Here is a 113,846-nt window from a genome sequence, read left to right on the forward strand (position 1 = left end):
TTAACAGCTTGCCGCTCTGTTTACAACTCCAACCCTAAAAACAAAAATGCCGTTCAGTTCTTAACTGAACGGCATTAGCCCCGAGGGGCGCCTTTTTCACTGCTGCATGACGATTGCCGCGAACCGCGCTCAATGTTGCCGCGCGATACCGATCTTCAGCATGACCTGATCGACGATCTGTTCGGGCGTCAGCTCGATGCTGACCACGATCGCTTCGTCCGGGCCCGGTTCCTCGAGCGTGTCGAGCTGGCTCTTCAGCAGCGACGGATCGAAGAAATGGCCGGTGCGGGTCTTCAGGCGCTCGTGCAACACCTCGAACGAACCCTTCAGATACACGAACCGCACGTCGGTATCGGAGCCGCGCAGCACGTCGCGGTACGACCGCTTCAGCGACGAGCAGGTGAACACGGCGGTCTCGCCGGCGCGCTGCTTCTCCTCGATGGCCTCGCGGATCGTGCGCAGCCACGGCCAGCGGTCGTCGTCGGTCAGCGGAATGCCGTTGTGCATCTTTTCCTTGTTCGCCGCGCTGTGAAACGCGTCGCCGTCGGTATAGCTGCACGACAGGCGTTCTGCCAGCATTTCGCCGATTCGCGATTTGCCCGCGCCCGACACGCCCATTGCGATCAGAATCATTGACTACCCCTTGTTACAAAACCACGCTCAGCAGCAGCGTAAAGCTCAGACCCAGCACCGAGATGATGGTTTCAAGCAGCGACCAGGTCTTGAACGTCTGGCCGACCGTCATCCCGAAATATTCCTTGATCAGCCAGAAGCCGCCGTCGTTCACATGCGAGAAGATCAGCGAGCCCGAGCCCGTCGCGAGCACGAGCAGCTCCGGACGAACCGCCGCGCCCGACGCCGCCGCGATCGGCGCGACGATGCCGCAGGCCGTCGTCATCGCGACCGTCGCCGAACCCGTTGCCAGACGCATCAGCGCCGCGACGAACCAGCCGAGCAGCAGCGGCGACAGGTGCGCGTGCTTCGCGGTCTCGACGATCTGCTGCGAGATCCCGCTGTCGCGCAGGACGCCGCCGAAGCCGCCGCCCGCACCGACGATCAGCGTGATGCCGGCGATCGGCGCCAGGCACTCGCCGCAGAACTTCTGGATCTGGTCGCGGTTGAAGCCCTGCAGCTTGCCGAACGTGAAGAAGCTCACCAGCACGGCGATCAGCAGCGCGACGTCGGAGTTGCCGGCAAAGCGCAGCAGGTTGTTCGGCAGCGACTTCGGTGCGAAAACCAGGTCGGCCCAGCTGCCGACGAGCATCAGCACGACGGGCAGCAGGATCGTGAACAGCGTGATGCCGAAACTCGGCAGCTCGCGCTTGCGACCGTCCGTGTGCGTATCGACGAACTGCGCTGCGAGCGGGTTGTTTTCCGGCAGCTTCACGAACTTCGAGATCATCAGCGCGAACAGCGGACCGGCGATGATCGCGGTCGGCACGCCAACGATCAGGCCGAACGCGATCGTCTTGCCGATATCGGCGCCGTATTGCTGAACGGCCAGCAGCGCGGCCGGGTGCGGCGGAATCAGCCCGTGCACGACGGACAGGCCGGCCACCATCGGCAGACCGACGACGAGCAGCGATTTGCCGGTGCGCTTCGCGACGTTGAACGCGATCGGGATCAGCAGCACGAAGCCGACTTCGAAGAACACCGGCAAGCCGACGATGATCGCAACGAACATCATCGCCCAGTGGATGTTCTTTTCACCGAACCAGTCGATCAGCGTGGTCGCGATCCGTTCGGCGCCGCCCGATTCGGCCATCATCTTGCCGAGCATCGTGCCGAGGCCGACGACGATCGCGATGTGGCCGAGCGTGCCGCCCGTGCCCGTTTCGAACGACTTGACGATCTTGTCCATCGGCATGCCGACGACGAGACCCAGGCCCAGCGAAACGATGATCAGCACCAGGAACGGGTAGATCTTGTAGCGCGCGATCATCAGGATCAGCGCGGCAATCGCGATCAGCGTGAATACGAGCAGCATGCTGCCTTGGACAGCCCCCATGTGGCACTCCTCCTTGAATTGTTCGAAACCGGGCGAGCTGTTGCGAGTATGCCCGGCTATGCAGGTCTCCGAAACACGGGGGGCACCCACCCCGTGAGGACGCTGAATTTTACTTATCTTTACGGCCCACGGATAGAACCGGTTCCATCAGCAAAAACCCTCGGTAAAACAAGCATTAAGCGCTTGTTTGCCGAGGGTCAAGGGCGTAACGTTCGCAAGCCCCGTTACTGGCGCGAACAGGCCCTTATCATTTCGTACAAGTATTAACGGTGAAGCTGGCTCGCGGCTTGCGCGAGACGCGTGACCTCGGCCCAGTCCTGCGCGGCGAGCGCGGCCTTCGGCGTGAGCCACGAACCGCCGACGCACACGACGTTCGGCAGCTTCAGGAAATTCGGCGCGGTATCGACCGTGATGCCGCCCGTCGGGCAGAACTTCAGCGCCGGGAACGGGCCGTGGAACGCCTGCAGCATCGGCACGCCGCCGGCCTGCTGCGCGGGGAAGAACTTGACGATGTCGTAGCCGAATTCGAGCGCCTGAATGATGTCGCTCGGCGTCATCACGCCCGGCAGCAGCGGCAGGCCGGCGTCGAGCGACGCGAGGTGCAGGTCCTTCGTCAGGCCCGGCGACACGCCGAACTTCGCGCCGGCCTTCTTCGCCTGCGCGCAGTGCTCGGGCTTCGTGATCGTGCCGACGCCGACGACGATGTCGTCCGCGAGCTGGCTCGCGCGCTGGATCGCCTCCAGGCCCGCCGGCGTACGCAGCGTGATCTCGAGCACCTTGACGCCGCCCGCGTGCAACGCGCGCGACACGTGTTCGCCCTGCTCGACCGAGTCGAATGCGAGCACCGGAATCACCGGGCCCAGCTTCACGATTTCAGCAATCGTCTTCATCAAATTCGCTCCTTGAAATTCATGCAGAGACGCGGACGGCCGCTTCGCCGACCAGCGCCCCGAAAACCGATGCGCCCTGCTCGGCCGGCGCGGCCGCCGCGCGGAACACGCCGAACAGTTCGCGCCCGAAACCGACCTCGTTCTCGGCCTGGTGCAGCGGCTGCGCGACCGGGCGCGCCTGCCACTCGGCGTCGTCGACCTCGATGTCGAGAATGCCGGCTTCCGCGTCGATCACGAGCGTGTCGCCCGTCTTGACCTTGCCGAGCGGGCCGGCCAGCAGCGCTTCCGGCGACACGTGGATCACGGCCGGCACCTTGCCCGACGCACCGGACATGCGGCCGTCGGTCACGAGCGCGACGTGGAAGCCCTGATCCTGCAGCACGCCGAGCAGCGGCGTCAAACGGTGCAACTCGGGCATCCCGTTGGCGCGCGCGCCCTGGAAGCGCACGACCGCGACGAAATCGCGCTTCAGCTCGCCGCGATCGAAGGCCTCCTGCACGGCTTCCTGCGAATCGAATACGATCGCGGGCGCTCTCACCTTGCGGTGCTCGGGCGCGACCGCCGAAATCTTGATCACGCCGCGGCCGAGCCGGCCCTGCATCAGGCGCAGGCCGCCGTCCGGCTGGAACGGGTCGCGAATGCCGCGCAGCACCTTGGTGTCGTGGCTCTCGGCCGTGCCGTCGACCCACGTCAGCTTGCCGTCGATCAGCTTCGGCTCCTTCGTGTAATGCGACAGGCCCTTGCCTGCGACGGTCGTCACGTCTTCGTGCAGCAGCCCGCCTTCGAGCAGATTGCGCACCAGGAACGCGACGCCGCCCGCCGCGTGGAAATGGTTCACGTCGGCCTTGCCGTTCGGGTAGATCTTCGCAAGCAGCGGCACGACCGCCGACAACTCGTCGAAATCGTTCCAGTCGATCAGGATGCCGGCCGCGCGCGCGATCGCGACGAGGTGCAGCGTGTGGTTGGTCGAGCCGCCCGTCGCGAGCAGCGCGACGATCCCGTTGACGATCGCCTTCTCGTCGATCACATGGCCGATCGGCGTGTACTGGCCGCGTTCGACCGTCAGGTCGAGCACGCGGCGCGCGGCTTCGGCGGTCAGTGCGGTACGCAGCGGCGTGTGCGGATGAACGAACGCCGAACCCGGCAGGTGCAGGCCCATCAGTTCCATCAGCATCTGGTTGCTGTTCGCGGTGCCGTAGAACGTGCAGGTGCCGTGGCCGTGATACGCGGCCGATTCCGCTTCGAGCAGCGCGTCGCGGCCGACCTGGCCGGTCGCGAATTGCTGGCGGATCTTCGCCTTGTCGTCGTTCGACAGGCCGCTCGTCATCGGGCCGGCCGGCACGAAGATGGTCGGCAGGTGGCCGAACTGGAGCGCGCCGATCAGCAGGCCCGGCACGATCTTGTCGCAGATGCCGAGGCAGAGCGCCGCGTCGAACATGTTGTGCGTGAGCGCGATCGCCGTGCCCATCGCGATCGCCTCGCGCGAGAACAGCGACAGCTCCATCCCCGGATTGCCTTGCGTGACGCCGTCGCACATCGCGGGCACGCCGCCCGCGAACTGCGCGACGCCGCCGTTCTCGCGTGCGGCGACCTTGATGATGTCAGGGAAGTCCTTGTACGGCGCGTGCGCGGACAGCATCTCGTTATACGAGGACACGATGCCGATGTTCGGCTCGCGGATCGCCTTGATCTGGAACTTGTCGCTGCCTTCGAGACCCGCGAAGCCGTGCGCGAGGTTCGCGCACGACAGTGCGCCACGCGCCGGGAACTTGCCTTGCGCGCCGTCGATGCGCTGCAGATAGGCGGAACGGGTCGATTGGCTGCGGGCGATCACGCGTTCGGTGACTTTCGCCAGGGTGGGGTGCAGCGACGTCATGCTGGGCGCTCCTGTATGCCGGACGACACCGGCGGTTGGAATCGTGGGGACGGTCGAGTGCGTCGACCGAACGAAGCCAGTCTAGTAGAAAAACTACAAGCATGCAATGCGGATCGTCATATGCGCAACCCCCATTCCCGCCACCAGCAAGGCTTTACCTAGTGAAAACCCTAATCATGAGCATTTGTCGCCTAGGAAATCGCTGACGATGGAGCTAGCATTTTCATGTAGATTTTCTACAATTCGATTGCGATACACTCGCTCATCCGAACCCGATTCTCATTCGCCGCCCCATGCTGCCTCGCATCGAAGCGATCCGCGCCGACCTGCGCCCGTCCGAGCGCAAGCTCGCCGACTACATTCTCGCCGCGCCGCGCGAGGTGCTCGACCTCGCAATGACCGAGCTGTCGACCCGCGCGGGCGTCAGCCAGCCGACCATCGCGCGCTTCTGCCAGGCGCTCGGCTGCAGCGGCTTTCGCGAATTCAAGATCCGGCTCGCGCAGAGCGTCGCGCCGGGCGTGTCGTCGGTCTATCGTGACGTCGAGCCCGACGAGCCCGCGCCCGGCATCATCGGCAAGGTGTTCGACCGCACGATCGGCGCGCTGATCGAAGTGCGCAACAGCCTGTCGGCCGGCAGCGTCGCCGACGCGATCGCCCTGCTGTCGAACGCGTCGCGCATCGAGTTCTACGGCGCCGGCGGCTCGGGCATCGCCGCGCAGGACATCCAGCACAAGTTCTTTCGGCTCGGCGTGCCGAGCGTCGCGTATTCGGACCCGCACACGTTCTCGATGTCGTCGGCGCTGCTCGGGCCGCACGACGTCGTCGTCGCGATCTCGAATACCGGCCGAACGCGCGATATCGTCGATGCCGCGCGCTCCGCGCTCGCGTGCGGCGCGAAGGTCGTCGCGATCACGCAGAGCCATTCGCCGCTCGCGAAGCTCGCGACGGTGAGCCTCGCGTCGAACGTGGCCGAGGAAACCGACGTGTTCTCGCCGATGACGTCGCGGATGTCGCATCTCGCGATCGGCGACATCCTCGCGGTCGGCGTTGCGCTGTCGCGCGGGCCCGCGCTCATGGAGCGCGTCGGCCGCGCGAAGGAAGCGATCACGCGCCGCCGGATCGACGACCCGACGAAGGAATGACGCATACGACGCGCAAATGAAAACGGCGCCCCGAGGGGCGCCGTTGCGCGTCGATCGACTGCCGGCATGCGGCCGCCGGAAAGTTCAGAACGGCTTGATCACGACCAGCGCGACCGCCACGAGCATGCCGAGCACCGGCAGCTCGTTGAACACGCGGTACCACTTGTCGGTGCGCTTGTTCTCTCCGCGCTCGAACACCCGCAGCAGGTGTCCGCAATACGCGTGGTAGATGACGAGCAGCAGCACCACCGTCACCTTCGCGTGGATCCAGCCCTGCCCTTGGCCGATGCCGATCACGAGCCAGAGCCACAGCCCGCACGCGAGCGCCGGCACGGCGATCATCGTCATGAAGCGGAACAGCTTGCGCGCCATCAGCAGCAGGCGCCGCACCGCGGCCGGATCGGTCTCCATGGCCAGGTTCACATAGATGCGCGGCAGGTAGAACAACCCCGCGAACCACGCGGCGATCAGAACGATGTGGAACGTCTTGACCCAGAGCATTGCCATCGGTTGTGCGCCTCGCGTTACTGACGGCCTTCGCCGTGCCCGAGCACGACGTACTTCAGCGACGTGAGCCCTTCCAGGCCCACGGGGCCGCGTGCGTGCAGCTTGTCGTTCGAGATGCCGATTTCCGCGCCGAGGCCGAATTCGAAGCCGTCCGCGAAGCGCGTCGACGCATTGACCATCACGCTGGCCGAGTCGACTTCGCGCAGGAAGCGCATCGCGCGGTCGTGATCCTCGGTGACGATCGCATCGGTGTGGTGCGAGCCGTAATGGTTGATGTGCTCGATCGCCGCGTCGAGGCCGTCGACGACCTTGATCGCGAGCACCGGCGCGAGATATTCGGTGTGCCAGTCTTCGTCGGTGGCGTCGACGAGCGGCCCGATGCCCGCCTCGGCGAGCACCGCGCGCGCGGCCGGATCGACGCGCAGCTCGACCTGCTTGTCGCGATACAGCTTGCCGAGCGGCGGCAACAGCGTCGCCGCGATGCCGCTCGAAACGAGCAACGTTTCCATCGTGTTGCAGGTGCCGTATCGGTGCGTCTTCGCGTTGTCGCACACCGTCAGCGCCTTGGCGAGATCGGCACGATCGTCGACGTACACGTGGCAGATACCATCGAGGTGCTTGATCATCGGCACACGTGCCTCGTTGATCAGGCGCTCGATCAGGCTCTTGCCGCCGCGCGGCACGATCACGTCGACGTATTCGGTCATCGTGATCAGCTTGCCGACCGCCGCGCGATCGGCTGTCGCGACGACCTGCACGGCATCCTGCGGCAGGCCGGCCGCCTCGAGCCCTTCGCCGATCAGCTTCGCGAGCGCCGCGTTCGATTCGAGCGCCTCGGAGCCGCCGCGCAGGATCGTCGCGTTACCCGACTTCAGGCACAGCGCGGCCGCGTCAATCGTCACGTTCGGGCGCGACTCGTAGATGATGCCGATCACGCCGAGCGGCACGCGCATCTGGCCGACCTGGATCCCGCTCGGGCGGTACTTGAGATTGCCGATCTCGCCGATCGGATCGGCCAGCGACGCAACCTGGCGCAGGCCTTCGACCATCGTCTTCAGCGCCTTGTCCGACAGCGTCAGGCGGTCGATGAACGCCGCATCGAGCCCCTTTTCACGGGCACGGGCGACGTCGCGTGCATTCGCATCCTTCAGCGCCTGCGCGTCGCGCTCGATCGCGCGGGCCACGGCGTCGAGCGCCGCGTTCTTCGCGGCCGTGCTGGCGCGCGCCATCGCGCGGGAAGCGTGCCGGGCACGGCGGCCCAGGTCCGTCATGTACTGGTCGATATCCATCGTGTGACTCGAAAAGCGAGCCGCTTGGCGCGGCGTGAATTCGTGGGAAGCGTGGAGCGCGGCGGCAAGCGGGCCGCGCCAGCTATCGGAACATTGTAAGCGGGTTGCGATGCGTGCGCTGAAGGCCCGGACGGGGCTTAACGACGCACGCGACCCGCGGTCGGCGGTCGCTCGCCGCGCGCGCCCGCTACCGTCATCGCGAGCTGGAACAGGCCGTCCCACGGATCGGGCGGTGGATCGTCCTGCGTGCGGCGGCCCGGTGCGACGGCCGACAGCCCCTTCACCTGCCGGTCGAGCTTCGCGGCGAACGCGAGCGCCTTCTCGAGAACCGCTTCCGACACGCGGTTCAGCGCGGGGCCGATCAGCCGTTCGCGCGGCCCCCACACGCGGTTCTCGCGCAGCAGCGTGGCGAGCGGCTTGCCGGCCGTCGCCCCGCGCTTGATCCGCAACAGCGTGCGCAATTCCTCGACGACGGCCCACATCACGAGCACGATCGCCTCGCCCTCGCCCTTCAACCCGTCGATCATCCGCGCGAGCCGTGCTGCGTCGCCCGCGAGCATCGCCTCATTCAGCTTGAAGACGTCGTAGCGCGCGACGTTCAACACCGCGTCGTGCACGTGCTCGAACGACAGCACGCCCTGCGGATAGAGCAGCCCAAGCTTCTGGATTTCCTGGTGCGCGGCGAGCAGGTTGCCCTCGACGCGCTCCGCGATGAACTGAAGCGCACGCCGGCCATCGTCGCCGGCCGCGACGCGCTGGCCCTGCATCGACAGACGCTGGCCGATCCAGTTCGGCAGTTGCGCGCGGTCGACCGGATCGATCTTCAGCGCGACGCCGCCGTTCTGCAGCGCGGTAAACCACGCGGATTTCTGCGTGGCCGCATCGAGACGCGGCAACGTGACGAGCATCAGCGCGTCGGGATTGGGCGTGGCCGCGAGCGTCTTCAGCGCGTCGGCGCCTTCCTTGCCGGGCTTGCCCGACGGAATGCGCAACTCGATCAGCTGACGCTCGCCGAACAGCGACATCGCCTGGGTCGCGCCGAGCAGCACGCTCCAGTCGAAGCCGCGCTCGACCGTGTGCACCGAACGTTCGGTGAAGCCGGCCGCGCGCGCAGCCGCACGAATGCGGTCGCACGCTTCCTGCGCGAGCAGCGGCTCGTCGCCGTAGACGGTGTAGAGTCCGGCCAACCCCTTCGCGAGGTGCGGCTCCAGCGCATCAAGTCGCAATTGCATCGGTGCGTGCGCCGTCGATCAGAGCGGCGGTGGCGGCAGGGGCGCGCCCGGCGCGACGCCCGGCACCACGTCCTCCGGCGCCGGCGTCAGCGAGTGGACGATCGCGAGACGCCGCATCAGCTGGTCGACCGCGTCGTTCTGCATGTCCGCGTACAGGATGTCGGCTTCCTGCGCCTTCGCGTTCGTGTACTGGTCGCTGTACGTCATCGCGCGGTTCAGCGCGATCGCGCTCGGCGGGATCAGCACGGTGCCGTCCTTGCTCGTCAGCGTGTAGTTCAGCGTATAGAACAGCGCGTATTCCTGCGCCGACCCATACTTGTTGAGCGTCAGCGTGTTCTGCCCGCGCGACTCCCACATGCGCAGCACGGCGTCGGCGTCGTCCGCCGACTTGACGATCTTCGTGTCGCTGCCGGCCTCGACGAGACGCGTCAGCCGCGCCTCGACGGGCGCGGGCGCGCCGGCCACCAGCAGGTGCTTGAACGCATAGTCCTGCTGGCCGCGCAGCTGGAAGCCGCATGCCGACAGCGCGACCGCGCTGCCGACGAGCATCAAAAACGATCTGCGGATCACCTTCGCTCCTTCTGGGTACGTCAGACGGCCGGCGGCCGTCAGACGACGATGTTCACGAGGCGGCCCGGCACGACGACGATCTTCTTCGCCGGCTTGCCGTCGCTGAACTTCGCGAACGCGTCGTCGGCCACCGCCGCTGCTTCGATCGCCTCGCGGCTCGCGTCCTTCGCGACCTTCAGCGCGCCGCGCACCTTGCCGTTCACCTGCAGCACGAGTTCGATCTCGGCCTGCTCGAGCGCGGCCTCGTCGACCTTCGGCCACGGTGCATCGAGCAGCGGGCCGAATTCGTCCGCGTAGCCGAGCGCCTTCCACAGCTCGAACGTGACGTGCGGCACGACCGGATACAGCACGCGCAGCAGCACGCCGTACGTTTCGCGCAGCACGCCGGGCGTCGCGCCCTTCGCGCCGTCGATCGCGTTCAGCATCTTCATCGCGGCCGACACGACCGTGTTGTATTGCAGACGCTGGTAGTCGAAATCAGCCTGCTTCAGCACGCTGTAGATCTCGCGGCGCAGTGCCTTGTCGGCGTCGCCGAGCGCGGCCGCGTCGAAGCCCGCACGCGCGGCGAGCGCTTCACGATTCGTCGCGCCGAAGCTCCACACGCGGCGCAGGAAGCGGCTCGCGCCCTCGACGCCCGCGCCCGACCACTCGAGCTGCTGCTCGGGCGGTGCGGCGAACATCGTGAACAGGCGCGCGGTATCGGCGCCGTACTGGTCGATCAGCACCTGCGGATCGACGCCGTTGTTCTTCGACTTCGACATCTTCTCGATGCCGCCGAGCACGACCGGCTGGCCGTCGGTGTTCAGCGTGGCGCCGACCGGGCGGCCCTTGTCGTCGTGCGTGACCGTCACGTCGGCCGGGTTGTACCAGGTCTTCTTGCCCGCCGCGTCTTCGCGGTAGAACGTCTCGTTCAGCACCATGCCCTGCGTCAGCAGGTTCTTCGCCGGCTCGCCGAACTTCACGAGGCCGAGGTCGCGCATCACCTTGGTCCAGAAGCGCGAATACAGCAGGTGCAGGATCGCATGCTCGATGCCGCCGATGTACTGATCCATCGGCATCCAGTAATCGGTGCGCGCGTCGACCATCGTCTCGGCGTCCGGCGCCGTGTAGCGCGAGAAGTACCACGACGAATCGACGAACGTGTCCATCGTGTCGGTTTCGCGCTTCGCGGCCGCGCCGCACTTCGGGCACGTGCAGTTCAGGAACGCTTCCGACTTCGCGAGCGGGTTGCCCGAGCCGTCCGGCACGAGGTCTTCCGGCAGTACGACCGGCAGGTCCTGCTCCGGCACCGGCACGTCGCCGCACGACGGGCAATGGATGATCGGGATCGGCGTGCCCCAGTAGCGCTGGCGCGACACGCCCCAGTCGCGCAGGCGCCACGTGACCTGCTTGTCGCCGAAGCCGCCGGCCTTCAGGTCGGCCGCGATCGCATCGACCGCCGCGCCATATGCCAGGCCGTCGTACTTGCCGCTGTTGACGCAGACCGCGACTTCCTTGTCGCCGTACCACTCCTGCCAAGCGTCGAGCGAGTACGTCTGGCCTTCGGCCGCGATCACCTGCTTGATCGGCAGGTCGTATTTCTTCGCGAACGCGAAGTCGCGCTCGTCGTGTGCCGGCACGCCCATCACCGCGCCTTCGCCGTAGCTCATCAGCACGTAGTTGCCGATCCACACCTCGACGGGTTCGCCCGTCAGCGGATGCGTGACCGAGAAGCCCGTCGCGACGCCTTTCTTCTCCATCGTCGCGACGTCGGCCTCGGCGACGCCGCCGCGCTTGCATTCGTCGATGAACGCCTGCAGTTCCGGCTTGCCCTGCGCAAGGCGCGTGGCGAGCGGATGCTCGGCCGCGATCGCGCAGAACGTGACGCCCATGATCGTGTCGGCACGCGTCGTGAACACGCGCAGCAGCTTCTTTTCGCCGTCGAGTTCGTACGGGAAGCCGAAGTTCACGCCGAAACTCTTGCCGATCCAGTTCTGCTGCATGATCTTCACGCGCTCGGGCCAGCCGAGGCCGTCGAGATCGTTCAGCAGCTCATCCGCGTACTGCGTGATCCGCAGGTAGTACATCGGGATCTCGCGCTTTTCGACGAGCGCGCCCGAGCGCCAGCCGCGGCCGTCGATCACCTGCTCGTTCGCGAGCACGGTCTGGTCGACCGGGTCCCAGTTCACGGTGCCCGTCTTCTTGTACGCGATACCCTTCTCGAGCATCTTCAGGAACAGCCACTGGTTCCATTTGTAGTAGTCGGGCTTGCACGTCGCGATCTCGCGCGACCAGTCGATCGCGAGGCCCATCGACTGCATCTGGCCCTTCATGTAGTCGATGTTGTCGTAGGTCCACTTCGCGGGCGGCACGCCGTTCGCCATCGCGGCGTTCTCGGCCGGCATCCCGAACGCATCCCAGCCCATCGGCATCAGCGTGTTGTAGCCGTTCATCCGCAGATAGCGGTACATCACGTCGTTGATCGTGTAGTTGCGCACGTGACCCATGTGCAGCTTGCCGGACGGGTACGGCAGCATCGACACGCAGTAGAACTTCGGCTTCTGCGAATCTTCCTTCGTCTTGTAGGCATCGGCTGCGCGCCAGTCGCCCTGGGCGGCGGCTTCGACGTCGGCGGGTACGTATCTCTCGTGCATGGTGTGGTTCGGACTAGGCTTTAAGCGGCGCGCCACGAGGCGGGCACGCGGAAGTGGACGAAATCGGGCAGCCCGGCGGCGGGAGCAGGCTCACGGTTCTCGGGCCTGCCTCATGGTTCCGGATATTCGCCGGGTAACCCGGAGGGTCTCCAGGTTACCCGGCGAAACCCTGCCAACCGGGCGGAAACGACGATTATACCGTCCGTGGCGGGCGGGACGGCCGGTCTCGCGGGCTGGCCATGCATTCTTGCCCGCCCCGGCGCGCGAGCGGGCTGCGCGTCAGCGTGCCGCGCCCGTGGCCGCCGGTGCGGCGGCACCCGTCGGCGGCACGTCGGTGACGAAGCCGATCCGCGTGAGGCCCGCGGCCTGCGCGGCGCCCATCACCTGCGCGATCACCTCGTAGCGGGTCGCGCGCGATGCGCGCAGCCGCAACTCGGGCGGCGCGGCGCCCGCGGCGGCGGCCCGGAAGCGCGCCGGCAGCGCGTCGAGTGCGACGGGCGCGTCGTCCCAGTAGAGTTTGCCGGCGTCGTCGATCGACAGCGTGACCGATTGCGGCGTGTCGCGCGCGACGCTGGCCGCGACCTTCGGCAGGTCGAGCCGGATCGCGTGCGTCATCAGCGGCGCGGTGATGATGAAGATGACGAGCAGCACGAGCATCACGTCGATCAGCGGCGTCATGTTGATCTCCGCCATCGGCGCGGACGTCTTGTGGTGCTCCAGTCCGCCGAATGCCATGGTCGCTCCTCCGGAATACGCGCGTCAGGCTTCCTGCGCGCACACGAACACGTGCAGGTCGCGCGCGAAGCCGTCGAGTTCCTCGGCGAGCTGGCGCACGAGCCGCCCGAGGATGTTGTAGGCGAGCACCGCGGGGATCGCGACGACCAGCCCGAACGCGGTCATGATCAGCGCCTCGCCGACCGGCCCCGCGACGTTCTCGATCTGCGCCTGCCCGCTCGCGGCGATGCTGCCGAGCGCGTGATAGATGCCCCATACGGTGCCGAGCAGGCCGACGAACGGCGCGGTGCTGCCGATCGACGCGAGCAGCACCTGACCGAACTCGAGACGGCGCTGCGAGCGCAGCATCGCGTGACGCAGCGCGCGCAGCACGCGTTCGCTGCGCTCGACTCGCGCGGCGAGCGCGGCCGGATCATGTTCGTCGGCCGCATCGCGCGCCGCTTCGGCGAGCGGTACGAACACGCGCTCGCGATCGGCACCGGCGAGCGCGGCGATGCCCGCGTCGAGCGACGCCGCGCGCCAGAACGAGGCGAGCGCCCGCGGCCCCTGGCGCTTCGCGCGGACCAGCAGCCAGGCTTTCATGAGGAGGAAGCACCAGCTGGCGACGGACATCGCCAGCAGCACGTAGGCGACGGCGTGCGTGATCGCATCGCCGCTTTCGAGGTAGTGGACAACGCCGGTGGGAATCGCCATCGGAGTTTCCCCGTGAGGGTCAGCGCAGGCCGAGCACGTCCTGCATGTCGAACAGGCCGGCGCCGCGCGCCGACAGGAAGCGGACCGCACGCAGCGCGCCCTGCGCGTACGATACGCGGCTCGACGACTTGTGCGTGATCTCGATCCGTTCGCCGATCCCGGCGAACAGCACGGTGTGATCGCCGACGATATCGCCGCCGCGCACGGCCGCAAAGCCGATCGTCGACGGATCGCGTTCGCCCGTCACGCCCTGGCGGCCGTACACCGCACATTCGTCGAGCGAGCGCCCGAGCGCGCCGGCAACGGCCTCGCCCATCATCAGCGCCGTGCCCGACGGCGCGTCGACCTTGTGACGGTGGTGCGCCTCGATGATCTCGATGTCGTAGCCGTGCGAGAAATGCTTTGCCGCGAATTCGAGCAGCTTCAGCGTGACGTTCACGCCGACGCTCATGTTCGCCGCGAACACGATGCCGATCTTGCCTGCCGCGGCCTGCAGCTCGGCCTTCTGCTCGGCGGTGAAGCCGGTCGTGCCGATCACGAGCTTCACGTCGTGGCGCAGCGCGGCCGCGACGTGCGCGATCGTGCCTTCCGGCCGCGTGAAGTCGATCAGGTAGTCGGCCTGCGCGAATACGGCGTCGAGGTCGTCGGTCAGCTTGATCCCGGTTTCCTTGCCGAGGAACGCGCCCGCGTCCTGACCGAGGAACGGCGAATCGGCGCGGTCGAGCGCGCCGACGAGCTGCGCGTCGGAATCGTTGAGAACGGCTTCGATCAGCATCCGGCCCATACGGCCCGATGCACCGGCAATCGCAATCTTCATGGCTTTCTACACGACAGGTCTAAAGGCGGGCGGCGCATGCCGCCCTGTTTCCGCTCGCCGGCCGCTTACTGCGACTGGGCCGGCGCGGTGAGCGGCTGGTTCTGCAGGTTGTCCGAACCCCGCGGGCCGACCGGCGGCGACGCCTCGCTCGACACGTTCGGCTGCGGCGGGCGATGGAACTGGAATTGCGGCTGGATCGCCGGCGCGGCGCCCGGCGGCTGGCCGCCCGGCACCGGCGCGCCGCCCGAAGCCTGCGCGGACGGCGTGAAGCGGCGGGCGGTCGTGCCCTGCCCCGACACCTGGTTGGTCGCGCGGTTCGCCGCGCGCGCCGCCTGGGCGTTGGCATCCTGGTCGACCGCCACGCCGGAAACCGGCTCGGCGGATGCGGTCGCGGCCGCCTGCGCGGCGCTCGCGGCAGCAGCGGCTTCGGACGCCTTCTTCGCCGCGGCCGCGGCCTTCGCCTTCTTGCCGCCGCGATCGCCGTCGATATCGGCCAGCAGGTCGAGCTCGGAAGGCAGGTTCTCGGCACCCGTCCAGCTCGCGAGGCGATCGCCCGAGAACGTCAGCACGAGGTCGCGCTGCTGGACGATCGACGTCGAGCCGCGCTTGAAGTAAAAGAGGTAATCCCAGCGGTCGGCATGAAACATGTCCGACAGCAGCGGCGTGCCGAGCAGCGCGCGGACCTGCTCGCGCGTCATTCCGGCCTGCAGCTGCGCGGCCTTCTCCTGCGACACGAAGTTGCCCTGCACGACAGTGATCCGATAGGGCGTGATGCTCTGCGCGATGCGCTGCGTCACGCTGTCGTACGACGAACAACCAGCCAGCGCGGCAACGGCGGCGGCAGCGATGATGGCACTCCGCATGCGACTCCTCTGAAGGTGCGAAAGAGATTCCGGGAACATTTCCGTCACCGTGCAGGCCCGCGTCGCGGGCCGCGCGTGTTTCTGGAACGGCGAAAAGCCGGTAACATTGAAGCCCTGCATTGTACTCTAGGGATGCCTAGCCATGACCAATCCGACGGATCTCAAGAATATCGGGCTAAAGGCCACCCTACCGCGCCTCAAGATTCTCGAGATCTTCCAGCAAAGCCCGGTGCGTCACCTGACGGCCGAAGACGTCTACCGCAATCTGCTCAACGAGCAGCTCGACATCGGGCTCGCCACCGTTTATCGCGTGCTGACGCAGTTCGAGCAGGCCGGCCTGCTCACGCGCAGCAACTTCGAATCCGGCAAGGCCGTGTTCGAACTGAACGAAGGCTCGCACCACGATCACCTCGTCTGCCTCGATTGCGGCCGCGTCGAGGAATTCTTCGACGCCGAGATCGAAGGCCGCCAGCAGGCGATCGCGAAGGAGCGCGGCTTCCGGCTCCAGGAACACTCGCTCGCGATGTACGGCTCCTGCACGACCGAGAACTGCCCGCACCGCAAGCACTGATCCGCACGCATCACGCCTGCGCCACGGCCCGGCCGGCATCTCGCCGCCCGGGCCGTGTTGTTTTCGGGATCGGAATGGAAAAGGCCCGCACGTTGCGCGCGGGCCGGTTCGGGAAAGTTTCCAATTGTGAGCGGCGAGCCATGCCGCCGCCGCACGGTGCGCGATGCTAGACGCCCGATGCCACCTTCGCCGCGCGTCAGGCCGCGCTCGCGCACGCCGGCGCGAACTCGAGCGCCCACGCGTCGTCGAGCGGAATCTCGTCGCAATTCGGCTGCGGGCCGCCGCGGTCGACGATCACGAAGTCGCTGACCGCGTCGAGCGCAAGCAGCGGATGGTGCCAGACGCCCTTCGCGTAGTTCACGCCCTGCCAGCCTTCGGCGAGAAACGCGCGCATCGCGTCGGGCCGGAACTCGCCGGCCGGCGCGACGACGATCGCGTAGCGCGACACGGCCGCGAGCGGAATGAACGCCTGGCTGCCGTGAGGATGGCGCTCCATCAGCGTGATCGCGACCGGCAGCGCGCGCGGCTGCGCGCGAAACACGCTGACGAGCGGCCGGCCGCCATCCGCGCAGACGTCGATCGTCGCGAGATCGTGGAAGCGCTCGGTCGTGCCGCCGTTGATCGGGAAGTGCCGCGCGCCTTCGAGCGCGATCACGTCGCCGAACGGCGCGAACGCCTCGCGGGTCAGGCGCTCGACGCGCAGGATGTGTGGTCCGCTCATGCCGATGCCTCCTTCAAGCCGGCTCGCCCCACAGACGCAGGCGCGACACGCCGCCGTCCGGGAAGATGTTGAAACGCACGTGCGTGACGGGGCCGAGTGCCGCGAGCTGGTCGAACGTATGCACGTGGTCCATCTGCAGCTTCTGCTCGCCGAGCAGCTCGGCCCAGAACATCGACTGCGTGACGAGCGAATCGTCGGTGCCACCCACGACCCGCGCGGCCTGCAGCGAACAGCGGTCGGGGAAGTTGCCCTTGAAGAACGCCGTATCGACCTCGACGCGCCGGATGATGCCCGGCCGCGCCAGCGCGACGATCGCCCAGTCGTTGCCGGGCTCGCGGCGGCGCCGCGTTTCCCAGCCGTCGCCCATGTTCGCGCCGCGCCCCGGCATCAGCATCTGCGAGGCCGGACCGAAGTGCTGGTTGTTCGCAGCCACCAGGTAGCCGCCGTTCTCGATCGCCGCGAGATCGACGAGCTCGCCGGCCGGCACGTGGCGCCAGTCGCGCTGCGGCTGGCCGTACACGCGCAGCCGCGCGAGCCCGCCGTCCGGATACAGGTTCACACGCAGGTGCGTGACCGGCTGCGCATCGTCAACGCTCACGTAGTGGTGCGAATTGCCCTGCAGCGTCGTCGCGGGGACGATCGTGCGCCATTCGGCGTCGTCCGGCGGCGTGGCCCCGTCCACTGCGCATGCCTCGATCGACGCGGCCGGCGGGAAGTTGCCGGTGAAGTGGCTCGTATCGAGATCGACGCCGTGAATCACGCCCGGCCGCGCGAGCCGGACCACGCAGAAGTCGTGGCCGGTGGTGCGCTTGCGGCGCGTTTCCCAGCCGTCCATCCACTTGCCGTGGTCGTCGTACTTGCCGGGAATGAAGACGGCCGGCTCGGGATTCAGCATGCGCTCCTTCGGCGCGAAGAATTCGTCGCTGGCGAAAAGCGCCTGCGCGCCCAGGCGCGGGTCGGCGAGGTTCATGTAGCGCCGCGTGAAGGCCGGCGCGTTCGGATCGAGGATGGGGGCTGCCATGTCGTCTCCATTATCTTGATGAGGGCCGGCGCATCGTCGCGCCGGCCGCAGGGAATTCGTTCGCGCGAAGCGGCCAGGGGAGCCGCTTCGCGCGAGGGCGCTCAGAGCGCGTGGGCCTGGTCGCCGGCGACCGGTGCGGCGCTCGCCTGTTCATCGGCCACGTAGCGCAGTTCGCGGTTCAGCACGCGCGTCGCGCGGGCCCGGTCGATGTCGTTCTCCCACACGGCGACGACCACCGTCGCGACGCAGTTGCCGATCAGGTTGGTCAGCGCGCGGGCGATGCCGACGAACCAGTCGACCGGCAGGATCAGCACGAGGCCGAGCACCGGAATCGCAGGAATCGCCGACAGCGTCGCCGCGAGGATCACGATCGCCGAACCCGGAATCCCGTGCGCGCCCTTCGACGTGACGAGCGATACCAGCAGCACGACGATCAGGTCATGCGTGGACAGCGGCGTATTGGTGGCCTGCGCGATGAACAGCACGGCGAGCGTCAGGTAGATCGAGAAGCCGTCGAGGTTGAACGAATAGCCGGTCGGGATCACCAGGCCGACCGTCGAATCCTTGATGCCCATGTATTCGAGCTTGCTCATCACCTGCGGCAGCACCGCGTCCGACGACGCCGTGCCGAGCACGATCGACAGTTCCTCGCGCAGGTAGCGGATCAGCTTGAACACCGAGAAGCCCGCGATGCGCATCACGATGCCGAGCACGACCGTGACGAACACGATGCAGCTCAGGTAGAACACCGCGACGAGGTAGCCGAGCTGCTTGAGCGACGCGACGCCGTACTTGCCGGTCGTGAACGCGATCGCGCCGAGCACGCCGAGCGGCGCGAGCTTGATGATGAAGCCGATGATGCGGAAGAACACGTGCGACAGCTCCTCGATCAGGCTGTTCACGCGCTGCGCCTTGTCGCCGAGCAGCGACAGCGCCGAGCCGAACAGCACCGCGAACACGAGGATCTGCAGGATGTCGCCCTTCGCGAACGCGTCGATCGCGGTCTCGGGGATGATCTTCATCAGGTAGCCGGCCGTGTCCTTCAGGCTTTCGGCGTTCTTCGCGTACGACGAGAGCGAGGCCGCGTCGAGCGAGTGCAGGTCGATGTTCATCCCGACGCCCGGGCGCGTCAGCCACGCGAGGACGAGCCCGATGCCGAGCGCGATCGTCGTCATCACCTCGAAGTAGACGACCGCCTTCAGGCCGACCCGGCCGACCTTCTTCAGGTCGCCCGCATTGGCCATCCCGCTGACCACGACGCAGAACACGATCGGGCCGATGACCATCTTGATGAGCTTCAGGAAGCCGTCGCCGAGCGGTCGCAGCGACTCGGCGAAATGCGGGAAGAACGCGCCGAGCGCGACCCCCAGGATTAATGCGACGACTACCCGGCCAAACAGCGAATTGAGGAATTTCGACACGGTGCTCTCCCGATCCAACGGTTGCAGTTTCGTCTGTTCATACTGGTAAGACCAGTGATGTTATGGTGGATAGTAGGAAGCCGATATAGTCGCGTCAAGGCCGAATAAAATAGGGATTTCCCGCCCATGCAGGGGCGGATCGTGACTTTCCCGTAGGCCGGTCATGCACCGCGCGCAGGCGGATTACAATGCCGGTCAGACCGGCCATCGTTCACATCATGAAAAACGTTCCGCACACCGTGACCGACGCCGCCATCGCGACGATCCGCGACCGGATCGAGGCAGGCGTGTATCCGGTCGGCAGCCTGCTGCCGGCCCAGCGCCAGCTCTCCGAGGAGCTGGAGATCAGCCGCGCGTCGCTGCGCGAGGCGCTCTCCACGCTCGAGGCGCTCGGGATGCTGCGCATCCGCGCCGGCAAGGGCGTGTATGTCGAAAGCGCCCAGGCGACGGCTGCCCATCCGTGGCAATTCGCCGAGCAGTCGTCGCCGCCCGACACGTACCAGATGCGCTATGCGCTCGAAGGATTCGCCGCGCGGATGGCCGCGCACGTCGTCACCGACGACGACATCGCATGGTTCGAGGACAACCTCGCCGACCTGCACGTCGCGCTGACCGACAGCGCACTCGACGAAGCGTCGCGGCTCGACTTCGACTTCCACATGCGGATCATCCATCTCGCGGGCAACGCGGCGATCGAGTCGGTGCTGCGCAGCAGCGCGGACATCATGAAGGAAAGCCAGCGCATGCCGTTCTACCGGCGCGAGCTGCTGCTGTCGACGTGGCACGAGCACCGCGCGATCGTCGACGCGCTGATCGCCCGCGATGCGGCCGCGGCCGGTACGGCGATCGAGACGCACATCGAGAACGCCGCGCAACGCGCGGGCATCTTCTTCCCGACGCCGGGCACCTGACGCCGCCGTCGGCCGGCGATCCCGGCCGCCGCGGCAGCCCATTCTCCGGTCGTGCCGGTCATCCCCCCGAAGGATCGCGATACGCGAGCGCGAAACCCGCATCGAGCCGCTCGTCGGCGAGCAGCGCCTCGATGCGCTCCTGCGGCATCGCGTCGATCGTCAGCGCAACGTTCGGGAAATCCACATGGAACGCGTCGATCAGCGAGCCGCTCAGGTAGACCGCGAAGGTCGGCATCATCGCGAGTCGCAGCGAACCGCTGGCGAGATCGGCAACGTCGTGTAGCGCCGCGCGCGCGTGACGCGCATAGGCCTCGCCGAATTCGGTGAGCTGCACCGCGCGGCAAGTCACGCAGTCGCCCGCTTTCGCGCCGGCCAATGAAACAGGCGCGCTCCGCAAATCGCGGGCGTGCCTTTTCTGCATGCGCGCCGTCGCGCCATCAGCAGGCGATCATGCCCCCTCGTGCGTGAAATCGATCAGCACCTTCATCGCACGCTGCCGGTCACCGGCCAGCTCGAACGCGCGGTTCGCGTCGCGCATCGGGAACACGCCCGTCACGGCCGGGCGCAAGTCGACGCGCTGCGCATTGATCAGCTGCACCGCGAGCGCGAATTCCGCATGGAAGCGGAATGAACCGCATATCGACAGTTCCTTCGCGACCACGACGTTCTGCGGCAGGCTGACATCGCCGCCGAGCCCGAGCTGCACGACGATGCCGCGCGGCCGCATCACGTCGAGACCGTCGCGCAATGCGCGCTCATTGCCCGAACACTCGATCATCACGTCGAACGTCCCCTTGTCGGCACCGTAGCGCGCGACCCAGCCGGTGTCCGTCGACGCGTTGATCGCGTGATCCGCGCCGAGCGCGCGGGCAACCTCGAGCGGCGCATCGACCACGTCGGTCGCGACGATCTCCGCCGCCCCATGCACGCGCGCCGCCGCGACCGCCAGCACGCCGATGGGCCCGCACCCCGACACGAGCACGCGGCGGCCGATCAGCGGGCCCGCGCGCGACACCGCATGAAGCCCGACCGCGAACGGCTCGGCGAGCGCCGCGAGCGACAGCGGCACATGGTCCGCGACCTTCACGCACTGCGCGGCATCGCACACGAGCGCGTTGCGAAATGCGCCCTGCACGTGCGGCATGCGCATCGCGCTGCCATAGAAGCGCATGTCGAGACACTGGTTCGGAAGCCCTTCCAGGCAGTAGCGGCACGCGCCGCACGGGCGGCTCGGATTCACCGCGACGCGATCGCCGACCGTCACCGACGTCACGTCCGGCGCAACGGCCGCCACCGTGCCGGCCACTTCATGGCCGAGCACCATCGGCTGCTGCAGCCGGATCGCGCCGAAGCCGCCGTGCCGGAAGTAATGGAGGTCGGAGCCGCAGATGCCGCCCATTGCGACATCGACGCGCACCTGGCCCGGGCCGATCTCGCCCGCGTCCTGCTCTTCGAGCCGCAGGTCGTTCGGACCGTGGATCACGAGACACATGCAACGCATACGCATGACGTTCTCCTATACGGCGCTGGTCAGGCCGCCGTCGACGAACAGCGTCTGGCCGTTCACGAAATCGGATGCGGCCGATGCGAGGAAGATCGCGGCGCCGCACAGCTCGTCGACGCGTCCCCAGCGGCCGGCCGGCGTGCGCTTGCAGAGCCATTCTGAGAACGCCGCGTCGTCGACCAGCGCGCGGTTCAGCTCCGTCTCGAAATAGCCTGGCGCGAGGCCGTTCGCCTGGATGCCGTGACGCGCCCAGTCGGCGCACATCCCTTTCGTCAGCATCCGCACCGCGCCCTTCGTCGCCGCATACGGTGCGATCGTCGGCCGCGCAAGCTCGCTCTGCACCGAGCAGATGTTGATGATCTTGCCGCGGCCGCGCGCGATCATGTGGCGCGCCACCGCCTGCGCGACGTTGAACACGCCGTCGAGATTCACGCGCATCAGCGCGTGCCAGTCGTCCGGCTCGAATGCATCGAGCGGCGCGCGGCGCTGGATGCCCGCGTTGTTCACGAGGATGTCGATCGCGCCGACGCGCGCCTCGAAATCGTCGATCGCCGCACGCACCTGCGCATGCTCGGCGACATCGAACACCGCGTAATCGGCCGCGAAGCCTTCCACGCGGAAATGGTGCGCGAGCGTCGCGGCCTTCTCCTCATTGCGGTCGTTGATCACGATCGCCGCGCCGGCTTCCGCGAGCCCGCGGGCGAGTGTCAGCCCGATCCCGCGTCCGGAACCCGTGATCAGTGCGCGGCGGCCGTCCAGCCGGAACCGGTCAAGCGCGTTGCCCATGCATGTCTCCTCGTGCCATCGAGCCGACCGCCGGTCGCGGCCGGTCTCGCGATGAGCGTATCTTCGGCGCTCGGCCGGGGCCGCGCCAATGGTCTTTTTTGATCCGGTTATCATGAAATCCGATCACCATCCGCTGCCGCCCGCCCACCATGGAATTCAAGCAATTGCGCGCCTTCGTCACGCTCGCTGAAGAGCTGCATTTCGGGCGCGCCGCGCAGCGCCTGTTCATCGTGCAGTCCGCGCTGAGCATGCAGATCAAGGCGCTCGAGGAAGATCTGGGCGCACGCCTGTTCGAGCGCGACCGCCACAAGGTCGAACTCAGTGATACCGGACGCGTGTTCCTGCCCGAGGCGCGGGCGACGCTGCAGCAAGCCGCGCGTGCGGAGCAGATGGCGCGGCTGTCGAGCCGCGGCGAGATCGGCACGCTGCGCATCGCGTTCGTGTCGTCCGTGCTGCCGGCGCTGTTGCCGGCCGTGCTGCGCACGATGCGCGAGCGCTATCCGCTGATCGCGCTCGAATTGAAGGATCTGCCGACGCCCGACCAGATCGCCGCGCTGCGCGACCGGCGCATCGATTTCGGAATGATCCGGCTGCCGGCCGCGTACGCGGGAATCGACACGCGCGTGGTGCTCGAGGAAGGCTTCGTCGTCGCGCTGCCGCTCGACCATCCGCTTGCCGCGCACGAGACGATCACGCCGGCCGCGTTGCGCGGACAGCCCGCGTTCGTGCTCGCGCGCCGCTACGCGCCCGGCTTTCACGACGACATGCTGCTCGCGCTGAGCCGCGCGGGCACGACGCTCGAGATCGCGCAGGAGTTCGGGGAATTCACGACGATGCTCGCGCTCGTCGCGGCCGGGATGGGGATCGGGCTGATGCCGGCGGAAGCCGCGAGCGCGTCGCCGCCGAACGTGCTCGCGCGACCGCTCGACCTGGCCGGGCACCGGACCGGCATCGGGCTCGCGTGGACCGACCTCGACAGCCCGCTGAAGCGCGCGTTCGTAGACGCGCTCGAACATGTGACGGCGAACGCCGGGCAATAAAAAGCCCGGCCGGAAAAACCGGGCCGGGCTCGTTCGCCACGCCGGCCGCCTTGCGGCGGCCGCGCAACGTGCGGGATTACTTCGCGTTCGCGAACGCGACTGCCGTATCCAGCATGCGGTTCGAGAAACCCCACTCGTTGTCGTACCAGCTCGACACCTTGACGAGGCGGCCCGACACCTTGGTCAGCGTCGCGTCGAACGTCGACGAAGCCGGGTTGTGGTTGAAGTCGATCGACACCAGCGGCGCATCGTTGTAGCCGAGGATACCCTTCAGCGCGCCTTCCGATGCTTCCTTCATGATCGCGTTGACTTCCTCGACCGTCGTGTCGCGCTTCGCGATGAACGACAGGTCGACGATCGACACGTTGATCGTCGGGACGCGGATCGCGTAGCCGTCGAGCTTGCCGTTCAGTTCCGGCAGCACGAGGCCGACGGCGGACGCAGCGCCCGTCTTCGTCGGGATCTGGCTGTGGGTGGCCGAACGCGCGCGGCGCAGGTCTTCGTGGTACACGTCCGTCAGCACCTGGTCGTTCGTGTACGCGTGGATCGTCGTCATCAGGCCGGTTTCGAGGCCGATCTTGTCGTTCAGCGGCTTGACGAGCGGCGCGAGGCAGTTCGTCGTGCACGATGCGTTCGAGATGACGGTGTGCTCGGCCTTCAGCACGTCGTGGTTCACGCCGTAGACGATCGTCGCGTCGACGTCCTTGCCGCCCGGCGCCGAGATGATCACCTTCTTCGCGCCGCCCTTCAGGTGCGCGCTCGCCTTTTCCTTCGTCGTGAAGAAGCCCGTGCATTCCATCACGACGTCGACGCCCAGCTCGCCCCACGGCAGTTCGGCCGGGTTGCGGTTCGCCAGCACGCGGATCTTGTCGCCGTTCACGACGAGGTAGTCGCCGTCGACCGACACTTCGCCCGGGAACTTGCCGTGCGCGGTGTCGTACTGGGTCAGGTGCGCGTTGGTCTTCGCATCGCCCAGGTCGTTGATCGCGACGATCTCGAGATCGTGCTTCTTGCCGTTTTCATAAAACGCGCGCAGCGTGTTGCGGCCGATACGGCCGTAGCCGTTGATTGCGACGCGAATCGTCATGGTCTATCTCCTGATGGCTGAAAAAATTCGTTTCGTGCAGCTTCACGGTGCGACGCGCGCGGGGGTAGCGCGCGTCGCGAATGGTTTTAGGCCAGCACGGCCTTCGCGGTCTCGACGACGTGCTCGACAGTGAAGCCGAAGTACTTGAACAGCACGCCGGCCGGCGCCGACTCGCCGAACGTGTCGATCCCGACGACGCCGCCTTCGAGGCCGACGTACTTGTGCCAGAACGCGGTCACGCCCGCTTCGATCGCGACGCGGCGCACGCCGTGCGGCAGCACGCGTTCGCGGTATTCGGCGTCCTGGCGGTCAAACACGTTGGTCGACGGCATCGACACGACGCGGGCTGCGATGCCCTGCTGCGCGAGCGGCTCGACGGCCTTCATCGCGAGTTCGACTTCCGAGCCCGTCGCGATCAGGATGATCTTGCGCGCGACGATCTCTTCGTCCCAGTCCTTCAGCACGTAGCCGCCCTTCTCGATGTTCGCGATCTGCGAATCCGTGCGCGGGTTGAACGCGAGGTTCTGGCGGCTGAAGATCAGGCTCGACGGACGATCCGCGGCAACCGCGTGGGTCCATGCGACGGCCGTCTCGACCGTGTCGGCCGGACGCCATACGTCGTGGTTCGGGATCAGGCGCAGGCTCGACACGTGCTCGATCGACTGGTGCGTCGGGCCGTCTTCGCCGAGGCCGATCGAATCGTGCGTGAACACGAAGATCGACGGGACCTTCATCAGCGCGGCGACGCGCAGCGCGTTGCGGCTGTAGTCGGAGAACGTCAGGAACGTGCCGCCGAACGGCTTGTGGCCGCCGTGCAGCGCGAGGCCGTTGATCGCGGCGCTCATGCCGAATTCGCGCACGCCGTAGTTGATGTGGTTGCCCAGCACGACGCCCGCGCCTTCCGGATTCGCGCGGACCGCCTTCGATGCCTTCCAGTTGGTCAGGTTCGAGCCGGTCAGGTCGGCCGAGCCGCCGAGCAGTTCCGGCAGTGCGGCAGCCAGCCCTTCGATCGCCTGCTGCGATGCCTTGCGGGTCGCGACCGTCTCGGCGCGCTCGTTCGCGCCGGCGATGATCGCCGCGGCCTTCTCGGCCCAGTCGGCCGGCAGCTTGTTGGCCATCCGGCGTTCGAATTCGGCGGCTTCTGCCGGGAATTTCGCGCGATATTGCGCGAACGTCGCGTCCCAGTCGGACTCGGCACGCTTGCCGGCTTCCTTCGCGTCCCATGCCGCATAGACTTCCTGCGGAATCACGAACGGCTCCCACTTCCAGCCGAGCGCTTCGCGCGTCTTCGCGATTTCTTCCGCGCCGAGCGCAGCGCCATGCACGTCGTGGCCGCCGGCCTTGGTCGCCGCGCCCTTGCCGATCACCGTCTTGCAGCAGATCAGCGTCGGCTTGTCCGACAGCTTCGCCTTCGCGATCGCCGCGTCGACCGCGTCGACGTCATGGCCGTTCACGTTCGGGATCACGTTCCAGCCGTAGGCCTCGAAACGCTTCGGGGTGTCGTCGTGGAACCAGTTGACGACGTCGCCGTCGATCGAGATGCCGTTGTCGTCGTACAGCGCGACCAGCTTGTTCAGCTTCAGCGTGCCCGCGAGCGAGCAGGCTTCGTGCGAGATGCCTTCCATCAGGCAGCCGTCGCCGAGGAATACGTACGTGTGGTGATCGACGATCTTCGCGCCGTCACGGTTGAACTCGTCGGCCATCAGCGCTTCGCCGAGCGCCATGCCGACCGCGTTCGCGAGACCCTGGCCGAGCGGGCCGGTGGTCGTCTCGACGCCCGGCGTGATGCCGTATTCGGGGTGGCCCGGCGTCTTCGAATGCAGCTGGCGGAAGTTCTTCAGCTCTTCCATCGGCAGGTCGTAGCCGGTCAGGTGCAGCAGCGAGTAAAGCAGCATCGAGCCATGGCCGTTCGACAGCACGAAGCGGTCGCGGTCTGCCCAGTGCGGGTTCGTCGGGTTGTGCTTCAGGTGGCGCGACCAGAGCGCAACGCCGATTTCGGCCATGCCCATCGGCATGCCGGGGTGGCCGGAGTTCGCTTGCTGGACGGCGTCCATCGCGAGCGCACGGATCGCGTTGGCCATCAGAGTGGTAGAGGCGGGAGACGAAGTCGTCATGTCGAGTCCGGAGAACGAGTCGAGGAAACGGGGGCACGGCGGCATCCGGAAGCTCGAGCGTCAATCGTTCCCGGCGCGCGGTGCGGCGCCTGACGGACGCGAAGCGGACGGAGCCTACGGACGGGGCTGCAAAGCTCGTCATTTTAACAGATGGGCTGACATTTCCCTTGTCGGCGCGCGGTGTTCCGGCACGCTTTTCCGCGGAACCGCACGCCTCCTATAATTCAGGCGTCGGAACTGCCCGCCCCGAGCGGCCCGCCCGTGAACACGACCCTTCTCTTCCATCCCACGCCCGACGCCGCGTACGGCTTCCCGAACGCACGCCGGCTCGCGCACGTCGCGTCGCCGCACCAGCACATCGAAGTCTGGGACACCCCGCAGCTCGGCCGCCTCTTCACGCTGGACGGACGGCCGATGACGTCGGTCGGCGACGAATACGTGTACCACGAGTGCATGACGCACCCGGCCGCGCTCGCGCATCCGTGCCCGCGCAAGGCGCTCGTGCTCGGCGGCGGCGATGGCGGCGCGGCGCGTCAGCTGCTCAAGCACGCGTGCATCGAGCGGATCGTCGTCGCGGAGCTCGACGACGAGGTGGTCGGCATGGCGCGCCGCTATCTCGACGACGTGCATCAGGGCGCGCTCGACGACCCGCGCGTCGAGGTCGTGATCGGCGACGCCGCGCGTTTCGTCACGTCGACCGTCGAGCATTTCGACCTCGTCGTGTTCGACCTCACGCCACCCGATTCGCCGGCGGCCGGCCTCTATACGCGCGAGTTCTACGCGCGACTCAAGCGGATCCTCACGCCGTGCGGCGCGATCTCGATGCATCTCGGCTCGCCGGTGTTCCACGCGGCGCGCATCGCCGCGCTGCTCGCCGACCTGCGCGCGAGCTTCGCGGTCGTCGATCCGTTGTCCGCGCACGTGCCGCTGTACGGATCCCAATGGCTGATGGCGATCGCGAGCGACACGCTCGATGCGGCCGCGCTGTTCGCGCACGACATCGACGAGCGTCTCGCCGCGCGCCGCGTGCAGGGCCTGCGCTACTACGATGCGCGGCTCCATGCAGCCCTCTTTGCCCTGCCGCGCGCGCTGCGCGATACACTGGGCGCTCGCCGCTGAGCTTCGGGCGGACGCATCGTTCTGCGGGCTGGCCGCGCTTTCTCCCCCGCTCGACCCGCGACGCGCGGGCCCGGAACGATGCACGCGGGCAGCCGGCGTATCCTCGGCACCGTACCGGGCGCCCGCGCGCCAATACCCGTTGGACTGCAAAACATGGGACCGGAGTAACCGCTCAAGCGCCAACACCGTTCGACAGGAGATTTCATGACCGATCCACGTCCGGCCGACGTGCCTTGGTTGACGCCTTACCTGGCCGTGCGCAATGCGCATGCGGCCATCGAGTTCTTCCAGGCCGCATTCGGCTTCGAGTTGCGCGACGTCCTCGACGAGGACGGCGCGATCATGCACGTGGAGATGACCTACCGCGGGCAACTGATCGTGATGTTCGCGCCCGAAGGCGCGTTCGGCTCCACCGCGCTCACGCCGAAGAGTGCGGGCGCAACCGCCCCGCAGTCGTTTTACCTGTATGTCGACGACGTCGACGCAACCTGGCAGCGCGCGCTCGATGCGGGCGCGAAATCGCTGACCGCACCGCAAGACCAATTCTGGGGCGACCGCTTCGCGCAGATCGAGGATCTCGACGGCTATCGCTGGGCGCTCGCGCGCCGCCTGAGCGCATGAACGGAGCCGCGATACGCATGAGTGAAGCCACCACCACCGCGGCCGTGCCGCGCTTTTTCGTCGAGGCGGCGCTGCGCACCGACGCGACGCTCGCGTTGCCGGCCGACGTCGCGCGTCACGCGCAAGTGCTGCGGCTGCAGCCCGGCGACGCGCTGGCACTGTTCGACGGCAGCGGCGGCCAGTACCGCGCGCGGCTCGTCGAGATCGACAAGCGCAGCGCGCTCGCGCAGATCGAAGCGTTCGACCCGTCCGAGGCCGAGCCGCCCTATCGCGTGACGCTCGCGCAAGGCATCGCCGGCGGCGACAAGATGGACTGGGTGATCGAGAAGGCCGTCGAGCTCGGCGTCGCTGCGGTCGTGCCGCTGTCGACCGCGCGCGGCGTCGTGAAACTGTCGGGGGAGCGCGCGGACAAGCGCGTTGCGCACTGGCGCGGCGTCGTGCGCGCGTCGTGCGAACAATGCGGGCGCAACCGCGTGCCCGACGTCGCGCCGGTACGCGGCTTCGGCGCCTGGCTCGACACGCTGCCGGCCGCGCCGTCCGACGGCGAACTGCGGCTGCTGCTGTCGCCGCGCGCGAGCATCCCGTTCGCGTCGCTGCCCGACGCACCGCCCGCGGCGGCAGTCACGCTGCTGATAGGCCCCGAAGGCGGGCTGTCGCCGGACGAGGAAAATGCGGCACGCGCACACGGGTTCACCGCATTGTCGCTCGGCCCGCGCGTGCTGCGCACCGAGACGGCCGGCGCGGCTGTGCTCGCGGCGCTGGCCGCGCGCTGGGGCGGCTGGTGACGAACCCGACGTGCCGCGACCCGCGGCGCCCCGGCACGCGGGGTCGCCACTTGAATGCGGCGCGTTTCGATCTTGCGGCTTGCTGCGACTTGCCGCTCGACGAGCGGTGCGGCATCAGGTTGGACAATGCGTCGAGCACCGGCGTCAGCACGTGTTGCACGCTGCCGGTTGCCCAGTCGACATCGAGGCCGTCAAGATCGATCGTGCCCGTCATCGAGCGCGTCACCGGCGACGCATCCGGCACCTCCGTCCTGCCTGCGTCGCGCGGACGCAAAAAAGCCCGCGCGAGGCGGGCCTTTTGCCGGATCGGCCGCGTTCGGGCGGCCGACAGATTCGCGCTTTACGCGAACGAATAGAACACGCGGAACGCGACCTTGCGCTCGGCCCAGAATTCGGCGGCTTCGCGGAACACGTCGAGCAGTGTCTCGCGCCCTTCCTTGTCGAATTTCTGCGCGATCGGCAGCCCTTCCAGGACGATCACGAAACCGGGCTGCGCGCCGGCCTTCGCGACGAGGTCGGTCAGGCAGTCGTACAGCGCATCGTAGTTCTTCCCGAAATGCTTCGGAAACAGGAACGACGTCGCGATCGTCTCCATCACTTCCTGCTTCGACTGCGCGGCGCCGCAATATGCATACAGGAAATGCTGGCCGAGCCGGCTGGCTTCGTCGGCAAGATCCTGCACGCGGAACGCGCGGATCGACTGCACGAGATTGGGTCGCACGGTCGTGAAAAGGCTCATAGGCTCCTCGTTCGATGAAAGCCCGGGCTCGGCTTCCTGTTGCTCCGGGCCGCCGCCGGCCTGTGCCGCCGCGTGGAGTTGCATCACGCGCTGAAACAGATTGCCGTCGCCGGCCGCGAACAGTTCCGCCGCCGCCGTATCGTGCGCGTAGATGGAGTCGCTCATGCCGTTCATCCCGAAGTCATTCAACAATACGTTTAAAACTGTTGTAGTGGTCGTCCGTGTAATAACAGTTGTCGATCCGGCGCAATGGCCCGCCGCAGACGATCCGGCGCGCGCCGCGATTGCGTGCGCGCGGCGTCGGCACCGTGTACTCGTGGTAGTAGCCGCGCTTCGCCTTCGGCAGGATCCGCTCGCGGTTGCCGAAGACGACGCCGTCTTTCTCGTACGGATAGGGGCCACCGGCGCCGATCAGGCCAAGCGTGGTCACGGCCTCGCGCGGCAGACGGGCGGTCGGGATCGTATCGACCCCGCCGACGGCCAGGTCGGCCGAAACGGCCTGCCGTGCGTAAGCGGCGGAAACCAGACTGCCCGTCGGCGTACCGACGATACCCATCGCGAACATCGCGAAGACGGACGCGAGCGCGCCGTTGCGGAGCCACTTGCGTGCCATGAACCAGGGTTCCCGCTGTTAAATCAAGTAGTTGACGACCAACCAAAGGCGTTAGCGTAGCGCTATTGTCCGCGCGAATCAATGTTCGTTTGGGAATCGAAAGGCTGGCGCCGCCCGGAATCGTGCATTTTTTACCGAAACAAGACTACATATATCTTACATGAGATAAAATACCGGCGGCATCTCTCGTATGGCAAGACCCTGCCTCCTTGCCACGCTCGCTACCCGGAGTGGAGAGATGCTGCTGCTGCTTGCGGGAAGCGCGTTTGCGCCCTGCCCGACGGCGTGCCCTTTGCGGGCACGCCTCTTTTTGCTTTTGTTTACAATTTCGCCCGGCGCGCGGCACCGGTTCGACCGTTGCCGCGCGGTTCGTTCCGACTCAGCGTGCGGCGTTCACGTCGGCGACCAGCAGCGCCGCCATGTTGACGATGCGGCGAACGGTCGCCGATTCGGTCAGCACGTGCACCGGCTGGGCTGCGCCCAGCAGGATCGGCCCGATCGCGATGTTGTTGCCGGCGGCCGTCTTCAGCAGGTTGTACGCGATGTTCGCGGCATCGATGTTCGGCAGGATCAGCAGGTTCGCATCGCCTTCCAGCGTCGATTCGGGCAGGATTTCCTTGCGCAGCGCCGCGTCGAGCGCGACGTCGCCGTGCATTTCGCCGTCGACCTTCAACTCCGGCGCACGTTCCTGCAGGATCGCGAGCGTATCGCGCATCTTCTGCGCCGAAGGCGCGTTGCTCGTACCGAAATTCGAGTGCGACAGCAGCGCGACCTTCGGCTCGATGCCGAACCGGCGCACTTCTTCCGCGGCCATGATCGTGATCTCGGCAAGTTGCTCCGGGGTCGGATCGACGTTCACGTGCGTGTCGACCAGGAAGATCTGGCGGCCCGGCAGCACGAGGCCGTTCATCGCCGCGTACACGCTGCAGCCAGGGCGCTTGCCGATCACCTGGTCGATGAAGTGAAGGTGGCGGTGGGTGGTGCTGATCGTGCCGCAGATCATCCCGTCCGCTTCGCCCTTCTTCACCAGCATCGAGCCGATCAGCGTCGTGCGGCGGCGCATCTCGACACGGGCCAGCTGCTCGCTGATGCCCTTGCGCGCCATCATCTTGTAGTACGTCTGCCAGAAGTCGCGGTAGCGCTCGTCGTGTTCGGTGTTGACGACCGTGAAGTCGGTGCCCGGCGTGAGGCGCAGGCCGTAGCGCTGGATACGGTGCTCGATCACCGACGGACGGCCGATCAGGATCGGCGTCGCGAGCTTCTCGTCGACGATGATCTGGACGGCGCGCAGCACGCGCTCTTCCTCGCCTTCCGCGAACACGACGCGCTTCTTCTCCGCCGGCGCGCTGCGCGCGAGCTGGAAGATCGGCTTCATCGTCGTGCCGCTGTGGTACACGAACTGCTGGAGGTGCACGCGGTACGCCTCCATGTCCTCGATCGGGCGCGTCGCGACGCCGCCGTCCATCGCGGCCTGCGCGACGGCCGGCGCGATCTTGACGATCAGGCGCGGATCGAACGGCTTCGGAATCAGGTATTCGGGCCCGAACGACAGGTCCTGGATCCCGTATGCGGTCGCGACGATGTCGCTCTGCTCGTGCTGCGCGAGTTCGGCGATCGCGTTGACGGCCGCGATCTCCATTTCACGCGTGATCGTCGTCGCGCCGACGTCGAGCGCGCCGCGGAAGATGAACGGGAAGCACAGGACGTTGTTGACCTGGTTCGGATAGTCGGTGCGGCCGGTCGCGAGGATCGCGTCGGGGCGCACTTCGAGCGCCGCTTCCGGCAGGATTTCCGGCGTCGGGTTCGCGAGCGCGAGGATCAGCGGGCGCTCGGCCATGCCCTTCACCATCTCCGGCTTCAGCACGCCGGCGGCCGACAGGCCGAGGAAGATGTCCGCGCCGTCGATCACCTCGGCCAGCGTGCGGGCGTCCGTTTCGCGGGCGAAACGCTCCTTGTCCGGATCCATCAGCTCGGTGCGGCCCTTGTAGACCACGCCGGCCAGGTCGGTCACGGTGATGTTCTCGAGCGGCAGGCCGATGTCGACCAGCAGGTCCAGGCACGCGAGCGCGGCCGCACCCGCGCCGGACGCGACGAGCTTCACCTTCTTGATGTCCTTGCCGACGACCTTGAGGCCGTTCGTGACGGCCGCGGCCACGACGATCGCGGTGCCGTGCTGGTCGTCGTGGAACACCGGGATCTTCATCCGCTTGCGCGCTTCACGCTCGACGATGAAGCAGTCCGGCGCCTTGATGTCTTCCAGGTTGATCCCGCCGAAGGTCGGCTCCAGCGCGGCGATCACGTCGACCAGCTTGTGCGGGTCCGACTCGTTCAGCTCGATGTCGAACACGTCGATGCCGGCGAACTTCTTGAACAGTACGGCCTTGCCTTCCATCACCGGCTTCGACGCGAGCGGGCCGATGTTGCCGAGCCCGAGCACCGCGGTGCCGTTCGTGACGACGCCGACCAGGTTGCTGCGCGCGGTGAAGCGCGCGGCGTTCAGCGGGTTCTCGACGATCTCCTCGCACGCGTAGGCGACACCCGGCGAATACGCGAGCGCGAGGTCGCGCTGGTTGATCATCTGCTTGGTCGGGGCGATCGCGATTTTCCCCGGCGTCGGGAATTCGTGATAGTCGAGTGCGGCTTCGCGGAGCTTGGCTTTGGAGGAGGCTTGGGTCGACATGTGTCTCTTGACGGGCGGATTAGAATAACTGTTCGACGGCATTGTAGCGCCAATCGAAGGCCGCCAGACCGGCGATTCGGGTGCGACAGCCGCGACAAAAATGTACTGAACGGTGCAGGAACGGCGCCGTTCGCTGCGTACAATGCCGTTCCCTTCACCGCTTCCGGGTCCGTCCGCCGTGCCAGCCGCCCTGTCCGAGTTTTCGCTGATCGATCGCTTCTTCGCGCGCCGCGCGGCCCGGGGGGTGCGTGCGTCGACGCTCGGCATCGGCGACGATTGCGCGCTGATCGCCCCTCGATCCGGCAAATTGCTGGCCATTTCGACGGACATGCTGGTCGAAGGCCGCCATTTCTTCCCCGATGTCGCGCCCGACGCGCTCGGCCACAAGACGCTCGCGGTCAACCTGTCGGATCTCGCGGCGATGGGTGCCGAGCCGCGCGCGTTCACGCTCGCGTGCGCACTGCCGCGCGCGGACGCGGCGTGGCTCGAGGCATTCAGCAACGGGCTGTTCGCGCTCGCCGAGCGGTTCGGCTGCGAACTGATCGGCGGCGACACGACGAGCGGGCCGCTGAACCTGTGCGTGACCGTGTTCGGCGAAGTCTCGCCGGACGCGGCGTTGCGGCGCGATGCCGCGCGTGACGGCGACGACGTCTGGGTGTCCGGCACGCTCGGCGACGCCCGTGCTGGGCTCGGACTCGCGCGCGGCGAATGGACCGCCGGCGCGGACGAAGCCGCCGTGTTCCGGCAGGCGCTCGAGCGTCCCGAGCCGCGCATCGCGCTCGGGCTTGCGCTCGCGGGCGTCGCACATGCGGCGCTCGACATCTCGGACGGCCTCGCCGGCGACTTGCAGCACATCCTGACCCGCTCGAACGTGCGCGCCGAGATCGACGCCGACGCGGTGCCGCGCTCGGCCGCGCTCGCGACGCTGCCGCCCGACGTGCAGCGACGCTGCATGCTCGCCGGCGGCGACGACTACGAACTGTGCTTCACCGCGCCGGCCGCGGCCCGCGCGACGATCGAGGCAGCGGGCGCGAGCGCCGGCGTCCGGGTGACGCGAGTCGGTACAATACGCGCGTTGTCCTCGCCGTCGGAGCAGCCCGCGATCGCGTGGCGCGACGCCGCCGGCGCCCCCCTGACTCTCACGTTGCACGGTTTCGACCACTTCCATGCAGACTGACCCGACCGGGCAATCCGCGGCCGCGCCCGGCGCCGCCCGGAACGTGCCGCAGCGCGCCACGGCGCGCTTCATGCTGTCGCATCCGGCGCACATCGTGTCGCTCGGCTTCGGCAGCGGGCTCGCGCCGTTCATGCCCGGCACGTTCGGCTCGCTGTTCGGCTGGCTCACGTTCGTGGTGCTCAACCGCTACCTGACGGTGCCCGAATGGTGGGCGCTGATCGCGGTCGGCTTCGCGGCGGGCACGTGGATCACCGGTTTCACCGCACGAAAGATGGGCACGTCCGATCCGGGCGCCGTCGTCTGGGACGAAATCGTCGCGATCTGGCTCGTGATGCTGTTCGTCACGCCCGCGACCTTCATCGGCCAGTTGTGGGCGTTCGTCGTGTTCCGCTTCTTCGACATGCTCAAGCCGCCGCCGATCCGCTATTTCGACCGTCGCGTGAAAGGCGGGCTCGGCATCATGGTCGACGACCTGATCGCCGCGTTCATGACGCTGCTCGTGATCGCCGCCTGGCGCTCCGTCGTCGGCTGACCGATTTCCCGACTCCCGTTTCCCGTTTCCCGACGCGCATGCCAACCGATTCCGTCGTCCATCAGCTTGCGATCCGCGCAGGCAACAAGCTGCGTGACGAGCACCTGTCGCTCGCCACCGCCGAATCCTGCACGGGCGGCATGATCGCCGCCGCGATCACCGACATCTCCGGCAGCAGCCAGTGGTTCGAGCGCGGCTTCGTCACCTACTCGAACCAGGCGAAGATCGACATGATCGGCGTTCCATCCGACCTGATCGAGAAACACGGCGCCGTCAGCGAGCCGGTCGCACGCGCGATGGCCGAAGGTGCGCTGCGCAACAGCCGCGCGCAGGTCGCGCTGTCCGTCACCGGCATCGCCGGTCCCGCCGGCGGCAGCGAGAAGAAGCCGGTCGGCACCGTGTCGTTCGCATGGAGCAACCGGCTGCATACCGACGTCGAGACCCTCGTGTTCAAGGGCGACCGCGAGCAGATCCGCGCACAGGCGGCCGCGCATGCGCTGCGCGGGCTGCTGAAGCTGCTCGACGAGCGCGAAGGCTGATTCGCCGGCGCAGCGGCAGGGGCGGCCGCCCCTGCCCGCCGACTGAATTGCGTCGGGCTTCACGACGATCCAGTTCTTGTCCGCCGTGACCGGCAGGCCGAGCGCCTTCTGCCGCGCAGGCATGCGGTGCGCAAGCGACGGGAAAGTTGTTCGCGTGCACCAGGATGGCAGACACGCGAAGCAGGCGCGCGGCCCGCGGATGCGGACTCGGCGGTGAAAGGCCGCCCGGGCGGGCGGCCTGCGTTTCAGCGCTATTTCAGCGATGCGCGTTGATCGTATCGCGCGTCTTCTGCGCGGCGAGCGCGGCGGCTTCGGCGAAATCCTCACCCTTGCTCGCGTACAGGATCGCGCGCGACGAGTTGATCATCATCCCGGTGCCGTCGGCGGTGCGGCCCGCGTTGACGGTCGCCTGCACGTCGCCGCCCTGTGCGCCGATGCCGGGGATCAGGAGCGGCATGTCGCCGACGATCCCGCGCACGATCTCGATTTCCTTCGGGAACGTCGCACCGACCACGAGGCCGAGCTGGCCGTTCTTCGCATTCCACTTGTTCGCCGCGAGGTCGGCCACGACCTGGTACAGCGGCCGGCCGTTGGTGTCGAGGAACTGCAGGTCCGACCCGCCCGGGTTGGACGTGCGGCACAGCACGATCACGCCCTTGCCTTCATGCTCGAAGTACGGCTCCACCGAGTCGTAGCCCATGTACGGGTTCACCGTGACCGCGTCCGCGCGATAGCGCTCGAACGCCTCGCGCGCGTACTGCTCGGCCGTGCTGCCGATGTCGCCGCGCTTCGCGTCGAGGATCACGGGCAGCCCCGGATGCTGGAGGTGGATGTGCGCGATCAGGCGCTCGAGCTGATCTTCCGCGCGATGCGCGGCGAAGTACGCGATCTGCGGCTTGAACGCACTCGCGTATTGCGCGGTCGCGTCGACGATCTGCCGGCAGAATTCGAAGATCGCGTCGGGCTGGCCGTCGAACTGCACGGGAAAGCGCGACGGCTCGGGGTCGAGGCCGACGCACAGCAGCGAATTCGTGCGCTGCCACGCGGCGCGCAGCGATTCGATGAAAGTAAGCGGGGAAGACATGGCGGATACTCGCGGCAAACCGTTGGTAGACCGCGTATTTTACCCGCGTCGCCGGCGTCCTTCGCGCGCGGCGGCGTCGATGCGCGCATCGGACCGCTCGACGGTGAACGCGAAACGCCGCGTGAGCCGCTCGCCCGGCGCGAGCAGCGTCATCCCGTGCGCGGCCGCGCCGCCCGGCAGGTTCACCGCATTGATCGGATGATCGACCGGCTCGAAGCAGAAAAAATGCTCGCCAGGCGGCGTATAGAGCACGTACGCATCGGCGTCGGCCGCGATCGTCAACAACAGCCCGCGGCGCGGCCAGCTCACCGTCGCGTGGCCGCCCCAGCCGGTGAACGCGTGATTGACAAGCGTCGCCGGCAGCGGATACGCGACGCCGAACTGCCAGGCCGGCGGCACGCTCACGTGCCGCACCGGCAGGAAATCCGTACCCGACAGCCACAGGCCGCCCGCGGCCGCGGCCAGCTCGGTCGCGTCGTCGCGCACGAGGAACGGATGCATGCCGAGCCCGAACGGCAGCCGTGCACGCCCCGCGTTTTCGATCGTCAGCGCGATCGACAGCGTCGTGTCGTCGAGCGCGAACGACTGGATCGCGCGAAACGCGTACGGCGCGCCGCTCGCGCGATCGAGCGACAGCTGCAGCGTCGTGTCGGTTGCGTCATCCACCTGCCACGGCGCGAGCCAGCCGTCGCCGTGAATCGGCAATGGTTCGTCGCGGCGGTTGCGCGGCACCGCGACGCTGCGCCCGTCGCATTCGAAACGGCCGTTGCCGATCCGGTTCGAGTACGGCAGCAGCGGATAGCAGGCGAGCACGTTCGGATCCGTCGCCGTTTCCGGGTGCTCGCAACGCCGGAACACCGGCACCAGCGCGCCGTGATCGCCGCGCCAGTCGAAGCGCGCGATGCCGCCGCCCAGATGCGGCAGCACGTCGAGCCGCAGCGCCGCATTCGACAGCGTGACGACCGCCGCATGCGCGGTGCCGACGCCCTGCGCGAACGCGGCGGTCTGCGGGCCGGCGCTGACGGGCTGCGCGGCGGCAGCCAGGCGCGCGCGGCGCGACTGGCTCGTGGACGACGATGCGCGCGAGGACGTGGCGGTCATGGTGAGCTCCTTTCCTTCGTCGATGAAGTGATACGGGTCGTCGCGCGATGCCGCGCGAATTCGAACATCGGCAATCAGGCCCAGCCGCCGTCGACCACCACGTCCTGCGCGGTGATCATCCGGCTGTCGTCGGCCGCGAGAAACAGCGCCATGCGCGCGAGATCGTCCGGCAGCAGCTCGGCGTCGATGCACTGGCCGGCCTTGATCGCCGCACGGCCCGCGTCGTCGAGCCAGAGTTTGCGCTGCTTGTCGGTCATCACCCAGCCGGGCACCAGCGAATTCACGCGGATTCCGAACGAGCCGAGATCGCGCGCGAGCCCACGCGTGAGGCCCTGCACGGCCGCCTTCGCCATCACGTAGACGGGGTAGCCGCCGTTCTTCAGCATCCAGCTGATCGAACCGAGATTGATGATCGCGCCGCCGCCGCGCTGCTTCATGTCGTCGATCACCGCCTGCGCGGCGAAGAACTGATGGCGCAGATTCACCGCGATGCCCGCGTCGAACGACTCGGGCGTCACGTCGCCGATCGCGTGGCGCGTGTCGTTCGCCGCGTTGTTCACGAGCACCGCGATCGCGCCGATGCGCGCGCGGATCGCGTCGATCGCATGGCGCAGCGCGTCGATGTCGGTCAGGTCGCACGGGATGAACAGCGGCGCGTGGTGCACGTCCGGCGCCTGCGCGAGGGTTTCCGCGAGCGCCTGGCCCGCGTGCGCGTCGAGATCGACGAACGCCACGCGCGCGCCCTGCCGCGCGAAATGCTCGACGAACGCCGCGCCGATCCCGGTCGCGCCGCCGGTGATCAGCACCGCGCGATCCTCGAGGCTCGGGTAGCGCGCATAGCGTGCGTCGCTCGCGGCGCGCGAATCCTGCGCGGAAGTTTCGATGGTCATGCGAATCGTCTCCGTGGAATCGGTCAGTCGCGTACGCCGCGGTTCTTCAGCTGGTCGAGCAACACGGCCGCGAGCAGGATCGCGCCGCGCACCAGGTACTGATAGAACGCGTCGATGTTCAGCAGGTTCATCACGTTCTCGACGGTGCCCATGATCAGCACGCCGATCACGACGCCCGAGATCGTCGCGCGGCCGCCCATCAGCGACACGCCGCCGAGCACGCACGCCGAGATCACGTTCAGCTCGAAGCCCTGCGCCGCGTTCGGCTGTCCCGACGTGATGCGCGATGCGAGGATCACGCCGGCGAGCGCCGTCACCGCGCCCTGGATCAGGAAGATGTAGACGCGCGTGCGTTCGACGTTGATCCCCGCGAGGCGCGACGCCTCGGGGTTGCCGCCGATCGCGAGCGTGTTGCGGCCGTACACGGTCTGGTTCAGCAGCACGCCGAACACGATGAAGCACATGAGCGTGACCCAGATCGGCAGCGATACGCCGAAGAGCGACAGCCCGCCGAGCGCGATGAACGTATCCGACGACACGCCGACCGCCTGCCCCTTCGACACGATGAAGCCGAGCCCGCGCACGATTTCCATCGTCGCGAGCGTCGTGATCAGCGCGTTGATGCGCAGGTACGCGATCACCGCGCCGTTCACGAAGCCGATCGCCGCCCCGGCCGCGACCGCCGCGACGATCGCGACGAACGTGTTGTCGGTCGCATTCAGCACCATCGCGCACAGCACGCCCGAGAACGCGACGGTCGAGCCGATCGACAGGTCGAAGTCGCGCGAGGCCAGACAGAACATCATCGTGCACGCGACCATCCCGATCTGCGAGATCGACAGCGCGAGGCCGAGCATGTTGTCGATCGAGAAGAAGTGATCGACCGTCAGCGACATCGTCACGAACATCACCGCGAAGATCGCGATCAGGCTGTATTCGGTGAGGTGCTGCCACCACTTCTGGCGGTCGCTCTGTTGTGGAACCAGCGCGTCGGCCGACGGCTTCACGGCTGCGCTGGCGAGGTTTTCCCTGACTTGCATGATTGTGTCTCCTGCTCCTGCGTCGCGCGGCCCGCGCCGCGCTTGATCGATTCGAATGTCGTGCGTCGCCCGAGGCGACCTGAAACCGCGTCAGGCCGCCTCGACGACGCTGGTCTGCGGCAGCGCGAGGCTCAGCACCGCATGCTCGTTCGCCTGCTCGCGCGGCAGCTCGCCCGCGATGCGGCCTTCGCGCATCACGACGATGCGGTCGGACACGCCGAGCACTTCCGGCAGTTCCGACGACACCATCACGATCGCGCAGCCGCGCTCCGCGAGCCGGTAGATCACGTCGTAGATCTCGTGCTTCGCGCCGACGTCGATGCCGCGCGTCGGCTCGTCGAGGATCACGACCTTCAGGTCGGGCTCCGCGAGCCAGCGCGACAGGATCGCCTTCTGCTGGTTGCCGCCCGACAGGAAACGGATCTTCTGCCGCCGGTTCGGCGTCTTGATCTTCAGCCGCTGGATGAAGCGGTCGGCCGTTTCATTTTCGGTCTTGCGGTCGATGAACAGGCCCGCGCGCAGCGAATGACGGCGGCAGCTGATGTTGATGTTCTCCGCGACCGACGCCATCGCGATGATCCCTTCCTCCTTGCGGTCTTCCGGGCACAGCACGATGCCGTGACGGATCGCGTCGCCGGTGCGCTTCACGTCGATGCGCTTGCCGTCGAGCGTCAGCGCGCCCGCGCGTCGGCGGTCCGCGCCGTACACGAGCCGCATCAGTTCGCTGCGCCCCGCGCCGACCAGCCCGAAGAAGCCGACGATCTCGCCCGCACGCACCGAGAAGCTCGCCGGTTCGCGCAACGCGGGGCCGTCGACGCCTTCGGCCGAAAACCGCACGTCGCCGAGCGCACGCGGCGCGTAGTGGTAAATGTCCGCGATCTCGCGCCCGACCATCTCGGCGACCAGCCGCTCGCGCGGCACGTCGGCGAGCGATTCGTGCGACGCGATCTTGCGCCCGTCGCGAAAGATCGTGCACGCATCGCACAGCCGGTAGATCTCGTCCATCCGGTGCGAGATGTAGATCAGCGCGCGGCCCTGCGCGCGCAGGTCGTCGACGAGCTTGAACAACACCTCGGTCTCGCGATGCGACAGCGAGCTCGTCGGTTCGTCGAGCGCGATCACGCGCGCGTTGCGCATCAGCGCCTTGCAGATCTCGACCATCTGCCGCTGCGCGATCGACAGCCGCCCGAGTTTCGCGTCGGGATCGAGATCGACGCCCATCGCCGCGAGCCGTTCGCGCACATGGCGCTTCGCCTCGCCCTTCCTCACCCAGCCGAGCGCGTTCGGCAGGCGGCCGAGCAACAGGTTCTCCGCGACCGTCAGGTCGGGCACGTACTGCAGTTCCTGGTGAATCACCGCAACGCCGGCCGCGATCGACGCGGCCGCACTCGAAAAATGCACGGGCTGGCCGTCGACCAGCACGCTGCCCGCATCGGGCTGGTATTCGCCGCCGAGAATCTTCAGCAGCGTCGACTTGCCCGCGCCGTTCTCGCCCATCAGGCCATGCACCTCGCCCGCGTGCACGTCGAACGAGATGCCGTCGAGTGCGCGCACGCCGGGAAATACCTTGCCGATATTGTCAAAACGCAGTGCCGCTGACACGTCGTCTCCCTACTTGCAGTTCCATCGATCGCCGGCCGCCGCATCGCCGCGGCGGCCGGCGGGCGGCTTACTTCGATGCGAGCCCCATCTCGTCGCGCACCTTCGACACGTTGTCGCGCGTCGCGAGCATGCCCGTCGTCAGCGTCAGCGCCGGCGGTGCCTTGCCCTGCGTGATCCACGCGTACATCAGGTCGGAGGTTTCCTCGCCATGGCGCTTCGGGCTGATGATCACGGTGCCGTAGAAGCCCGTCGGCTGCGGCTTCTTGAATTCGTTCAGCGCCGATTCGGAACCACCGATGCCGATGCCGATCATGTTGTCCGCCTTGAAGCCGCGCCCTTCGGCCGCGCGCACCGCGCCGAGCACGGCCTCGTCGTTCAGGCCGTACGCCACCCAGTGCTTGAACTGCGGGTTCTTGGTGAGCGCGATGTTCGCTGCGTTGAACGCGTTCTCGGTGTCGGTCTTCGCCTGCGGCGCCGCGATCACGTTCGCCTTCGGGAAGCCGGCCGCCACCAGCGCGTCGGTCGCGCCGCTCGTGCGGTCGTGCGCGGTCGGCAGCTGCTCGTAGGTGATGTCGATCGCGCCGACGTCCTTCATGTCCCAGCCGCGCTTCTTGATCTCGGCAGCGATGCCGTCGCCGACCTGCTTGCCGATGTTGTACGCGGAGATCCCCATGTGCGGCACCGCCTCGATCGGCTTGCCCGCGCCGTCGACGAGGCGGTCATCGACCGTCATCATCTTCAGGTTGTGCGACTTCGCCTTCGCGACGATGCCCGGCCCGAGCTTCACGTCCGGCGTGCAGATGATGAAGCCCTGCGCCTTCTGCGCGGACAGGTTGTCGATCGCGCTCATCACCTTCTCGCCCGACGGCGCGCCGATCTTCACGAGCGTGAAGCCCTTGTTCTTCGCCGCGATCTCGGCGAACTTCCACTCGTCCTGGAACCACGGCTCTTCCGGCTGCTTCACCAGGAAGCCGATCTTGACCGGGTCGGCCGCATGCGCGACCGGGCTTCCGATCACCACTGCCGCCGCGGCGGCCAGCGTTACGAAGGTTCTGCGTTTCATCTCCAGTGTCTCCTTGTCTTCATCGAACGGAATACAGCCGCTTGTTGGTTTCGACGCAGCGTGCGCGCGGCCGTCGCACGTGCGGTCTGTCGAATCGTTGCGTCAGTCGTGGTACAGCGCCGCGCGCCCGCCGTCGACGGTGATGCAAGCCGCATTGATGAACGGCGCCTCGTCGGAGGCGAGAAACACGGCCGTCATCGCGACTTCTTCCGGCTTGCCGATCCGCTTCATCGGCTGCAGCGCGAGCGTCTCGGCGCGCGCCGCGGCCGGGTCGGCCTGCGCGCCCCACCAGTCGCGCGTGAGCTGCGTCTCGATGTAACCGGGCGCGATCGCGTTCACGCGCACGTTGCGCGCCGCGTATTCGATGCCGAGCGCACGCGTGAGGCCCAGCACGCCGTGTTTCGCGACCGGGTACGGAAAGCAGCCCGGGATGATCCGGAACGCATGCGTCGACGCGATGTTCACGATGCTGCCGCGGCCGCGTTCGACCATCCCAGGCAGCGCCGCGCGGCAGCCGTGCCATACGCCATCGAGGTCGACCGCGAAGCAGCGGCGCCAGTCTTCGTCCGTCATCGTCAGCGGATCGGCGAACACATTGATGCCCGCGTTGTTCACGAGCACGTCGAGCGGGCCGAATGCGGCTTCGGTCTGCGCGAGCGCGTCGCGCACCGAATCCTGCCGCGCGACATCCGCATGCAGCGGCAGCACGCGCGCGCGGTCGATGTCGTCGGCGATCGCCGCCGCCGTGCGCTGCGCTTGCGGGAAGTCGAGGTCGACGAGCGCGACGGCCGCGCCCTCGCGCGCGAACGCCTGCGCGATCGCGGCGCCGATCCCGCGGCCCGCGCCCGTCACCATCGCGACCTTGCCCGCGAGACGTCCCATCATGCGGCTCCGCCGCGCGCCACGCGCAGGCCGGCCTGGAACGCGCGCGCATTCGCCGCGGTCGCCTCCGCCGACTGGCCGGGCCGGTACAGCGCCGAACCGAGCCCGAAGCCGTTGGCGCCGGCCGCGAGGAACGGCTGCATGTTGTCCGGAGAAATTCCGCCGACGGGTATCAGCGGCACCGCGCGGTCGATCACCGCACGCCACGCCTTCACGACGGGCACGCCGAGCTGCTCGGCCGGGAACATCTTCAGCACGTCGGCGCCGTTCGCGAGCGCGGCAAACGCCTCGGTCGGCGTCGCGACGCCCGGTGCGCTCGCGAGCCCGCGCTCGCGCGCACGGCGGATCACGGCCGCGTCGCTGTGCGGCATCACGATCAGCGTGCCGCCCGCGTCCTGCACGCGGTCGACATGCTCGGCCCGCAGCACGGTGCCAGCGCCGACGATCATGTCGTCGGGTAGCGCGCGGCGCAGCGCCGCGATGCTGCCGAACGGATCGGGCGAGTTGAGCGGCACCTCGACGATCCGGAAGCCCGCTTCGTGCAGCGCAAGGCCGTGATCAGCGGCTTCGGCGGACGTGATGCCGCGCATGATCGCGATCAGCGGGCACGCGTCGAACGCGCGCATCAGTGCGGCGTGCGGCGTGTATGGTGCGGGCAGCGTAAGGTCGGACGACATCGGCGGTTCCTCTTCAATCGATTCATTGGTCGGCGCAGACGGGCTCGCCATCCGCGCGCACGAGCCCGGCGCGCGACGCGATCCACCACAAGCCGCGCTCTGTCGCCTGAGCGACGACGCGCGCATGCGTGCAGCCGAACACGCTCAACGCGTCGACGTAGCGCGCGCACAATCCGTCGTCGCCGATCAGCAGCAGCGGCTGGTTCGCGAGCGCGACACCGCGTTCCGCCAGCATCGCGTCAAGTGCGTTCAGCTCATGGCCGATCAGCAGGCCTGACAGGTAATCGCCCTGCGCATCGGGCGCGAGCCGGTCGGTCAGGCCGAGCGTGCGCGTGCTGAAGATCGTCGCGAGCAACCCCGCGCGCTGCGCACCGCGGGCCACCGCGACGCCGCGCGCGAATGCCGCGCGGTCGGGCGACGCGCTCGCGCGCATCGTGCGGCCGAGGATCGTGTGATCGCGCAGCGCCGCGAACAACTCGCCGGTCATGAAGGTCTGGAAGCGCTCGATGAGCCCGTCCTTCACCCATGCCCACTTCGCATGCGTGCCCGGCAATCCGATCAGTACGCCTGAACGATCTGCATCAAGCATGGGATCGTTCGCGAGTGCGCCGAATATCTGCGTTTCTTCGCCGCGCATCACGTCGGGCAATTCGCCCGTCGCGATCACGCCCGGCACGATGGACACCGTCGTGCCGCGCGACGTCGTCACCGTGACGAGCCCCGCGACGAGCGCGTCGGCACCGGCCGGCACCTGGACGTACGGCGCCTCGCGCCAGCCCTGTGCGCTGCCGACCATCCCGGCGGCCAGCACCGGCACGCCCGGCGCGCGGTCGAGCCAGTCGCCGCACGCTTCCTCGAACACGACGTCGAAGGCTCGCGCGCCGCCGGCCGGCACATGCATCACGCCCGCGGCGCGGCTGCGCGTGTCGAGCAGCGCACCGTGCGCGCCGAACAAATATGCGCGCAGCGACGTCGTGCCCCAGTCGAGCGCGATCAGCGACGGTGCGGCGCAGGAGGCGTCCGGAGCGGTCCGGGTCGAATTGGTCATCGTTTGATCCTGCGGGTACCCTGCGGCGGGCTCCAGCCCAGTTCCGCGGAAATGGCTCGCGCTTCGCGCTGCACGAGCGGAATCAGTTCGTCCATCCGGTCGTGCGGCATGTACGGAATCGTGCTCGCGACCGATACGGCCGCGACGATCGCGCCCGACGCGTCGCGGATCGGCGCGGCTACGCAACGGATCGACGCCTCGTTTTCCTCGAGGTCGAACGTGTAGCCGCCGGCCGCGTAATGCGCCATGCGCTGCAGGAACGCGCTCGTCTCGGGCCGGTTGTCCGGCTTGAAGTTGACGCCGGCCAGCGCGCGCCGCGCGGCTTCGAACAGCGAGCGCCACAGGTCCGGATCGAGGTCGAGCATCATCGCCTTGCCGATGCCGGTCGATGCGAGCGGCATCCGGTGGCCGACACGCGAGCGCATCTCGAGGCCGCGCGTGCCGGGGATCTTGTCGATGTACAGCACGTCATCGCCGTCGCGCACGCCGAGGTGGATCGTGTCGAGCGTCGCTTCGGCGAGCGCCTCGAGGTGCGGCCGCGCGACCGCCGTGAGCGGCATCTGTTCGAGCGCGATCGTGCCGAGCTCGATCAGCTTCGGGCCGAGCAGGTAGCCGCCCTGCACCTGGCGCAGGTAGCGCGCCTGCACGAGGCTGCTGACGAGACGGTGCGTCGTGCTGCGCGTCGTGCCGAGCGCGGCGCCGATCGCACGCATGTCGCGCGCGCCGTTCGCGATCGCTTCGAGGATCGCGAGACCGCGCAACAGCGTCTGCGTACCGGCCTGCTGCGCGGTGAGGTCGAGCGGCGTGCTGGTCGCGCCGATGGAGTCGGTGAGCGGCGCATCGCCCGGCGTCGCGCGCCGGGCGTCGAGAGCAAGGGAATCGGGCATCTTGGTCATGGAACGGGTTTCTTCAGCCGAATCGGTGAAGCCGCTGTCGCGACGCCGGAACGAGGTCGGGCGTCGCGGCAACGCGGCGGTCGATGCACCGAGGAAAGCGCCCGGCGAACTTCATGGAATGTGTCTCCGTGTGCGTCGGGCGCCGCGCGATGCGTGGGTCCGAAGCTGTCGATGTGCTTCGGATTGTAGGAGCGCACGCATTCGTCTCCAATATTTGAATGCGTTGCCCAGATAATGAGATAAACCGGTGGAGGTCGCGAAACGGTCGCGCCATGCGCACGGGGGCGGAACCCGATGCGTCGCGGGTCCCGCCCCCGTTGGTCATGCGCGCCGCGCTTACTGCTGGTTCGTGCTGCGCGCCTGCATGTAGCGCTGCACGTCGGAGAACGACACGCGGCCGCTACCGCTCGCGTCGATCTGCCGGAAGTGATTCACGACATAGCCGAGGCCGGCCGCGCGCGCCTGCGCTTCGGTGATCGAACCGGTGTTCTGCGTATCGGCCGCGCCGAACTGCCGCGCGAGTTTGCGCACCACCTGCGCGTGCAGCGCGGCGCCCGTCGTCTGCGTGCCGGCGGTCGGCTTGCGCGCGGCCGGCGGCACGTACGGATCGCCGAGCTGCGCCTGGCGCGCGCGCGCCGGGGTGGCGGCGTCGCTCGCCTGCGCGAACGCGGACACCGATGCGGATGCTGCAACGCCGGCGCATGCGAGCGCGGCGGCAACGACGATGAAACGTTTCTTCATGTCAGGCTCCAGTCTGGAATGAGGTCGTCGACGGCCGGCGAACAGCGCCGCCACGGGCGCGCGTCGCCAGGCCCGCACATCGCATCAGTGCGCGGCCGCGTTGTAGAAGGTCACGAGGTCGGCTTTCTCCTGCGGACGCGACGTATCGTCGAGATAGACCATGTGTCCACCCTGATAGTCCTTGATCGTCAGGTTCGGTTGCGAGCCGAGCCGGGCGAGGTCGAGCTCGGTCTGGTAGAACGGCGTCGCGATGTCGTGATACCCGTTCAGCGACAGCACCTTCAGCGACGGATTCAGCGTCAGCGCAGCCGCAAGATCGGGAATCGTGTCCGGCATCGCGAGGCCGTCGTGCGTCCAGTCCCAGGTCTGGATCGCATTGCTGCTCAGCGAATACGCCGACTGCGCGCTGTACTTGAGCACGTTCGGCAGGTAGCTGCCGATCGTGTCGGTGAACGGTTTCGTGATGAACGTGCTCGACGGGTCGCCGTCCGCCGCGAGCGGGCTCGACGACGGCACGTTCACGCGTGCGTCGTAGCGGCCGATCAGCGTGCCCGGGATCAGCGACACCTGGAAGCTGTTGTCGAAGAAGGTCGGGACGACGTTGAAGTCCGCGTTCCACAGCGTCTGCTTCACGCCGGTCGAATTCACCATCGTCGTGACGAGCGTCGGCGGGGGCGGGGTGTGGCTCGCGAGATACGCGTTCACGGCGGGCACGTAGCTGCCGGCCGTCAGCTGGCGCATCTGGTCCGCATATTGCGGCAGGCTCGACGGGTTCGGGTTGTCGAGCTGGTAGTACGCGCCGACCGTGCCGTAGGACGGCACGAAGCCCGCGCAACTCACGGGGCTCGCCCCGTTGTTCGAGTTGCCGACATAGTCGCTCGCCATGTCGCAGTTCGCGTTGTAGTTCAGGATCGACGACTGCAGCACGATGCCGTCGAGCTTCACGCCGGCCGTCTCGAGCAGGTTCGCGAGCACGTCGGTGCGCGGCGTGCCGTACGACTCGCCGAACAGGTACTTCGGCGAATCGTTGCGCTGGTTCACGGCGATGTAGCGCGTCACGAAGTCGCGGAACGCGCCGCCGTCCTGGTCGACGCCCCAGAACGTCTGGTTCGTGTTCGGCGCGATCGCCTCCGAGAAGCCGGTGCCGATCGCATCGACGAACACGAGGTCGGTCGTGTCGAGCAGGCTTTCCGCGTTGTCGACGAACGGGAACGTCGACGCGTTCGCGTTCGGGTCGCCCGTCTGGATCCGTTTCGGACCGAACGAGCCGAGATGCAGCCACACCGATGCGGAGCCGGGGCCGCCGTTATACAGGAACGTGACGGGCCGCTTCGCCGCGGGCTGGTTGTCGGCGGTGTACGCGACGTAGAAGAACGATGCCTCGGGCGCGCCCGTCTGCGGATTGCGCGCGACGAGGTGGCCGGCGGTCGCCGTGTAGCGAATCGTCTTGCCGTTCAGCGTGATCTGGTGATGGGTGACAGCGGCCTTTTCGACCGCGGCGGACGCGTCGAGCGACGCGGTCGCGCTCGACGAATAACTGTTGGGATCGTTGTACGGCTTGTCCACCTGAGCGGCGGGATCGGCTGAATTGTCGGTACCTGCTGCCGAGGACGACGTCACGTCGTCGTTGCAGGCCGTCAGAATCAGCGAAGAGAACACAACCCCCAACAACAGCTTCGCTTTGCTCGCTGGCATCGTCGCTTTCCTTCTCTCGAATGTTTTTTGTGTCGAGCAGCCGGGTGAGCCGCCCCCCGCCTCGATTGCGGCCGATAAGCCGAGGCGCTGGCCAATATACGTGAGCGGGTCGGCTTTGAAAAATTTGGAAATATTTGATCGACGCTCGGTGCGGCGCACACCTTTCAGGAATGCTTCAATTCACGAACCGTTGTGTTTCAACAGTCTTTCAATTGCTTTCGCCTCTACCCGAAAACACTCAAACCACGCGGATTTCGTGCCATATCGGCAAACAAAATCTCGCGCGGGCGGGCATTGCTCAGTAAAGCGAAATAGATGAATTCGTCTAATGGATGTGTCCCGAAATGCGGGCGACACGAATGCGCTGCAGCGCACCAATGGCGCGCCGGCGACGGAACGGACAATGTCACGGCGCGAGCGCGCCGCTCACTGCGATTGCGGAAGTTCGGCCGCGCCCATCCGGCGGGCAATCACGGCCGCGCGCTGCGCCTGGTAGGTCGAGCCGCGGTGCGCGTCGAACCAGCGCGGCTTCGGCAGCATCACCGCGAGACGCGCCGACTGCCACGCGCCGAGCCGGCTCGCGGGAATCCTGTAGTAATAGCGGGCGGCGGCCTCGGCACCGTACACGCCGCGGCCCCATTCGACGGAATTCAGGTAGATCTCGAAGATCCGCTCCTTGTCGAGCACCGTCTCGAGCATCCACGTGATGATCAGCTCCTGCCCCTTGCGGATGTAGCTCTTCTCGCGCGACAGGAACAGATTGCGCGCGAGCTGCTGCGTGATCGTCGAACCGCCCGCGACGATCCGTCCGCGCGCCTTGTTCTTCTCCCACGCCTGCAGGATCGCATCGACGTCGTAGCCGTTGTTGGTCGCGAAGGTCGAATCCTCCGACGCGATCAGCGCGCGCTTCAGGTTGCGCGAGATCTGGTCGTACGGCACCCACTGGTGCTGGATCCGCGCGGGCGGATTGTCGCGCGACAGCCACCATGCGTCGGTCCGCATGAACGCGGTGGAACCCGGATTGATGAACGACCACAGCGCGATCTGCACGAGATAGAACAGCTGCGTCGCGAGCCACGCGCCCGCGAACACCGAACCCGCATAGACGATCCAGCGGGTCGGGCTGATGGTCCGCGTGCGCTGCGTGCCGCTTACCGCCACCACCTGTCGCGCTCCGGTCAGGCCGCCGCGAGCGCCTGGCGCAGCGCGGCCAGCACCGGTGCGCCGTCCGGCCGCACGCCGCGCCAGATGAAGAACGATTCGGCCGCCTGCTCGACCAGCATCCCGAGCCCGTCGGCCGTGCGCGCGCCGAGCGACGCCGCATGCTGCATGAACACGGTCGGCTGCGCGCCGTACATCATGTCGTACGCGAGCGTGCCCGGGCCGAACGCGGCCGCGTCGCACTCCGGCAGCGCCGCGTCGAGGCTGCCGGCCGTCGCGTTGACGATCACGTCGTACGGCTCCGCACGCACGGTGTCCGGGCCGCCGCCCGACAGCACGCAGCCCGCATCGTGCGCGGCCTGCGTGAACTGACCGACGAGCGCCTCGGCCTTGCTCGCGGTGCGGTTCACGATCGTAATCGACAGCGGCGCGCGCTCGAGCATCGGCAACACGACGCCACGCGCCGCGCCGCCTGCGCCGAGCAACAGGATGCGCGCACCGGCAAGCGACACGCCGAGGTTCGATTCGATGTCGCGCACGAGACCGACGCCGTCCGTGTTGTCACCGTAGATGCGGCCGTCGGCTTCGATGCGCAGCGTGTTGACCGCGCCCGCCGCCGCCGCGCGCGGCGACAGCGTGTCGGCGAGCGCATGCGCGTCGAGCTTGAACGGCACCGTCACGTTCGCGCCGCGTCCGCCTTCGGCGACGAACGCGCGCACGGCGGCCTCGAAACCGTCGACCGGCGCGAGCCGGTGCTCGTAGACGATCGCCTCGCCGGTCTGCGCGGCGAACTGCGCGTGGATGAACGGCGACTTGCTGTGCGCCACCGGATTGCCGAACACCACGTAGCGGTCGGCGCCGCTCGTCGACGCGGCTGCGTTCATGATGCGCGCCCCTCTTCGCTTTCCTGGCCGGTGCCGTTCGCGGCCTCGCCGTCTTCGACCGCTGCGCCGTCCGCTTCGGCCAGTGCCTCGGCCTCGGTTTCCGCCGACGCGTCTTCCGCATCGACCAGCGTGTCGTCGCCGCCTTCGGTCTCGTCTTCGTCTTCGGCCGCGTCGCCGCTCGTCACGGTCGGCGCGTCAAGCACGTTCAGCAGTCGCACCGACGCCTCGATCGTCAGCTCGTCGAGCGACATCACGTCGAGCAGCACGCGCGTGCCGCGCGCATGCACGCCGAGCCCCGGCACATGCAGCAGCAGCGGAATTTCCTCGAGGCGCACCAGGTCGCCCTTCACGACGCTCGCGACGACCTGCTTCTTCTGCTCCTGCGCGAGCCAGCGCAGGCACCAGAAGTACTCCATCCGGCGCTGGTAGTCGGCGTAAGCAGTATAGGTGTCGTCGAAGCCCTGCACGACCGCGTACAGGTCGGCGTCCTTCGGCTTGAACGGCGCGGCGAGCTTGGCCGTGACGCCGTGCTGCACGCATGCGAGCAACTGCCACTGGTTCACCAGGTCGACATAGCGGCGCAGCGGCGACGTGCTCCACGCGTACTGAGCGACACCGAGGCCTTCGTGCGGCGCGGCCGTCGTCTGCATCCGCGTACGCTTCGGGCCCGGCGCGCCGAAGCCGCGCTGCGAGCGGTAGATGCCCGGCACCGTGTGATCGTGCAGGAACGCGCCCCACGTCGAGTTCGCGAGGATCGCGAGCTCCGACACGATCAGGTCGAGCGGCGACCCGCGGCGACGCGGCGTGATCGTCACGTGCTCGCCTTCGACGTAGAAGTTGTAGTCGGTGTTGCGCTGCACTTCGCGCTTCAGGCCATAGCCCGCGCGCGCGACCTGGCGCTTCTCGAACAGTGCCTGCGCGAGCGGCCACAGCACGGCGATGTCGTCCTTGTGCGGGTAGTCGCCGGTGCCGGCCGCGAGCGTCTCTTCATTGACGAGCTCGTCGAGCGTGTTGTGGCGCAGGTTGTTCTTCACGAACACGAGTTCGGCACGCGTCTCGTTCGCGACGATCTCCTGCGTCTCGCGGTTGACGATGATGTACAGCGACAGCGCCGGGCGGTAATCGCCTTCCTTCAGCGTGAACACGTCGACGACGTCGTCCGGCAGCATCGTGATCTTGTCGCCCGGCATGTAGACGGTCGACAGGCGTGCGCGCGCGATCGCGTCGACCGCGTCGCCGCGCACGATGCCGAGCGCCGGCGCCGCGATGTGCACGCCGATCCGCACGCGACCGTCGGACAGGTGTTCGACCGAGAACGCGTCGTCGATTTCGGTCGTCGTGATGTCGTCGATCGAGAACGCCTCGACGTCCGCGCGCGGCAGGTCGTCCGGCAGCGGGCCGACCGTGACGGCGGGGAAGCCCGTGCCGTGCGGGAAGAATTCCGCGAGGAAGCGCGCCTCGTGCAGCGCACGCGGCGACGCGATGCCGCCGCAGTCGAGCATCAACCGCGCCGGCGACACGCCGCGCGCCCCGGCCGCCGCTTCCATCGCCTTGTATTCGATCGCGTTCTTGTCCGGCCGCGTCAGCAGCCCGAGCACCTTGCCTGCGAACGCTTCCGGCAGCTTGCCGGCCTTCAGTTCCTCTTCATACTGCGCCTGGACGAGCGCCTGCTGACGCTTGCGCTCGAGCGACGCGAGCGCCATCTTGAGCTGATCTTCCGGCGCCCGCTGATACTGGCCGCGCCCCTTGCGGCGGAAGTAGACGGGCGAGCCGTGCAGCCGCAGCACCAGCGCCGCGCGCTCGACCGGGCCGTAGGTCGCGCCGAAATATTCCGAGGCCAGCGCCGTATACGCGAACTCCTCGGCCGGCGCGCATTCCCACAGGAAATCCAGGTCGATCTGCTGCGCGGCCGTATCGGCTTCCTGCATCAGCTCGCCGGCGGCCGGCTTCTCGAATTCGATCAGCACGTCCTTTGCACGCACCTTCGCGCGCCGCCCGCCGGGCAATTCGACCTGAAACGCGTCGCCCTGGCGCGACAGCACGCTGCCCGCCTTGAAACTGCCCGATTCCTCGAAGAAAACGTTCACTCAGTACTCTCGTTCAGACTGCCGGGCGCCGCATCGGCGGCGCCGCATGATGATGGGAATTCGATCGGCATGACGCCGGGTTCATGACGTTCTTTCGTCGCAAAAGGCGAGAACGTCGTCGATATAGTCGGCAAATTCACTGATTCCATGATCGCTGCCTTCGATCACGCGCGTTTTCGCGCCCGGGTAATGGGCGAGCATCTCGCGGTAGTCCAGCACTTCGTCGCCGGTCGCCGCGAGCAGATAGTAGCGTTCGGGCCGCGAAATCGCCGGCACGCGCAGCGCATCGAGCTCGTGCAGGTGACGGCGTTCGACGACGATCGACCCGCCGCCGTGCCACAGCGGCTGTTCGCCCAGATACTGCTCGAGGTCGCGCTGCGGCACGATCGCCGGATTCAGCACCACCGCCTTCCAGCCGTGCTTTTCGGCGAGCCAGGTTGCGTAGTAGCCGCCGAGCGAGCTGCCGATCACCGTCACGTCGCGCGCACCGGCCACCTCGGCTTCCGCGACGGCGATCGCCTCGAGCGGCGATACCGACAGCGACGGGCAGCGCCACTCGTGCGTGCGACCGAGTTCGGCCATGCGCGCGGCGAGGAGCCGCGACTTCTGCGACTCCGGCGACGACCGGAATCCGTGCAGGTACAGGATCACGCGCGGCTCCCGAGCGCGTCGAGCAGCTTCTGGTGCACGCCGCCGAAGCCGCCGTTGCTCATCACGAGCACGTGGTCGCCCGGGCGCGCGGCCTCGACGACCGATTTCACCAGCAGGTGGAGATCGTCGAACGCGCGGGCCTTGTCGCCGAGCGGCGCGAGTGCGTCGCCGAGGTTCCAGCCGAGCGCGTCGCGCCCGGTCGGGGCACCGTAGCCGAACACCAGGTCGGCGTCGGCGAGGCTTGCCGGCAATTGCGCCTTCATCACACCGAGCTTCATCGTGTTCGAACGCGGCTCGAGCACGGCGAGAATGCGGGAATTTTGGCGGCCGATGCGTGCACGAAGGCCGGCGATCGTCGTTTCGATCGCGGTCGGATGGTGCGCGAAGTCGTCGTAGACGGTCACGCCGTCCACGCTGCCGCGCACTTCCATGCGCCGCTTCACGTTGCGGAACGATGCGAGGGATTCGGCGGCCTGCGCGGGCGGCACGCCGACGTGGCGCGCGGCGGCGATCGCCGCGAGCGCGTTCATCCGGTTGTGGTCGCCCTGCACCTGCCACGCGACTTCACCGACGCGCTCGGCCTGCGCGTACACCGCGAAACGCTCGTCGACCGGCACGCCGTCTTCTGCAGGCAGCGCCTGCCAGCCGCCGTCGACGCCGAAGCGCTCGACCTCGCTCCAGCAGCCGCGCGCGAGCACGCGCTCCAGCGCGTCCGAGCGGCCGTTGGTCACGATCCGGCCGACGCCCGGCACGGTGCGCACGAGGTGATGGAATTGCGTCTCGATCGCGGCAAGATCCGGGAAGATGTCGGCGTGATCGAATTCGAGATTGTTGAGCACCGCGGTGCGCGGCCGGTAGTGGACGAACTTCGAGCGCTTGTCGAAGAACGCCGTATCGTATTCGTCGGCCTCGATCACGAAGAAACTCGAATCGGTCAGCCGCGCCGACACACCGAAGTTCAGCGGCACACCGCCGATCAGGAAGCCCGGGTTCAGGCCGGCATCTTCCAGCAACCACGCGAGCATCGACGACGTGGTCGTCTTGCCGTGCGTGCCCGCGACAGCCAGCACCCATTTACCGGCCAGCACGTGCTCGCCGAGCCATTGCGGGCCCGATACGTACGGCAGGCCGCGATCGAGAATCGCCTCCATCAGCGGGTTGCCGCGCGTGACGACGTTGCCGATCACGAACAGGTCGGGCTTCAGTTCGATCTGCTCGGCGCCGTAGCCCTCGATGAGCGTGATGCCCTGCGCCTCGAGCTGCGTGCTCATCGGCGGATAGACGCCCGCGTCGCAACCCGTCACCGTGTGGCCCGCCTCGCGCGCGAGCACGGCGAGACCGCCCATGAAGGTGCCGCAGATGCCAAGAATGTGGATGTGCATAGATGAATGCTTTCGCGCCGCCGGGCGCCGTCGATTCGGAAAGGAAGGTCTGCGGCACGCCGGACAGGCCGCCCGGCCAACGACTTTCGCCGCGACACAAAGATCGTCATTGTAACTGACGGCCCGCCCTGCCCGGCGGCCCGAACCATGGATCCGAACGCCGCGCGGCGCGGCGGGCGGCACCCGGCCGCACCGCGTTCGGCCGTGGCGGCGATCGAGTATGATTGCCGGATCATGTCTCGCAAACCTCTTGTTGACCCGCGGCGCGCCCGCGAGGAAATTGCCCAGTCCGCCGCCCGCCTGATCGCGGAGGACGGCCTCGATTACGCCAGCGCGAAACGCAAGGCTGCGCGCCAGTTGTTCGGCGATACGCGCGTTGCCGGCGAATGGCTGCCTGATAACGACCTGATCGAGGAAGAACTGCGCGAGCACCTCGCCCTGTTCCAGAGCGACACGCAGCCGGACGAGCTGCGCCGCCTGCGCGAGATCGCGCTCGACTGGATGCGCCGGCTCGCCGAGTTCAATCCGTACGTGACGGGCGCGGTGCTGAACGGCACCGCGAACGCGCATTCGGACATCCATTTGCAGATATTCACCGACAACCCGAAGGACGTCGCGATCTACCTGCTGAACCAGAACGTTCAGTACGACGTGTCCGAAACGCGGCATTTCGCCGGTCGCGCCGACGTCGAGACGCTCAGCTTCCTGTGGCGCCCGCGGCGCGACGTGGACGCGATCGGCATTCACGTCGCGCTCTACGCGAGCGACGACCTGCGCGGCGCGGTCAAGGCCGACGCCCGCGGCCGGGTCGCCCGCGCCGACGCCACCGCGTTGCGCGCGCTGCTAGAGGCCAGCAACGCCCCTTCCGAACCGGAATGATTCAACGATGATGATGAAACGCATGTTGGCGCTCGCGGTGGTCGCGGCCGCCGCCGTCGCCGGCGGAATCGCCGCCGGCCATTGGTTCCGCGGCGGCAGCGCCGATCACGGCGTCGCCGTCGCCGCACCCGCCGCGAACGGCAGCCCGGTCGACCAGCTGTGGGCCGCGTCGCTGACCGGTGTCGACGGCAAGCCGGCGTCGCTCGCTTCCTTCAAGGGCCAGAAGGTCGTGGTCAATTTCTGGGCGTCATGGTGCGGCCCGTGCGTCGAAGAGATGCCGGAGCTCGTCGCGCTGTCGCACCAATACAAGCAGAAGGGGATCCGTTTCATCGGGATCGGCGTCGATTCCGACCAGAACGTGAAGAACTTTCTGCAGAAGGTGAAGGTCGACTATCCGGTTTTCGTCAGCGGTTATGCGGGCGCCGATCTGGCCCGTAATTTTGGAAATACCGCCGGCGCGCTGCCGTTTACGGTCGTCATCGACGAAACCGGCAAGATTCGCGAGACAAAATTGGGACAAATCCAACCGGCCGAGCTGAAAAAGACCCTCGACGCGTTGTGATCGCCCTGAACGGCTGCCTGCGCGTTGGCGGCGATTTGTGCGTCGATCGCCGCAATTTCACGTGAATTCGCTGATACTTTGCGGCCGCACCGGTAATTCTTGCAGGTCCGGCGCGCCCGGCCGTTCGGCAAAACTAGACAAATTTCTCTAAATAGCGCTAAAGTTCGCGCAATTCCGCAGAAATAGAAGCGACCATGACACGATTGCTGGTGCTGCACGGCCCCAACCTGAACCTTCTCGGCACCCGGGAACCGGAGGTGTACGGCCGCGTCACGCTCGCGCAGATCGATCAAGCGCTTGCCGCGCGGGCGCAGGAGGCCGGCGCCGAACTGTCGTCGTTCCAGAGCAACCATGAAGGCGCGCTCGTCGACCGCATCCAGGCCGCGCGGGAGGAACAGACCGATTTCATCCTGATCAATCCCGCCGCGTATACGCACACGAGCGTCGCGATCCGGGACGCGATCGCCGGCGTTGGCATCCCGTTCGTCGAGGTTCATCTGTCGAACGTGCACCGCCGCGAAGCCTTCAGGCATCACTCCTACTTTTCCGACCAGGCCGAAGGCGTGATCTGCGGGCTCGGCTGGAAAGGTTATCTGTACGCGCTCGAGTACGCGCTCGACAAGCTGCAAGGCGCGTCGCGCGGCTGATTTCGCGATCTAGATTCAGCGCCGGTCCCACCGGCGCTTTCACGTATTGAAAGGGGAATTCCCGATGGATCTTCGTAAGCTGAAAACTCTGATCGACCTCGTCTCCGAATCCGGCATCTCCGAGCTGGAAGTGACGGAAGGCGAAGGCAAGGTGCGTATCGTCAAGAACGCGCCGCCGGTCTATGTCCAGCCGACGGGCGGATTTGCCCCGCAGGTCAGCGCGCCGGCCCCGGCGGTCGCGCTGCCGGCCGAAGGCGCGGCTGCCGCGCCGGCCGCGGGCGCCGCTGCTGCGCCCGCCGTGCCGCAAGGCCACGTCGTGACGTCGCCGATGGTCGGCACGTTCTATCGCGCGCCGTCGCCGGGCGCGGACCCGTTCGTCCAGGTGGGCGACACGGTCAAGGAAGGCCAGACGATCTGCATCATCGAAGCAATGAAGCTGCTCAACGAGATCGAATCGGACAAGGCCGGCGTGATCAAGGAAATCCTCGTCGAGAACGGCCAGGCCGTCGAATACGGCCAGCCGCTTTTCGTGATCGGCTAAGTCCGCCGCGCGGCCTGCGGGCCGCGCGCCGCCGATGCTCGCCAGGCGCCGTTCGCGCGCCCCTCGAAGAGACGAATACTCGCTATGTTTGAAAAAATCCTCATTGCCAACCGCGGTGAAATCGCGCTGCGCATCCAGCGCGCGTGCCGCGAACTCGGCGTCAAGACGGTGGTCGTCTACTCGGAAGCCGACAAGGAAGCCAAGTACGTGCGCCTCGCGGACGAAGCCGTCTGTATCGGCCCGGCCCCGTCGAACCTGAGCTACCTGAACATGCCGGCGCTGATCAGCGCCGCGGAAGTCACCGATGCCGAGGCGATCCACCCCGGCTACGGCTTCCTGTCGGAGAACGCCGACTTCGCGGAACGCGTCGAGCAGTCGGGCTTCACGTTCATCGGCCCGCGCCCGGAAACGATCCGCATGATGGGTGACAAGGTCACCGCGAAGCAGACGATGATCAAGACCGGCGTGCCGTGCGTGCCGGGCTCGGAAGGCGCGTTGCCGGACGATCCGAAGGAGATCGTGAAGATTGCGCGCGCGATCGGCTATCCGGTCATCATCAAGGCGGCGGGCGGCGGCGGCGGGCGCGGGATGCGCGTCGTGCACACCGAGGCCGCGCTCGTCAACGCGGTCAACATGACCCGCGAGGAAGCCGGCCGTGCGTTCGGCAACCCGCAGGTGTACATGGAGAAGTTCCTCGAGAACCCGCGCCACATCGAGATCCAGGTGCTGTCGGACGCGCACAAGAACGCGATCTGGCTCGGCGAGCGCGACTGCTCGATGCAGCGCCGTCACCAGAAGGTGATCGAGGAAGCGCCGGCGCCCGGCATTCCGCGCCGCCTGATCGAGCGCATCGGCGACCGCTGCGCGGACGCGTGCAAGAAGATGGGCTATCTCGGCGCGGGCACATTCGAATTCCTGTACGAGAACAACGAGTTCTACTTCATCGAGATGAACACGCGCGTGCAGGTCGAGCATCCGGTGTCGGAGCTGATCACGGGCGTCGACATCGTCCAGGAACAGATCCGCATCGCGGCCGGCGAGAAGCTCGCGCTGCGCCAGCGCGACATCCAGTTCCGCGGACATGCGATCGAATGCCGGATCAACGCCGAAGATCCGTTCAAGTTCACGCCGTCGCCGGGCCGGATCACGTCGTGGCATACGCCGGGCGGTCCCGGCGTGCGCGTCGATTCGCATGCGTACAATGGCTATTTCGTGCCGCCGAACTATGATTCGATGATCGGCAAGCTGATCACCTACGGCGCGACGCGCGACCAGGCGATCCGCCGGATGCGCATCGCGCTGTCGGAGATGGTCGTCGAAGGCATCCAGACCAACATCCCGCTGCACCGCGAGCTGATGATCGACTCGAAGTTCGTCGAAGGCGGCACCAGCATCCATTACCTCGAAAACCGGCTCGCGCAGAAGCAGCAGGTCGCACCGGAAGAAGCGTAAGCATGAGTTATCGCGAACTCGTCGTCGAACTGGCCCGTGAGCATGCGGAGGCGCTGTCCGACGCACTGCTCGACCTCGGCGCGCTGTCGGTGTCCGTCGAGGACGCCGACGCCGACACGCCCGACGAACAGCCGCTCTTCGGCGAGCCGGGCCTCGTGCCCGAACGCACCGCGTGGCAGCACTCGCGCGTGATCGCGCTGCTGTCGCCCGATCACGAGCCGGCCGTGCTGCTCGCGGCGGCCGCGAACGAGATCGGCATCGCCGATACGCCGAAGTTCGACGTGCGCGAAGTCGAGGAGCAGGACTGGGTGCGGCTCACGCAGTCGCAGTTCGAGCCGATTCCGATCGGCGAGCGGATCTGGGTCGTGCCGTCGTGGCACGACGCACCCGACCCCGACGCACTGATCCTCGAACTCGACCCCGGTCTCGCATTCGGCACGGGCAGCCACCCGACCACGCGCCTGTGCATGGAATGGCTCGAACAGTCGGTCAAGCCCGGCCAGTCCGTGCTCGACTATGGCTGCGGCTCAGGCATCCTCGCGATCCTCGCGAAGAAATGCGGGGCGAACCCCGTGGTCGGCATCGACATCGATCCGCAAGCGGTCGAATCGGCGCGACAGAACAGCGAACGCAACCATGCGGAAGTGACGTACGGGCTGCCCGACGCGTGCCCGGCCGGAGAATTCGACATCGTCGTCGCCAACATCCTGTCGAACCCGCTGAAGCTGATGGCGTCGATGCTCGCATCGAAGGTGAAACCGGGCGGGCGCATCGCGCTGTCGGGCGTGCTCGCGCGCCAGGCGGACGAAGTCGCGGCCGTCTATGCGCGCTATGTGGACATCTCGGTCTGGCGCGAACACGAAGGTTGGGTATGCCTCGCCGGAACGCGGCGGGAAAGCCATTAGAATAGCGCTGTCCTTCACTTTGGCCAGCAGGCCGCCCGGCTCGACATGCTTCTTGCGACGCGCTGCCCTCATTGCGAAACCGTCTTCCGGCTGCAGCAGGAACAGCTCTCGCTGCATGACGGGCTCGTGCGCTGCGGACACTGCCATCAGGTCTTCAACGCGTCGCAGTCGCTCGTTCCCGAACCGGCACGGCAGCCCGAGCCGGCGCTGACCGAAGCGGCACCGGCCGGGCCGGCCGCCGCCGAACCGCAACACGAAGCCGCGCCCGTGCGGCTCTTCACCACCGACGCACCGGTCGAGCCGGCGCCCGGTTCCGACTACAAGCCCGAAGGCTGGGACATGTGGGCGCCGTGGCTCGATGCCGGCGTCGACCCGTCCCTGCAGCACAACGTACAGACCGTGCGCACCGAGCCGCTGGTGCCGCTCGCGCTGCCGGCCATGGACGCCGGTGTCGTCCACCTCTCCGGCACGCCCGCCCCGATCGCGTCGGCCCCCGCCGAACTGCACGCTGTCGCGTCGGCCGAGCCGGACTTGGCGTGGCACGAAACCGACTCATCCGACTCATCCGGCACATCGCGGGCCACGGCACCCGCCGAATCCGACCTGCGCGAACCGCGCTTCGTCGCGCACACGCCGTCGGCAGCCGACGCGGACGAACCCGTCGGCAACGCGCACTTCTCCGTACCCGACGACGAACACGCACCGCGCGAACCGCGCTTCGCATTCACGCCGGCGCAAGCCGTCCCTGAATACGATGCCAACGCCGACGCGCGCGCCGCCGGACCGGCCGCGGCCGCCAGATCGGCCGCGCCCTTCCCCGCCACACTGGCCGACGACGATCGCCCGCACTTCGCCGTGACCCGCGAGACGCGCGCGCCCGAGCGACGCGGGATACTCGGCGGCTTTTTCGGCGGACTCGTCGCTGCCGCGCTCGCGGTGCTGCTCGTCGCGCAACTCGCGTGGTGGCAGCGCGAAACCGTGATGATCTACTGGCCGGTCACGCAGGGCTGGTTCCGGCAGGCGTGCGCGCCGCTCGGCTGCACGGTCACGCCGCCGCGCGCGATCGACGGCCTGCGGCTCGACGCGGCCGACCTGCGCCAGCTCGACGGCCCGCGCGTGCTGGAGTTGAAGGTTCCGTTGACGAACCGCTACCGCGTCGCACTCGCCTACCCGTCTCTCGAGCTGACGCTGCTCGACGACACGAATCACGTGACCGTGCGCCGCGTGCTTGCGCCGCGCGACTACGTCCGCCCGGGCACGCCGATCGACGCCGGGCTGCCGCCCGGCACGACGCGGACGATGGTCGTCCGTCTCGACACGAACGGCGCGCCCGCCTCGAATTTCCGCGTCCAGATCTTCTATCCGTGACGCCCCGCGGCGCGTGCATGCGCGCCGTCTCAACCCGCGCGCCGCAGCGGCGCGCTATTTCGGAGCACGAACATGAGCAAAGTTACGCTGGGTGGCAACCCGATCGATCTCGCCGGCACGTTCCCGGCCGTCGGCTCGCAAGCCCCCGACTTCAAGCTGGTCGGCAAGGACCTCGCCGATCTGTCGCTCGCCAGCTTCGCCGGCAAGCGCAAGGTGCTGAACATCGTCCCGAGCCTCGACACGCCGACCTGCGCGACGTCGACCCGCAAGTTCAACGAAGCCGCGTCGTCGCTCGACAACACCGTCGTGATCGTCGTATCCGGCGACCTGCCGTTCGCCGCCACGCGCTTCTGCACGACGGAAGGCCTCGCGAACGTCGTGACGGCTTCGACGTTCCGCGGCGCCCGCGCGTTCGCGAACGCGTACGGCGTCGACGTGACGAGCGGCCCGCTGAATGGCCTGACGGCCCGCGCGGTCGTCGTGCTCGACGCGCAGGACAAGGTGATCCACGCGGAACTCGTCGGCGAGATCAAGGACGAGCCGAATTACGACGCAGCGCTCGCCGCACTGAAGTAACCCGCTGCCGCCCGGCCCTGCCGCGCGAGGCCCGACGGCCTCGGCGCACCGGCCGGGCGGCCGCTTCCTTTTGCTCTCTACAGGAACGCACGCCTTGACTACGCTGATTTGCGGCTCGCTCGCCTACGACAACATCATGACCTTCGAAGGCCGGTTTCGCGAGCACATCCTGCCCGACCAGGTTCACCTTCTGAACGTGAGCTTCCTCGTGCCGACGATGCGTCGCGAATTCGGCGGTTGCGCGGGGAACATCGCTTACGCGCTGCACATGCTCGGCGGCGACGCGCGCATCATGGCGACGGTCGGCGCGAACGACGCCGATCGCTATCTCGAGCGTCTCGACAGCCTCGGCCTGTCCAAGGCCAGCGTGCGCGTGGTGCCCGAAACGCATACCGCGCAGGCGATGATCACGACCGATCTCGAGAACAACCAGATCACCGCATTCCACCCGGGCGCGATGATGCAGTCGCACCTGAACCGCGCGGACGAAGTGTCGGGCGTGAAGCTCGGCATCGTCGCGCCGGACGGCTTCGACGGGATGGTCCAGCACGCCGAGCAATTCGCGAAGGCCGGCATCCCGTTCATCTTCGATCCGGGCCAAGGCCTGCCGCTGTTCGATGGTGCGACGCTGCGCCGCATCATTGAACTCGCGACCTTCGTCGCGGTCAACGACTACGAGGGCAAGCTCGTCAGCGACAAGACGGGCTGGTCCGAACAGGAAATCGCCAGCCGGGTTCAGGCGTTGATCATCACGCGCGGCGAGCACGGCGCCACCATTCTTCACAAAAACGGCGAAGAACAGATTCCGGTTGTGCAAGCCGAGCGTGTCGTCGATCCGACCGGCTGCGGCGACGCCTTCCGGGGCGGCCTGCTGTACGGCATCGAGAATGGCCTCGACTGGGCAACGACGGGCCGCCTCGCGAGCCTGATGGGCTCGATCAAGATCGCCCACCAGGGGCCTCAAACTTACGCACTGACGCGCGCCGAAATCGACGCGCGTTTCGAGGCTGCCTTCGGGTACAGTCTCAAATGAATATTGTGGGAGAGTAAAAATGTTGACCAAGAAAACCCTCACGCTCACCGCCATGCTGACGGCCACGCTCACGCTCGCGGGCTGCTTCACGGCGCCGGGCTCCGCAGATGTCTATAGCGTCGGCCAGGCGCAGCGCGAACAAACCGTTCGCATGGGCACGGTCGAAAGCGTCCGTGCCGTGCGCATCCAGTCCGACGGCGGCGGCAGCGCGATCGGCACGCTCGGTGGCGGTGCGCTCGGCGCGGTCGCGGGCAGCGCGATCGGCGGCGGCAAGGGGTCGATCCTGACGGCCATCGCGGGCGGTCTCGTCGGCGCGGTCGCGGGCAACGCGGTCGGCGAAAACCTCAGCACGGCGAACGGTGTCGAAATCACCGTGCGCCTCGACAACGGCGACCTGCGCTCGATCACGCAGGCGGCGAGCGGCGAAATGTTCCGCGCCGGCGAGCGTGTGCGACTGCTGTCGAGCGGCGGCGTCACGCGCGTCACGCACTAACGAGCATCCTCAGCACGCGGCGCAAGCCGCGGTCGAACGCATGTGCGACGCTGCACATGCGTTTTTTTTCGTTCGTGCCCGGCAACCGGTCGACACATCGATGAATACGGACGAAAAAAATCCCGCCACCTGAGCCAGATGGCGGGACCGATTGAGTAGCGCTACTCAACCCGCGGACACCACGTGAGTGTCCGGGTGGTACTGGTCAGCCGCGATTACGGACGGCTGCCGGTCGGGAACGGCCATGCCGCTGCCGGGTTGAGCGCGGTCTTCACGCCCGATGCCGGCGCGACCGATGCGGTCGACGCGGTGGTTGCCGGTGCAGCCTTCTTCACGACGGCCTTCTTCGGAGCAGCAGCCTTCTTCGCCGGGGCAGCGGCCTTCGGTGCGGCAGCAGCCTTCGGTGCGGCGGCAGCCTTCTTGGCAGGCGCAGCCTTCTTCGCAGGGGCAGCCTTCTTCGCAGCAGCCTTCTTCGCAGGCGCAGCCTTCTTGGCGGCAGCCTTCTTGGCCGGCGCGGCCTTCTTCGCAGCAGCCTTCTTAGCCGGTGCTGCCTTCTTCGCAGCAACCTTCTTCACTGCGACCTTCTTCGCAGCAACCTTCTTCGCTGCGGCCTTCTTCGCCGGTGCTGCCTTCTTCGCGGCAACCTTCTTCACCGCGACTTTCTTCGCAGCGACCTTCTTGGCTGCAACCTTCTTCGTTGCGACCTTCTTTGCCGCGACCTTCTTCGCAGCGGCCTTCTTCGCCGGTGCTGCCTTCTTCGCGGCAACCTTCTTCACCGCGACCTTCTTCGCAGCAACCTTCTTCACTGCAGCGGCCTTCTTCGCCGGAGCAGCAGCCTTCTTCGCAACGGTCTTCTTGGCAGCGACCTTCTTAGCAGCCGGTTTCTTCTTGGCAGTAGCCATGTTGTTCTCCTTCAGGTTCAGATGAGAGTCAGTTCAAACTACACCCTTCGTCAAAACCCGCTTCCCGCGGACGCTGTTCAGGACGTGCGCTTCGAAGCGGGCTATTCATCGGCGTACGCGGATACCACGCGCTTACGCTAATGAATACGGTATGGCGCGCGTGACCCCATGGCCTCGCGCGCCAAATCAAGTCGGTAGCCGGCGCACCTCGCGCCGCTACCCCTAATCGCTTGATCAAGCGGACCGCCACACGGCTGCCCGCTTTTTCCGGAGGGAAGTTTGCCCATCCCACTGAAGGGTTCGCAAAGTGCCGATCATGTCGTTGGGCCGTTAAGGCACCGGGCATGCTTTGCATCAGGCGTTCTTGCTCCTAAACCTTGGGCCGGGGCCGAGAGGCCGCCGGCTGCTCCATCATGTGACGGGTTCGCTGCTGCGGATTATTCCCAGGACAGCGCACCGCCCGTCTGATACTCGATCACACGCGTCTCGAAGAAGTTGCGTTCCTTCTTCAGGTCGATCATCTCGCTCATCCACGGGAACGGGTTTTCCTCGTTCGGGAACAGCGGATCGAGGCCGATCTGCTGGCAACGACGGTTGCTGATGAAGCGCAAATAGCTCTTGAACATCGACGCGTTCAGACCCAGCACGCCGCGCGGCATCGTGTCCTCGGCGTAGCGGTATTCGAGTTCGACAGCCTGCTTGAACAGCTCGCGGATCTCGGCGCGGAATTCCGCGGTCCAGAGATGCGGGTTCTCGAGCTTGATCTGGTTGATCAGGTCGATGCCGAAATTGCAGTGCATCGACTCGTCACGCAGGATGTACTGATATTGCTCTGCAGCACCCGTCATCTTGTTCTGGCGGCCGAGTGCGAGGATCTGCGTGAAGCCGACATAGAAGAACAGGCCTTCCATGATGCAGGCGAACACGATCAGCGACTTCAGCAGCTTCTGATCCGCTTCGAGCGTGCCGGTCTTGAAGGCCGGATCCGTCAGCGTGTGGATGAACGGGATCAGGAATTCGTCCTTCGCGCGGATCGACGTGACCTCGTGGTACGCGTTGAAGATCTCGCCTTCGTCGAGACCGAGCGATTCGACAATGTATTGATACGCGTGCGTGTGGATCGCTTCCTCGAACGCCTGGCGCAGCAGAAACTGCCGGCATTCGGGCGCCGTGATGTGGCGGTACGTGCCGAGCACGATGTTGTTCGCGGCGAGCGAATCGGCCGTCACGAAGAAACCGAGGTTGCGCTTGACGATGCGGCGCTCGTCCTCGGTCAGACCGTTCGGGTCCTTCCACAGTGCGATGTCGCGGGACATGTTGATTTCCTGCGGCATCCAGTGGTTCGCGCAACCCGCCAGATACTTTTCCCACGCCCACTTGTACTTGAACGGCACCAGCTGATTGACGTCAGTCTGGCCGTTGATGATGCGCTTGTCGGCGACATTGACCCGCGCTTCCGAACCGCCAGCGGGAACAGCCGATGCTTGCGGCGGCACCGCAAGATCGCCTTCGAAAATGTCGCGGACCTGATGGGCGGCAGGCGTTGCAGCCTGCAGTCCGACAGCCATCCCTGCGGAGGTGCGCATCGCGTTCTGCTGCGCTCCGCTCGCGGGGGTTACGGCAGTCTTCTCGTCATCCCAGTTGAGCATAAATTCTCACCATCAATTTAGAACGGTTTGTACCATCTTTTCCTGAGCGATAAAAGGGTTCGCTCACGAAAAATCCTTTTTTCGATTCGCGTTGCGACCTCGATACAACACTTTGAGCAACGCATCGTCGTTCATGCAGAGCGCGACGCGTGTCACGCATGTATCGCGAGGTGCGCTCGACGCATCGAACGCTGATCGAAACGCGACGTCGTCGGGGATGTTTCGATCGCTTGTCACTGCCTGCAACGCAAGTGCCGCGTTACAGATTCCTTATCATTTTTTTAGTAGAGAGCGGCGCACACTTCAACCTCGATCGGTTGCCGTGCGCGCCGCCCGAACCTTCTTCAGGTCATGCGCGCCAGTGTTACTGGCAGGCTTCGCACTCGTCGAAGCCCGGATCGCCCGGACGCATCGTGCACACCGGACCATCTGCTTCGACAGGCGCCAGCGCCGGTGCCGCATTGACCGCGCCCGACGATGCATCGCCGCCCGCCGCACCGAAGCCGCCTGCCGCGCCTTGCGCGCCGCCGCTGCTCGAGCCGCCGCTCGTCGGCACTGCGTTCAGCGCGCCGTGTGCGACCGTCGACTTCTCGACGTGCGTCGCCGCCATCGTGCGGAGGTAGTAGGTCGTCTTCAGGCCGCGCAGCCATGCGAGCTTGTAGACCTCGTCGAGCTTCTTGCCCGACGCGCCGCCCATGTAGATGTTCAGCGACTGCGCCTGGTCGATCCACTTCTGGCGACGCGACGCCGCTTCGACCAGCCACGTCGGGTCGACTTCGAACGCGGTCGCGTAGATCGCGCGCAGGTCGGCCGGGATGCGGTCGATGCGCGACAGCATGCCGTCGAAGTACTTCAGGTCGGCGACCATCACTTCGTCCCACAGGCCGCGTTCCTTCAGGTCGCGAACGAGGTACTCGTTTACCACCGTGAATTCGCCCGACAGGTTCGACTTCACGTACAGGTTCTGGAAGGTCGGCTCGATACAGGCCGACACGCCGATGATGTTCGAGATCGTCGCCGTCGGGGCGATCGCGACGCAGTTCGAGTTGCGCATGCCGTGGGCGGCGATCCGCGAACGCAGCGTCGTCCAGTCGAGCGACTCGGACGTGTCGACCTCGACGTAGCCGCCGCGCGCTTCGGCCAGCAGCTTCAGCGTGTCCTGCGGGAGGATGCCGCGATCCCACAGCGAGCCGCGGTAGCTCGAGTAGCGGCCGCGTTCCTCGGCCAGTTCGGTTGACGCGTGGTACGCGTAGTAGCAGACGGCTTCCATCGAACGGTCGGCGAACTCGACCGCCGCTTCCGACGCGTACGGCGTGCGCAGCAGGTGCAGGCAGTCCTGGAAGCCCATGATGCCCATGCCGACCGGGCGGTGCTTCAGGTTCGAGTTACGCGCCTTCGGCACCGCGTAGTAGTTGATGTCGATCACGTTGTCGAGCATACGCATCGCGACGCTGATCGTGCGCTTCAGCTTGTCGTGGTCGAGCGCGTAGCTGCCGTCTGCCTGCTTCACCAGGTGAGCGACCAGGTTCACCGAGCCGAGGTTGCACACCGCGATTTCGGTGTCGCTCGTGTTCAGCGTGATTTCCGTGCACAGGTTCGACGAGTGGACGACGCCGACGTGCTGCTGCGGCGAGCGCACGTTGCACGGATCCTTGAACGTGATCCACGGGTGGCCCGTCTCGAACAGCATGCCGAGCATCTTGCGCCAGAGCTGCGCCGCCGGGATCTTCTTGAACAGCTTGATCTCGCCGCGCGCGACCTTCTCTTCGTAAGCCGTGTAAGCCTTCTCGAAATCGGCGCCGAACTTGTCGTGCAGATCCGGGCAGGTCGACGGCGAGAACAGCGTCCAGTCGGCGCCTTCCATCACGCGCTTCATGAACAGGTCGGGAATCCAGTTCGCCGTGTTCATGTCGTGCGTGCGGCGGCGGTCGTCGCCGGTGTTCTTGCGCAGCTCGAGGAATTCCTCGATGTCGAGGTGCCACGATTCGAGGTACGCGCACACCGCGCCCTTGCGCTTGCCGCCCTGGTTGACCGCGACGGCCGTGTCGTTGACGACCTTCAGGAACGGCACCACGCCTTGCGACTTGCCGTTCGTACCCTTGATATGCGAGCCGAGTGCGCGCACGCGCGTCCAGTCGTTGCCGAGACCGCCGGCGAACTTCGACAGCAGCGCGTTTTCCTTCAGCGCTTCATAGATGCCGTCGAGATCGTCCGCGACCGTCGTCAGGTAGCACGACGACAGTTGCGAGCGGTGGGTGCCCGAGTTGAACAGCGTCGGCGTCGAGCTCATGAAGTCGAAGCTCGACAGCACGTTGTAGAACTCGATCGCGCGCGTTTCGCGGTCGATCTCGTTCAGCGACAGGCCCATCGCAACGCGCATGAAGAAAGCCTGCGGCATTTCGATGCGGGTGCCTTCGACGTGCAGGAAGTAGCGGTCGTACAGCGTCTGCAGGCCGAGGTAGCCGAACTGCAGGTCGCGGTTCGCGTCGAGCGCTTCGCCGAGGCGCTTCAGGTCGAACTGCAGCAGCTTGTCGTCGAGCAGGCCGGCGTCGACGCCGCGCTTCAGGAACTGCGGGAAGTATTCGGCGTAGCGGGCCGACATCTCGGCCTGGAGCACTTCCTCGCCGAGGATCTCGCGACGGATCGTGTGCAGCAGGATACGGGCCGTGACCTGGCTGTATGCCGGATCCTTTTCGATCATCGTGCGCGCAGCGAGGATCGCCGAGTCGTAGACCTGGCTCATCGGCACGCCGTCGTACAGGTTCTTCACCGTTTCGGCGACGATCGGGTCAGGGTTAACCGCAGCGCCGAGGCCGTCGCACGACGACACGATCAGCGCACGCAGCGCGTTCAGGTCGAGCGGACGCGTGACGCCGTTGTCGACGACGTTGATGCCGGTGCTCGACTCGCCGCCCGCGGCTGCTGCTTCCTCGCCCGCATGCTGACGCTCCAGGTGACGCTTTTCGCGATACAGCACGTACGCACGCGCGACGTTGTGCTCGCCGCCGCGCATCAGCGCGAGCTCGACCTGGTCCTGGATGTCTTCGATATGGAACGTACCGCCGTTCGGACGGCTGCGCACGAGCGCGCGCACGACGTTGTGCGTCAGTTGCTCGACGAGTTCGCGTACGCGCGCCGATGCCGCGCCCTGCCCGCCGTTGACGGCCAGGAAAGCCTTGGTCACCGCAATCGCGATCTTCGAAGGCTCGAACGACACCACGCTGCCGTTGCGGCGGATCACCTTGTAGTCGGCGAACGTGGCCTGCGGCGCGAGCGCCTGCGCGCCCTGTTCGGTCCCGCCGAGCGGACGGCTCGAGGCGCTCTCGTACTGGGACGTCGCGTTGTCGGTGGTTTGCATGTGCAAAGCTCCTGGTGTTGGATGGTGCGGAGAGAACCGCGGATTAAAACGAACGCTGCGCAATGGCGTGCGCGAGCGGTAAGAGGCGAGCGATGCGTCGGGGAAGCCGGTTCGGTCGATGCGCGACAACCGTTCCGGTCGTGTGCTTCGTCATGTGTACCCTGCCCCGTCGAAGTTCGCTGCGCTTGATCGCGACGCCCGGACCGCCCGGCCTGGCGCGCCGCCCTGAGAACCCTGTCCGCCGGCGTTGCCCGCCGGCCGGTGCCGCTCGGGTTTCCCCTGCGACACACACTATATCTAGTACAGAACCGCTCAACTGGCACCAAGTATAGTGGACATTCGGACGAGGTCAAAACGGATAATTTGCGATGGAGGTCTTGACATCGCTCGCGCGCAGACACGACAAGGCATTGGTCGGAGAAAAAACTTTCCCCGGTCAAAAAACCCTGCGCTCAGTGCTGACGGAAAGGAAAGTATTCGGCGGAAAAGCCGGCATCGCCCGCGAAGCGTTGCCAATCGAAGTGCGGACCCGGATCGGTCTTGCGGCCCGGCGCGACGTCGGAATGCCCGGCCACTGCATCGATCGGGTAGCGCGCGGCGAGCGTGCGCGCGAGCACGCCGAGCGTCGCGTACTGCGCCGCGTCGAACGGCACGTCGTCCGCGCCTTCGAGCTCGATGCCGATCGAGAAGTCGTTGCAGCGCGGCCGGCCGAAGAACTCGGACGCGCCCGCATGCCAGGCGCGCTCGTCGCACGACACGAACTGCACGAGCTCACCGTCGCGACGAATCAGGAAGTGCGCGGACACGCGCACGCCGCGCAGATGGCTCTGGTAATAGGGGTGCGCATCGCAATCGAGGCGATTCAGGAACAGCGCCTCGATCGCGTCGCCGCCGAACTCGCCGGGCGGCAAGCTGATGTTGTGGACGACGACGAGCGTCGGCACCGCGTCTGCGGGCCGCGCCTCGAAATTCGGCGACGGCGCGTGGCGCGCTTCGCGCACCCAGCCGTGCGCGTCGACCGACAGCAGCGCTGCGTCGCTCATCGGGCGTCGCGGCCGCTCGCGTGTGCGCCGTGGCGCTGCGCGTGCTCGGTGCTGCAGAAATATTCGCCACCCGCGGCGACGGCGTCGCCCTTCGGCGTATGCACGCCGCATTCGGCGCAGCGCACCATCGGTTCGGGCAGCGAGCGCGCATCGCCGTTCGGGCGTGCCGTCCCGGCGCCGCCGGAACCGGGTGCGCCATCAAAGCCGCCGCCGCGGCCGGTGCGCGCCTGTGCGTGCTCCTGGGCCTGGCGCAGCTTGCGCGTGAGCCACGAACCCGCGAAGAAGAGAAGAATCAGGAGAAGAATCTGTCGCATCGGACACCTGCGTTCAAACCACGGAGCGGTGCAGCAGCACCTCGAAAACGAACCGGCTGCCGACATACGCGAGCAGCAGCGCGGCAAACGACACGAGCACCCAGCGCGCGGCGCCGCGCCCACGCCAGCCCGACGTCTTGTGGGCGACCAGCAGGCCGCCGAACATCAGCCACGACAGCACCGCGAACACGGTCTTGTGATCGAGCCGCAGCGCGCGCGCATCGATCTGCTCGCTGAACAGGATCCCCGACGCGAGCGTCAGCGTGAGCAGCACGAAGCCTGCGCCGATCAGGCGGAACAGCAGTTTCTCGAGCGTGAGCAGCGGCGGCAGTGTCTCGAGCCAGCTCGCGATCCAGCCGGTCGAGCCGTCGCGCCCGCCGCTCCTCAGCGACTGCAGGCGCCGCTCGACCATCAGCATCAGGACCGCGTGCAGCGCGGCGATCGCGAAAAGGCCGTACGCGATGTTCGCGATCAGGAAGTGCATCTTGAACAGTGGCGCTGCGGCATAAGGCAGCACCCGCACGCCGCCGAACACGAGCGGCAGCAGCGACGCGCCGCACGCGAGCGGCAGCACCAGCAAGCGCAGGCTGTCGAGCGGGAAGAAGAAGCTCTCGATCCAGTAGATGCCGGCGCCGAGCCAGAACATCGCGGACAGCGCGAACGCGAAGCCGAAGATCATCGCGTCGTTCGGAAAAATGGTCATGTGCAGCAGCACGCCGTGCGCGACGAGCGCCGCGAACAGCAGCGCGCGGCCGGCCCCGCTCATCCCCGACGCGGCGGACGCCGGAACCGGCACGGCCGGCACGCTCGCGACGAGCGAGGTCGCGCCCTGGCGGTGGGTGCGCCAGCCTGCGACGGCGAGGCCGCCGTACAGGAATGCGGTGAGGGCATACAGTACAATATCCATGTTCGAAGTTTACACTAGGCCCCCTTCCCGCGACGGCTCCCTTTGTTCGGTTCCGTTGCGCCTTCGGGCCCCACTGTCCATCGCTCCCCATGCTCGACAATCTCACTCAACGGATGGCGCGCGTCGTCAAGACGCTGCGCGGCGAGGCCCGGCTCACCGAGGCGAACACCCAGGAGATGCTCCGCGAGGTGCGTCTCGCGCTGCTGGAAGCCGACGTCGCGCTGCCCGTCGTCCGCGAATTCATTGCCAAGGTCAAGGAAAAGGCGCTCGGCGAGGAAGTGATCAGCAGCCTGTCGCCGGGTCAGGCGCTCGTCGGCGTGGTCCAGAAGGAACTGACCGCCGTGATCGGCGGCGACTACGAAGGCAAGGCCGCCGAGCTGAACCTCGCGGTCACGCCACCCGCAGTGATCCTGATGGCCGGCCTGCAGGGCGCCGGCAAGACGACGACCGCCGGCAAGCTCGCGAAGCTGCTGCGCGAGAAGTACAAGAAGAAAGTGCTGACGGTGTCGTGCGACGTGTATCGCCCGGCCGCCATCATGCAGCTGAAAACGGTGAGCGAACAGGTCGGCGCCGACTTCTTCCCGTCGACCCCGGACCAGAAGCCCGTCGACATCGCACTCGCGGCCGTCGACTGGGCGAAGCGCCACTACCATGACGTGCTGATCGTCGACACGGCCGGCCGCCTCGGTATCGACGAGGCGATGATGCAGGAAATCGCCGCGCTGCACGGCACGCTGAAGCCGGCCGAAACGCTGTTCGTCGTCGACGCGATGCTCGGCCAGGACGCGGTCAACACCGCGAAGGCGTTCAACGACACGCTGCCGCTCACCGGCGTCGTGCTGACCAAGCTCGACGGCGATTCGCGCGGCGGTGCCGCGCTGTCGGTGCGCCACATCACGGGCAAGCCGATCAAGTTCGTCGGCGTCGCCGAGAAGCTCGACGGCCTCGAGGTGTTCTACCCGGACCGGATGGCGAACCGGATCCTCGGCATGGGCGACATCCTCGCGCTCGTCGAGGAGGCGCAGCGCGGCGTCGACGTGCAGGCCGCGCAGAAGCTCGCCGACAAGGTCAAGAAAGGCGGCGACTTCGACCTGAACGATTTCCGCGCGCAGATCTCGCAGATGAAGAACATGGGCGGGCTGTCCTCGCTGATGGACAAGCTGCCCGCGCAATTCCAGCAGGCGGCGGCCGGCGCCGACATGGGCCAGGCCGAGAAGTCGATCCGCCGGATGGAAGGCATCATCAGCTCGATGACGCCCGCCGAGCGCGCAAAACCCGAAATCATCAAGGCGACGCGCAAGCGCCGCATTGCAGCCGGCGCGGGCGTGCCGGTGCAGGAAGTCAACCGGATGCTGAATCAGTACGACCAGATGCGTACGATGATGAAGAAGCTGAAGGGCGGCAACATGCAGAAGATGATGCGCGGCCTGAAGGGCATGATGCCCGGCATGCGCTGATTCCGCCCGTCGGTCGGCGCGCGGGTTTTTGCCGTAGCGCGCGCCGGCCGTTCTGCTTCATCCTTATTTGTATACCGACTGCCCGCCAGAACACATGAACCGCGAAGAAGCCCTCCACATTTTCGACCACTCCGAAGAGATCGTCTCGGCCGATGCCGTCAACGCATCGATCGCCCGGATGGCCGACGCGATCCGCGCCGACATCGGCGACGCGTTTCCCCTCGTGCTCTCGGTGATGGGTGGCGCCGCGGTGTTTACCGGGATGCTGCTGCCGCATCTCGATTTCCCGCTGGAGTTCGACTACATCCACCTGACCCGCTACCGCAACACCACGCAGGGCAGCCCGGAGATGCACTGGCGCGTCGCGCCGCGCGAATCGGTGAAGGACCGGATCGTGCTCGTGCTCGACGACATCCTCGACGAAGGCGAGACGATGGCCGCGATCCGCGACCGCATCCTCGACATGGGTGCAAAACGCTTCATGTCCGCGGTGCTGTGCGAGAAGACGCTCGCGAAGGCGAAACCGCTGCATCCCGACTTCTGCGGCTTCTCGGTGCCGGACCGCTACGTGTTCGGCTGCGGGATGGACGCAAAGGGCTACTGGCGCAATCTGCCGACGATCCGCGCACTGACCGCGAACGTCTGACCGCCCTGCCCGCTACAAAGAAAAGCGGCGCCCCGGTTTCCCGGAGCACCGCTTTTTTTTCGTCGGCACGCGCCGCGCCGCCCGCGCTACAACTGGTGCACGAACGCCCGGATGCCGGCCAGCAGCATCTCGACCGAGATCGCGACGAGCACCAAACCCATCAGCCGCTCGAACGCCGCGACGGTCCGCTCGCCGAGCCACTGCTGGATCCGTTCGGCCAGCACCAGCGTGATCGCGCAGACGATCATCGTGACCGTCAGCGCGCCAACCCACTCGAACATCTTGCCCGGCGCCTGCGACGTCAGTAGCATCACCGTCGCGAGCGCGGACGGCCCGGCAAGCGCCGGAATCGCGAGCGGCACGATGAACGGCTCGCCCCCGGCGCGCGGATCGCTGCCGAGCGCGCCGTCCGGATGCGGGAAGATCATCCGCAGCGCGATCAGGAACAGCACGATCCCGCCGCCGAGCCGCAGCGACAGGTCGGTCAAGCTCATCATCCGCAGGAAGCGGTCGCCGACCACCATGAAGAACAGCAGGATCACGAACGCGATCCCCACTTCACGCAGGATCAGCTTCACGCGCCGCTCGCGCGGCACGTCCCGCATCGCCGTGATGAACAGCGGGATGTTGCCGAGCGGATCCGTGATCAGCACGAGGAGCACGGTGGCCGACAGGAAGGTGTATTCCACCGTGTTCCCCTGTTGTAGCGCTTAGCGCGCGAGCGCGGCGCGGATCTTTTCCGTCACCGTCGCCGCGGCGGCGTCGGCCGGCAGCAGCGTCGCTTCGGCGTCGCGGCGGCCCTGGTACTCGATCTTGCCTTCCTTCAAGCCGCGCTCGCCGATCACCAGGCGATGCGGCACGCCGATCAGTTCCCAGTCGGCGAACATCACGCCCGGGCGCTCGCCGCGATCGTCGAGGATCACGTCGATGCCGGCGGCGGTCAGTTCCGCGTACAGCTTGTCGGCCGCCTCGCGAACCATGTCGCTGCGATCGTAGCCCATCGGGCACAGCACGACCTCGAAGGGGGCGATCGACTCGGGCCAGATGATGCCGCGGTCGTCGAAGTTCTGTTCGATCGCCGCGCCGAGAATACGCGTGACGCCGACGCCGTAGCAGCCCATCAGCATCGGCTGCGGCTTGCCCGATTCGTCGAGGAACGTCGCGCCCATCGCTTCCGAGTACTTGGTGCCGAGCTGGAACACGTGGCCGACTTCAATGCCGCGGCAGATGTCGATCACGCCCTTGCCGTCCGGCGACGGATCGCCCTTCTGCACGTTGCGCACGTCGGCAACGTCAGGCTCGGGCAGGTCGCGGCCCCAGTTCACGCCAGCGATGTGATAGTCCACCTCGTTTGCGCCGACGACGAAGTCGCTCATGTTCGCGACCGTGCGGTCCGCGATCACCTTCACGGGCTTCTTCGTGCCGACCGGGCCGAGATAGCCCGGCGGCGTGCCGAACCACTCGACGATTTCCTGCTCGGTCGCGAAGCGGTGGTTTTTCAGCCCCGGCAGCTTCGACACCTTGATCTCGTTCAGGTCGTGATCGCCACGCAGCATCACGAGCCAGATGGTCGGCTCGGCGCCTTCGTTGTCGGTCGCGAGCACGATCGATTTGATCGTGCGCTCGAGCGGGATCGCCAGCAGTTCGGCGACGGCTTCGCACTTCGCCTTGCCCGGCGTCGCGACCTTCTCCATCGCTTCGGCCGGCGCCGCGCGCTCGGCAATCAGCGGCAACGCTTCGGCCGCCTCGATGTTCGCCGCGAAGTCGGACGTCGGGCAGTAGGCGATCGCGTCCTCGCCGGTATCGGCGATCACGTGGAACTCGTGGGAGAAGTTGCCGCCGATCGAGCCGCTGTCGGCCGCAACCGCGCGGAACTCGAGGCCGAGGCGCGTGAAGATGCGCACGTATGCGTCATACATCTTGCGATACGACTCGTTCAGACCGGCCGCGTCCTTGTCGAACGAATACGCGTCCTTCATGATGAATTCGCGGCCGCGCATCACGCCGAAGCGCGGACGAATCTCGTCGCGGAACTTCGTCTGGATCTGGTAGAAGTTCACGGGCATCTGCCGGTAGCTCTTGATCTGGTTGCGCGCGATGTCGGTGATGACTTCCTCGTGCGTCGGCCCGATCACGAAGTCGTTGTCCTTGCGGTCCTTGAAGCGCAGCAGCTCGGGGCCGTACTGTTCCCAGCGCCCCGATTCCTGCCAGAGCTCGGCCGGTTGCACGGCCGGCATCAGCAGCTCGATGGCGCCTGCCCGGTTCATTTCCTCGCGCACGATCGCCTCGACCTTGCGAATCGAACGCAGGCCGACCGGCAGGTAGTTGTAGATGCCGCCGGCGACGCGACGGATCATGCCGGCGCGCACCATCAGCTTGTGGCTGACGATCTCTGCGTCGGCCGGTGCTTCTTTGAGGGTGCCGATAAAGAAACGGGAAGCTTTCATGCGGACGGTTCCAAATACGGCGCCCCAAGGCGGGGCGCCCGAAAAAGTTTCAAGGTGAAAAAGCTGCGCGCGGCGAACAACGAGGGACGACGATGGCGCAGATGACGTAGCAGACTAATCAGGGACAATTCAGCCGGTGCACCCCGCGCGGATTCGCTCCGTCACGGTGCGCAGCGCCCGTTATCTGTTTATAATCAAAGCAATTTTAAAGGATTCGAAGGTGGTTGTATGCTGGATCGTGAAGGCTTTCGCCCGAACGTCGGCATCATCCTCTTGAACGCGCGCAACGAGGTGTTTTGGGGCAAGCGGCTCCGCGAGCATTCCTGGCAGTTTCCTCAAGGTGGGATCAAGTACGGCGAGACCCCCATGCAGGCGATGTACCGGGAACTGCACGAAGAGACCGGCTTGCACCCGGAACACGTCAAGATAATCGGCCGCACCCGCGACTGGTTGCGTTACGAGGTGCCTGACAAGTTCATCAAACGCGAAGTACGCGGCCATTACCGCGGCCAGAAGCAGATCTGGTTCCTGCTGCGGATGGTCGGACGCGATTGCGACATTTGCTTGCGCGCGACCGATCACCCGGAGTTCGATGCGTGGCGCTGGAACGAGTACTGGGTGCCGCTCGATGCGGTGATCGAGTTCAAGCGGGATGTCTATCAGTTGGCGCTGACGGAACTGTCGCGCTTCCTGCGCCGCCCGGCGCAGCGAGCCGAAAAGCCGCGTGGGCCGCGTCCGTCGCGCTATCCGCGCGTCATCGGTGCGCAGGTCCAGCAGACGCTGACGATTGTCGACACATCGTTAGTCTGTTCGGAGATCGAAGTGGAGGCGAGCACGCTCGACGAGATGCCGCCCCGCGAGATCGTCGGCAAATGACGAGTCGGACTGCATGACCGGGCGCGACCTTGTGTCGCGCCCTTTTTTTACGAGGAATGCATATTGAAAGCGATTGCTCTCGCGCTCGCATCGATTGTCGCGGCGGCCACGCTGGCCGGTTGCGCAAATTCGAAGACGCCGACCAACAAGGATGACAGCGAGTTCGTGTACCTGCTGGACCGCCAGGGCAACTGGAAGGAAAACCCGGTCGACACGCTGCCGCCGCTTCCGCAAGCGGGCGACCTGCTACCGTTCAACGTGTCGCAGAACACGCCGCTCAAGTTCTCCGTCGATGCGAAGTCGCTCGCGGTCGGCACCGACGGCGTCGTGCGCTATGCGGTCGTCATCACGAGCCCGGCAGGCGCACGCAACGTGAACTATGAAGGCATCCGCTGCGACACCTACGAATGGCGTCAGTATGCCGGCCTGAATTCGGATCACGACGGCTGGGACCGCACGGTCGAGAACGACTGGCGTCGCATCGAGAACGGCGAGTTGAACGCGTACCACTCGGCGCTGTACCAGGACTACTTCTGCTCGAACAAGATGCCACAGGGCACGACCCAGCAGATTCTCGAGAACATCCGGTTCCACCGCACCGCGATGAGCCAGCTGCGCTGACTGCGCGACGCAGGCCACCGGCCTTGCCGAGCCAATCGCAACAAAAAGCCCGCACAGCGCGGGCTTTTTTAGTATCTCGGGACGTCTGGCCGAATGGTTACACGAGCACGAGGTTGTCGCGGTGAATCAGCTCCGGTTCCAGCATGTAGCCAAGCACCGTCTCGATCTCGCCGCTCGGCTTGCGGTGAATCAGCTTCGTTTCCGCACTGCTGTAGTTCGTGAGACCGCGCGCCACTTCGCGTCCGTCGGGGCCGACACATGCGATCACCTCGCCGCGCGCGAACGCCCCCTGCACGCCAATCACGCCGATCGGCAGCAGGCTCTTGCCGCCGGCCGTCAGCTTCTCGACCGCACCGGCATCGATCACGACGTGCCCGCGTACCTGCAGATGGTCGGCCATCCATTGCTTGCGCGCGGCCATCCGCGCGGTGCGCGCGATCAGCTGCGTGCCGATCGCCTCGCCCGCCGCCAGCCGCACCAGCACGTCGGCTTCGCGGCCGCTCGCGATCACGGTGTTCGCGCCGCTGTGCGCTGCGCGCTTCGCCGCGAGGATCTTCGTCAGCATTCCGCCGCGGCCGAGGCTCGAGCCGGCCCCGCCCGCCATCGCCTCGAGTTCCGGTGCGCCCGCACTGGCTTCCGCGACCAGCGTCGCGTTCGGATCCTTGCGCGGATCGGCGGTGAACAGCCCCGACTGATCGGTCAGGATGATGAGCGCATCGCCTTCGATCAGGTTCGCGACCAGCGCGCCGAGCGTGTCGTTGTCGCCGAACTTGATTTCGTCGGTGACGACCGTGTCGTTCTCGTTGATGATCGGCACGACGCCGAGCCGCAGCAGCGTGAGCAGCGTCGAGCGCGCATTCAGGTAGCGCTCGCGATCGGCAAGGTCGGCATGCGTCAGCAGGATCTGCGCGGTGCGGATATCGTGCTCGGTAAAGCGGCTTTCATAGACTTGCGCGAGCCCCATCTGGCCAACCGCGGCGGCAGCCTGCAACTCGTCGATCTCGCGCGGACGCTTGCTCCAGCCGAGCCGCTGCATCCCTTCAGCGATCGCGCCCGAACTGACGAGCACCACTTCCTTGCCCTGCGCGCGCAGCGCGGCGATCTGGGCCGCCCAGCGGCCGATCGCAGCATGATCGAGCCCCTTGCCGTCGTTGGTTACGAGGCTCGAGCCCACCTTCACCACCAATCGCTTCGAATCCGCGATGATCGAACGCATCGTGCGCCGTCTCCTGTATCTGATGCCTGCCCGACCGGGCGCGCTTAAATTCCGGCACCGGGCGCGACGCCCGGTACGTTCCGGCGACGCTCAGGCGTCGTCGCCGGGCGTCGCGCCGCCAGCGGCGGGCGGCGCATCGCGGAATCGCACGTCCGCGGCCAGATCTTCCTCTTCCGCCGCGCGATGCGCGTCCGAATGCTGGGCGAGGTAGTCGTAGATCGCGTAGCACAGCGCTTCGCAGCCCTGGCCCGTGAGCGCCGAAATCTCGAACACCGGGCCGTCCCAGCCGAAACGGTCGAGGAAATCGGCGACGCGCGCCTCGCGCTCGTCTTCCGGCACCATGTCGAGCTTGTTGAGGACGAGCCAGCGCGGCTTCTCATAGAGCGCCTCGTCGTACTTGCGCAGTTCGCCAACGATCGCGGTTGCTTCCGCGACCGGATCGACGCTTTCGTCAAACGGAGCCAAATCGACGAGATGCAACAGCACGCCGGTGCGCTGCAGGTGTCGCAGGAACTGGTGGCCGAGGCCCGCACCTTCAGCTGCGCCCTCGATCAGCCCCGGGATGTCGGCGATCACGAAGCTCTTGCTCGGGCCGACCCGCACGACGCCGAGGTTCGGCGCGAGCGTTGTGAACGGATAGTCGGCGATCTTCGGCTTCGCGTTCGACACCGACGAGATGAAGGTCGACTTGCCAGCGTTCGGCATGCCGAGCAGACCGACGTCGGCAAGCACCTTCAGTTCGAGCCTCAGCATGCGCCGTTCGCCCGGCTTGCCGTCGGTCTTCTGGCGCGGCGCGCGGTTCGTGCTCGACTTGAAATGCAGGTTGCCGAGACCGCCTGCGCCACCCTTCGCGAGCATCACCTGCTGATCGTGCTCGGTCAGGTCGGCGATCAGTTCGCCCGTGTCCATGTCGGTCACGACCGTGCCGACCGGCATGCGCAGCGTGACGTCGTCACCGCCCTTGCCGTAGCAATCGGATCCGCGACCGTTTTCGCCGTTGCGCGCCAGGTGCTTCTTCGCGTAGCGATAGTCGATCAGCGTGTTGATGTTACGGTCAGCGATCGCGTAGACGTTCCCGCCCCGGCCGCCGTCGCCGCCGTCCGGCCCGCCGAACGGAACGAATTTCTCGCGGCGCATCGACGCGCTGCCATCGCCTCCGTCGCCGGCGATGACTTCGATTCGTGCTTCGTCAATGAACTTCATTCGTCACTCCGACCAGTATTTCCGCTATTGTGCCGCGCGCCGGCGCGCTTGAACAATCTGCCGTTCGGCCAATTGCCCGCCGTTTCGCGACAGCCGCCGGTGCGCACATGCGCCCGGCGGCCAAATAAAAAAAGGCCCCGCGAAGACTGCGGGGCCTTTCGGCTACGAAGCCCGTGGGTGCCTAAAATTAGGCAGCCGCCGGGACAACGATGACCAGATGCTTCTTGTCCGCGCCCTTGGTCGCGAACTTGACGTGACCGTCGACCAGCGCGAACAGGGTGTGATCCTTGCCCATGCCGACGTTCTCGCCAGCGTGCATGCGCGTACCGCGCTGACGCACGATGATGCCGCCGGCATTGATTGCCTGGCCGCCATACACTTTCACGCCGAGACGTTTCGACTCGGAGTCGCGGCCGTTCCGGGAAGAGCCGCCTGCCTTTTTGTGTGCCATCTGATTGCTCCTTTACCGAGGCGCTTACGCGTTGATCGCGTCGATGCGCAGCTCAGTGTAGTTCTGGCGGTGGCCGCCGTGCTTTTGGTAGTGCTTCCGGCGACGCATCTTGAAGATGGTGACCTTGGCATGACGACCGTGCGACACAACGGTGGCCTTGACGGAAGCCCCACTGACCAGCGGCGTACCGAACTTAATCGATTCGCCTTCGCCCACTGCGAGAACCTGGTCGAGCGTGATTTCAGCGTCAATGTCAGCCGGTATCTGTTCTACTTTGAGTTTTTCGCCAACGGCAACCTTGTACTGCTTGCCGCCGGTTTTTATGACCGCGTACATTGAGAACCTCACTCTGGATCCAAATTTTCCGCACACCACGCGCGGAAAACACGTGATTATACATGGGGTTAGCACCCAAGTCAAAGCCGATCCGCGATTGCCGCGCGCAAGACCTGGCCGGACGGCCAAAATCACGGTGCCGGCACGTCCGACAGACCGGGATATCGTGGATTCGACTTATAATCCGCGGCATCACCCATTTCGATCATCATGTCGTCGTCCACCGCCTCCCCCACCCTCAGCGCCGCCCACCTGCTCGCCCCGATCGCCAGCGACATGGAGCAGGTGAATCGCGTTATCCGGCAGAGCCTCGCGTCCGACGTGCTGCTGATCAACCAGATCGCCGAGTACATCATCGGCGCGGGCGGCAAGCGGCTGCGTCCGGCCCTGCTGTTGCTCGTCGCCGGTGCGCTCGGCGAGACGTCGCACCAGCGGCACGTGCTGGCTGCCGTCGTCGAGTTCATCCACACCGCCACGCTGCTGCATGACGACGTCGTCGACGAATCCGAACTGCGGCGCGGCCGCCAGACGGCCAACGCGCTGTTCGGCAATGCGGCGAGCGTGCTGGTCGGCGACTACCTCTATTCGCGCTCGTTCGAGATGATGGTCGGCGTCGGCAAGATGCGCGTGATGGAAATCCTGTCGGAAGCGACGACGATCATCTCCGAAGGCGAAGTGCTCCAGCTTCTGAACATGCACGACGCGGACGTCGACGAGTCGCGCTACATGCAGGTGATCCGCTACAAGACAGCGAAGCTGTTCGAGGCATCGGCCCGCCTGGGCGCAGTGCTCGCCGGCGCCGATGCGCCGACCGAAGCCGCCGCTGCCGAATACGGCCGGCGGATCGGCACCGCATTCCAGATCATGGACGACTGGCTCGACTACGCTGGCACGGCCGAAGCGATGGGCAAGAATGCCGGCGACGATCTGCGTGAAGGCAAACCGACGCTCCCGCTCATCTACCTGATCGAACGCGGCACGCCAGAACAGTCGGCGCTCGCGCGCGAGGTGATCGAACAAGGCGGCACCGATCGCTTCGATACGATTTTCGATGCAATCACCCGCTCGGGCGCGCTCGACCATACGCTCGAATGCGCGCGCAAGGAAGCACAGGCCGCTGCGGCCGCGATCGCCGCGTTCCCGAATTCGATCTACAAGGAAAGCCTGCTCGCGCTGTGCTCGTACTCGACGTCGCGACAGTCGTAAACGCGCCGCGAAGGGGACGCGATACCTTGTCTCGAAAAATTTCTTCAACAAGGTATTCCCTTTTAGAAAAAACATCGTTATAGTTACGTTCTTGCTTGAGACGACGCAGCGATCTTCACGAAGACGCTAGAGTCGGAAGAGCAAAAAAATCGGGGTGTAGCTTAGCCTGGTAGAGCGCTACGTTCGGGACGTAGAGGCCGGAGGTTCGAATCCTCTCACCCCGACCAGATTTGAGAAAACCGTGCACCATGTGCACGGTTTTTTTTTGCCTTCCTTTTGCCCGGTCACGCGAGCCCGATGCCGCGTGCGATATATCCCGGCCGCCGGCCTCTGCTATATTCCCTCCATCCCTGTCCTTCACTGCCCTTCTGACGCGTGGACCAAATTCCCTTATGGGCGCAAATCGGCGCCGTCTTCCTGCTTCTCCTCTGCTCCAGCTTCTTTTCCATTTCAGAGACCGCGATGATGGCGCTCAACCGCCATCGGCTGAAGCATCTCGCCGGCCAGGGCGTGCTCGGCGCGAAAACCACGCAGGGTCTTCTCACACGCACCGACCTGCTGCTCAGCGTGATCCTGATCGGCAATAATCTGTTCAACACGATCATCCCGGTTCTGACGACCTCGCTCGCGCTACACACGTTCGGCCGCAACAACCTCGCGCTGTCGATCGCGACCGGCATCGTCGCGTTCCTGATCATCGTGTTCGCGGAAATCGCGCCGAAGATCGTCGGCGCGACCTTCCCCGAGCGCATCGCGCTGCCCGCCAGTCTCGTGATCGCGCCGCTGATGCGCGTGTTCAAGCCGATCGTGTGGTTCGTCAACGCGCTCGCGAACGGCGTGCTCTGGGTGCTGCGCATCAACACGAAGAAGGGCCGCGACCAGCGGATGTCGGCCGACGAGCTGCGCGCGATCGTGCTCGAATCGAGCAGCTTCATGCCGACCAAGCACCGCAGCATCCTGCTCAACCTGTTCGACCTCGAGAACATCACCGTCGACGACGTGATGGTGCCGCGCCGGCAAATCGAATCGCTCAACTTCCACGCGCCGCTCGACGACATCCTGCATCAGCTCGAGACCTGCTATCACAACCGCCTGGTCGTCTACGAAGGCGACATCGACAAGGTGCTCGGCGTGCTGCACGTCCGGAAGACACTCACGGCACTGCACAACCAGGATTTCGACCGCGAAACGTTGCGCACGCTGCTCGCCGAGCCGTACTACGTGCCGTCGGGCACGCCGGTCGTCCAGCAGCTCCAGTATTTCCAGGAAAGCCGCCAGCGAACCGCGCTTGTCGTCAACGAGTACGGCGAACTCGAGGGGCTCGTCACGCCCGAGGACATCATCGAGGAACTGATCGGCGAATTCACGACGTCGATGCCGCGCGGCGAACGCGCTGGCGGCTGGAACCCGAACGGCGAATGCATCGTCGCCGCCAGCATGCCGCTGCGCGAACTGAACCGCTGGCTGCACCTGCAACTGCCAACCGACGGACCAAAAACGTTGAACGGCCTAATCCTCGAAATCCTCGAGGAAATTCCCGAAGGCGACGTGTGCCTGAAAATCCGTGACGTGATGCTCGAGGTCATGCGCAGCGACGACCAGGCCGTTCGCACCGTCAAGCTCTTCAAGCCGCGCAGCACGCGCGCACGCGCCACGCGCTAGCCGAACGGCCGACTGTCAGCACCGCTTGCGATACGCGACCATTTGCAGGTCACGATCAACAGGCGGCCGAGCGCCGGCTCACATGCACTTCCCACCTCCTGGGGCGCCGCTGCACACGCAGCGGCCGCCTGCCTCCATCGACGCATCGCCCGCTGAAACGCCCCGGTCGCTCGATGCGGCGCAGCTCGACGATTCGCCCGCCGTGCGGCTGCTGACCGACACGCTGCACGCCGCCCGCGTGCGCGACGCGTCCGACGTCCACGTCGAACCGTTCGAAGCAGGCTGGCGCATCCGCCTGCGCATCGACGGCGTCCTGCACGAACACGCGCGGCCGCCTGCTCATCTGCGCGACGCACTCGTCACACGGATCAAGGTGCTCTCCCGCATGGACATCGCCGAGCGCCGGCTTCCGCAGGACGGCCGGCTGCGCATCGCGGTCGACGGCGGCATGCGAGGCGACTACCGGGTCAGCTCGCTGCCCACGCTGTTCGGCGAGAAACTCGTGTTGCGTCGCCTCGAAACATTACCGCCCGACCTCACGCTTACGCGCCTCGGCTTCGACGCGCGGCAGGCGGCGGCGATGGAGGCCGCGATTCTCGCGCCACACGGCCTCGTGCTCGTCACCGGGCCGACCGGAAGCGGCAAGACGCTGTCGCTCTACTGCGCGCTGCAGATGCTCGACCGCGATGCCCACAACGTGTGCACGGTCGAGGATCCGGCCGAGATTCAGCTCGACGGCATCAACCAGGTCGGCGTGGCGGAAAAAGCCGGGCTCACTTTCGCCACTGCGCTGCGCGCGCTGCTGCGGCAGGACCCGGATGTCATCATGGTCGGCGAGATTCGCGATGCGGAGACGGCCGACGTCGCGATCAAGGCCGCGCAGACCGGGCACCTCGTGCTGTCGACGCTGCACACGAACGACGCGCCGACAGCCGTCGCGCGACTGCTCGACATCGGCGTCGCGCCGTACAACCTGGCGGCCGCATTGCGCCTCGTCACCGCGCAACGCCTCGTTCGGCGCCTGTGCACCATCTGCCGCGTGCGTTCGGACGCATCGGCACGCGCGCTGCGCGAAGCAGGCTGCGATTCGGCAGCGCTGGAATCCGGATGGCGTCCGTTCGTCGCGCGCGGCTGTGCCGCCTGTCACGGCATCGGTTATCGCGGCCGGATCGGCCTGCATCAGACAATGCCGGTTTCGCCGGCAATGGCGGAGCGCATCGTCGCGCGCGCAAGCGTCGGCACGCTCGCGCAATGCGCGGCGTCCGAGGGCGTATGCAGCCTGCGCGACGCGGCACTTGCGCACGTCCGCGACGGCACGACGAGCATCGCGGAAGCGCTGGCCGCGACGCCTGACGCGTGACCGCCATGCGTGCACCGCCAAACGAAACCTGCTTCGCGTGGCGCGGCCGTCGTCGCGACGGCACGCCATGCCGCGGGAACGTCATCGCCTTCGATGCCGCCGCCGCACGAGCAGCGCTCGCGCGCGACGGCGTCGCGGTGCTGTCGCTCGACGTCCGCGGCGCGGCCCGACCACCAGCGGCCGGCGCAAGGGAGGTCACGCGCTTCACGCGTCAGCTCGCGAGCCTGCTGCAAGCCGGACTACCACTCGCACCGTCGCTCGAGATGCTCGCCCGCACCCACACGCGCGACGGGCTGCCGCGCATCGCCGCCGGTCTCGCGCGCGAGATCGTCGGCGGGCAACGCTTCGCCGCCGCGCTCGCACGCTATCCGTCCCAGTTCGGCATGCTGTATCGCCAGTTGATCGAGGTGGGCGAGGCATCGGGTGCGCTCGGTACCGTACTGACCCGCGTCGCGGAGCACCGGGAACGCGCCGACGCGCAATGGCGCAAGCTGCGTGCCGCACTTGCGTACCCGGTCGCCGTCATCGTGTTCGCGCTCGCTATCTCGGCCGCGCTGATGGTGTGGGTCGTGCCGACGTTCCGACAGATCTTCGACGGTTTCGGCGCGGCACTGCCTGCACCGACCCGCGCCCTGCTCGCCCTCTCGTCCGCGACATCGGCCTGGGGTGGCACGTTGGTTGCCGGCGCAGCCGTCGCAGTATTCACCGCGCGCCACGCGCTGCGGCGCTCGCCTTCGCTGCGCTATACGGTGGCACGGCATCTGCTGAATCTGCCGTTCGTCGGCAGCGCGCTCACGCGCTTCGCGACCGCGCGGTGGTGCCGCTCGCTTGCAACGCTGCTCGGTGCCGGCGTCCCGCTCGCCGATGCGTTCGCCACGCTCGAGCGCACCGCCGGCCATCCTGTGTTCGAACAGGCCACCGCACAGATTGCGACGCGCGTGCTGCGCGGCGCGCGTCTGGCCGATGCGATGCACGCGATGGGATGCTTCCCGGACGACGTCGTGCAGCCGATCGCCGTCGCCGAGGAAACCGGCGCGCTCGACACGATGCTCACCGATATCGCCGCGCTATGCGAGCGCCAGCTCGACGCGCGTCTCGATGCGCTCGCCGCGCTCGGCGAGCCGCTGATCGTGATCGTGCTGGGCGCACTCGTCGGCGGCCTCGTGATCGCGATGTATCTGCCCATCCTTCAGCTGGGCAACGTGGTGTAGCATCGCAACCGATTCTGTCGCCTTTCATGCCCGAACCCGAGCCCCATGACGCCCGCGCCCCTGATCACCGTTTTCGACTCGCCCGACAGCATGTTGCTCGCGCTGGCGATGCTGCCGCATGCGGTGCAGTATGCGTTCGCCGTCGTGCTCGGCCTGTGCGTCGGCAGCTTCGTGAACGTCGTCGTGCACCGGGTCCCGGTGATGATGCAGCGCGCCTGGCAGGCCGAGATCGCCGAAGCGACCGGCAGCGCAAGCGCGCCGCCGGACGACGGTTATCCGCAGCATTACGATCTGTGGCGCCCGCGCAGCGCCTGTCCACATTGCGGTCACGTGCTGCGTGCGTGGGAGAACATCCCGCTCGTGAGCTACTTGCTGTTGCTCGGGCGCTGCCGTCAGTGCGGCCATGCGATCGGCATGCGCTATCCGCTCGTCGAGCTCGCCGGTGCGCTGCTCGCCGCCGGTTCGCTCGCCGCGTTCGGCCCCACCGTCGCCGCGCTCGCCGCGTTCGGACTGTGCGCGGCACTGCTGGCAATGAGCGCGATCGATATCCAGACCGGGTACCTGCCCGATTCGATGACGCTGCCGTTGCTGTGGGCCGGGCTCGCACTGAACCTCGGCGGCACGTTCACGTCGCTGCGTTCGGCCGTGGTCGGCGCGATGGCCGGCTACCTGTTCCTGTGGTCGGTCTACTGGATGTTCAAATGGTTGCGCGGCATCGAGGGCATCGGCTTCGGCGACCTCAAGCTGCTCGCCGCGCTCGGCGCATGGATGGGCTGGGCCGCGCTGCCGCAGGTCGTGCTGTTCGCCGCGGTGACGGGCGCGCTCGTCGGGCTCGTCGCGACCTGGCGCGGACGCATGCGCTTCGAGGAGCCGATTCCGTTCGGCCCGTTTCTCGCGGCAGGCGGCGTCGCGACGCTGTTTTTCGGCACCCCTTTCTACTCGGCACTCGGCGGCTGACATGACGCACCGCCTGCGGCCGCCATGTTCGCTGCGTCGCGGGGAGGCGCTTCGCTGCCTCGCGACGGCCCGGCGGAGGCTCACATGTTTTCAATAGGACTCACCGGCGGCATCGGCAGCGGCAAGACGACCGTCGCCGACATGTTCGCCGCACGCGGTGCATCGCTCGTCGATACCGACCTGATCGCGCACCGCATCACCGCACCGGCCGGCCTCGCGATGCCAGCGATCGAACAGGCATTCGGACCGGATTTCGTCGCAGCCGACGGCTCGCTCGACCGCGCGAAGATGCGCGCACTCATTTTCAGCGACGACGACGCACGTCGGCGCCTCGAAGCTATCACGCATCCGCTGATCCGCGCCGAGACCGAGCGCGAGGCCCGCGAAGCGCAGGGCCCATACGTGATCTTCGTCGTGCCGCTGCTCGTGGAGTCAGGTAACTGGAAGGCGCGCAGCGATCGCGTGCTGGTCGTCGACTGTCCGGTCGAAACGCAGATCGCACGTGTGATGCGGCGCAATGATTTCACGCGCGAACAAGTCGAAGCGATCATCGCAAGACAAGCGACGCGCGAAGCGCGTCTCGCCGCGGCCGACGACGTGATCGTCAACGACGCGACGACACCCGCTGCTCTCGCCGCACAGGTCGATGCACTGCACCAACGCTATCTTGCATTCGCGGCTGCCGCACACTGACCGCCGCGCGCGATCGTGATGGTGTACGAAATTGGTGCGTTGCTAGGGTAGACAGTGAGCATTAGAATGTCCTGCATTGTTTCAATCCCTACCCTAGAGGCGAGCGCGCTTGATTCTTTACGAGTATCCGTTCAACGAGCGAATTCGCACGCTATTGCGCCTCGAAGACCTGTTCGAGCGCTTCGCGTTCTTTTTGGCTCAGGAGGACCCGCGTGAACATCACGTCGCGCTGACGACGCTGTTCGAAATCGCTGAGGTCACAGGCCGCGCGGACCTGAAATCGGATCTGATGAAGGAGCTCGAACGTCAACGCCAGACGCTCGCCCCCTTTCGCGGCAATCCGGGCATCGAACAGAATGCGCTCGAGGCCGTGCTCGGTGAAATCGAGCAGACGCTCGCCAATCTTGCGCAGATGCAGGGCAAGACCGGGCAGCATCTGGTCGACAACGAGTGGCTCGCCAGCATCCGCAGCCGCGCGGTGATTCCCGGCGGCACGTGCAAGTTCGACCTGCCGTCGTACTATGCGTGGCAGCAATGGCCCGCGGAACAGCGGCGCCAGGACATCGCGAAATGGATCCTGCCGCTGCTGCCGCTGCGCGATGCCGCTGCGATCGTGCTGCGGCTCGCACGTGAATCGGGGCAGGCTTCGAAAGTGATGGCGATGCAGGGCAGCTACCAGCAGATGCTGTCGGGGCGCTCCTACCAGCTGATGCAGGTCCGCGTACCTCCGGAGCTGCGCGTGATTCCCGAAGCGAGCGCCAACAAATACATGCTGTGGGTACGGTTCACCATGCAGGACGGCGACGTGCGGCCGCGCGCGGTGGACATCGACGTGCCGTTCCATCTGACACTGTGCAATCTGTAACGGCCGCGTGCCGGTTCGACGCTTTCGTATGACTACCGTTGTGAAATGTCCTTCGTGCGGCGCAGAAGTGCGCTGGACGCCTGAAAACAAGTTCCGTCCCTTCTGTTCGGCCCGCTGCAAGCAACTCGACCTCGGCGCATGGGCCGCAGAAAAGTACCGGATCGGCGGGGCCTCCGACGAGGGTCCGTCGTCGGAGGAAGACGGCACCGACGGCCGCCGCGACAGCTGAGCGGCGCGCGACACCGCACGCCCTGCGGATATGGCCCGCCTTTCAGGCGAGCCGCCACGGCGTCATTGCGACGCCGCCTCCTTCTCGAGCAGCTCCAGCACCGGCAGCGCCGCCGGCAACAGCGGCGCGACCTCGACCGGCAGTTGCTGCCACACGAACGCCTGCCCCTCCTTGCTGTGCGGCTCGCCCGTCCAGCCCGTCACCTTGCAGAAATAGAGCCGCACGTACGCGTGCGGATAATCGTGCTCGAGCGTATGCCAGCGGTGGCTGGCTGTGACTTCGATGCCGAGTTCCTCGTGCAATTCGCGCGCCAGCGCGTCCTCCACGCTCTCCCCGGCCTCCAGCTTGCCGCCGGGAAACTCCCAGTAGCCCTCGTACGGCTTGCCCTGCAGCCGCTGCGCGAGCAGGTAACGACCGTCCGCCTGCACCATCACGCCGACCGCGACCTCTGTCACCTTGCGTCCATCGGGCGCGCGCACGCTGCCCGCTGCGAAATCCGTACTCATGCCTGCTCCTTGCGACCCGACCAGTCGCGCGCGAACTGCCATGCGACGCGCCCCGAACGCGAACCGCGCTCGAGCGCCCAGACGAGCGCGTCGCCGCGCGCCGTCTCGATCTCCGCGTCCGCGCAGCCGAAATGGCGCAGCCAGTGCGCGACGATGTCGAGGTAGTCGTCCTGCTTGAACGGGTAGAAGCTGACCCACAGGCCGAAGCGCTCCGACAGCGAGATCTTTTCCTCGACGACTTCACCGGGGTGGATCTCGCCGTCCGGCAGATGCTTGTACGACTCGTTGTCGCTCATGTACTCGGGCAGCAGATGGCGGCGGTTCGACGTCGCGTAGATCAGCACGTTGTCGGACTGCGCGGCGATCGAGCCGTCGAGTGCGACCTTCAGCGCCTTGTAGCCCGATTCGCCCTCCTCGAACGACAGGTCGTCGCAGAACACGATGAAACGCTCCGGACGCTCAGAGATCAGATCCACGATGTCGCCGAGATCGTGCAGGTCGTCCTTGTCGACTTCGATCAGGCGCAGCCCGTCCTTCGCATACGCGTTCAGGCAGGCCTTGATCAGGGACGACTTGCCAGTGCCGCGCGCACCTGTCAACAGCACGTTGTTCGCCGGCTTGCGCTGGACGAACTGTCGCGTGTTCTGCTCGATCAGCCCTTTCTGTCGATCGATGTTGTGCAGGTCGCCCAGCGTGATCGACGACGCTGCCGGCACCGGCTGCAAATAGCCGCGCCCCTGGCGCTTGCGCCAGCGGAACGCGGTGGCGGCGTTCCAGTCGATGGCCGCCGGCGCGGGCGGCAGCATCCCCTCGAGGCGGCCGAGCAGCGCTTCCGCGCGCGTCAGAAACTGTTCGAGCTTGTCCATGTCGTTCGAGCGCTCCCGATCAGGAGCGATAATCCGCGTTGATGCTCACGTAATCGTGCGAAAGATCGCACGTCCAGATCGTTGCCTGCGCGTCACCGCGGCCGAGCAGCACGCGGATCGTGATTTCGCTCTGCTTCATCACGCGCTGGCCGTCCTCCTCCTGGTAAGCCGGGTTGCGGCCACCAGCCTTCGCGACGAGCACGTCGTCGAGATAGAGATCGATCTTGCCGACGTCGAGATCCGTGACGCCCGCGTAGCCGATCGCCGCGAGGATCCGGCCCAGGTTGGGGTCGGATGCGTAGAAGGCCGTCTTCACGAGCGGCGAGTGCCCGATCGCATAAGCGATCTGGCGGCACTCGGCGACGCTCTTGCCGCCTTCGACCTGCACCGTCATGAATTTCGTCGCGCCTTCGCCATCGCGCACGATCAGCTGCGACAGCACCTGAGCGACCTGCGTGACCGCATCGCGCAGCGCTGCATAGGCCGGTGAATCGGTCGACGTGATCGCGGGCAGCGTGCTCTTGCCGGACGCGATCAGGATGAACGAGTCGTTCGTCGACGTGTCGCCGTCGATCGTGATGCAGTTGAACGAGCGGTCGGCCACTTCCTTCACGAGCGTGTCGAGGACCGGCTGCGCCACGGTCGCATCGAACGCGAGGAAGCCGAGCATCGTCGCCATGTTCGGCTTGATCATGCCCGCACCCTTGCTGATGCCTGTCAGCGTGACCGTGTGGCCGTCGATCGTCACCTGGCGAGACGTGGCCTTCGGCAGCGTGTCGGTCGTCATGATCGCCTGCGCGGCGTCATACCAGTTCGCGGCCTTGCGGTTTGCGAGCGCGGCCGGCAGCCCGGCCTTCAGGCGGTCGATCGGCAGCGGCTCGAGGATCACGCCGGTCGAGAACGGCAACACCTGCGCGGCGTCGATGCCCGCGAGGCGCGCGAGTTCCGAGCAGGTCTCGCGCGTGTTCACGAGGCCCGGCTCGCCGGTGCCCGCATTCGCATTGCCCGTGTTCACGACGAGCGCGCGGATGCCCGCGCCGCCGGCACGCACCGTTGCCAGGTGCTCGCGACACACCGTCACCGGCGCGGCGCAGAAGCGGTTCTCAGTGAATACGCCGGCGACCGTCGCCCCTTCGTCGACGGAAATGACCAGCACGTCCTTGCGATTCGGCTTGCGGATGTTCGCTTCCGCCCAGCCGAGCGTGACGCCGGCGACGGGATGGAGTTGGGCGGGATCGATCGACGGAAAATTGACAGCCATGGGGCACACCTGCCGGATGGAAAATGCCGGCATCCGCCGGCATCGATTGGAAGAACCGGCGGGCCGCACGCGGGCCGCCGCAACTCACATCACTGACTCGAAGCTGCAAACGAAGCGGCACGCGGATGCGCGCCGCCGTCGATCATGACAGCTTCCCGTGACATTGCTTGTACTTCTTGCCGCTGCCGCACGGGCACGGGTCATTGCGGCCGACCTTCGGCATCTCGCCGCCGGGGCCGCTGTGGGTCATCGCGCTGCCGACCATGTCGGCCGTCGCGGTCGCCGCGGTGGCGGCCGCGACGTTCGCGACCGGGGCACCGGATTCCGCGTAGTCGGCATGCTGATACTCGACGTTCTCGAGCTGACCGCCGCGCTCCTCGATCTGCTCGGCGGCTTCCTCGAGCTGCTCCGGCGACTGGATCTGCACGTTCATCACGATGCGCGTGACTTCCTGCTTGATCGCCTCGAGCATCGCGGCGAACAGTTCGAACGCCTCGCGCTTGTATTCCTGCTTCGGGTTCTTCTGCGCATAGCCGCGCAGGTGGATGCCCTGGCGCAGGTGGTCGAGCGCCGCGAGGTGCTCGCGCCACAGGCGATCGACCGTCTGCAGCATCACCGAGCGCTCGAACGCGCTGAACGATTCGCGGCCGACCATCGCGACCTTCGCCTCGTACTGCTCGTCGGCGGCGGTCGTCACCGCTTCGAGAATCTCCTCGGCGGTGATCGACGACGACTCGTTCACCATTTCCTGGATCGCGAGGTCGAGCTGCCAGTCGTTGCGCAGCGCTTCCTCGAGCTCGGGCACGTCCCACTGTTCCTCGATGCTGCCTTGCGGCACGAACTGGTGGACAACTTCGGCGATCACGCCATGACGCATCGCCGAGATCGTCTCGGTGATGTCGTGGGCTTCGAGCAGTTCATTGCGCTGCTGGTAGATCACCTTGCGCTGGTCGTTCGACACGTCGTCGTATTCGAGCAGCTGCTTGCGGATGTCGAAGTTGCGCGCTTCGACCTTGCGCTGCGCGGATTCGATCGAACGCGTAACGATGCCGGCCTCGATCGCCTCGCCTTCCGGCATCTTCAGTCGGTCCATGATCGAGCGCACGCGGTCGCCCGCGAAGATGCGCAGCAGCGGATCGTCGAGCGACAGGTAGAAGCGCGACGAGCCCGGGTCGCCCTGGCGGCCCGCACGGCCGCGCAGCTGGTTGTCGATCCGGCGCGATTCGTGGCGCTCGGTGCCGATGATGTGCAGGCCGCCCGCGGCCTTCACCTGCTCGTGCAGCGTTTCCCACTCGTCGTGCAGCTGCTTGATGCGGCGCGCTTTTTCGTCGGCCGGGATCGCGTCGTCGGCGTCGATGAACGCGGCCTGCTTCTCGGCGTTGCCGCCGAGCACGATGTCGGTACCGCGGCCCGCCATGTTGGTCGCGATCGTGATGCGGTTCGGACGGCCGGCTTCCGCGACGATCGCGGCTTCACGCTCGTGCTGCTTCGCGTTCAGCACCTCGTGCGGCAGGCCGGCCTGCTTCAGCAGGTGCGACAGCAGTTCCGAGTTCTCGATCGACGTCGTGCCGACCAGCACCGGCTGGCCGCGCTCGTAGCAGTCGCGAATGTCGCGGATCACCGCGTCGTAACGCTCCTTGGCCGTCTTGTAGATCTGGTCCTGCTTGTCGATCCGCTTCGGCGGGCGGTTGGTCGGGATCACGACCGTCTCGAGGCCGTAGATCTCGTTGAATTCGTACGCTTCGGTGTCGGCCGTACCGGTCATGCCCGCGAGCTTCGCGTACATGCGGAAGTAGTTCTGGAACGTGATCGAGGCGAGCGTCTGGTTCTCGCTCTGGATCTTCACGTGTTCCTTCGCCTCGACCGCCTGGTGCAGGCCGTCGGACCAGCGGCGACCCGCCATCAGGCGGCCCGTGAATTCGTCGACGATCACCACTTCGCCGTTCTGCACGACGTAGTGCTGGTCCTTGTGGAACAGCGTGTGCGCGCGCAGCGCCGCGTACACGTGGTGCATCAGCGTGATGTTCTGCGGCGCGTACAGGCTCTCGCCCTCGCCGATCAGGCCCCACTCGGCGAGCAGCCGCTCGGCCTTCTCGTGGCCCGACTCCGTCAGGAACACCTGGCGCGCCTTCTCGTCGAGCGTGTAGTCGCCCGGTTTCTCGACGCCCGTGCCGTCGGCCTTCTCCTCGCCGATCTGCCGCTCGAGCAGCGGCGGCAGCGCGTTCATCCGGACGTACAGTTCGGTGTGATCTTCCGCCTGGCCCGAGATGATCAGCGGCGTACGCGCCTCGTCGATCAGGATCGAGTCCACTTCGTCGACGACCGCGAAGTTCAGTGCCCGCTGCACGCGCGCGTCGGTCTCGTAGACCATGTTGTCGCGCAAGTAGTCGAAGCCGAACTCGTTGTTCGTGCCGTAGGTGATGTCCGCCGCGTAGGCCTGCTGCTTCTGGTCGTGTTCCATGCCGGACAGGTTGATGCCGACCGACAGACCAAGGAAGTTGTAGAGGCGCGCCATCCATTCGGCGTCGCGCTGCGCGAGGTAGTCGTTGACCGTCACGACGTGCACGCCACGGCCGGCAAGCGCATTCAGGTAGACGGGCAGCGTCGCGACGAGCGTCTTGCCCTCGCCGGTGCGCATTTCCGCGATCTTGCCGTAGTGGAGCACCATGCCGCCGATCATCTGCACGTCGAAGTGGCGCATCTTCAGCACGCGGCGGCTCGCCTCCCGGCAGACCGCGAACGCCTCGGGCAGCAGCTTGTCGAGCGACTCGCCGCCCGCGATCCGCTGGCGGAACTCATCCGTCTTGCCGCGCAACTGGTCGTCCGTCAGCTTCTCGATCTGCGTTTCGAGCGCATTGATCGTCGCGACGGTCTTTTGGTATTGCTTGACGAGCCGTTGGTTGCGGCTGCCAAAAATTTTCTGGAGAAAACCGGTTGTCATCGGATCGGATCCTGCGTCGCAGCACCGGCGCCCGGCGCGCGTTGCGCGCCCCGACGCCCGAGCCTCGGCGGCTTAGCGAATTAGTGGAATCAAACGAGGAATTTTAGCACGCGAGGAAGCATGCGCCGGTGTCCCGGCTGGACTCACGCCGCACGCCAAACCCGCGCGGGCCACCGGCCACGTGGCCCGAAAGCCGCCCGTGCGCGAGCCGGCGCGGGTACAATCGGCGTCAACGTCCGCGCCCGTGCGCGCCCGAAGAATGCCTCGATGAACCGATTTTCCAAGCGTTTCGGCCCGCTCGCCGCGTATCGCCCGCAACCCGTGTCCGAAGTGCTCAACCGCACCGACGCGTTCGCGGCGCTGCGCGCCGGCGTCGAACAAGTCGCGTCGCTGCAGCGCGACCTCGCCGCGCTCCTGCCCGACTATCTTGCGAATCACGTCGAACCGGGCTCCATCAAGGACGGCACCCTGACCCTCTTTGCCGCGCACAATGCGCTCGCCGCCCGGCTGCGGCAGGTCGAGCCGCGCCTGCTCGCCGATCTCCAGAAGCGCGGCTGGCCGGTCTCGGCGCTGCGCGTGCGCGTGCGTCCGAAGGACGCGCCGGAACCACCGCACGTGAAGCAGGCGCGTATGACGACCGTCGGCGCCACCGCGTTGCGCGACCTCGCCGATCACCTCGAGCCGTCGCCGCTGCAGGCTGCACTCGCGCGGATGGCCGCGCGCCACGGTGCGAAGTCTTCGCGCTGAACCCGCGCCGACCGCGCAGGCGGCCGCCCAACGAAAAAGCGACCCGAAGGTCGCTTTTTTTATCGCGGGTGCCGAACGCCGATCAGGCGAAGGCCGTCTGCGTGTCGAACGCGAAGCCGCTCGGCGCGGCTTGAGGATCGTCGAACGTGACGATCTCGTATGCGTCCTCGTGCGCGAGCAGTTCGCGCAGCAGCGCGTTGTTCAGCCCGTGACCCGACTTGTATGCGGTGTACGACGCCAGCAGCGGATGGCCGACCACGTACAGGTCGCCGATCGCGTCGAGCATCTTGTGCTTCACGAACTCGTCGTCGTAGCGCAGCCCGTCGTTGTTCAGGATCCGGTATTCGTCGAGCACGATCGCGTTGTCCATGCTGCCGCCGCGTGCGAGACCCAGCTCGCGCATCATTTCGACTTCATGGGCAAAACCGAACGTGCGCGCACGCGCGATCTCGCGTACGTACGACGTGTTCGCGAAGTCGACCTCGAGTTCCTGGCCGGTCTTGTCGACGGCCGGGTGACGGAAGTCGATCGTGAACTTCAGCTTGAACCCGAAATACGGATCGAGACGCGCGAACTTGTCGCCGTCACGGATTTCGACCGGCTTCTTCACCTTGATGAAGCGCTTCGGCGCGTTCTGCTCCTCGATGCCCGCGGACTGGATCAGAAACACGAAGGACGCGGCGCTGCCGTCCATGATCGGGATTTCCTCTGCCGTCACGTCGACATAGAGGTTGTCGATGCCGAGGCCGGCACACGCCGACATCAGGTGCTCGACGGTCGACACGCGCGCACCATCCTTCTGCAGCACCGACGCGAGCCGCGTGTCGCCGATCGACATCGCGGATGCCGGGATGTCGACAGGCGTGGGCAGGTCGACGCGCGAGAAAACGATCCCCGTGCCCGGCGCGGCCGGGCGAAGCGTCAGTTCGACCTTGCGGCCCGAGTGGAGACCGATGCCCACGGTCTTCACGATCGATTTGATGGTGCGCTGCTTCAGCATGATGTTCTTCATCTTGATTGAGATTATCAATCAGGAGTTATATTCGATAGGTGGGATTATAGCGTAATTCCCTATTCAACGCTGTTTGAAACTGCGTATCAATCTGTTTCGACTGTTTACCCGCGCCGATACGGGACGGGCCGATGCCCGGAACGGAGGCGTTTCCGGTCATCGGCCCGTGTTACAACTGCCCTGAGGCCGGTGCGCAGCGTTGCCCGCAGGCAACGGCGCACCGCACGATCAGGACATCAACGTCGCGAGCACGCTCGCCGCATCGCTCACTTCGAACTTGCCCGGCGCTTCGACGGCCAGCGTCTTGACCACACCGTCGTCGACCACCATCGCATAGCGCAGGGAACGGATTCCCATGCCACGCGCGGACAAATCCTGCGTCAGCCCCAGCGCATGAGTGAAAGCAGCGCTGCCGTCCGCCATCATGCGCACCTTGCCCGCGGTGTGCAGATCACGTCCCCATGCGCCCATCACGAATGCGTCGTTGACGGACACGCACCAGAGCTCGTCGATGCCGGCCGAGCGCAGTTGCTCGGCGTGCTCGACATAGCCCGGCACATGCTGCGCCGAACAGGTCGGCGTGAACGCGCCCGGCAATCCGAAGATCACCACCCGCTTTCCCGCAACCTGATCGCGCACGCTGAAGGCATTCGGCCCCAGCGTGCAGCCTTCGCGCGCGTCGTCGATGAATTCGAACAGTTGCGCGTCGGGCAGCGCGTCGCCCACTTGAATCATGGCTGGTCCCTCATAGCGATACGGTTTTTCGGCGTATTGCGGACAGCACGTCCCATCCCGCTCCGCTCATGCGAAGAGGGCACGTTTCCCGGCCCGGCGTCGCATCCGACGCGGCCTGTCGTGGTCCGTGGCATCCGTCACGCCGGCGTTACCGCGGCAATCTCATCGATTGCGCCGCGGCTTCGCCTGTGTGTGCGTCGTCAGTCAGCCTGCTTGCGCAGGAAAGCCGGGATGTCGTACGTGTCGACACCCTTCTCCTGCAGCGCCTGCACGTGCGATGCCGCGGTTTCGCGCGAGTTGCGCCACACCGCCGGCGTATCGAGCGCGCCGTAGTCGGCCGTGCTGACGTGTTGCGGCTGCGCATAGCCGTGCGAGATCGCGCTGACCGGCTGGTTGTCGGTACCCGTGCGCAGCAGCGTCATCGGAGCCGATTGCTGCTTCTTCGCCGCACGGCCCAGACCCGTCGCCACGACCGTCACGCGCAGTGCATCGCCCATTGCGTCGTCGTACACCGCACCGAAGATCACCGTGGCGTCTTCCGCCGCGTAGCTCTTGATCGTGTTCATCACTTCGCGCGTTTCCGACAGGCGCAGCGAACGGCTCGACGTGATGTTGACCAGCACGCCGCGCGCGCCCGACAGATCGACGCCTTCGAGCAGCGGGCTCGCCACGGCCTGCTCCGCCGCGAGGCGTGCGCGATCGACGCCGGCGACCGTCGCCGTGCCCATCATCGCCTTGCCCTGCTCGCCCATCACCGTCTTCACGTCTTCGAAGTCGACGTTCACGAGGCCATCGACATTGATGATTTCAGCGATGCCTGCGACCGCGTTGTTCAACACGTCGTCCGCGCACTGGAAGCACTTGTCCATCTCGGCGTCATCGCCCATCACGTCGAACAGCTTGTCGTTCAGGACGACGATCAGCGAGTCGACGTGATCCTCCAGTTGCTGCGAGCCTGCTTCGGCGACGCGCATGCGCTTGCCGCCTTCGAATTCGAACGGCTTGCTGACGACACCCACCGTCAGGATGCCCATCTCCTTCGCGATCTGCGCGACCACCGGCGCCGCGCCCGTGCCCGTACCGCCACCCATGCCGGCCGTGATGAACACCATGTGCGCGCCACGCAGCGCGTCGGCGATGCGCTCACGCGCCTCTTCCGCCGCCGCCTTGCCCATTTCCGGCTTCGCGCCGGCGCCGAGGCCGGTGTTGCCGAGCTGGATCACGGACGGTGCGCGCGCGCGCGACAGCGCCTGTGCGTCGGTGTTCATCACGATGAAGTCGACGCCCTGCACGCCACGGTTGATCATGTGCTGAACGGCATTGCCGCCAGCGCCGCCAACGCCGACCACCTTGATGATGGTGCCGTTGGTTTCGGTTTCCAGCATTTCGAATTCCATTGTTGCCTCCGTCAAGAGAATAAAACTACTCGGCCGTTATTCGGCAGGAGATCGGGCAACCCCCTGTCGCGCGCCAGCCGCCGGCACCGGCGCGAATTTCGATTCGGTTCGTCCCCAAGAAAACGCCGGGCCGCCCCAGGTTTTCTTGGCCCCCTCGGGGGGCAGGCTCGGCATGCCGAGCCGTGGGGGTACTCAAAAATTGCTCAGGAACCATTCCTTCATCCGCGAGAAGATCTGCCCCGCGTTGCCGGACTGCACGGCGACCTTGCGACCGCGCATGCGCTGTGCGCTGCCTTCGACGAGCAGGCCCATCGCCGTCGAGTAGCGCGGATTGCGCACCACGTCTGCGAGGCCGCCTGCGTATTCCGGCGCGCCGATGCGCACCGGTTTCAGGAAAATGTCTTCGCCGAGCTCGACCATGCCCGGCATCATCGAAGCCCCGCCGGTAATGACCACGCCGGAGCTCAGCAGTTCTTCGTAACCCGACTCGCGCACGACCTGCTGCACGAGCGAGAACAGTTCCTCGACGCGCGGCTCGATCACGGCCGCGAGCGCCTGGCGCGACAGCGTGCGCGGGCCGCGTTCGCCGAGGCCAGGCACTTCGACCATCTCGTCCGGATCGGCGAGCGCCTGCTTCGCGATCCCGTAGCCGACCTTGATGTCTTCCGCGTCCGGCGTCGGCGTGCGCAGCGCCATCGCGATGTCGCTCGTGATCTGGTCGCCGGCGATCGGAATCACCGCGGTATGGCGGATCGCGCCTTCGGCGAAGATCGCGATGTCGGTCGTGCCGCCGCCGATGTCGACCAGCACCACGCCGAGATCCTTCTCGTCTTCCGTCAGCACGGCCAGCGACGACGCGAGCGGCTGCAGGATCAGGTCGTTCACTTCCAGCCCGCAGCGGCGCACGCACTTGACGATGTTCTGCGCGGCACTGACCGCGCCCGTCACGATGTGCACCTTCACCTCGAGGCGGATGCCGCTCATCCCGATCGGCTCGCGCACGTCTTCCTGCCCGTCGATGATGAATTCCTGCGTGAGGATGTGCAGCACCTGCTGGTCGGTCGGGATGTTGATCGCCTTCGCGGTCTCGATCACGCGCGCGACGTCGGTCTGCGTGACTTCCTTGTCCTTGATCGCGACCATCCCGCTCGAGTTGAAGCTGCGGATGTGGCTGCCGGCAATCCCCGTGAACACGTTGGTGATCTTGCAATCGGCCATCAGCTCGGCTTCCTCGAGCGCGCGCTGGATCGACTGCACGGTGGCCTCGATATTGACCACCACGCCCTTCTTCAGACCCTTCGATTCGCTCTGGCCGAGGCCGATCACCTCGTAATGGCCTTCGCCCTTCAGCTCGGCGACGATAGCCACCACCTTCGACGTGCCGATGTCGAGGGAAACCAGCAGATCCTTGTAGTCTTTGCTCATAAAGTGCTCTTGCGTGTGATCTCTCGTTACTTCTTGCGCTTGTCGGTATCGGTCAGGAACCGCATGCCTGCCGCACGAATCGCGAATCCGTTCGGATAACGCAGGTCCGCATACTCGATGTCGTTGCCCCAACGCTCCGTGACGGCCGGCCACGCGGCGACGAGGCGCTGGCTCCGGTCATGCAGGGTCTCGCTGGTGCGCTCCTTGCCCAGTTCGACCTGCATGCCGTTCGACAGCTTCACCGTCCACGCGTAGCGCGCCGACAGCGTCACTTCTTCCGGCGCCGCCTTCAGCGGCGCAAACCAGTTCGTGAAGTCGCGATACCGCGTGACGACTTCCTTCGCACTACCCTCCGGGCCGTCAAACGCCGGCAGTTCCTGATCCAGTTCGCCCTGGTTCGCGGTGAACAGCTCGCCGTCGACGCTCACGAGCTGCGCGCTGCCCCAGGTCCCGAGCGGTTTGTACTCCTCGAGCGTGACAGCCAGCGCATTCGGCCACACCCGGCGCACGCTCGCGTGGCGCACCCACGGCATCTGCTCGAACGCGGCACGCGCCGTATCGAGATCGACCGTGAAGAAATTGCCCTTCAGCCGGCCGACCACGCCCGCACGCACCGTCGGCGTATTGATGTGCTCGGTGTCGCCGTCGATCCGGATTTCGCGCAGCGCGAACGTCGGACGCTGGATCAGCCAGTAGCAGCCGGCCGCCGCCAACACGAGCAGCAACAGCGCGTACAGCGCGCTGGCGGCAAGGTTGAGTTGGCGAACGTTGTTCCACATACGTCGTTCCGTTCCTGCGTCAGTCGTTGAGCGTAAGCGACAGCACCTTCACGACCAGCTCCGAATAGCTGATGCCGATCGACCGCGCTGCCTTCGGCGGCAGCGAGTGGTCGGTCATCCCGGGGGCCGTGTTCACTTCCAGGAAATACGCGTTGCCGGCGGCATCGAGCATGAAGTCAGCCCGCCCCCAGTCGGTGCAGCCGAGCACGTCGAACGCGCGGCGCGCGATGCGCTTCAGTTCCGCTTCCTGTTCCGCCGGCAGCCCGCACGGAATCAGGTACTGCGTATCGTCGGCGACATACTTCGCGTGGTAGTCGTAGAACTCGCCGGCCGGCACGATCTTGATCAGCGGCAAGTCGAGATCGCCGGCGATGCACGCGGTGTACTCGCCGCCGCCTTCGATGCTCTTCTCGACGATCACGATCTTGTCGTGCGCCGCGGCTTCCGACAGTGCGGCGGGCAACGCGTCGGCCGTCTTCACCTTCAGCACCGCGACGCTCGAGCCTTCGCTCGCCGGCTTCACGAACAGCGGCAGGCCGAGCTTCGCGACGATGTCCGCCGCGCGGGCCGCGTAGTCGTCGCCGCGCATCACCGTCTCGAACGGCGGCGTCGGCACGCCCGTCTGCTGCCACACGAGCTTCGTGCGGAACTTGTCGAGGCCGAGCGCCGAGCCGAGCACGCCGCTGCCCGTGTAGCGGATACCGTAGAAATCGAGCGCGCCCTGGATCTGGCCGTTCTCGCCGTAGCCACCATGCAGCGCGTTGAACGCGCGCACGAAGCCCTCGTCCTTCAGCGCCGACAGCGGCCGCTCGGCCGGGTCGAACGGATGCGCGTCGACGCCCGCGTCACGCAGGCCCTGCAGCACGAGACGGCCCGAGGTGAGCGACACCTCGCGCTCGGCGGATTCGCCACCGAACAACACCGCCACCTTGCCGAAACGTTTCGGATCGATCCCGCTCATGTCATGCCTTCTGTTGTGTGTGTTGCACGAGCTTCGCCGGCACGCCGCCGATCGAACCCGCGCCCATCGTGATCACCACGTCGCCGTTCTGCGCGACCCTGGCCAGTGCGTCCGGCACGTCGTCGACCGTCGCGACGAACACCGGGTCAACCTTGCCCACCGCGCGCAGCGCACGCGACAGCGCGTCGCCGTTGGCCGTCGCGATCGCCGCTTCGCCCGCGGCATAGACTTCCGTCAGCACCAGCGCGTCGACCGTCGACAGCACATTGACGAAGTCATCGAAACAGTCGCGCGTGCGCGTGTAGCGGTGCGGCTGGAACGCCAGCACGAGGCGGCGGCCCGGGAACGCGCCGCGCGCGGCCGCGATCGTCGCGGCCATCTCGACGGGGTGGTGGCCGTAGTCGTCGATCAGCGTGTAATGGCCGCCGTCCGCGCTCGGCACCTCGCCGTAGCGCTGGAAGCGTCGGCCGACGCCGTTGAATTCCTCCAGCGCCAGCTGGATCGCGTCGTCCGCCACGCCGAGATCGGTCGCGATCGCGATCGCCGCGAGCGCGTTCTGCACGTTGTGCAGGCCCGGCATGTTCAGCACCACCGCCAGCGGTGCGCGCCCTTCGCGAATCACCGTGAAATGCATGCGGCCGTCGCGCGCATCGATGTCTTCCGCGCGCACCTGCGCGTCCGGCGACAGCCCGTAGCGCACGACCGGCTTCGAGATGAACGGGATAATCTGCCGCACGTTCGGATCGTCGACGCACACCACTGCGCTGCCGTAGAACGGCAGGCGCTGCGTGAATTCGATGAACGCCTGCTTGAGCCGCGCGAAATCGTGGCCGTAGGTGTCCATGTGATCGGCGTCGATGTTCGTGATGACTTCGATCACCGGATACAGGTTCAGGAACGACGCGTCCGACTCGTCAGCCTCGGCGACGATGAAGTCGCCCGTGCCGAGCCGCGCGTTCGCGCCGGCGCTGATCAGCCGGCCGCCGATCACGAAAGTCGGGTCCAGCCCGCCCGCCGCGAGTACGCTCGCGACGAGGCTCGTCGTCGTGGTCTTGCCGTGCGTGCCGGCGATCGCGATCCCCTGCTTCAGGCGCATGAGTTCCGCGAGCATCACCGCGCGCTGCACGATCGGCACGCCCTGGTGGCGCGCGGCCAGCACTTCGGGGTTGTCCGAGCGCACGGCCGTCGACACGACGACCGCGTTCGCGCCCTCGATGTTCGCCGCGTCGTGCCCGATCGCGATCCGCGCGCCGAGCGCCGCGAGACGGTCGGTCACCGCGTTGCGCGACAGGTCGGAGCCGCTGACCTCGTAGCCGAGGTTGACGAGCACTTCGGCGATGCCGCTCATGCCCGCGCCGCCGATCCCGACGAAATGAATGTGTTTGACGATGTGTTTCATTGCAATTGTTCCAGGTTCGCGCCGGCCACCTTCGCGCAGACGCGCGCGACTTCGTCGGTGGCCTCGGGCTTCGCCAGCGAGCGCGAACGCTCCGCCATGTCCGCGAGCGACGCCCGCGACTGGCCGCGCAGCCAGTCGGCAAGCAGTTCCGCCGACAGGTCGCGTTGTTGCACCAGCACCGCCGCGCCCGCATCGGCGAGGAACGCGGCGTTGGTCGTCTGGTGGTCGTCGACCGCGTATGGGAACGGCACGAACAGCGCCGCCACGCCCACCGCCGCGATTTCCGATACCGTCATCGCGCCGGAGCGGCAGATCACGAGATCCGCCGCCGCGTACGCGGTCGCCATGTCGTCGATGAACGGCACGAGCCGCACGTCGTCGCCGCCGGCGAATCCAGCCGCTTCGTAATTCGCCTTCAGCGCCTCGATGTGCTTCGCGCCGGCCTGGTGCACGATGCGCGGGCGCTCGCCCGGCGCCAGCAGCGCCAGCGCGCGCGGCACGACTTCGTTCAGTGCGGCGGCGCCGAGACTGCCGCCGACGACCAGCACGTTCAGCGGACCGCTGCGCGACGCATAGCGTGCTTTGGGCGTTTCCGTGCGCGCAAGTTCCGCGCGAATCGGGTTGCCGGTCCATTCCGCGTGCGGCAGTGCGCCGGGGAACGCGACGAGCACGCGTTTCGCGAATTTCGCGAGCACCTTGTTCGCGAGACCGGCGATCGAATTCTGTTCGTGCAGCACGAGCGGGCGGCCCGACAGCGCGGTCATCACGCCCGCCGGGAACGTGATGTAGCCGCCCATCCCGAGCACGACGTCCGGCCGCACGCGGCGCAGCGCGCCGAGACTCTGCCAGCATGCGCGCAGCAGGTTGAACGGCAGCGTCAGCTTGGTCTTCAGGCCCTTGCCGCGTAGTCCGCCGAAGCGCACGTATTCCATCGGAATGCCGTGCTTCGGCACGAGCGTCGCTTCCATCCCGGCCGGATTGCCGAGCCATACGACGCGCCAGCCCGCCGCTTCCATCCGGTGCGCGACGGCGAGCCCCGGGAACACGTGGCCCCCGGTGCCGCCTGCCATCACCATCAGCGTGCGTCGCGACGCGGTCATACCTTCCCTCCCCGCATCAGTACGCGATTTTCATAGTCGACCCGCAACAGCACCGCAAGCGCGACACAATTCAGCAGGATGCCCGAGCCGCCGTAGCTCACGAGCGGCAGCGTCAGGCCCTTGGTCGGCAGCAGGCCGAGGTTTACGCCCATGTTGATGAACGTCTGAGCGCCGAACCAGATGCCGATGCCCTTCGCCATCAGGCCCGCGAACGTGCGGTCGAGCGCGAGCGCCTGACGGCCGATCTCGAACGCGCGGCGCACGATCCAGTAGAACAGCAGGATCACGACCAGCACGCCAACGAAGCCGAGTTCCTCGCCGATCACCGCGAGGATGAAGTCGGTATGCGCTTCGGGCAGGTAGTTCAGCTTCTCGACGCTGCCGCCGAGGCCGACGCCGAACCACTCGCCGCGGCCGAATGCGATCAGCGAGTGCGTGAGCTGGTATGCCTTGCCCTGCGCATAGCGCTCGTCCCACGGATCGAGGTAGGCGAAGATCCGCTCGCGACGCCACGGCGACAGCCATACGAGCATCGTGAAGGTGCCGACCGCCGTCGCCACCAGGCCGCCGAACAGCTTGCCGTTCACGCCGCCGAGAAACAGCACGCCCATCGCGATCGCGGCGACCACCATGAACGCGCCCATGTCCGGCTCGAGCAGCAGCAGCGCGCCGACGAGACCGACCGCGAACGCCATCGGCAGGAAGCCCTTCGCGAAGCTCTGCATGTACTCCTGCTTGCGCACCGTGTAGTTCGCCGCGTAGATCGTCACCGCGAGCTTCATGATTTCCGATGGCTGCATGTTCGTGATGCCGAGCGGAATCCAGCGGCGCGCACCGTTCACACCCTTGCCTACGTGCGGGATCAGCACGATCACGAGGCCGACCAGTGCGATCAGGAAGAGATGCGGCGCGTATTTGTCCCAGGTCGACACGGGCACGCGGAACGCGATCACCGCCGCGATGAACGCGACGACGAGCGACACGCAGTGGCGCATCAGGAACGCGTAGTCGTGATACGACGCGTATTTCGGCGAATCGGGCATCGCGATCGACGCCGAATACACCATCACGACGCCGAGCCCGAGCAGCGCGATCGCGACCCACAGCAGCGAGTAGTCGAAGTCGAGCATGCGCGAGCGGCTCGGCCGAACGCCGTTCACGACGCTCGCGAGGCCGCCGGTCGCGGCGCGCGTGGCCGACGCGACGCGGCCGCCGGCGGCATTGCCGCCGGCGTCGCGCCGGTCGTTGAAACGGGACACGAGGCGATCGGACCAGCTCATGGCGTCGCTCCTTTGTCGATGGCGATTTCATCCACCGCCGCGCGGAACACGTCCGCGCGATGGGCGTAGTTCCTGAACATGTCGAGGCTCGCGCACGCGGGCGACAGCAGCACCGCATCGCCCGGCTCGGCGAGATCGGCGGCGGCACGCACCGCGCCTTCGAGCGTCGCGTGGTCGGCGAGCGGCACACCGGTTTCGGCGAGCGTGTCGCGAATCGCCGGCGCGTCGCGGCCGATCAGCATCACGGCACGGCACCAGCGCGCGACCGGCGCAACCAGCGGCGCGAAATCCTGGCCCTTGCCGTCGCCACCGGCGATCAGCACGATCTTCTGCGCGAGCCCGTCGAGCGCGGCCACCGTCGCGCCGACGTTCGTTCCCTTGCTGTCGTCGACGTAGTCCACGTCGTCGATCGTCGCGATCACTTCGACGCGATGCGCCTCGCCGCGGTACTCGCGCAGCGCGTGCAGCAGCGGCGCGGCCGGCAGGTCGATCGCGCGTGCAAGCGCGAACGCGGCCAGCGCGTTCGCCGCGTTGTGCAGCCCGCGGATGCGCAGCGCGTCAGCCGGCATCAGGCGCTTCTGCGCGATGTCGGGCGTATGCGCGGCGTCGCGCTTGCGGCGACGGCTCGTCGTCTCGTCCGGCGCGTCGCGGTCGACCGCTTCGACCAGCCACGCAATGCCGTTGTCGCGCGACAGGCCGTAGTCGCCGTCCTGCGTCGGTTCGTTCAGGCCGAACGTGACCGTGCGCGCCGCATCGGCCGCGCCGGGGGCCGGTGCGAACTTCATCACGGCCGCATCGTCGCGATTGAGCACGCGCGTGGTCGTCGCGCCGAAGATCCGGCCCTTCGCGGCCGCATAGGCGTCGAAGCTGCCGTGCCAGTCGAGGTGATCCTGCGTGATGTTGAGGATCGCGGCCGCATCCGGCGCGAACGTGCGGGCCGTCTCGAGCTGGAAGCTCGACAGTTCCAGCACCCAGACGTCGGGCAGCGCCGTATCGTCGATCGCACCCGCGAGCCGGTCGAGCATCGCCGGGCTGATGTTACCGGCGACGGCGACCTTCTTGCCCGAACGCTGGCACAGCAGGCCCGTGAGGCTCGTCGTCGTGGTCTTGCCGTTGGTGCCGGTGATCGCGAGCACCTTCGGCTGATAGCCGCTCGCGCCGAGCGCGCGCAGCGCCTGCGCGAAGAATTCGAGTTCGCCCCACACCGCGATCGCGCGCTCGTTCGCGGCCGCGATCAGCGCCGCCAGTGCCGGTTCGAGCGGCGACAGGCCGGGGCTCAGCCCGACGATCTCGACGCCGCCGTCGAGCAGCGCAGGCGTGAACGGGCCGCCGACGAACTCCGCATCGATGCCTTCGGCCAGCAGCGCGGCAAGGTTCGGCGGCGCCTCGCGGGTATCGGCAATACGCAGCCGGCACCCGTGCCTCGCGCACCATCGCGCGATCGCGAGACCCGATTCCCCGAGCCCCAGTACGAGCACCATCGGCCGCTGCCGATCTCCAAACATCTCGCCAGACATCCTTGTTACCTTTCCTTTACCGCAGCTTGAGGGTGGACAGACCGAACAGGCACAGCATCAGCGTGATGATCCAGAAACGCACCACCACCTGCGTTTCCTTCCAGCCGGACAATTCGAAATGGTGATGCAGCGGTGCCATCTTCAGCAGGCGCCGCCCTTCGCCGTAACGCTTCTTCGTGTACTTGAACCACGACACCTGCAGCATCACCGACAGTGTTTCCGCGACGAAGATGCCACCCATGATGAACAGCACGATTTCCTGGCGCACGATCACCGCGACCGTGCCGAGCGCGCCGCCGAGCGCCAGCGCGCCGACGTCGCCCATGAACACCTGCGCGGGGTGCGTGTTGTACCAGAGGAACGCGAGCCCTGCCCCGCCCATCGCGGAACAGAAGATCAGCAATTCACCGGCGCCCGGGATGTGCGGGAACAGCAGATATTTCGAATAGACCGAGCTGCCCATCACGTACGCGAATACACCGAGCGACGCGCCGACCAGCACGACCGGCATGATCACGAGGCCGTCGAGGCCGTCGGTCAGGTTCACCGCGTTGCTCGCGCCGACGATCACGAAGTAGGTCAGCACGATGAAGCCCCACACGCCCAGCGGGTAGCTGATCGACTTCAGGAACGGCAGCATCAGGTCGGCGCGCGCCGGCAGCCCCATCGACAGGCCGCTCCTCACCCATGCCATGAACAGGTCGAACACGCGCACGTTGTTCGCTTCGGACACGCTGAAGGCGAGGTAGACGGCTGCGAACAGCCCGATCACCGACTGCCAGAAATACTTCTCGCGCGACGACATCCCGCGCGGGTCCTTGTGGACGACCTTGCGGTAATCGTCGACCCAGCCGATCACGCCGAAACCGAACGTGACGAGCATCACGATCCAGATGAAACGGTTCGTCAGGTCGCCCCACAGCAGCGTCGCGACCGCGATGCCGATCAGGATCAGCACGCCGCCCATCGTCGGCGTGCCGGACTTGACCAGGTGCGTCTGCGGGCCGTCCTTGCGCACGGCCTGACCAACCTTCATTTGCGTCAGCTTGCGGATCACCCACGGTCCGCACACGAGCCCGATCCCCAGCGCGGTGATGGTGGCCATCACCGCACGGAACGTGAGGTACGTGAACAAGCGCAAAAAGCTTGCGTCTCCTTGCAGCCATTGCGCCAGCGCCAGCAGCATGCTTCCTTCCTTCTACTCAGTGTGCAGCGGGCACCGTGCCCGCCGCGGGTTGTTTCGTCAGCGCGTCGACCACGCGCTCCATCTTCATGTACCGCGAGCCCTTCACGAGCACCGTCGCCTGCGCGCCGTAGCCCGCAGTGAGCAGTGCCGTCACCAGCGCGCCGACGTCATCGAAATGGCGGGCCGTGTCGCCGTACGCGGTACAAGCATCACGCGACGCGTCGCCATGTGCGAACAGCGCATCGATGCCGCGCTCGCGCGCATACGCGCCGATCTCCCGGTGAAATGCCGGGCCTTCGTCGCCCACCTCGCCCATGTCGCCGATCACCAGTACGCGCGGCTCAGGTTGCGCGGCCAGCACGTCGATCGCCGCGCGCATCGAATCGGGGTTCGCGTTGTAGGTGTCGTCGACGACCGTCGCGCCCGCGAGGCTGCCGACGACCGCTCGCCGGACCTGCAAGCGGCCCTTGACCGGCTCGAACGATTCGAGCCCCTGCTTGATCGCGGCCAGCTCGATACCGGCCGCGAGTGCCGCGGCCGTTGCCGCCAATGCGTTGCGTGCGTTGTGCTCGCCGAGCGCGCGCAGCCGCACCGTCACCGGGCCGGACGGCGTGTCGATCGCAAGCTCGCCGCCGTGCAAACGGCCCGTGACCTGCGCTTCGACCTGTCGTTCGGCGTCGTGCAGCGCGAAATCGAGAATCCGGTTGCCGGTCGCCGCGACACGCCAGATACCGGCGTACGCATCGTCGGCCGGAAACACCGCGACGCCGTCCGGCGTCAGCGCGTGGATCACGGCCGCGTGTTCGAGCGCGACCGCCTCGACCGTCGCCATGAATTCCTGGTGTTCGCGCTGCGCATTGTTGACGAGCGCAACGGTCGGCGCCGCGAGGCGCGCGAGAACTTCGGTCTCGCCCGGGTGATTCATCCCGAGCTCGATCACCGCGACGCGATGTGCGCCCGACAGGCGCAGCAGCGTCAGCGGCACGCCGATGTCGTTGTTCAGGTTGCCGGCCGTCGCCAGCCGCGCGTCGGCGCCGACTGCAGCCGCAAAGATCGACGCGATCATTTCCTTGACGGTCGTCTTGCCGTTGCTGCCCGTCACCGCGACGAGCGGCACCGCGAAGCGCTTGCGCCAGCCATGCGCGAGTGCGCCGAGCGCGGCACGCGTTTCACCGCCCTCGATGACCGGCATCGCGAGGCTCGCCGGCGCGTGCGCGACGAGCGCCGCGGCTGCGCCGCGCGCGGCCACGTCGCCGAGGAAGTCGTGCGCGTCGAAGCGCTCGCCCTTCAACGCGACGAACAGGTCGCCCGGACCGACCGTGCGGCTGTCCGTCGACACGCGCTCGAACGTGGTATCCGAATCGCCGCGGACGGTGGCGCCGGGAATCAGGCGCGCGGCTTCGCCGAGACTGAGCATCGTCATTCGCCGCCTCCCTTGCCGTGCGTCGCGCGTGCCGCAAGCGCGAGCCGCGCGTGATCCTGATCGGAGAACGTGCGCTTCTTGCCCATGATTTCCTGCGTCGCCTCGTGCCCCTTGCCGGCCAGCACGACGACATCCTCGCGGGCCGCGCCGCGCACGGCCTGCAGGATCGCGCTCGCGCGATCCTCGATGCGGCGAGCGCGATCGGGCGCGGTCATCCCCGCGATGACCTGATCGATGATGCGCTGCGGATCCTCGCTGCGCGGATTGTCGCTCGTGACGACGACTTCGTCGGCGAGCCGCTCGGCGATCGCGCCCATCAGCGGGCGCTTCGTCGCATCCCGATCGCCGCCGCAGCCGAACATGCAGACGAGCCGCCCACCGCGCGCCGCCGCGATCGGGCGCAACGCGTCGAGCGTCTTGTCGAGCGCATCGGGCGTATGCGCGTAGTCGATCACGACCAGCGGTTCGTCGTTCTGCAGCCGGCCGCCAAGGCGCTGCATGCGCCCGTTGACGGACTCGAGCCGCGCAATCTCCGCGACGGCCGCGTCGAACGGCACGTCGGCCGCAAGCAGCGAGCCGAGCACCGCGAGCAGGTTGCTGACGTTGAACGTGCCGAGCGTGCCGACCTCGACGTCTGCATCGCCCCACGACGAGTGCAGACGGAAGGCCGTGCCCGTCGTGGTCGCGCGCACGTCGAGCGCGACCAGTTCGCGATCGGCGTCGGCCGCCTCCGCGTCGCCGATCCCGTATGCGATCGTGCGCACGCGGCCGGCCAGCTTGTCGAGCAGGCGGCGGCCGGCTTCGTCGTCGCGATTGATGACCGCTGCGCGCAGACCGCGCCACGCGAACAGCTTCGACTTCGCGGCTTCGTACGCGTCGAACGTGACGTGATAGTCGAGGTGATCCTGCGTGAGGTTCGTGAAGACGGCGATGTCGAATGCCGTGCCGTTCACGCGCCCCTGATGCAATGCGTGCGACGAGACTTCCATCGCGACGGCTTTCGCGCCCGCGTCGTGCAGTTGCGCGAGGCTCCGCTGCAGCTGCGGCGCGTCCGGCGTCGTGAAGCCGGTCGGCACCAGTTGCCCCGGCATGCCGCTGCCGAGCGTGCCGATCAGCGCGCACGGCTGGTGCAGCGCCGTCAGCGCGGCCGCGATCCATTGGGTGCAGGACGTCTTGCCGTTGGTGCCGGTCACGCCGATGGCGAGCAGGCTGTCGCTCGGGTCGCCGTACCAGCCGCTGGCGATCTCGCCGGCCAGCTGGTCGAGCGCCGGCACCGCGAGTGCGACGGGTACGGCCGGTGCGGCTTCGAGACCTTCCGGCTGATACAGCACGGCGGCCGCGCCGCGCGCGACGGCATCGGAAATGAAGGCGCGATTGTCCGCCCCGTCGACCGCATAGCCTAGGAACACGTCGCCAGCCTGCAGGCTGCGCGTGTCGGCATGCAGTTGCGCCGCGGGGGCCACATGCTGGCGCAGCCACGCAAGCGCGGCCGCGATCTGCTGATGCGCCGGATGGGAACTGCGAGCGGCGCTCATCGAACAACTCCTGGTGAATTACGTGTCGTGCTGGATACGATCATATGCTTCGCACCGCCGCCCGCGGCGAGCTTTTGCGGGCCCGTCGCGGCGGGCGCGCCGGGCGCGTCGTCGGACACGACGAGCTGCTTGATCGGCATGTTCGGCGGCACGTTCAGCGCGCGCATCGTATCGCCCGCGATCGCCGAGAATACGGGGCCGGACACCTGGCCGCCGAAGTGGCTGCCGGCGGTCGGTTCGTCGACCGACACGGCGACGACGATGCGCGGGTTCGGCATCGGCGCCATGCCGACGAACGACGCGCGGTACTTGCGCGTGTAGCCGTGGCCTTCGTGCTTGTAAGCGGTACCGCTCTTGCCGCCGACGCGATAACCCGGCACGGCCGCATCGGGCGACGTGCCGCCCGGCGCCACCACCGTTTCGAGCATCGCACGCACCTCGCGCGCGGTGGTCGGGTTGAACACCTGCGTACCCACGACCGGCTGGTTGGGGTCGGTCTTGAAAATGGTCACGGGCATCAGCTCGCCGTCATGCGCGATCGCCGTGTATGCGCGCGCGAGCTGGAACAGCGACACCGACAGGCCGTAGCCGTACGACATCGTCGCCTGCTCGATGCGACGCCAGCTCTTCCACGGACGCAGGCGGCCAGCCACCGCGCCCGGGAACCCGACCTTCGGCGCCTGGCCGAGGCCGATGCTCGTATACATATTCCACATTTCCTCGGGCCGCATCGTCATCGCGATCTTCGTCGCGCCGATGTTGCTCGACTTCTGGATCACGCCGCCGACCGTCAGCGTGCCGAAACCCGCGTCGTCGGTGATCGGTGCGCCGTCGAGCACGAAATGCCCGTTGCCCGTCTCGACGAGCGTGTTCGGCGTCACGCGGTGCAGGTCGAGCGCGAGCGACACCGTAAACGGCTTCATGATCGACCCCGGCTCGAACACGTCGGTCATGATCCGGTTGCGCAACTGCTCGCCTGTCATGCGCGAGCGGTCGTTCGGGTTGTACGTCGGGTAGTTGACGAGCGCCAGCACCTCGCCGGTGCGCACGTCGACGACCATCGCAGCGCCGGCCTTCGCCTTGAACTTCTCGACGGCGGCCTTCAGGTTCGCATACGCGATGTACTGGATCTTGCTGTCGATCGACAGGTCGACGTCCGTCCCGTTGTGCGGCGGAATCTGTTCGGCGACGTCCTCGACGATGTGCCCCATCCGGTCCTTGATCACGCGGCGCACGCCGGACGTGCCGGACAGCATCTTCTGGTCGCCGAGTTCGACACCCTCCTGCCCTTCGTCCTCGACGTTCGTGAAGCCGATCAGGTGAGCGGTAATCTCGCCTTCCGGATAGAAGCGCTTGTATTCGTTGCGCTGATAGATACCGGGAATGTCGAGCGCGGCGACCTTGTCCGCGACGTCGATCGGCACCTGGCGCTTTACGTAGACGAAACCCTTGTCTTGCGACAGCTTCACGCGCAGTTCCTTCGGCGTCATGCCGAGGAGCTTGCCGAGCTGGTTGACCTTGCCGGCGTCGAGATCGTCCGGCACGGCGTCCGGAATCGCCCAGATCGCGCGCACGGGCAGGCTCGTCGCGAGCACGAGCCCGTTACGGTCGAGGATCTTGCCGCGCGTTGCCGGCAGCTCGATCGTGCGCTGGTAGCGGCTCTCGCCCTGCTTCTGGTAGAACGCGTTGCCGGGCCCCTGGATCCAGAACGCCCGCGCAGCGAGCGCGACGAACGCCATGAACAGCAGGAACACGACGAGTTTCGAGCGCCACATCGGCAGGTGCACGCCGAGCACGGGGCTCGACGAGAACTTCACGTCCTGGCGCTTTTGCGACGGTTTCATCGCGCGCCTCCGTTGCCCTTGCTGGCCGCATCGCCCGACGCGGGAATCGGCGCGTCGATCGCCTTCGCGGCGCCCGGCGGCAGCGTCAGGTACTGGGTGCGGCCCGTCGTGATCGGCTGCATCTTCAGCGAATCGTTCGCGAGCTGCTCGATGCGGGACGTCTTGGACAGCGCGCTCTGCTGATATTGAAGCTGCGCGTAGTCCTGCTGGAGCTGACGCTCCTGCGACTGCGCGCGCTGCAGCTGGATGAAGATCTGGCGCTGCTGGTTCGTCGAGTTGACGACCGACAGCGCGCAGCCCATCACGATGATCAGCAGGAAGATGTTGAAGCGGCTCATGGCGTGACGCGCTCCGCGATGCGCATCACGGCCGACCGGGCGCGCGGATTCGCGGCGACTTCCGCCTCGCTCGGGAATTGACGACTGATGATCTTGAGCGGCGGGCTCGGGAGGTCGACGGCACGGATCGGCAGGCGACGATCGACGGCAGGCGCACTCGCGTGCGCCTGCATGAATCGCTTGACGATCCGGTCCTCGAGTGAATGAAAGCTGATGACCACCAGCCGCCCCCCTTGCTCCAGCAAAGACAATGCCGCGTCTAGTACGACTTGCAGGTCCGCAAGCTCTTGATTGACGTGAATCCGTATAGCCTGAAAGGTGCGGGTTGCCGGATCCTTGCCCTTCTCACGGGTTTTGACGACGTTACCCACGATTTGGGCAAGCTCGCCCGTGGTGTCGAGAGGCCCAAGACGGTCGGACTCTGCCCGGCGAGCAACAAGCGCCTTTGCAATCTGAAAAGCAAACCGTTCTTCCCCATAATCCCGTATCACCTCCGTCAATTCCTGCACCGAAGCGCGCGCGAGCCATTCGGCCGCCGACTCGCCGCGCGTCGGATCCATTCGCATGTCCAGCGGGCCATCCGCGCGAAAGCTGAAGCCGCGCGCCGGATCGTCCACCTGCGGCGAGGACACGCCCAGGTCCAGCAACACACCCGACACCTTCTCGACACCGCGCGCCGCAAGCGCGTCGCGCATCGATGCAAAGCTGTCATGCACGATCGAGAAGCGCCCATCCTCGATGCGCTGCGCCGTCTCGATCGCCCTCGGATCCTTGTCGAACGCGATCAGCCGGCCGGCCGGCGCCAGCCGCGCGAGCACCGCGCGGCTATGACCGCCGCGCCCGAACGTGCCGTCGACATAAATGCCGTCCGGCCGCGTCACGAGCGAGTCGACCGCTTCGTCCAACAGTACGGTCCGATGCTGCAATTCGTTTCCCATCGCGGGCGTCTCCGTCACCGCAATCAGAACGTGAAGTTCTTCAGCGCGTCGGGCATGCCCTGCGCCATCGCTGCCTGCTCCTTCGCGATGTAGGTCTGCGAATCCCACAGCTCGAAGTGACTACCCATTCCCAACAACATGACTTCCTTTTCCAGTCCGGCCGCCATCCGCAGCTCGGGCGATACGAGAATCCGGCCTGCGCTGTCGAGATCGACATCCATCGCATTGCCGAGAAAAATTCGCCGCCACCAATGAGCGTCCATCGGCAGCGCGGCGATCTTGGCGCGGAACACTTCCCATTCGGGGCGCGGAAACAGCAACAGGCAGCCGTCCGGGTGCTTGGTCACAGTCACCCGTCCTTCTGCCTGTCCTTGCAGCGCTTCGCGATAGCGAGCCGGCACCGACATCCGCCCTTTCGCATCGAGCGTCAGCGCCGACGCCCCTTGGAACACTTTCCGCTCTCCCGTTCAG

The 113,846-nt window shown here is 66.8% G+C and carries 107 protein-coding genes, 1 tRNA gene and 1 pseudogene; 34 read left to right on the plus strand and 75 right to left on the minus strand.

Going from position 1 to position 113,846, the window contains the following annotated elements; translation table 11 throughout:
- Nucleotides 1-129 precede the first annotated feature (129 nt).
- The 4 genes from DIE08_RS23040 to edd all read right to left on the minus strand — a co-directional run bounded on the left by DIE08_RS23040 (nt 130) and on the right by edd (nt 4,774).
- Complete coding sequence (locus tag DIE08_RS23040; RefSeq protein ID WP_124903752.1) at nt 130-633, minus strand: gluconokinase; 504 nt, start codon at nt 631-633, stop codon at nt 130-132.
- Nucleotides 634-646: 13 nt separating this feature from the next.
- Nucleotides 647-2,008, minus strand: coding sequence for a GntP family permease (locus DIE08_RS23045; RefSeq protein WP_059535304.1), 1,362 nt, complete (start codon nt 2,006-2,008; stop codon nt 647-649).
- A gap of 263 nt (nt 2,009-2,271) precedes the next feature.
- Nucleotides 2,272-2,898 carry a bifunctional 4-hydroxy-2-oxoglutarate aldolase/2-dehydro-3-deoxy-phosphogluconate aldolase gene (gene eda / locus DIE08_RS23055; RefSeq protein WP_124903754.1) on the minus strand — a complete coding sequence of 209 codons (627 nt, stop codon included), beginning with the start codon at nt 2,896-2,898 and terminating at the stop codon, nt 2,272-2,274.
- Nucleotides 2,899-2,917: 19 nt separating this feature from the next.
- A complete protein-coding gene (gene edd / locus DIE08_RS23060) occupies nt 2,918-4,774 on the minus strand; it encodes a phosphogluconate dehydratase (RefSeq protein WP_059608237.1) in 1,857 nt (618 codons plus the stop codon).
- Nucleotides 4,775-5,067: 293 nt separating this feature from the next.
- Here edd and DIE08_RS23070 point away from each other — a divergent pair, with 293 nt between their 5' ends.
- Nucleotides 5,068-5,916 (plus strand): MurR/RpiR family transcriptional regulator, encoded by an 849-nt coding sequence (locus DIE08_RS23070; RefSeq protein WP_059608236.1) that lies wholly within the window; start codon nt 5,068-5,070, stop codon nt 5,914-5,916.
- 84 nt (nt 5,917-6,000) lie between these two features.
- Here DIE08_RS23070 and DIE08_RS23075 read toward each other — a convergent pair whose 3' ends face one another.
- The 9 genes from DIE08_RS23075 to DIE08_RS23115 form a co-directional block, all read right to left on the minus strand.
- Complete coding sequence (locus DIE08_RS23075; RefSeq protein WP_108064730.1) at nt 6,001-6,423, minus strand: CopD family protein; 423 nt, start codon at nt 6,421-6,423, stop codon at nt 6,001-6,003.
- Nucleotides 6,424-6,440: 17 nt separating this feature from the next.
- Nucleotides 6,441-7,712 (minus strand): glutamate-5-semialdehyde dehydrogenase, encoded by a 1,272-nt coding sequence (locus tag DIE08_RS23080; protein WP_124624826.1) that lies wholly within the window; start codon nt 7,710-7,712, stop codon nt 6,441-6,443.
- A gap of 137 nt (nt 7,713-7,849) precedes the next feature.
- Complete coding sequence (gene holA / locus DIE08_RS23085) at nt 7,850-8,944, minus strand: DNA polymerase III subunit delta (RefSeq protein ID WP_124903756.1); 1,095 nt, start codon at nt 8,942-8,944, stop codon at nt 7,850-7,852.
- 18 nt (nt 8,945-8,962) lie between these two features.
- Nucleotides 8,963-9,514 (minus strand): LPS assembly lipoprotein LptE, encoded by a 552-nt coding sequence (gene lptE, locus DIE08_RS23090; RefSeq protein WP_059608233.1) that lies wholly within the window; start codon nt 9,512-9,514, stop codon nt 8,963-8,965.
- Nucleotides 9,515-9,552: 38 nt separating this feature from the next.
- Complete coding sequence (leuS, locus tag DIE08_RS23095; protein WP_124903758.1) at nt 9,553-12,147, minus strand: leucine--tRNA ligase; 2,595 nt, start codon at nt 12,145-12,147, stop codon at nt 9,553-9,555.
- Nucleotides 12,148-12,426: 279 nt separating this feature from the next.
- On the minus strand, nt 12,427-12,882 hold the full coding sequence (locus DIE08_RS23100; protein WP_124903760.1) for a biopolymer transporter ExbD: 456 nt from the start codon (nt 12,880-12,882) through the stop codon (nt 12,427-12,429).
- Nucleotides 12,883-12,906: 24 nt separating this feature from the next.
- Nucleotides 12,907-13,575: a MotA/TolQ/ExbB proton channel family protein gene (locus tag DIE08_RS23105; RefSeq protein ID WP_059682572.1), complete on the minus strand. Its 669-nt coding sequence runs from the start codon at nt 13,573-13,575 to the stop codon at nt 12,907-12,909.
- 19 nt (nt 13,576-13,594) lie between these two features.
- Nucleotides 13,595-14,392: a 4-hydroxy-tetrahydrodipicolinate reductase gene (gene dapB / locus DIE08_RS23110; RefSeq protein ID WP_059608229.1), complete on the minus strand. Its 798-nt coding sequence runs from the start codon at nt 14,390-14,392 to the stop codon at nt 13,595-13,597.
- Between the two features lie 65 nt (nt 14,393-14,457).
- Entirely contained in the window at nt 14,458-15,255 is a 798-nt protein-coding gene (locus DIE08_RS23115) for an outer membrane protein assembly factor BamE (protein WP_059608228.1), read from the minus strand.
- A gap of 142 nt (nt 15,256-15,397) precedes the next feature.
- On the opposite strand from DIE08_RS23115, the gene fur reads away from it, so the two are divergent.
- Nucleotides 15,398-15,826: a ferric iron uptake transcriptional regulator gene (gene fur / locus DIE08_RS23120; RefSeq protein ID WP_011350926.1), complete on the plus strand. Its 429-nt coding sequence runs from the start codon at nt 15,398-15,400 to the stop codon at nt 15,824-15,826.
- A gap of 196 nt (nt 15,827-16,022) precedes the next feature.
- Here the strand turns inward: fur and DIE08_RS23125 are convergent, their stop codons facing one another.
- The 3 genes from DIE08_RS23125 to DIE08_RS23135 form a co-directional block, all read right to left on the minus strand.
- Nucleotides 16,023-16,547, minus strand: coding sequence for an ureidoglycolate lyase (locus DIE08_RS23125; RefSeq protein WP_059535280.1), 525 nt, complete (start codon nt 16,545-16,547; stop codon nt 16,023-16,025).
- 13 nt (nt 16,548-16,560) lie between these two features.
- Nucleotides 16,561-17,568: an allantoicase gene (alc, locus tag DIE08_RS23130; protein WP_124903762.1), complete on the minus strand. Its 1,008-nt coding sequence runs from the start codon at nt 17,566-17,568 to the stop codon at nt 16,561-16,563.
- 101 nt (nt 17,569-17,669) lie between these two features.
- The gene (locus DIE08_RS23135) at nt 17,670-18,989 is read right to left on the minus strand and encodes a C4-dicarboxylate transporter DctA (protein ID WP_124624817.1); all 1,320 of its coding nucleotides are present in this window, start codon (nt 18,987-18,989) and stop codon (nt 17,670-17,672) included.
- A gap of 188 nt (nt 18,990-19,177) precedes the next feature.
- On the opposite strand from DIE08_RS23135, the gene DIE08_RS23140 reads away from it, so the two are divergent.
- Nucleotides 19,178-19,900: a FadR/GntR family transcriptional regulator gene (locus tag DIE08_RS23140; RefSeq protein WP_174919958.1), complete on the plus strand. Its 723-nt coding sequence runs from the start codon at nt 19,178-19,180 to the stop codon at nt 19,898-19,900.
- Between the two features lie 58 nt (nt 19,901-19,958).
- Here the strand turns inward: DIE08_RS23140 and DIE08_RS23145 are convergent.
- From DIE08_RS23145 to DIE08_RS23155, 3 genes and pseudogenes are all read right to left on the minus strand, one after another.
- Nucleotides 19,959-20,246: pseudogene (locus tag DIE08_RS23145) on the minus strand (LysR substrate-binding domain-containing protein); the annotation flags it as partial.
- A gap of 102 nt (nt 20,247-20,348) precedes the next feature.
- Complete coding sequence (locus tag DIE08_RS23150; protein ID WP_124903766.1) at nt 20,349-21,407, minus strand: L-idonate 5-dehydrogenase; 1,059 nt, start codon at nt 21,405-21,407, stop codon at nt 20,349-20,351.
- Nucleotides 21,408-21,416: 9 nt separating this feature from the next.
- Complete coding sequence (locus DIE08_RS23155; protein ID WP_124903768.1) at nt 21,417-22,190, minus strand: SDR family NAD(P)-dependent oxidoreductase; 774 nt, start codon at nt 22,188-22,190, stop codon at nt 21,417-21,419.
- A 149-nt stretch (nt 22,191-22,339) separates the two neighbouring features.
- Between DIE08_RS23155 and DIE08_RS23160 the strand changes: the two genes are divergently transcribed.
- Nucleotides 22,340-23,230, plus strand: a complete 891-nt coding sequence (locus tag DIE08_RS23160; protein ID WP_124903770.1) for a LysR family transcriptional regulator — start codon at nt 22,340-22,342, stop codon at nt 23,228-23,230.
- Nucleotides 23,231-23,306: 76 nt separating this feature from the next.
- Here DIE08_RS23160 and gap read toward each other — a convergent pair whose 3' ends face one another.
- A complete protein-coding gene (gene gap, locus DIE08_RS23165) occupies nt 23,307-24,317 on the minus strand; it encodes a type I glyceraldehyde-3-phosphate dehydrogenase (protein ID WP_006485712.1) in 1,011 nt (336 codons plus the stop codon).
- Between the two features lie 86 nt (nt 24,318-24,403).
- On the minus strand, nt 24,404-26,476 hold the full coding sequence (gene tkt / locus DIE08_RS23170) for a transketolase (protein WP_124903772.1): 2,073 nt from the start codon (nt 26,474-26,476) through the stop codon (nt 24,404-24,406).
- Nucleotides 26,477-26,692: 216 nt separating this feature from the next.
- On the opposite strand from tkt, the gene speE reads away from it, so the two are divergent.
- The 3 genes from speE (at nt 26,693) to DIE08_RS23185 (ending at nt 28,956) form a co-directional block, all read left to right on the plus strand.
- On the plus strand, nt 26,693-27,550 hold the full coding sequence (gene speE / locus DIE08_RS23175; RefSeq protein ID WP_124903774.1) for a polyamine aminopropyltransferase: 858 nt from the start codon (nt 26,693-26,695) through the stop codon (nt 27,548-27,550).
- A gap of 204 nt (nt 27,551-27,754) precedes the next feature.
- Nucleotides 27,755-28,171 carry a glyoxalase/bleomycin resistance/extradiol dioxygenase family protein gene (locus tag DIE08_RS23180; protein WP_124903776.1) on the plus strand — a complete coding sequence of 139 codons (417 nt, stop codon included), beginning with the start codon at nt 27,755-27,757 and terminating at the stop codon, nt 28,169-28,171.
- Between the two features lie 17 nt (nt 28,172-28,188).
- Entirely contained in the window at nt 28,189-28,956 is a 768-nt protein-coding gene (locus tag DIE08_RS23185) for a 16S rRNA (uracil(1498)-N(3))-methyltransferase (RefSeq protein WP_124903778.1), read from the plus strand.
- A gap of 340 nt (nt 28,957-29,296) precedes the next feature.
- Here the strand turns inward: DIE08_RS23185 and DIE08_RS23190 are convergent, their stop codons facing one another.
- From DIE08_RS23190 to DIE08_RS23200, 3 genes are all read right to left on the minus strand, one after another.
- Nucleotides 29,297-29,860 carry a barstar family protein gene (locus DIE08_RS23190; RefSeq protein ID WP_059608342.1) on the minus strand — a complete coding sequence of 188 codons (564 nt, stop codon included), beginning with the start codon at nt 29,858-29,860 and terminating at the stop codon, nt 29,297-29,299.
- A gap of 16 nt (nt 29,861-29,876) precedes the next feature.
- Nucleotides 29,877-30,308 carry a ribonuclease gene (locus tag DIE08_RS23195; RefSeq protein ID WP_006760307.1) on the minus strand — a complete coding sequence of 144 codons (432 nt, stop codon included), beginning with the start codon at nt 30,306-30,308 and terminating at the stop codon, nt 29,877-29,879.
- A 379-nt stretch (nt 30,309-30,687) separates the two neighbouring features.
- Nucleotides 30,688-33,030 (minus strand): NADP-dependent malic enzyme, encoded by a 2,343-nt coding sequence (locus tag DIE08_RS23200; protein WP_269467503.1) that lies wholly within the window; start codon nt 33,028-33,030, stop codon nt 30,688-30,690.
- 100 nt (nt 33,031-33,130) lie between these two features.
- On the opposite strand from DIE08_RS23200, the gene thiL reads away from it, so the two are divergent.
- From thiL to DIE08_RS23215, 3 genes are read left to right on the plus strand one after another with little or no spacing between them, the layout of a single operon-like run.
- On the plus strand, nt 33,131-34,165 hold the full coding sequence (thiL, locus tag DIE08_RS23205; protein WP_124903780.1) for a thiamine-phosphate kinase: 1,035 nt from the start codon (nt 33,131-33,133) through the stop codon (nt 34,163-34,165).
- Complete coding sequence (locus tag DIE08_RS23210) at nt 34,155-34,697, plus strand: phosphatidylglycerophosphatase A (RefSeq protein ID WP_059608215.1); 543 nt, start codon at nt 34,155-34,157, stop codon at nt 34,695-34,697. Before thiL ends, DIE08_RS23210 begins: the two co-directional genes overlap by 11 nt.
- A gap of 38 nt (nt 34,698-34,735) precedes the next feature.
- The gene (locus tag DIE08_RS23215) at nt 34,736-35,236 is read left to right on the plus strand and encodes a CinA family protein (protein ID WP_059608214.1); all 501 of its coding nucleotides are present in this window, start codon (nt 34,736-34,738) and stop codon (nt 35,234-35,236) included.
- A gap of 256 nt (nt 35,237-35,492) precedes the next feature.
- Here the strand turns inward: DIE08_RS23215 and pyrF are convergent, their stop codons facing one another.
- The 17 genes from pyrF to mpl all read right to left on the minus strand — a co-directional run bounded on the left by pyrF (nt 35,493) and on the right by mpl (nt 54,273).
- Nucleotides 35,493-36,320, minus strand: coding sequence for an orotidine-5'-phosphate decarboxylase (pyrF, locus tag DIE08_RS23220; protein ID WP_011350899.1), 828 nt, complete (start codon nt 36,318-36,320; stop codon nt 35,493-35,495).
- Between the two features lie 39 nt (nt 36,321-36,359).
- Nucleotides 36,360-37,421 (minus strand): aldose 1-epimerase, encoded by a 1,062-nt coding sequence (locus DIE08_RS23225; protein WP_124903782.1) that lies wholly within the window; start codon nt 37,419-37,421, stop codon nt 36,360-36,362.
- Between the two features lie 74 nt (nt 37,422-37,495).
- Nucleotides 37,496-38,311: an SDR family NAD(P)-dependent oxidoreductase gene (locus DIE08_RS23230; RefSeq protein WP_059608211.1), complete on the minus strand. Its 816-nt coding sequence runs from the start codon at nt 38,309-38,311 to the stop codon at nt 37,496-37,498.
- Nucleotides 38,312-38,334: 23 nt separating this feature from the next.
- The gene (araH, locus tag DIE08_RS23235) at nt 38,335-39,351 is read right to left on the minus strand and encodes an L-arabinose ABC transporter permease AraH (RefSeq protein WP_059465359.1); all 1,017 of its coding nucleotides are present in this window, start codon (nt 39,349-39,351) and stop codon (nt 38,335-38,337) included.
- 90 nt (nt 39,352-39,441) lie between these two features.
- Nucleotides 39,442-40,953 carry an L-arabinose ABC transporter ATP-binding protein AraG gene (gene araG, locus DIE08_RS23240; protein ID WP_124624781.1) on the minus strand — a complete coding sequence of 504 codons (1,512 nt, stop codon included), beginning with the start codon at nt 40,951-40,953 and terminating at the stop codon, nt 39,442-39,444.
- Between the two features lie 67 nt (nt 40,954-41,020).
- Entirely contained in the window at nt 41,021-42,016 is a 996-nt protein-coding gene (locus DIE08_RS23245) for an arabinose ABC transporter substrate-binding protein (protein WP_124624778.1), read from the minus strand.
- A gap of 102 nt (nt 42,017-42,118) precedes the next feature.
- Nucleotides 42,119-42,898 carry an SDR family oxidoreductase gene (locus tag DIE08_RS23250; protein WP_124903832.1) on the minus strand — a complete coding sequence of 260 codons (780 nt, stop codon included), beginning with the start codon at nt 42,896-42,898 and terminating at the stop codon, nt 42,119-42,121.
- Nucleotides 42,898-43,575: a 2-dehydro-3-deoxy-6-phosphogalactonate aldolase gene (locus DIE08_RS23255; protein WP_124903784.1), complete on the minus strand. Its 678-nt coding sequence runs from the start codon at nt 43,573-43,575 to the stop codon at nt 42,898-42,900. Before DIE08_RS23255 ends, DIE08_RS23250 begins: the two co-directional genes overlap by 1 nt.
- A 22-nt stretch (nt 43,576-43,597) precedes the next feature.
- Nucleotides 43,598-44,623, minus strand: coding sequence for a 2-dehydro-3-deoxygalactonokinase (locus DIE08_RS23260; RefSeq protein ID WP_124903786.1), 1,026 nt, complete (start codon nt 44,621-44,623; stop codon nt 43,598-43,600).
- Nucleotides 44,620-45,519, minus strand: a complete 900-nt coding sequence (locus tag DIE08_RS23265; RefSeq protein WP_059608207.1) for an IclR family transcriptional regulator — start codon at nt 45,517-45,519, stop codon at nt 44,620-44,622. The genes DIE08_RS23260 and DIE08_RS23265 overlap by 4 nt, the downstream gene beginning before the upstream one ends.
- A gap of 336 nt (nt 45,520-45,855) precedes the next feature.
- Nucleotides 45,856-46,260, minus strand: a complete 405-nt coding sequence (locus tag DIE08_RS23275; RefSeq protein ID WP_124903788.1) for an EF-hand domain-containing protein — start codon at nt 46,258-46,260, stop codon at nt 45,856-45,858.
- An 84-nt stretch (nt 46,261-46,344) separates the two neighbouring features.
- Complete coding sequence (locus DIE08_RS23280) at nt 46,345-47,955, minus strand: S10 family peptidase (RefSeq protein WP_124903790.1); 1,611 nt, start codon at nt 47,953-47,955, stop codon at nt 46,345-46,347.
- Between the two features lie 426 nt (nt 47,956-48,381).
- Nucleotides 48,382-49,119, minus strand: a complete 738-nt coding sequence (gene mtgA / locus DIE08_RS23285; protein ID WP_124903792.1) for a monofunctional biosynthetic peptidoglycan transglycosylase — start codon at nt 49,117-49,119, stop codon at nt 48,382-48,384.
- Nucleotides 49,120-49,133: 14 nt separating this feature from the next.
- A complete protein-coding gene (aroE, locus tag DIE08_RS23290; RefSeq protein ID WP_059608203.1) occupies nt 49,134-50,000 on the minus strand; it encodes a shikimate dehydrogenase in 867 nt (288 codons plus the stop codon).
- Complete coding sequence (locus DIE08_RS23295) at nt 49,997-52,087, minus strand: RNB domain-containing ribonuclease (protein ID WP_059608202.1); 2,091 nt, start codon at nt 52,085-52,087, stop codon at nt 49,997-49,999. Before DIE08_RS23295 ends, aroE begins: the two co-directional genes overlap by 4 nt.
- Before the next feature lie 81 nt (nt 52,088-52,168).
- Complete coding sequence (locus tag DIE08_RS23300; RefSeq protein WP_124903794.1) at nt 52,169-52,738, minus strand: YqiA/YcfP family alpha/beta fold hydrolase; 570 nt, start codon at nt 52,736-52,738, stop codon at nt 52,169-52,171.
- The gene (mpl, locus tag DIE08_RS23305) at nt 52,735-54,273 is read right to left on the minus strand and encodes a UDP-N-acetylmuramate:L-alanyl-gamma-D-glutamyl-meso-diaminopimelate ligase (RefSeq protein ID WP_260436555.1); all 1,539 of its coding nucleotides are present in this window, start codon (nt 54,271-54,273) and stop codon (nt 52,735-52,737) included. The genes DIE08_RS23300 and mpl overlap by 4 nt, the downstream gene beginning before the upstream one ends.
- An 81-nt stretch (nt 54,274-54,354) precedes the next feature.
- Here mpl and DIE08_RS23310 point away from each other — a divergent pair, with 81 nt between their 5' ends.
- The 10 genes from DIE08_RS23310 to DIE08_RS23355 all read left to right on the plus strand — a co-directional run bounded on the left by DIE08_RS23310 (nt 54,355) and on the right by DIE08_RS23355 (nt 62,576).
- Nucleotides 54,355-54,999 (plus strand): UDP-N-acetylmuramate--alanine ligase, encoded by a 645-nt coding sequence (locus DIE08_RS23310; RefSeq protein WP_124903834.1) that lies wholly within the window; start codon nt 54,355-54,357, stop codon nt 54,997-54,999.
- A 7-nt stretch (nt 55,000-55,006) separates the two neighbouring features.
- Complete coding sequence (locus tag DIE08_RS23315; RefSeq protein ID WP_124903798.1) at nt 55,007-55,561, plus strand: TlpA disulfide reductase family protein; 555 nt, start codon at nt 55,007-55,009, stop codon at nt 55,559-55,561.
- 194 nt (nt 55,562-55,755) lie between these two features.
- Nucleotides 55,756-56,208: a type II 3-dehydroquinate dehydratase gene (gene aroQ / locus DIE08_RS23320; RefSeq protein WP_040143361.1), complete on the plus strand. Its 453-nt coding sequence runs from the start codon at nt 55,756-55,758 to the stop codon at nt 56,206-56,208.
- 64 nt (nt 56,209-56,272) lie between these two features.
- Nucleotides 56,273-56,749, plus strand: a complete 477-nt coding sequence (gene accB / locus DIE08_RS23325) for an acetyl-CoA carboxylase biotin carboxyl carrier protein (RefSeq protein WP_124624755.1) — start codon at nt 56,273-56,275, stop codon at nt 56,747-56,749.
- Between the two features lie 84 nt (nt 56,750-56,833).
- The gene (gene accC / locus DIE08_RS23330) at nt 56,834-58,201 is read left to right on the plus strand and encodes an acetyl-CoA carboxylase biotin carboxylase subunit (RefSeq protein WP_059608197.1); all 1,368 of its coding nucleotides are present in this window, start codon (nt 56,834-56,836) and stop codon (nt 58,199-58,201) included.
- Between the two features lie 2 nt (nt 58,202-58,203).
- The gene (prmA, locus tag DIE08_RS23335) at nt 58,204-59,106 is read left to right on the plus strand and encodes a 50S ribosomal protein L11 methyltransferase (protein ID WP_124624753.1); all 903 of its coding nucleotides are present in this window, start codon (nt 58,204-58,206) and stop codon (nt 59,104-59,106) included.
- A gap of 45 nt (nt 59,107-59,151) precedes the next feature.
- Nucleotides 59,152-60,474 (plus strand): DUF3426 domain-containing protein, encoded by a 1,323-nt coding sequence (locus tag DIE08_RS23340; RefSeq protein WP_124903800.1) that lies wholly within the window; start codon nt 59,152-59,154, stop codon nt 60,472-60,474.
- Nucleotides 60,475-60,546: 72 nt separating this feature from the next.
- Complete coding sequence (tpx, locus tag DIE08_RS23345) at nt 60,547-61,050, plus strand: thiol peroxidase (protein WP_059535219.1); 504 nt, start codon at nt 60,547-60,549, stop codon at nt 61,048-61,050.
- Nucleotides 61,051-61,144: 94 nt separating this feature from the next.
- Entirely contained in the window at nt 61,145-62,083 is a 939-nt protein-coding gene (locus DIE08_RS23350) for a carbohydrate kinase family protein (protein WP_124903802.1), read from the plus strand.
- 19 nt (nt 62,084-62,102) lie between these two features.
- Nucleotides 62,103-62,576, plus strand: coding sequence for a glycine zipper 2TM domain-containing protein (locus DIE08_RS23355; protein WP_059608193.1), 474 nt, complete (start codon nt 62,103-62,105; stop codon nt 62,574-62,576).
- A gap of 215 nt (nt 62,577-62,791) precedes the next feature.
- Here DIE08_RS23355 and DIE08_RS23365 read toward each other — a convergent pair whose 3' ends face one another.
- The 7 genes from DIE08_RS23365 to DIE08_RS23400 form a co-directional block, all read right to left on the minus strand.
- Entirely contained in the window at nt 62,792-63,478 is a 687-nt protein-coding gene (locus DIE08_RS23365) for a histone H1-like DNA-binding protein (RefSeq protein ID WP_059608192.1), read from the minus strand.
- Nucleotides 63,479-63,506: 28 nt separating this feature from the next.
- Entirely contained in the window at nt 63,507-63,833 is a 327-nt protein-coding gene (locus DIE08_RS23370; protein WP_081334211.1) for a hypothetical protein, read from the minus strand.
- Between the two features lie 82 nt (nt 63,834-63,915).
- Nucleotides 63,916-65,127: a ribonucleotide-diphosphate reductase subunit beta gene (locus DIE08_RS23375; RefSeq protein ID WP_059535212.1), complete on the minus strand. Its 1,212-nt coding sequence runs from the start codon at nt 65,125-65,127 to the stop codon at nt 63,916-63,918.
- Between the two features lie 364 nt (nt 65,128-65,491).
- Complete coding sequence (locus DIE08_RS23385; protein WP_124903806.1) at nt 65,492-68,485, minus strand: ribonucleoside-diphosphate reductase subunit alpha; 2,994 nt, start codon at nt 68,483-68,485, stop codon at nt 65,492-65,494.
- Between the two features lie 452 nt (nt 68,486-68,937).
- Nucleotides 68,938-69,528, minus strand: a complete 591-nt coding sequence (gene ampD, locus DIE08_RS23390; RefSeq protein WP_124903808.1) for a 1,6-anhydro-N-acetylmuramyl-L-alanine amidase AmpD — start codon at nt 69,526-69,528, stop codon at nt 68,938-68,940.
- Nucleotides 69,525-69,842 carry a PP0621 family protein gene (locus DIE08_RS23395; protein ID WP_059608189.1) on the minus strand — a complete coding sequence of 106 codons (318 nt, stop codon included), beginning with the start codon at nt 69,840-69,842 and terminating at the stop codon, nt 69,525-69,527. The genes ampD and DIE08_RS23395 overlap by 4 nt, the downstream gene beginning before the upstream one ends.
- A 13-nt stretch (nt 69,843-69,855) precedes the next feature.
- Nucleotides 69,856-70,749: an inner membrane protein YpjD gene (locus tag DIE08_RS23400; protein ID WP_059608188.1), complete on the minus strand. Its 894-nt coding sequence runs from the start codon at nt 70,747-70,749 to the stop codon at nt 69,856-69,858.
- Between the two features lie 89 nt (nt 70,750-70,838).
- Here DIE08_RS23400 and ffh point away from each other — a divergent pair, with 89 nt between their 5' ends.
- Together ffh and DIE08_RS23410 are read left to right on the plus strand one after the other, a co-directional pair.
- Entirely contained in the window at nt 70,839-72,206 is a 1,368-nt protein-coding gene (ffh, locus tag DIE08_RS23405) for a signal recognition particle protein (protein WP_059608187.1), read from the plus strand.
- A 94-nt stretch (nt 72,207-72,300) separates the two neighbouring features.
- Nucleotides 72,301-72,852 (plus strand): hypoxanthine-guanine phosphoribosyltransferase, encoded by a 552-nt coding sequence (locus DIE08_RS23410; protein WP_059465332.1) that lies wholly within the window; start codon nt 72,301-72,303, stop codon nt 72,850-72,852.
- 86 nt (nt 72,853-72,938) lie between these two features.
- Here the strand turns inward: DIE08_RS23410 and DIE08_RS23415 are convergent, their stop codons facing one another.
- Both DIE08_RS23415 and DIE08_RS23420 read right to left on the minus strand, forming a co-directional pair.
- The gene (locus tag DIE08_RS23415) at nt 72,939-73,541 is read right to left on the minus strand and encodes a MarC family protein (RefSeq protein WP_012363042.1); all 603 of its coding nucleotides are present in this window, start codon (nt 73,539-73,541) and stop codon (nt 72,939-72,941) included.
- A 21-nt stretch (nt 73,542-73,562) separates the two neighbouring features.
- A complete protein-coding gene (locus tag DIE08_RS23420) occupies nt 73,563-75,299 on the minus strand; it encodes a proline--tRNA ligase (RefSeq protein WP_124624734.1) in 1,737 nt (578 codons plus the stop codon).
- A 228-nt stretch (nt 75,300-75,527) separates the two neighbouring features.
- On the opposite strand from DIE08_RS23420, the gene DIE08_RS23430 reads away from it, so the two are divergent.
- Together DIE08_RS23430 and DIE08_RS23435 are read left to right on the plus strand one after the other, a co-directional pair.
- The gene (locus DIE08_RS23430) at nt 75,528-76,175 is read left to right on the plus strand and encodes an RNA pyrophosphohydrolase (RefSeq protein WP_059608184.1); all 648 of its coding nucleotides are present in this window, start codon (nt 75,528-75,530) and stop codon (nt 76,173-76,175) included.
- A gap of 63 nt (nt 76,176-76,238) precedes the next feature.
- Nucleotides 76,239-76,796, plus strand: a complete 558-nt coding sequence (locus DIE08_RS23435; protein WP_059465329.1) for a CNP1-like family protein — start codon at nt 76,239-76,241, stop codon at nt 76,794-76,796.
- Between the two features lie 97 nt (nt 76,797-76,893).
- Here the strand turns inward: DIE08_RS23435 and proB are convergent, their stop codons facing one another.
- The 4 genes from proB to rplU form a co-directional block, all read right to left on the minus strand.
- Nucleotides 76,894-78,012: a glutamate 5-kinase gene (gene proB / locus DIE08_RS23440; RefSeq protein WP_059465328.1), complete on the minus strand. Its 1,119-nt coding sequence runs from the start codon at nt 78,010-78,012 to the stop codon at nt 76,894-76,896.
- Between the two features lie 90 nt (nt 78,013-78,102).
- The gene (cgtA, locus tag DIE08_RS23445; protein ID WP_059608182.1) at nt 78,103-79,215 is read right to left on the minus strand and encodes an Obg family GTPase CgtA; all 1,113 of its coding nucleotides are present in this window, start codon (nt 79,213-79,215) and stop codon (nt 78,103-78,105) included.
- Nucleotides 79,216-79,402: 187 nt separating this feature from the next.
- Complete coding sequence (gene rpmA / locus DIE08_RS23450) at nt 79,403-79,666, minus strand: 50S ribosomal protein L27 (RefSeq protein ID WP_006476999.1); 264 nt, start codon at nt 79,664-79,666, stop codon at nt 79,403-79,405.
- Nucleotides 79,667-79,690: 24 nt separating this feature from the next.
- The gene (rplU, locus tag DIE08_RS23455) at nt 79,691-80,002 is read right to left on the minus strand and encodes a 50S ribosomal protein L21 (protein ID WP_006025184.1); all 312 of its coding nucleotides are present in this window, start codon (nt 80,000-80,002) and stop codon (nt 79,691-79,693) included.
- Between the two features lie 210 nt (nt 80,003-80,212).
- Here rplU and DIE08_RS23460 point away from each other — a divergent pair, with 210 nt between their 5' ends.
- The 9 genes from DIE08_RS23460 to DIE08_RS23500 all read left to right on the plus strand — a co-directional run bounded on the left by DIE08_RS23460 (nt 80,213) and on the right by DIE08_RS23500 (nt 88,185).
- Nucleotides 80,213-81,208: a polyprenyl synthetase family protein gene (locus DIE08_RS23460; RefSeq protein ID WP_124903810.1), complete on the plus strand. Its 996-nt coding sequence runs from the start codon at nt 80,213-80,215 to the stop codon at nt 81,206-81,208.
- Between the two features lie 150 nt (nt 81,209-81,358).
- A tRNA-Pro gene (locus DIE08_RS23465) sits at nt 81,359-81,435 on the plus strand.
- A gap of 148 nt (nt 81,436-81,583) precedes the next feature.
- Nucleotides 81,584-82,870 carry an HlyC/CorC family transporter gene (locus DIE08_RS23470; RefSeq protein WP_124903812.1) on the plus strand — a complete coding sequence of 429 codons (1,287 nt, stop codon included), beginning with the start codon at nt 81,584-81,586 and terminating at the stop codon, nt 82,868-82,870.
- Nucleotides 82,871-82,952: 82 nt separating this feature from the next.
- Complete coding sequence (locus DIE08_RS23475; RefSeq protein ID WP_124903814.1) at nt 82,953-84,230, plus strand: GspE/PulE family protein; 1,278 nt, start codon at nt 82,953-82,955, stop codon at nt 84,228-84,230.
- 5 nt (nt 84,231-84,235) lie between these two features.
- Nucleotides 84,236-85,441, plus strand: coding sequence for a type II secretion system F family protein (locus tag DIE08_RS23480; RefSeq protein ID WP_124903816.1), 1,206 nt, complete (start codon nt 84,236-84,238; stop codon nt 85,439-85,441).
- Nucleotides 85,442-85,486: 45 nt separating this feature from the next.
- A complete protein-coding gene (locus DIE08_RS23485; protein WP_124903818.1) occupies nt 85,487-86,398 on the plus strand; it encodes an A24 family peptidase in 912 nt (303 codons plus the stop codon).
- Between the two features lie 84 nt (nt 86,399-86,482).
- A complete protein-coding gene (coaE, locus tag DIE08_RS23490; RefSeq protein WP_124624721.1) occupies nt 86,483-87,091 on the plus strand; it encodes a dephospho-CoA kinase in 609 nt (202 codons plus the stop codon).
- Nucleotides 87,092-87,200: 109 nt separating this feature from the next.
- Nucleotides 87,201-87,956, plus strand: coding sequence for a cell division protein ZapD (zapD, locus tag DIE08_RS23495; RefSeq protein ID WP_059608176.1), 756 nt, complete (start codon nt 87,201-87,203; stop codon nt 87,954-87,956).
- A 28-nt stretch (nt 87,957-87,984) separates the two neighbouring features.
- On the plus strand, nt 87,985-88,185 hold the full coding sequence (locus tag DIE08_RS23500; RefSeq protein WP_059506884.1) for a DNA gyrase inhibitor YacG: 201 nt from the start codon (nt 87,985-87,987) through the stop codon (nt 88,183-88,185).
- A gap of 62 nt (nt 88,186-88,247) precedes the next feature.
- On the opposite strand, the gene DIE08_RS23505 is transcribed toward DIE08_RS23500, so the two are convergent.
- The 4 genes from DIE08_RS23505 to secA form a co-directional block, all read right to left on the minus strand.
- On the minus strand, nt 88,248-88,691 hold the full coding sequence (locus DIE08_RS23505; protein ID WP_059608174.1) for an NUDIX domain-containing protein: 444 nt from the start codon (nt 88,689-88,691) through the stop codon (nt 88,248-88,250).
- On the minus strand, nt 88,688-89,557 hold the full coding sequence (locus DIE08_RS23510; RefSeq protein ID WP_124903820.1) for an ATP-binding protein: 870 nt from the start codon (nt 89,555-89,557) through the stop codon (nt 88,688-88,690). Before DIE08_RS23510 ends, DIE08_RS23505 begins: the two co-directional genes overlap by 4 nt.
- Nucleotides 89,558-89,576: 19 nt before the next feature.
- Nucleotides 89,577-90,818: a bifunctional glutamate N-acetyltransferase/amino-acid acetyltransferase ArgJ gene (argJ, locus tag DIE08_RS23515; protein WP_059608172.1), complete on the minus strand. Its 1,242-nt coding sequence runs from the start codon at nt 90,816-90,818 to the stop codon at nt 89,577-89,579.
- Between the two features lie 142 nt (nt 90,819-90,960).
- The gene (gene secA / locus DIE08_RS23525; protein WP_059608171.1) at nt 90,961-93,759 is read right to left on the minus strand and encodes a preprotein translocase subunit SecA; all 2,799 of its coding nucleotides are present in this window, start codon (nt 93,757-93,759) and stop codon (nt 90,961-90,963) included.
- Between the two features lie 267 nt (nt 93,760-94,026).
- On the opposite strand from secA, the gene DIE08_RS23530 reads away from it, so the two are divergent.
- A complete protein-coding gene (locus tag DIE08_RS23530; protein ID WP_059535175.1) occupies nt 94,027-94,506 on the plus strand; it encodes a DUF721 domain-containing protein in 480 nt (159 codons plus the stop codon).
- 82 nt (nt 94,507-94,588) lie between these two features.
- On the opposite strand, the gene lpxC is transcribed toward DIE08_RS23530, so the two are convergent.
- The 17 genes from lpxC to mraZ all read right to left on the minus strand — a co-directional run bounded on the left by lpxC (nt 94,589) and on the right by mraZ (nt 113,827).
- A complete protein-coding gene (gene lpxC, locus DIE08_RS23535) occupies nt 94,589-95,506 on the minus strand; it encodes a UDP-3-O-acyl-N-acetylglucosamine deacetylase (RefSeq protein ID WP_059506998.1) in 918 nt (305 codons plus the stop codon).
- 240 nt (nt 95,507-95,746) lie between these two features.
- A complete protein-coding gene (locus tag DIE08_RS23540) occupies nt 95,747-96,253 on the minus strand; it encodes a peroxiredoxin (RefSeq protein ID WP_124624707.1) in 507 nt (168 codons plus the stop codon).
- 200 nt (nt 96,254-96,453) lie between these two features.
- Nucleotides 96,454-97,650, minus strand: a complete 1,197-nt coding sequence (ftsZ, locus tag DIE08_RS23545; protein ID WP_059608169.1) for a cell division protein FtsZ — start codon at nt 97,648-97,650, stop codon at nt 96,454-96,456.
- A 192-nt stretch (nt 97,651-97,842) separates the two neighbouring features.
- A complete protein-coding gene (gene ftsA, locus DIE08_RS23555; protein WP_006752447.1) occupies nt 97,843-99,075 on the minus strand; it encodes a cell division protein FtsA in 1,233 nt (410 codons plus the stop codon).
- Nucleotides 99,076-99,101: 26 nt separating this feature from the next.
- The gene (locus DIE08_RS23560; protein WP_057926855.1) at nt 99,102-99,854 is read right to left on the minus strand and encodes a cell division protein FtsQ/DivIB; all 753 of its coding nucleotides are present in this window, start codon (nt 99,852-99,854) and stop codon (nt 99,102-99,104) included.
- A gap of 19 nt (nt 99,855-99,873) precedes the next feature.
- Nucleotides 99,874-100,815, minus strand: coding sequence for a D-alanine--D-alanine ligase (locus DIE08_RS23565; RefSeq protein ID WP_059608168.1), 942 nt, complete (start codon nt 100,813-100,815; stop codon nt 99,874-99,876).
- Nucleotide 100,816: 1 nt separating this feature from the next.
- On the minus strand, nt 100,817-102,214 hold the full coding sequence (gene murC / locus DIE08_RS23570) for a UDP-N-acetylmuramate--L-alanine ligase (RefSeq protein ID WP_059608167.1): 1,398 nt from the start codon (nt 102,212-102,214) through the stop codon (nt 100,817-100,819).
- Nucleotides 102,211-103,314 (minus strand): undecaprenyldiphospho-muramoylpentapeptide beta-N-acetylglucosaminyltransferase, encoded by a 1,104-nt coding sequence (gene murG / locus DIE08_RS23575; RefSeq protein ID WP_059608166.1) that lies wholly within the window; start codon nt 103,312-103,314, stop codon nt 102,211-102,213. The genes murC and murG overlap by 4 nt, the downstream gene beginning before the upstream one ends.
- The gene (gene ftsW, locus DIE08_RS23580) at nt 103,311-104,594 is read right to left on the minus strand and encodes a putative lipid II flippase FtsW (protein ID WP_059528582.1); all 1,284 of its coding nucleotides are present in this window, start codon (nt 104,592-104,594) and stop codon (nt 103,311-103,313) included. The genes murG and ftsW overlap by 4 nt, the downstream gene beginning before the upstream one ends.
- Entirely contained in the window at nt 104,591-106,099 is a 1,509-nt protein-coding gene (gene murD / locus DIE08_RS23585; protein ID WP_124903822.1) for a UDP-N-acetylmuramoyl-L-alanine--D-glutamate ligase, read from the minus strand. The genes ftsW and murD overlap by 4 nt, the downstream gene beginning before the upstream one ends.
- Before the next feature lie 28 nt (nt 106,100-106,127).
- A complete protein-coding gene (gene mraY, locus DIE08_RS23590; RefSeq protein WP_059681765.1) occupies nt 106,128-107,297 on the minus strand; it encodes a phospho-N-acetylmuramoyl-pentapeptide-transferase in 1,170 nt (389 codons plus the stop codon).
- A gap of 16 nt (nt 107,298-107,313) precedes the next feature.
- On the minus strand, nt 107,314-108,720 hold the full coding sequence (gene murF / locus DIE08_RS23595; RefSeq protein WP_124903824.1) for a UDP-N-acetylmuramoyl-tripeptide--D-alanyl-D-alanine ligase: 1,407 nt from the start codon (nt 108,718-108,720) through the stop codon (nt 107,314-107,316).
- Nucleotides 108,717-110,255: a UDP-N-acetylmuramoyl-L-alanyl-D-glutamate--2,6-diaminopimelate ligase gene (locus DIE08_RS23600; protein ID WP_124903826.1), complete on the minus strand. Its 1,539-nt coding sequence runs from the start codon at nt 110,253-110,255 to the stop codon at nt 108,717-108,719. The genes murF and DIE08_RS23600 overlap by 4 nt, the downstream gene beginning before the upstream one ends.
- Complete coding sequence (locus DIE08_RS23605; protein WP_124624691.1) at nt 110,252-112,099, minus strand: penicillin-binding protein 2; 1,848 nt, start codon at nt 112,097-112,099, stop codon at nt 110,252-110,254. The genes DIE08_RS23600 and DIE08_RS23605 overlap by 4 nt, the downstream gene beginning before the upstream one ends.
- On the minus strand, nt 112,096-112,437 hold the full coding sequence (ftsL, locus tag DIE08_RS23610) for a cell division protein FtsL (RefSeq protein ID WP_124903828.1): 342 nt from the start codon (nt 112,435-112,437) through the stop codon (nt 112,096-112,098). Before ftsL ends, DIE08_RS23605 begins: the two co-directional genes overlap by 4 nt.
- On the minus strand, nt 112,434-113,375 hold the full coding sequence (rsmH, locus tag DIE08_RS23615) for a 16S rRNA (cytosine(1402)-N(4))-methyltransferase RsmH (protein ID WP_059608159.1): 942 nt from the start codon (nt 113,373-113,375) through the stop codon (nt 112,434-112,436). The genes ftsL and rsmH overlap by 4 nt, the downstream gene beginning before the upstream one ends.
- 23 nt (nt 113,376-113,398) lie before the next feature.
- Nucleotides 113,399-113,827, minus strand: a complete 429-nt coding sequence (gene mraZ, locus DIE08_RS23620) for a division/cell wall cluster transcriptional repressor MraZ (RefSeq protein ID WP_006400450.1) — start codon at nt 113,825-113,827, stop codon at nt 113,399-113,401.
- Between the last annotated feature and the right edge of the window lie 19 nt (nt 113,828-113,846).

The organism is Burkholderia sp. Bp9004 (assembly GCF_003858025.1).
GTDB lineage: Bacteria > Pseudomonadota > Gammaproteobacteria > Burkholderiales > Burkholderiaceae > Burkholderia > Burkholderia diffusa.

Bases quoted from the DNA above. Each gene is read 5' to 3' on its own strand.
- DIE08_RS23040 (WP_124903752.1), bottom strand. From the start codon at position 633: ATGATTCTGATCGCAATGGGCGTGTCGGGCGCGGGCAAATCGCGAATC.
- DIE08_RS23045 (WP_059535304.1), bottom strand. From the start codon at position 2,008: ATGGGGGCTGTCCAAGGCAGCATGCTGCTCGTATTCACGCTGATCGCG.
- eda (WP_124903754.1), bottom strand. From the start codon at position 2,898: ATGAAGACGATTGCTGAAATCGTGAAGCTGGGCCCGGTGATTCCGGTG.
- edd (WP_059608237.1), bottom strand. From the start codon at position 4,774: ATGACGTCGCTGCACCCCACCCTGGCGAAAGTCACCGAACGCGTGATC.
- DIE08_RS23070 (WP_059608236.1), top strand. From the start codon at position 5,068: ATGCTGCCTCGCATCGAAGCGATCCGCGCCGACCTGCGCCCGTCCGAG.
- DIE08_RS23075 (WP_108064730.1), bottom strand. From the start codon at position 6,423: ATGGCAATGCTCTGGGTCAAGACGTTCCACATCGTTCTGATCGCCGCG.
- DIE08_RS23080 (WP_124624826.1), bottom strand. From the start codon at position 7,712: ATGGATATCGACCAGTACATGACGGACCTGGGCCGCCGTGCCCGGCAC.
- holA (WP_124903756.1), bottom strand. From the start codon at position 8,944: ATGCAATTGCGACTTGATGCGCTGGAGCCGCACCTCGCGAAGGGGTTG.
- leuS (WP_124903758.1), bottom strand. From the start codon at position 12,147: ATGCACGAGAGATACGTACCCGCCGACGTCGAAGCCGCCGCCCAGGGC.
- DIE08_RS23100 (WP_124903760.1), bottom strand. From the start codon at position 12,882: ATGGCATTCGGCGGACTGGAGCACCACAAGACGTCCGCGCCGATGGCG.
- DIE08_RS23105 (WP_059682572.1), bottom strand. From the start codon at position 13,575: ATGGCGATTCCCACCGGCGTTGTCCACTACCTCGAAAGCGGCGATGCG.
- dapB (WP_059608229.1), bottom strand. From the start codon at position 14,392: ATGAAGATTGCGATTGCCGGTGCATCGGGCCGTATGGGCCGGATGCTG.
- DIE08_RS23115 (WP_059608228.1), bottom strand. From the start codon at position 15,255: ATGCGGAGTGCCATCATCGCTGCCGCCGCCGTTGCCGCGCTGGCTGGT.
- fur (WP_011350926.1), top strand. From the start codon at position 15,398: ATGACCAATCCGACGGATCTCAAGAATATCGGGCTAAAGGCCACCCTA.
- DIE08_RS23125 (WP_059535280.1), bottom strand. From the start codon at position 16,547: ATGAGCGGACCACACATCCTGCGCGTCGAGCGCCTGACCCGCGAGGCG.
- alc (WP_124903762.1), bottom strand. From the start codon at position 17,568: ATGGCAGCCCCCATCCTCGATCCGAACGCGCCGGCCTTCACGCGGCGC.
- DIE08_RS23140 (WP_174919958.1), top strand. From the start codon at position 19,178: ATGCCGGTCAGACCGGCCATCGTTCACATCATGAAAAACGTTCCGCAC.
- DIE08_RS23150 (WP_124903766.1), bottom strand. From the start codon at position 21,407: ATGCGTATGCGTTGCATGTGTCTCGTGATCCACGGTCCGAACGACCTG.
- DIE08_RS23155 (WP_124903768.1), bottom strand. From the start codon at position 22,190: ATGGGCAACGCGCTTGACCGGTTCCGGCTGGACGGCCGCCGCGCACTG.
- DIE08_RS23160 (WP_124903770.1), top strand. From the start codon at position 22,340: ATGGAATTCAAGCAATTGCGCGCCTTCGTCACGCTCGCTGAAGAGCTG.
- gap (WP_006485712.1), bottom strand. From the start codon at position 24,317: ATGACGATTCGCGTCGCAATCAACGGCTACGGCCGTATCGGCCGCAAC.
- tkt (WP_124903772.1), bottom strand. From the start codon at position 26,476: ATGCCGCCGTGCCCCCGTTTCCTCGACTCGTTCTCCGGACTCGACATG.
- DIE08_RS23180 (WP_124903776.1), top strand. From the start codon at position 27,755: ATGACCGATCCACGTCCGGCCGACGTGCCTTGGTTGACGCCTTACCTG.
- DIE08_RS23185 (WP_124903778.1), top strand. From the start codon at position 28,189: ATGAGTGAAGCCACCACCACCGCGGCCGTGCCGCGCTTTTTCGTCGAG.
- DIE08_RS23190 (WP_059608342.1), bottom strand. From the start codon at position 29,860: ATGAGCGACTCCATCTACGCGCACGATACGGCGGCGGCGGAACTGTTC.
- DIE08_RS23195 (WP_006760307.1), bottom strand. From the start codon at position 30,308: ATGGCACGCAAGTGGCTCCGCAACGGCGCGCTCGCGTCCGTCTTCGCG.
- DIE08_RS23200 (WP_269467503.1), bottom strand. From the start codon at position 33,030: ATGCCGTCGAACAGTTATTCTAATCCGCCCGTCAAGAGACACATGTCG.
- thiL (WP_124903780.1), top strand. From the start codon at position 33,131: ATGCCGTTCCCTTCACCGCTTCCGGGTCCGTCCGCCGTGCCAGCCGCC.
- DIE08_RS23210 (WP_059608215.1), top strand. From the start codon at position 34,155: ATGCAGACTGACCCGACCGGGCAATCCGCGGCCGCGCCCGGCGCCGCC.
- DIE08_RS23215 (WP_059608214.1), top strand. From the start codon at position 34,736: ATGCCAACCGATTCCGTCGTCCATCAGCTTGCGATCCGCGCAGGCAAC.
- pyrF (WP_011350899.1), bottom strand. From the start codon at position 36,320: ATGTCTTCCCCGCTTACTTTCATCGAATCGCTGCGCGCCGCGTGGCAG.
- DIE08_RS23225 (WP_124903782.1), bottom strand. From the start codon at position 37,421: ATGACCGCCACGTCCTCGCGCGCATCGTCGTCCACGAGCCAGTCGCGC.
- DIE08_RS23230 (WP_059608211.1), bottom strand. From the start codon at position 38,311: ATGACCATCGAAACTTCCGCGCAGGATTCGCGCGCCGCGAGCGACGCA.
- araH (WP_059465359.1), bottom strand. From the start codon at position 39,351: ATGCAAGTCAGGGAAAACCTCGCCAGCGCAGCCGTGAAGCCGTCGGCC.
- DIE08_RS23245 (WP_124624778.1), bottom strand. From the start codon at position 42,016: ATGAAACGCAGAACCTTCGTAACGCTGGCCGCCGCGGCGGCAGTGGTG.
- DIE08_RS23250 (WP_124903832.1), bottom strand. From the start codon at position 42,898: ATGGGACGTCTCGCGGGCAAGGTCGCGATGGTGACGGGCGCGGGCCGC.
- DIE08_RS23255 (WP_124903784.1), bottom strand. From the start codon at position 43,575: ATGTCGTCCGACCTTACGCTGCCCGCACCATACACGCCGCACGCCGCA.
- DIE08_RS23260 (WP_124903786.1), bottom strand. From the start codon at position 44,623: ATGACCAATTCGACCCGGACCGCTCCGGACGCCTCCTGCGCCGCACCG.
- DIE08_RS23265 (WP_059608207.1), bottom strand. From the start codon at position 45,519: ATGACCAAGATGCCCGATTCCCTTGCTCTCGACGCCCGGCGCGCGACG.
- DIE08_RS23275 (WP_124903788.1), bottom strand. From the start codon at position 46,260: ATGAAGAAACGTTTCATCGTCGTTGCCGCCGCGCTCGCATGCGCCGGC.
- DIE08_RS23280 (WP_124903790.1), bottom strand. From the start codon at position 47,955: ATGCCAGCGAGCAAAGCGAAGCTGTTGTTGGGGGTTGTGTTCTCTTCG.
- aroE (WP_059608203.1), bottom strand. From the start codon at position 50,000: ATGAACGCAGCCGCGTCGACGAGCGGCGCCGACCGCTACGTGGTGTTC.
- DIE08_RS23310 (WP_124903834.1), top strand. From the start codon at position 54,355: ATGTCTCGCAAACCTCTTGTTGACCCGCGGCGCGCCCGCGAGGAAATT.
- DIE08_RS23315 (WP_124903798.1), top strand. From the start codon at position 55,007: ATGATGATGAAACGCATGTTGGCGCTCGCGGTGGTCGCGGCCGCCGCC.
- aroQ (WP_040143361.1), top strand. From the start codon at position 55,756: ATGACACGATTGCTGGTGCTGCACGGCCCCAACCTGAACCTTCTCGGC.
- accB (WP_124624755.1), top strand. From the start codon at position 56,273: ATGGATCTTCGTAAGCTGAAAACTCTGATCGACCTCGTCTCCGAATCC.
- accC (WP_059608197.1), top strand. From the start codon at position 56,834: ATGTTTGAAAAAATCCTCATTGCCAACCGCGGTGAAATCGCGCTGCGC.
- prmA (WP_124624753.1), top strand. From the start codon at position 58,204: ATGAGTTATCGCGAACTCGTCGTCGAACTGGCCCGTGAGCATGCGGAG.
- DIE08_RS23340 (WP_124903800.1), top strand. From the start codon at position 59,152: ATGCTTCTTGCGACGCGCTGCCCTCATTGCGAAACCGTCTTCCGGCTG.
- tpx (WP_059535219.1), top strand. From the start codon at position 60,547: ATGAGCAAAGTTACGCTGGGTGGCAACCCGATCGATCTCGCCGGCACG.
- DIE08_RS23355 (WP_059608193.1), top strand. From the start codon at position 62,103: ATGTTGACCAAGAAAACCCTCACGCTCACCGCCATGCTGACGGCCACG.
- DIE08_RS23365 (WP_059608192.1), bottom strand. From the start codon at position 63,478: ATGGCTACTGCCAAGAAGAAACCGGCTGCTAAGAAGGTCGCTGCCAAG.
- DIE08_RS23370 (WP_081334211.1), bottom strand. From the start codon at position 63,833: ATGCAAAGCATGCCCGGTGCCTTAACGGCCCAACGACATGATCGGCAC.
- DIE08_RS23375 (WP_059535212.1), bottom strand. From the start codon at position 65,127: ATGCTCAACTGGGATGACGAGAAGACTGCCGTAACCCCCGCGAGCGGA.
- DIE08_RS23385 (WP_124903806.1), bottom strand. From the start codon at position 68,485: ATGCAAACCACCGACAACGCGACGTCCCAGTACGAGAGCGCCTCGAGC.
- ampD (WP_124903808.1), bottom strand. From the start codon at position 69,528: ATGAGCGACGCAGCGCTGCTGTCGGTCGACGCGCACGGCTGGGTGCGC.
- DIE08_RS23395 (WP_059608189.1), bottom strand. From the start codon at position 69,842: ATGCGACAGATTCTTCTCCTGATTCTTCTCTTCTTCGCGGGTTCGTGG.
- DIE08_RS23400 (WP_059608188.1), bottom strand. From the start codon at position 70,749: ATGGATATTGTACTGTATGCCCTCACCGCATTCCTGTACGGCGGCCTC.
- ffh (WP_059608187.1), top strand. From the start codon at position 70,839: ATGCTCGACAATCTCACTCAACGGATGGCGCGCGTCGTCAAGACGCTG.
- DIE08_RS23410 (WP_059465332.1), top strand. From the start codon at position 72,301: ATGAACCGCGAAGAAGCCCTCCACATTTTCGACCACTCCGAAGAGATC.
- DIE08_RS23420 (WP_124624734.1), bottom strand. From the start codon at position 75,299: ATGAAAGCTTCCCGTTTCTTTATCGGCACCCTCAAAGAAGCACCGGCC.
- DIE08_RS23430 (WP_059608184.1), top strand. From the start codon at position 75,528: ATGCTGGATCGTGAAGGCTTTCGCCCGAACGTCGGCATCATCCTCTTG.
- proB (WP_059465328.1), bottom strand. From the start codon at position 78,012: ATGCGTTCGATCATCGCGGATTCGAAGCGATTGGTGGTGAAGGTGGGC.
- cgtA (WP_059608182.1), bottom strand. From the start codon at position 79,215: ATGAAGTTCATTGACGAAGCACGAATCGAAGTCATCGCCGGCGACGGA.
- rpmA (WP_006476999.1), bottom strand. From the start codon at position 79,666: ATGGCACACAAAAAGGCAGGCGGCTCTTCCCGGAACGGCCGCGACTCC.
- rplU (WP_006025184.1), bottom strand. From the start codon at position 80,002: ATGTACGCGGTCATAAAAACCGGCGGCAAGCAGTACAAGGTTGCCGTT.
- DIE08_RS23460 (WP_124903810.1), top strand. From the start codon at position 80,213: ATGTCGTCGTCCACCGCCTCCCCCACCCTCAGCGCCGCCCACCTGCTC.
- DIE08_RS23475 (WP_124903814.1), top strand. From the start codon at position 82,953: ATGCACTTCCCACCTCCTGGGGCGCCGCTGCACACGCAGCGGCCGCCT.
- DIE08_RS23480 (WP_124903816.1), top strand. From the start codon at position 84,236: ATGCGTGCACCGCCAAACGAAACCTGCTTCGCGTGGCGCGGCCGTCGT.
- DIE08_RS23485 (WP_124903818.1), top strand. From the start codon at position 85,487: ATGACGCCCGCGCCCCTGATCACCGTTTTCGACTCGCCCGACAGCATG.
- coaE (WP_124624721.1), top strand. From the start codon at position 86,483: ATGTTTTCAATAGGACTCACCGGCGGCATCGGCAGCGGCAAGACGACC.
- DIE08_RS23500 (WP_059506884.1), top strand. From the start codon at position 87,985: ATGACTACCGTTGTGAAATGTCCTTCGTGCGGCGCAGAAGTGCGCTGG.
- DIE08_RS23505 (WP_059608174.1), bottom strand. From the start codon at position 88,691: ATGAGTACGGATTTCGCAGCGGGCAGCGTGCGCGCGCCCGATGGACGC.
- DIE08_RS23510 (WP_124903820.1), bottom strand. From the start codon at position 89,557: ATGGACAAGCTCGAACAGTTTCTGACGCGCGCGGAAGCGCTGCTCGGC.
- argJ (WP_059608172.1), bottom strand. From the start codon at position 90,818: ATGGCTGTCAATTTTCCGTCGATCGATCCCGCCCAACTCCATCCCGTC.
- secA (WP_059608171.1), bottom strand. From the start codon at position 93,759: ATGACAACCGGTTTTCTCCAGAAAATTTTTGGCAGCCGCAACCAACGG.
- DIE08_RS23530 (WP_059535175.1), top strand. From the start codon at position 94,027: ATGAACCGATTTTCCAAGCGTTTCGGCCCGCTCGCCGCGTATCGCCCG.
- lpxC (WP_059506998.1), bottom strand. From the start codon at position 95,506: ATGCTGAAGCAGCGCACCATCAAATCGATCGTGAAGACCGTGGGCATC.
- DIE08_RS23540 (WP_124624707.1), bottom strand. From the start codon at position 96,253: ATGATTCAAGTGGGCGACGCGCTGCCCGACGCGCAACTGTTCGAATTC.
- ftsZ (WP_059608169.1), bottom strand. From the start codon at position 97,650: ATGGAATTCGAAATGCTGGAAACCGAAACCAACGGCACCATCATCAAG.
- ftsA (WP_006752447.1), bottom strand. From the start codon at position 99,075: ATGAGCAAAGACTACAAGGATCTGCTGGTTTCCCTCGACATCGGCACG.
- DIE08_RS23560 (WP_057926855.1), bottom strand. From the start codon at position 99,854: ATGTGGAACAACGTTCGCCAACTCAACCTTGCCGCCAGCGCGCTGTAC.
- DIE08_RS23565 (WP_059608168.1), bottom strand. From the start codon at position 100,815: ATGAGCGGGATCGATCCGAAACGTTTCGGCAAGGTGGCGGTGTTGTTC.
- murC (WP_059608167.1), bottom strand. From the start codon at position 102,214: ATGAAACACATCGTCAAACACATTCATTTCGTCGGGATCGGCGGCGCG.
- murG (WP_059608166.1), bottom strand. From the start codon at position 103,314: ATGACCGCGTCGCGACGCACGCTGATGGTGATGGCAGGCGGCACCGGG.
- ftsW (WP_059528582.1), bottom strand. From the start codon at position 104,594: ATGAGCTGGTCCGATCGCCTCGTGTCCCGTTTCAACGACCGGCGCGAC.
- murD (WP_124903822.1), bottom strand. From the start codon at position 106,099: ATGTTTGGAGATCGGCAGCGGCCGATGGTGCTCGTACTGGGGCTCGGG.
- mraY (WP_059681765.1), bottom strand. From the start codon at position 107,297: ATGCTGCTGGCGCTGGCGCAATGGCTGCAAGGAGACGCAAGCTTTTTG.
- murF (WP_124903824.1), bottom strand. From the start codon at position 108,720: ATGACGATGCTCAGTCTCGGCGAAGCCGCGCGCCTGATTCCCGGCGCC.
- DIE08_RS23600 (WP_124903826.1), bottom strand. From the start codon at position 110,255: ATGAGCGCCGCTCGCAGTTCCCATCCGGCGCATCAGCAGATCGCGGCC.
- DIE08_RS23605 (WP_124624691.1), bottom strand. From the start codon at position 112,099: ATGAAACCGTCGCAAAAGCGCCAGGACGTGAAGTTCTCGTCGAGCCCC.
- ftsL (WP_124903828.1), bottom strand. From the start codon at position 112,437: ATGAGCCGCTTCAACATCTTCCTGCTGATCATCGTGATGGGCTGCGCG.
- rsmH (WP_059608159.1), bottom strand. From the start codon at position 113,375: ATGGGAAACGAATTGCAGCATCGGACCGTACTGTTGGACGAAGCGGTC.